This window comes from Streptomyces sp. NPDC051051 (genome assembly GCF_040682975.1).
GTDB lineage: Bacteria > Actinomycetota > Actinomycetes > Streptomycetales > Streptomycetaceae > Streptomyces.
On record NZ_JBFBCB010000021.1, the window covers coordinates 1 to 114,063 of the forward strand.

At 72.0% G+C, this 114,063-nt stretch carries 98 protein-coding genes, 1 tRNA gene and 5 pseudogenes (1 of these 104 only partly in view); 63 read left to right on the forward strand and 41 right to left on the reverse strand.

What is annotated here, in order from left to right:
• Positions 1-145 precede the first annotated feature (145 nt).
• The 9 genes and pseudogenes from AB0N31_RS17555 to AB0N31_RS17595 form a co-directional block, all read left to right on the forward strand.
• A pseudogene (locus AB0N31_RS17555) lies at positions 146-751 on the forward strand (haloalkane dehalogenase); the annotation flags it as partial.
• A gap of 185 nt (positions 752-936) precedes the next feature.
• Entirely contained in the window at positions 937-1,989 is a 1,053-nt protein-coding gene (locus tag AB0N31_RS17560; RefSeq protein ID WP_366059264.1) for a LacI family DNA-binding transcriptional regulator, read from the forward strand.
• Positions 1,986-3,527, forward strand: coding sequence for a sugar ABC transporter ATP-binding protein (locus AB0N31_RS17565; RefSeq protein WP_366059265.1), 1,542 nt, complete (start codon positions 1,986-1,988; stop codon positions 3,525-3,527). Before AB0N31_RS17560 ends, AB0N31_RS17565 begins: the two co-directional genes overlap by 4 nt.
• Positions 3,517-5,466 carry a substrate-binding domain-containing protein gene (locus AB0N31_RS17570; protein ID WP_366059266.1) on the forward strand — a complete coding sequence of 650 codons (1,950 nt, stop codon included), beginning with the start codon at positions 3,517-3,519 and terminating at the stop codon, positions 5,464-5,466. The genes AB0N31_RS17565 and AB0N31_RS17570 overlap by 11 nt, the downstream gene beginning before the upstream one ends.
• A gap of 93 nt (positions 5,467-5,559) precedes the next feature.
• Positions 5,560-6,477, forward strand: a complete 918-nt coding sequence (locus AB0N31_RS17575; protein ID WP_366059267.1) for a ribokinase — start codon at positions 5,560-5,562, stop codon at positions 6,475-6,477.
• A complete protein-coding gene (gene rbsD, locus AB0N31_RS17580; RefSeq protein WP_366059268.1) occupies positions 6,474-6,863 on the forward strand; it encodes a D-ribose pyranase in 390 nt (129 codons plus the stop codon). The genes AB0N31_RS17575 and rbsD overlap by 4 nt, the downstream gene beginning before the upstream one ends.
• 182 nt (positions 6,864-7,045) lie before the next feature.
• A complete protein-coding gene (locus tag AB0N31_RS17585) occupies positions 7,046-7,267 on the forward strand; it encodes a type II toxin-antitoxin system VapB family antitoxin (protein WP_366059269.1) in 222 nt (73 codons plus the stop codon).
• Positions 7,264-7,674: a PIN domain-containing protein gene (locus AB0N31_RS17590; protein ID WP_366059270.1), complete on the forward strand. Its 411-nt coding sequence runs from the start codon at positions 7,264-7,266 to the stop codon at positions 7,672-7,674. Before AB0N31_RS17585 ends, AB0N31_RS17590 begins: the two co-directional genes overlap by 4 nt.
• A 201-nt stretch (positions 7,675-7,875) precedes the next feature.
• The gene (locus tag AB0N31_RS17595) at positions 7,876-9,078 is read left to right on the forward strand and encodes a hypothetical protein (protein WP_366059271.1); all 1,203 of its coding nucleotides are present in this window, start codon (positions 7,876-7,878) and stop codon (positions 9,076-9,078) included.
• A gap of 67 nt (positions 9,079-9,145) precedes the next feature.
• On the opposite strand, the gene AB0N31_RS17600 is transcribed toward AB0N31_RS17595, so the two are convergent.
• Positions 9,146-9,394 carry a winged helix-turn-helix domain-containing protein gene (locus AB0N31_RS17600; RefSeq protein ID WP_366059272.1) on the reverse strand — a complete coding sequence of 83 codons (249 nt, stop codon included), beginning with the start codon at positions 9,392-9,394 and terminating at the stop codon, positions 9,146-9,148.
• Positions 9,395-9,783: 389 nt separating this feature from the next.
• Here AB0N31_RS17600 and AB0N31_RS17605 point away from each other — a divergent pair, with 389 nt between their 5' ends.
• A complete protein-coding gene (locus AB0N31_RS17605) occupies positions 9,784-10,044 on the forward strand; it encodes a hypothetical protein (protein WP_366059273.1) in 261 nt (86 codons plus the stop codon).
• Between the two features lie 69 nt (positions 10,045-10,113).
• On the opposite strand, the gene AB0N31_RS17610 is transcribed toward AB0N31_RS17605, so the two are convergent.
• Together AB0N31_RS17610 and AB0N31_RS17615 are read right to left on the reverse strand one after the other, a co-directional pair.
• Positions 10,114-10,473, reverse strand: coding sequence for a hypothetical protein (locus AB0N31_RS17610; RefSeq protein WP_366059274.1), 360 nt, complete (start codon positions 10,471-10,473; stop codon positions 10,114-10,116).
• Positions 10,470-10,949 carry a hypothetical protein gene (locus tag AB0N31_RS17615; protein WP_366059275.1) on the reverse strand — a complete coding sequence of 160 codons (480 nt, stop codon included), beginning with the start codon at positions 10,947-10,949 and terminating at the stop codon, positions 10,470-10,472. Before AB0N31_RS17615 ends, AB0N31_RS17610 begins: the two co-directional genes overlap by 4 nt.
• A 270-nt stretch (positions 10,950-11,219) precedes the next feature.
• Between AB0N31_RS17615 and AB0N31_RS17620 the strand changes: the two genes are divergently transcribed.
• The 10 genes from AB0N31_RS17620 to AB0N31_RS17665 all read left to right on the forward strand — a co-directional run bounded on the left by AB0N31_RS17620 (position 11,220) and on the right by AB0N31_RS17665 (position 24,395).
• Entirely contained in the window at positions 11,220-11,552 is a 333-nt protein-coding gene (locus AB0N31_RS17620; protein WP_363088394.1) for a hypothetical protein, read from the forward strand.
• 46 nt (positions 11,553-11,598) lie between these two features.
• Positions 11,599-11,910 carry a pore-forming ESAT-6 family protein gene (locus tag AB0N31_RS17625; RefSeq protein ID WP_366059276.1) on the forward strand — a complete coding sequence of 104 codons (312 nt, stop codon included), beginning with the start codon at positions 11,599-11,601 and terminating at the stop codon, positions 11,908-11,910.
• A 49-nt stretch (positions 11,911-11,959) separates the two neighbouring features.
• Positions 11,960-12,349, forward strand: coding sequence for a DUF6507 family protein (locus AB0N31_RS17630; RefSeq protein ID WP_366059277.1), 390 nt, complete (start codon positions 11,960-11,962; stop codon positions 12,347-12,349).
• A complete protein-coding gene (locus AB0N31_RS17635; RefSeq protein ID WP_366059278.1) occupies positions 12,346-14,904 on the forward strand; it encodes a hypothetical protein in 2,559 nt (852 codons plus the stop codon). The genes AB0N31_RS17630 and AB0N31_RS17635 overlap by 4 nt, the downstream gene beginning before the upstream one ends.
• A 12-nt stretch (positions 14,905-14,916) precedes the next feature.
• Positions 14,917-15,795 carry an immunity 49 family protein gene (locus AB0N31_RS17640; RefSeq protein WP_366059279.1) on the forward strand — a complete coding sequence of 293 codons (879 nt, stop codon included), beginning with the start codon at positions 14,917-14,919 and terminating at the stop codon, positions 15,793-15,795.
• Positions 15,796-15,819: 24 nt separating this feature from the next.
• Positions 15,820-16,083: a hypothetical protein gene (locus tag AB0N31_RS17645; RefSeq protein ID WP_366059280.1), complete on the forward strand. Its 264-nt coding sequence runs from the start codon at positions 15,820-15,822 to the stop codon at positions 16,081-16,083.
• 16 nt (positions 16,084-16,099) lie between these two features.
• Positions 16,100-17,485, forward strand: coding sequence for a type VII secretion integral membrane protein EccD (gene eccD, locus AB0N31_RS17650; RefSeq protein WP_366059281.1), 1,386 nt, complete (start codon positions 16,100-16,102; stop codon positions 17,483-17,485).
• A 13-nt stretch (positions 17,486-17,498) separates the two neighbouring features.
• Positions 17,499-18,872, forward strand: a complete 1,374-nt coding sequence (locus tag AB0N31_RS17655) for a hypothetical protein (RefSeq protein ID WP_366059282.1) — start codon at positions 17,499-17,501, stop codon at positions 18,870-18,872.
• A gap of 76 nt (positions 18,873-18,948) precedes the next feature.
• Positions 18,949-22,989: a type VII secretion protein EccCa gene (gene eccCa / locus AB0N31_RS17660; RefSeq protein ID WP_366059283.1), complete on the forward strand. Its 4,041-nt coding sequence runs from the start codon at positions 18,949-18,951 to the stop codon at positions 22,987-22,989.
• Positions 22,986-24,395, forward strand: a complete 1,410-nt coding sequence (locus AB0N31_RS17665; protein ID WP_366059284.1) for a DUF6177 family protein — start codon at positions 22,986-22,988, stop codon at positions 24,393-24,395. Before eccCa ends, AB0N31_RS17665 begins: the two co-directional genes overlap by 4 nt.
• Before the next feature lie 67 nt (positions 24,396-24,462).
• Here the strand turns inward: AB0N31_RS17665 and AB0N31_RS17670 are convergent, their stop codons facing one another.
• The 3 genes from AB0N31_RS17670 to AB0N31_RS17680 are packed head-to-tail and all read right to left on the reverse strand — an operon-like array spanning position 24,463 to position 27,592.
• Entirely contained in the window at positions 24,463-25,293 is an 831-nt protein-coding gene (locus tag AB0N31_RS17670) for a sugar phosphate isomerase/epimerase family protein (protein WP_366059285.1), read from the reverse strand.
• Positions 25,290-26,444: a dihydrodipicolinate synthase family protein gene (locus AB0N31_RS17675; RefSeq protein WP_366059286.1), complete on the reverse strand. Its 1,155-nt coding sequence runs from the start codon at positions 26,442-26,444 to the stop codon at positions 25,290-25,292. Before AB0N31_RS17675 ends, AB0N31_RS17670 begins: the two co-directional genes overlap by 4 nt.
• Positions 26,441-27,592, reverse strand: coding sequence for a Gfo/Idh/MocA family oxidoreductase (locus AB0N31_RS17680; RefSeq protein ID WP_366059287.1), 1,152 nt, complete (start codon positions 27,590-27,592; stop codon positions 26,441-26,443). Before AB0N31_RS17680 ends, AB0N31_RS17675 begins: the two co-directional genes overlap by 4 nt.
• 323 nt (positions 27,593-27,915) lie before the next feature.
• Here AB0N31_RS17680 and AB0N31_RS17685 point away from each other — a divergent pair, with 323 nt between their 5' ends.
• The 3 genes from AB0N31_RS17685 to AB0N31_RS17695 all read left to right on the forward strand — a co-directional run bounded on the left by AB0N31_RS17685 (position 27,916) and on the right by AB0N31_RS17695 (position 31,378).
• Entirely contained in the window at positions 27,916-28,962 is a 1,047-nt protein-coding gene (locus AB0N31_RS17685) for a LacI family DNA-binding transcriptional regulator (RefSeq protein ID WP_366059288.1), read from the forward strand.
• Between the two features lie 113 nt (positions 28,963-29,075).
• Positions 29,076-29,876, forward strand: coding sequence for a sugar phosphate isomerase/epimerase family protein (locus tag AB0N31_RS17690; protein WP_366059289.1), 801 nt, complete (start codon positions 29,076-29,078; stop codon positions 29,874-29,876).
• A 149-nt stretch (positions 29,877-30,025) separates the two neighbouring features.
• Positions 30,026-31,378: an MFS transporter gene (locus tag AB0N31_RS17695; RefSeq protein ID WP_366059290.1), complete on the forward strand. Its 1,353-nt coding sequence runs from the start codon at positions 30,026-30,028 to the stop codon at positions 31,376-31,378.
• Here AB0N31_RS17695 and AB0N31_RS17700 read toward each other — a convergent pair.
• From AB0N31_RS17700 to aroA, 3 genes are all read right to left on the reverse strand, one after another.
• Positions 31,350-31,964, reverse strand: a complete 615-nt coding sequence (locus AB0N31_RS17700) for an alpha/beta hydrolase (protein ID WP_366059291.1) — start codon at positions 31,962-31,964, stop codon at positions 31,350-31,352. The genes AB0N31_RS17695 and AB0N31_RS17700 overlap by 29 nt on opposite strands.
• 114 nt (positions 31,965-32,078) lie before the next feature.
• Positions 32,079-32,726, reverse strand: a complete 648-nt coding sequence (locus tag AB0N31_RS17705) for a GNAT family protein (RefSeq protein WP_366059292.1) — start codon at positions 32,724-32,726, stop codon at positions 32,079-32,081.
• On the reverse strand, positions 32,723-33,964 hold the full coding sequence (gene aroA / locus AB0N31_RS17710; RefSeq protein ID WP_366059293.1) for a 3-phosphoshikimate 1-carboxyvinyltransferase: 1,242 nt from the start codon (positions 33,962-33,964) through the stop codon (positions 32,723-32,725). The genes AB0N31_RS17705 and aroA overlap by 4 nt, the downstream gene beginning before the upstream one ends.
• A gap of 155 nt (positions 33,965-34,119) precedes the next feature.
• Here aroA and AB0N31_RS17715 point away from each other — a divergent pair, with 155 nt between their 5' ends.
• Entirely contained in the window at positions 34,120-35,040 is a 921-nt protein-coding gene (locus AB0N31_RS17715) for a LysR family transcriptional regulator (protein ID WP_366059294.1), read from the forward strand.
• A gap of 456 nt (positions 35,041-35,496) precedes the next feature.
• Positions 35,497-37,296 (forward strand): glycoside hydrolase family 3 protein, encoded by a 1,800-nt coding sequence (locus tag AB0N31_RS17720; RefSeq protein ID WP_366059295.1) that lies wholly within the window; start codon positions 35,497-35,499, stop codon positions 37,294-37,296.
• Between the two features lie 106 nt (positions 37,297-37,402).
• Here AB0N31_RS17720 and AB0N31_RS17725 read toward each other — a convergent pair whose 3' ends face one another.
• The 3 genes from AB0N31_RS17725 to AB0N31_RS17735 all read right to left on the reverse strand — a co-directional run bounded on the left by AB0N31_RS17725 (position 37,403) and on the right by AB0N31_RS17735 (position 43,154).
• Positions 37,403-38,824, reverse strand: coding sequence for a S28 family serine protease (locus tag AB0N31_RS17725; protein WP_366059296.1), 1,422 nt, complete (start codon positions 38,822-38,824; stop codon positions 37,403-37,405).
• Between the two features lie 138 nt (positions 38,825-38,962).
• Positions 38,963-39,352, reverse strand: a complete 390-nt coding sequence (locus AB0N31_RS17730) for a hypothetical protein (RefSeq protein WP_366059297.1) — start codon at positions 39,350-39,352, stop codon at positions 38,963-38,965.
• Positions 39,353-39,437: 85 nt separating this feature from the next.
• Positions 39,438-43,154, reverse strand: a complete 3,717-nt coding sequence (locus AB0N31_RS17735; protein ID WP_366059298.1) for an ABC transporter ATP-binding protein — start codon at positions 43,152-43,154, stop codon at positions 39,438-39,440.
• 255 nt (positions 43,155-43,409) lie between these two features.
• Here AB0N31_RS17735 and AB0N31_RS17740 point away from each other — a divergent pair, with 255 nt between their 5' ends.
• On the forward strand, positions 43,410-43,865 hold the full coding sequence (locus AB0N31_RS17740; protein ID WP_366059299.1) for a hypothetical protein: 456 nt from the start codon (positions 43,410-43,412) through the stop codon (positions 43,863-43,865).
• A 20-nt stretch (positions 43,866-43,885) separates the two neighbouring features.
• Positions 43,886-46,630 carry an AAA family ATPase gene (locus AB0N31_RS17745; protein ID WP_366059300.1) on the forward strand — a complete coding sequence of 915 codons (2,745 nt, stop codon included), beginning with the start codon at positions 43,886-43,888 and terminating at the stop codon, positions 46,628-46,630.
• Between the two features lie 147 nt (positions 46,631-46,777).
• Here the strand turns inward: AB0N31_RS17745 and AB0N31_RS17750 are convergent, their stop codons facing one another.
• Positions 46,778-47,794: an esterase-like activity of phytase family protein gene (locus AB0N31_RS17750; RefSeq protein ID WP_366059301.1), complete on the reverse strand. Its 1,017-nt coding sequence runs from the start codon at positions 47,792-47,794 to the stop codon at positions 46,778-46,780.
• 73 nt (positions 47,795-47,867) lie between these two features.
• Positions 47,868-48,746 carry a serine hydrolase gene (locus tag AB0N31_RS17755; RefSeq protein ID WP_366059302.1) on the reverse strand — a complete coding sequence of 293 codons (879 nt, stop codon included), beginning with the start codon at positions 48,744-48,746 and terminating at the stop codon, positions 47,868-47,870.
• 91 nt (positions 48,747-48,837) lie between these two features.
• Between AB0N31_RS17755 and AB0N31_RS17760 the strand changes: the two genes are divergently transcribed.
• From AB0N31_RS17760 to AB0N31_RS17770, 3 genes are all read left to right on the forward strand, one after another.
• Complete coding sequence (locus AB0N31_RS17760; protein ID WP_366059303.1) at positions 48,838-49,203, forward strand: hypothetical protein; 366 nt, start codon at positions 48,838-48,840, stop codon at positions 49,201-49,203.
• Between the two features lie 147 nt (positions 49,204-49,350).
• Positions 49,351-51,558 (forward strand): glycosyltransferase family 39 protein, encoded by a 2,208-nt coding sequence (locus tag AB0N31_RS17765; RefSeq protein ID WP_366059304.1) that lies wholly within the window; start codon positions 49,351-49,353, stop codon positions 51,556-51,558.
• Between the two features lie 215 nt (positions 51,559-51,773).
• The gene (locus AB0N31_RS17770; protein ID WP_366059305.1) at positions 51,774-52,577 is read left to right on the forward strand and encodes an endonuclease; all 804 of its coding nucleotides are present in this window, start codon (positions 51,774-51,776) and stop codon (positions 52,575-52,577) included.
• 113 nt (positions 52,578-52,690) lie between these two features.
• On the opposite strand, the pseudogene AB0N31_RS17775 reads toward AB0N31_RS17770, so the two are convergent.
• The 5 genes and pseudogenes from AB0N31_RS17775 to AB0N31_RS17795 all read right to left on the reverse strand — a co-directional run.
• A pseudogene (locus AB0N31_RS17775) lies at positions 52,691-53,008 on the reverse strand (hypothetical protein); the annotation flags it as partial.
• A gap of 53 nt (positions 53,009-53,061) precedes the next feature.
• The gene (locus AB0N31_RS17780) at positions 53,062-53,298 is read right to left on the reverse strand and encodes a hypothetical protein (RefSeq protein WP_366059306.1); all 237 of its coding nucleotides are present in this window, start codon (positions 53,296-53,298) and stop codon (positions 53,062-53,064) included.
• A gap of 274 nt (positions 53,299-53,572) precedes the next feature.
• Positions 53,573-54,556: pseudogene (locus AB0N31_RS17785) on the reverse strand (IS5 family transposase).
• A gap of 380 nt (positions 54,557-54,936) precedes the next feature.
• The gene (locus AB0N31_RS17790; RefSeq protein ID WP_366059307.1) at positions 54,937-55,692 is read right to left on the reverse strand and encodes an MBL fold metallo-hydrolase; all 756 of its coding nucleotides are present in this window, start codon (positions 55,690-55,692) and stop codon (positions 54,937-54,939) included.
• 42 nt (positions 55,693-55,734) lie between these two features.
• Positions 55,735-56,538, reverse strand: a complete 804-nt coding sequence (locus AB0N31_RS17795) for an alpha/beta hydrolase (RefSeq protein ID WP_366059308.1) — start codon at positions 56,536-56,538, stop codon at positions 55,735-55,737.
• Between the two features lie 96 nt (positions 56,539-56,634).
• On the opposite strand from AB0N31_RS17795, the gene AB0N31_RS17800 reads away from it, so the two are divergent.
• Both AB0N31_RS17800 and AB0N31_RS17805 read left to right on the forward strand, forming a co-directional pair.
• A complete protein-coding gene (locus tag AB0N31_RS17800) occupies positions 56,635-57,054 on the forward strand; it encodes a MarR family winged helix-turn-helix transcriptional regulator (RefSeq protein WP_366059309.1) in 420 nt (139 codons plus the stop codon).
• A 966-nt stretch (positions 57,055-58,020) separates the two neighbouring features.
• Positions 58,021-58,467, forward strand: a complete 447-nt coding sequence (locus AB0N31_RS17805; protein ID WP_366059310.1) for an Rrf2 family transcriptional regulator — start codon at positions 58,021-58,023, stop codon at positions 58,465-58,467.
• A 132-nt stretch (positions 58,468-58,599) separates the two neighbouring features.
• Here the strand turns inward: AB0N31_RS17805 and AB0N31_RS17810 are convergent, their stop codons facing one another.
• From AB0N31_RS17810 to AB0N31_RS17830, 5 genes and pseudogenes are all read right to left on the reverse strand, one after another.
• On the reverse strand, positions 58,600-59,322 hold the full coding sequence (locus AB0N31_RS17810; protein ID WP_366059311.1) for a type 1 glutamine amidotransferase domain-containing protein: 723 nt from the start codon (positions 59,320-59,322) through the stop codon (positions 58,600-58,602).
• A 133-nt stretch (positions 59,323-59,455) separates the two neighbouring features.
• Entirely contained in the window at positions 59,456-60,292 is an 837-nt protein-coding gene (locus AB0N31_RS17815) for an alpha/beta hydrolase (RefSeq protein WP_366059312.1), read from the reverse strand.
• Positions 60,293-60,447: 155 nt separating this feature from the next.
• Positions 60,448-61,308, reverse strand: a complete 861-nt coding sequence (locus tag AB0N31_RS17820; protein ID WP_366059313.1) for an alpha/beta hydrolase — start codon at positions 61,306-61,308, stop codon at positions 60,448-60,450.
• 433 nt (positions 61,309-61,741) lie between these two features.
• Positions 61,742-61,987: a helix-turn-helix domain-containing protein gene (locus AB0N31_RS17825; RefSeq protein ID WP_366059314.1), complete on the reverse strand. Its 246-nt coding sequence runs from the start codon at positions 61,985-61,987 to the stop codon at positions 61,742-61,744.
• 196 nt (positions 61,988-62,183) lie between these two features.
• Positions 62,184-63,116 (reverse strand): annotated as a pseudogene (locus AB0N31_RS17830) (IS5 family transposase).
• A 121-nt stretch (positions 63,117-63,237) separates the two neighbouring features.
• Here AB0N31_RS17830 and AB0N31_RS17835 point away from each other — a divergent pair.
• A pseudogene (locus AB0N31_RS17835) lies at positions 63,238-63,458 on the forward strand (DUF397 domain-containing protein).
• 17 nt (positions 63,459-63,475) lie between these two features.
• Here the strand turns inward: AB0N31_RS17835 and AB0N31_RS17840 are convergent.
• Genes AB0N31_RS17840 through speB form a run of 3 tightly spaced genes read right to left on the reverse strand, consistent with a single transcriptional unit; the run spans position 63,476 to position 66,331 of the window.
• Positions 63,476-63,637 (reverse strand): hypothetical protein, encoded by a 162-nt coding sequence (locus tag AB0N31_RS17840; protein WP_366059315.1) that lies wholly within the window; start codon positions 63,635-63,637, stop codon positions 63,476-63,478.
• Positions 63,638-63,674: 37 nt separating this feature from the next.
• Positions 63,675-65,366 (reverse strand): thiamine pyrophosphate-binding protein, encoded by a 1,692-nt coding sequence (locus tag AB0N31_RS17845; protein WP_366059316.1) that lies wholly within the window; start codon positions 65,364-65,366, stop codon positions 63,675-63,677.
• The gene (speB, locus tag AB0N31_RS17850) at positions 65,363-66,331 is read right to left on the reverse strand and encodes an agmatinase (RefSeq protein ID WP_366059317.1); all 969 of its coding nucleotides are present in this window, start codon (positions 66,329-66,331) and stop codon (positions 65,363-65,365) included. Before speB ends, AB0N31_RS17845 begins: the two co-directional genes overlap by 4 nt.
• A gap of 186 nt (positions 66,332-66,517) precedes the next feature.
• On the opposite strand from speB, the gene AB0N31_RS17855 reads away from it, so the two are divergent.
• On the forward strand, positions 66,518-68,062 hold the full coding sequence (locus AB0N31_RS17855; RefSeq protein ID WP_366059318.1) for a helix-turn-helix domain-containing protein: 1,545 nt from the start codon (positions 66,518-66,520) through the stop codon (positions 68,060-68,062).
• A gap of 102 nt (positions 68,063-68,164) precedes the next feature.
• Positions 68,165-68,953 (forward strand): phosphatase, encoded by a 789-nt coding sequence (locus AB0N31_RS17860; RefSeq protein ID WP_366059319.1) that lies wholly within the window; start codon positions 68,165-68,167, stop codon positions 68,951-68,953.
• Here AB0N31_RS17860 and AB0N31_RS17865 read toward each other — a convergent pair.
• Genes AB0N31_RS17865 through AB0N31_RS17875 form a run of 3 tightly spaced genes read right to left on the reverse strand, consistent with a single transcriptional unit; the run spans position 68,950 to position 71,983 of the window.
• The gene (locus AB0N31_RS17865; RefSeq protein ID WP_366059320.1) at positions 68,950-69,912 is read right to left on the reverse strand and encodes a cation diffusion facilitator family transporter; all 963 of its coding nucleotides are present in this window, start codon (positions 69,910-69,912) and stop codon (positions 68,950-68,952) included. The genes AB0N31_RS17860 and AB0N31_RS17865 overlap by 4 nt on opposite strands.
• A gap of 5 nt (positions 69,913-69,917) precedes the next feature.
• Positions 69,918-70,790 carry an acyl-CoA thioesterase II gene (locus tag AB0N31_RS17870; protein WP_366059321.1) on the reverse strand — a complete coding sequence of 291 codons (873 nt, stop codon included), beginning with the start codon at positions 70,788-70,790 and terminating at the stop codon, positions 69,918-69,920.
• Between the two features lie 35 nt (positions 70,791-70,825).
• Complete coding sequence (locus tag AB0N31_RS17875; RefSeq protein ID WP_366059322.1) at positions 70,826-71,983, reverse strand: acyl-CoA dehydrogenase family protein; 1,158 nt, start codon at positions 71,981-71,983, stop codon at positions 70,826-70,828.
• Between the two features lie 211 nt (positions 71,984-72,194).
• On the opposite strand from AB0N31_RS17875, the gene AB0N31_RS17880 reads away from it, so the two are divergent.
• Complete coding sequence (locus tag AB0N31_RS17880; RefSeq protein WP_366059323.1) at positions 72,195-72,833, forward strand: TetR/AcrR family transcriptional regulator; 639 nt, start codon at positions 72,195-72,197, stop codon at positions 72,831-72,833.
• 87 nt (positions 72,834-72,920) lie between these two features.
• Here the strand turns inward: AB0N31_RS17880 and AB0N31_RS17885 are convergent, their stop codons facing one another.
• On the reverse strand, positions 72,921-73,520 hold the full coding sequence (locus AB0N31_RS17885) for a TetR/AcrR family transcriptional regulator (protein ID WP_366059324.1): 600 nt from the start codon (positions 73,518-73,520) through the stop codon (positions 72,921-72,923).
• A gap of 97 nt (positions 73,521-73,617) precedes the next feature.
• Here AB0N31_RS17885 and AB0N31_RS17890 point away from each other — a divergent pair, with 97 nt between their 5' ends.
• From AB0N31_RS17890 to glmS, 13 genes are all read left to right on the forward strand, one after another.
• Positions 73,618-75,234: a carboxyl transferase domain-containing protein gene (locus AB0N31_RS17890; protein WP_366059325.1), complete on the forward strand. Its 1,617-nt coding sequence runs from the start codon at positions 73,618-73,620 to the stop codon at positions 75,232-75,234.
• A 14-nt stretch (positions 75,235-75,248) separates the two neighbouring features.
• Positions 75,249-77,192: a biotin carboxylase N-terminal domain-containing protein gene (locus AB0N31_RS17895; RefSeq protein WP_366059326.1), complete on the forward strand. Its 1,944-nt coding sequence runs from the start codon at positions 75,249-75,251 to the stop codon at positions 77,190-77,192.
• Complete coding sequence (locus AB0N31_RS17900) at positions 77,189-78,166, forward strand: hydroxymethylglutaryl-CoA lyase (RefSeq protein ID WP_366059327.1); 978 nt, start codon at positions 77,189-77,191, stop codon at positions 78,164-78,166. Before AB0N31_RS17895 ends, AB0N31_RS17900 begins: the two co-directional genes overlap by 4 nt.
• A gap of 5 nt (positions 78,167-78,171) precedes the next feature.
• Complete coding sequence (locus tag AB0N31_RS17905) at positions 78,172-79,332, forward strand: acyl-CoA dehydrogenase family protein (protein ID WP_366059328.1); 1,161 nt, start codon at positions 78,172-78,174, stop codon at positions 79,330-79,332.
• A 193-nt stretch (positions 79,333-79,525) separates the two neighbouring features.
• Complete coding sequence (locus AB0N31_RS17910; protein WP_366059329.1) at positions 79,526-80,575, forward strand: ABC transporter substrate-binding protein; 1,050 nt, start codon at positions 79,526-79,528, stop codon at positions 80,573-80,575.
• 101 nt (positions 80,576-80,676) lie between these two features.
• On the forward strand, positions 80,677-81,486 hold the full coding sequence (locus AB0N31_RS17915) for a siderophore-interacting protein (RefSeq protein WP_366059330.1): 810 nt from the start codon (positions 80,677-80,679) through the stop codon (positions 81,484-81,486).
• Positions 81,487-81,659: 173 nt separating this feature from the next.
• Positions 81,660-83,102, forward strand: coding sequence for a lysine decarboxylase DesA (gene desA, locus AB0N31_RS17920; RefSeq protein WP_366059331.1), 1,443 nt, complete (start codon positions 81,660-81,662; stop codon positions 83,100-83,102).
• Positions 83,086-84,378, forward strand: coding sequence for a lysine N(6)-hydroxylase/L-ornithine N(5)-oxygenase family protein (locus tag AB0N31_RS17925; RefSeq protein WP_366059332.1), 1,293 nt, complete (start codon positions 83,086-83,088; stop codon positions 84,376-84,378). Before desA ends, AB0N31_RS17925 begins: the two co-directional genes overlap by 17 nt.
• On the forward strand, positions 84,375-84,926 hold the full coding sequence (locus tag AB0N31_RS17930; RefSeq protein ID WP_366059333.1) for a GNAT family N-acetyltransferase: 552 nt from the start codon (positions 84,375-84,377) through the stop codon (positions 84,924-84,926). The genes AB0N31_RS17925 and AB0N31_RS17930 overlap by 4 nt, the downstream gene beginning before the upstream one ends.
• Positions 84,923-86,692 carry an IucA/IucC family siderophore biosynthesis protein gene (locus tag AB0N31_RS17935; RefSeq protein ID WP_366059334.1) on the forward strand — a complete coding sequence of 590 codons (1,770 nt, stop codon included), beginning with the start codon at positions 84,923-84,925 and terminating at the stop codon, positions 86,690-86,692. The genes AB0N31_RS17930 and AB0N31_RS17935 overlap by 4 nt, the downstream gene beginning before the upstream one ends.
• 127 nt (positions 86,693-86,819) lie before the next feature.
• Positions 86,820-87,689 carry a DUF4429 domain-containing protein gene (locus tag AB0N31_RS17940; protein ID WP_366059335.1) on the forward strand — a complete coding sequence of 290 codons (870 nt, stop codon included), beginning with the start codon at positions 86,820-86,822 and terminating at the stop codon, positions 87,687-87,689.
• Positions 87,690-87,820: 131 nt separating this feature from the next.
• Positions 87,821-88,078, forward strand: a complete 258-nt coding sequence (locus AB0N31_RS17945; RefSeq protein WP_363088612.1) for a hypothetical protein — start codon at positions 87,821-87,823, stop codon at positions 88,076-88,078.
• Between the two features lie 47 nt (positions 88,079-88,125).
• On the forward strand, positions 88,126-89,943 hold the full coding sequence (glmS, locus tag AB0N31_RS17950) for a glutamine--fructose-6-phosphate transaminase (isomerizing) (RefSeq protein ID WP_366059336.1): 1,818 nt from the start codon (positions 88,126-88,128) through the stop codon (positions 89,941-89,943).
• A gap of 368 nt (positions 89,944-90,311) precedes the next feature.
• Here glmS and AB0N31_RS17955 read toward each other — a convergent pair whose 3' ends face one another.
• Positions 90,312-90,839: a universal stress protein gene (locus tag AB0N31_RS17955; protein ID WP_366059337.1), complete on the reverse strand. Its 528-nt coding sequence runs from the start codon at positions 90,837-90,839 to the stop codon at positions 90,312-90,314.
• 304 nt (positions 90,840-91,143) lie between these two features.
• Between AB0N31_RS17955 and AB0N31_RS17960 the strand changes: the two genes are divergently transcribed.
• From AB0N31_RS17960 to AB0N31_RS17975, 4 genes are all read left to right on the forward strand, one after another.
• On the forward strand, positions 91,144-91,473 hold the full coding sequence (locus AB0N31_RS17960) for a hypothetical protein (protein ID WP_366059338.1): 330 nt from the start codon (positions 91,144-91,146) through the stop codon (positions 91,471-91,473).
• Between the two features lie 378 nt (positions 91,474-91,851).
• Complete coding sequence (locus AB0N31_RS17965) at positions 91,852-93,114, forward strand: helix-turn-helix domain-containing protein (protein WP_366059339.1); 1,263 nt, start codon at positions 91,852-91,854, stop codon at positions 93,112-93,114.
• Between the two features lie 135 nt (positions 93,115-93,249).
• Positions 93,250-93,852 (forward strand): oligoribonuclease, encoded by a 603-nt coding sequence (gene orn / locus AB0N31_RS17970; RefSeq protein ID WP_366059340.1) that lies wholly within the window; start codon positions 93,250-93,252, stop codon positions 93,850-93,852.
• 82 nt (positions 93,853-93,934) lie between these two features.
• Positions 93,935-94,007 (forward strand) — tRNA-His (locus tag AB0N31_RS17975).
• Between the two features lie 220 nt (positions 94,008-94,227).
• On the opposite strand, the gene AB0N31_RS17980 is transcribed toward AB0N31_RS17975, so the two are convergent.
• A complete protein-coding gene (locus AB0N31_RS17980) occupies positions 94,228-95,283 on the reverse strand; it encodes a LacI family DNA-binding transcriptional regulator (protein ID WP_366059341.1) in 1,056 nt (351 codons plus the stop codon).
• Between the two features lie 339 nt (positions 95,284-95,622).
• On the opposite strand from AB0N31_RS17980, the gene AB0N31_RS17985 reads away from it, so the two are divergent.
• The 4 genes from AB0N31_RS17985 (at position 95,623) to AB0N31_RS18000 (ending at position 101,025) form a co-directional block, all read left to right on the forward strand.
• A complete protein-coding gene (locus AB0N31_RS17985; RefSeq protein WP_366059342.1) occupies positions 95,623-96,951 on the forward strand; it encodes an extracellular solute-binding protein in 1,329 nt (442 codons plus the stop codon).
• 5 nt (positions 96,952-96,956) lie between these two features.
• Positions 96,957-97,964 (forward strand): sugar ABC transporter permease, encoded by a 1,008-nt coding sequence (locus AB0N31_RS17990; protein WP_366059367.1) that lies wholly within the window; start codon positions 96,957-96,959, stop codon positions 97,962-97,964.
• 58 nt (positions 97,965-98,022) lie between these two features.
• Positions 98,023-98,892, forward strand: coding sequence for a carbohydrate ABC transporter permease (locus AB0N31_RS17995; protein ID WP_366059368.1), 870 nt, complete (start codon positions 98,023-98,025; stop codon positions 98,890-98,892).
• A gap of 696 nt (positions 98,893-99,588) precedes the next feature.
• Positions 99,589-101,025, forward strand: coding sequence for a GH1 family beta-glucosidase (locus tag AB0N31_RS18000; RefSeq protein WP_366059343.1), 1,437 nt, complete (start codon positions 99,589-99,591; stop codon positions 101,023-101,025).
• Between the two features lie 138 nt (positions 101,026-101,163).
• On the opposite strand, the gene AB0N31_RS18005 is transcribed toward AB0N31_RS18000, so the two are convergent.
• The 5 genes from AB0N31_RS18005 to AB0N31_RS18025 all read right to left on the reverse strand — a co-directional run bounded on the left by AB0N31_RS18005 (position 101,164) and on the right by AB0N31_RS18025 (position 105,264).
• On the reverse strand, positions 101,164-101,322 hold the full coding sequence (locus AB0N31_RS18005; RefSeq protein ID WP_366059344.1) for a hypothetical protein: 159 nt from the start codon (positions 101,320-101,322) through the stop codon (positions 101,164-101,166).
• Complete coding sequence (locus AB0N31_RS18010) at positions 101,319-101,528, reverse strand: type II toxin-antitoxin system VapB family antitoxin (protein WP_366059345.1); 210 nt, start codon at positions 101,526-101,528, stop codon at positions 101,319-101,321. Before AB0N31_RS18010 ends, AB0N31_RS18005 begins: the two co-directional genes overlap by 4 nt.
• Before the next feature lie 70 nt (positions 101,529-101,598).
• Positions 101,599-103,044, reverse strand: a complete 1,446-nt coding sequence (locus tag AB0N31_RS18015; protein ID WP_366059346.1) for a cellulose binding domain-containing protein — start codon at positions 103,042-103,044, stop codon at positions 101,599-101,601.
• A gap of 109 nt (positions 103,045-103,153) precedes the next feature.
• Positions 103,154-104,554: a HAMP domain-containing sensor histidine kinase gene (locus AB0N31_RS18020; protein WP_366059347.1), complete on the reverse strand. Its 1,401-nt coding sequence runs from the start codon at positions 104,552-104,554 to the stop codon at positions 103,154-103,156.
• On the reverse strand, positions 104,551-105,264 hold the full coding sequence (locus AB0N31_RS18025) for a response regulator transcription factor (RefSeq protein ID WP_366059348.1): 714 nt from the start codon (positions 105,262-105,264) through the stop codon (positions 104,551-104,553). The genes AB0N31_RS18020 and AB0N31_RS18025 overlap by 4 nt, the downstream gene beginning before the upstream one ends.
• A 154-nt stretch (positions 105,265-105,418) precedes the next feature.
• Here AB0N31_RS18025 and AB0N31_RS18030 point away from each other — a divergent pair, with 154 nt between their 5' ends.
• Positions 105,419-105,949 carry a hypothetical protein gene (locus tag AB0N31_RS18030; RefSeq protein ID WP_366059349.1) on the forward strand — a complete coding sequence of 177 codons (531 nt, stop codon included), beginning with the start codon at positions 105,419-105,421 and terminating at the stop codon, positions 105,947-105,949.
• 13 nt (positions 105,950-105,962) lie between these two features.
• Here AB0N31_RS18030 and AB0N31_RS18035 read toward each other — a convergent pair whose 3' ends face one another.
• Together AB0N31_RS18035 and AB0N31_RS18040 are read right to left on the reverse strand one after the other, a co-directional pair.
• Positions 105,963-106,832 carry a fused MFS/spermidine synthase gene (locus AB0N31_RS18035; RefSeq protein WP_366059350.1) on the reverse strand — a complete coding sequence of 290 codons (870 nt, stop codon included), beginning with the start codon at positions 106,830-106,832 and terminating at the stop codon, positions 105,963-105,965.
• 102 nt (positions 106,833-106,934) lie between these two features.
• On the reverse strand, positions 106,935-107,285 hold the full coding sequence (locus AB0N31_RS18040; protein ID WP_366059351.1) for a hypothetical protein: 351 nt from the start codon (positions 107,283-107,285) through the stop codon (positions 106,935-106,937).
• 296 nt (positions 107,286-107,581) lie between these two features.
• Between AB0N31_RS18040 and AB0N31_RS18045 the strand changes: the two genes are divergently transcribed.
• Positions 107,582-108,997: a hypothetical protein gene (locus AB0N31_RS18045; RefSeq protein ID WP_366059352.1), complete on the forward strand. Its 1,416-nt coding sequence runs from the start codon at positions 107,582-107,584 to the stop codon at positions 108,995-108,997.
• 42 nt (positions 108,998-109,039) lie between these two features.
• On the opposite strand, the gene AB0N31_RS18050 is transcribed toward AB0N31_RS18045, so the two are convergent.
• Positions 109,040-109,636: a histidine phosphatase family protein gene (locus AB0N31_RS18050; protein WP_366059353.1), complete on the reverse strand. Its 597-nt coding sequence runs from the start codon at positions 109,634-109,636 to the stop codon at positions 109,040-109,042.
• A 188-nt stretch (positions 109,637-109,824) separates the two neighbouring features.
• Between AB0N31_RS18050 and AB0N31_RS18055 the strand changes: the two genes are divergently transcribed.
• The 4 genes in view from AB0N31_RS18055 to AB0N31_RS18070 are tightly spaced (each overlapping or abutting the next) and all read left to right on the forward strand, a layout consistent with a single transcriptional unit that may run on beyond the window.
• Positions 109,825-110,778, forward strand: coding sequence for a phosphatase PAP2 family protein (locus tag AB0N31_RS18055; protein WP_366059354.1), 954 nt, complete (start codon positions 109,825-109,827; stop codon positions 110,776-110,778).
• Entirely contained in the window at positions 110,729-111,850 is a 1,122-nt protein-coding gene (locus AB0N31_RS18060; RefSeq protein WP_366059355.1) for a hypothetical protein, read from the forward strand. The genes AB0N31_RS18055 and AB0N31_RS18060 overlap by 50 nt, the downstream gene beginning before the upstream one ends.
• Positions 111,841-113,466 (forward strand): hypothetical protein, encoded by a 1,626-nt coding sequence (locus tag AB0N31_RS18065; protein WP_366059356.1) that lies wholly within the window; start codon positions 111,841-111,843, stop codon positions 113,464-113,466. Before AB0N31_RS18060 ends, AB0N31_RS18065 begins: the two co-directional genes overlap by 10 nt.
• Positions 113,463-114,063, forward strand: partial view of an AAA domain-containing protein gene (locus tag AB0N31_RS18070; protein WP_366059357.1) — the 5' end (the start) only. It continues 740 nt past the right edge of the window; the window shows 601 of its 1,341 coding nt (coding positions 1-601); its start codon is at positions 113,463-113,465; its stop codon lies off the right edge, out of view. The genes AB0N31_RS18065 and AB0N31_RS18070 overlap by 4 nt, the downstream gene beginning before the upstream one ends.

The following is a 114,063-nucleotide window of genomic DNA, read 5'->3' on the forward strand; positions in this document are numbered from 1 at the left end:
AGGTCCGCGAAGAAGTCCTCCAGGTCGCCCTTCTGGGCGCCGCGAGCGGGCCCCGATACTGGTTGTATCGGGGCGACCCCGACAACGCGGCGAGCGTGCGTGCCAGGCGTCGCCGGGCAGACGGGACTTTCGAAACACGCCCTAGGCCGTCCTCGTCGGCCACGACTGGGGCGGAGCGCTCGCCTTCGGCCGGGCCGCCCGCCTTCCGGGCTCCGTCCGGGGCATCGCCTTCACCGAGACGATCGTCAAACCGCTGGTCGGCGACGAGTTCCCGGCGACCGGGCGGGAGTTGTTCACCCTGCTGCGCACCCCCGGGGCGGGCGAGAAGATGATCCTGGAGGAGTCGCTGTTCGTCGAAGGGCTCCCGGACACGCTCGCCACCCCGCTCGACCCGGCCGACCTCGACGTCTACCGCCGCCCCTTCCCGACCCCGGACAGCCGGCGCCCGATACTGGCGTGGACGCGCATGATGCCGCTGGACGGCGAGCCCGCCGACGTGGTGGCCCGCGTCGAACGCTACGACGCCTGGCTGGCCGCCAGTCCCGAAGTCCCCAAGCTGCTCGCCGCGTTCGAGCCGGGTCCGGGCGCGATGACCGACGAGAAGACCGTGGCCTGGTGCGAGGAGAACATCGCGGGCCTGGAGGTCTCCCGGCACGGCCCGGCCGGTCACCACTCGCCGGAGGACCGTCCCGGGGAACTGGCCGCGGCGATCGACGCCTGGGCCGACCGCCACGGGCTGGCCTCCCGGTAGCCCTCGACCCCTGAACGGCCCTTCGCCCCCTCGTGATCACGAGGGGACCGTCGCCGTGCATCGGCGCGGCCGGCTCCGGGTGTGACATCACGATCCGGTATCGGGGTCTTGCGCACCGCCCGTGTAATCGATTCCAATCCTCCGTGACGCACATGTAAACGATTCCACAAGGAGGTGGAGCGGCGATGGCGAGCATCAAGGACGTCGCGGCCGAGGCGGGCGTTTCCGTCGCCACGGTGTCGCGTGTCCTGAACGACCATCCGTCGGTCAGCGAAGACGCACGCACGCGCGTGCTGGCCGCCGTCGAGGCCCTGGGCTACCGCCCGAACGCCGTCGCCCGGTCGCTGCGCACCGACCAGACCCGCACCCTCGGCCTGGTCATCAGCGACGTGATGAACCCCTACTTCACCGAACTGGCCCGCTCCGTCGAGGAGGAGGCCCGCGCACTCGGCTACAGCGTCATCATCGGCAACGCCGACGAGCGGCCCGACCTCCAGGACCACCACGTACGGACCCTGCTGGACCGCCGGATCGACGGTCTGCTCGTCTCCCCCACCGACGGCGGCTCGCCGCTGATGCTGGAGGCCGCGCGCGCGGGGACCCCCATGGTGTTCGTCGACCGGTGGATACCGGGCGTGGACGTGCCGGTCGTCCGGGCCGACGGACGGGCCGCCGTACGGGACCTGGTGGCGCACCTGCACCGGCTGGGGCACCGCCGGCTCGCGATCATCGCGGGCCCGGCCGCCACCACCACCGGCAGCGAGCGCGTCGAGGCGTTCCGCGAGGCCCTGGGCGCCTGCGGCATCGACCTTCCGGACGCCTACATCGGGCAGGGCGACTTCCAGGCCGAGAGCGGCCGGCGGGTCACCGAGGGCTTCCTCGACCTGCCCGAGCCGCCCGAGGTCGTGTTCGCCGCCGACAACCTGATGGCACTGGGCGCGCTGGACGCCGTACGCGCGCGCGGGCTGCGGGTTCCCGACGACATCGCGCTCGCCGCGTTCGACGACATCCCGTGGTTCGTGCACACCGATCCCCCGATCACCGCCATCGCCCAGCCGACGGGCGAGCTGGGGCGCGCGGCCGTACGCGCGCTGGTCGACCGGATCGAGGGGCGGACCCCGCGGTCCGTCACCCTCCCCGCCCGTCTGGTCGTGCGCCGCTCGTGCGGCGAGACGGGCGACGGCGGCGACACCGGCGGCACCGGCGAGAACTCAGCAAAGGACAGGAGCCAGTCGTGAGCAACGCGGACGAGTTGCTGCGCATCGAAGGCATACGCAAGACCTTCCCCGGGGTGGTCGCGCTCGACAGCGTCGACTTCGACCTGCGGCGGGGCGAGGTGCATGTGCTGCTCGGTGAGAACGGCGCGGGCAAGAGCACCCTCATCAAGATGCTCTCCGGCGCCTACACGCCCGACGCCGGGCGGATCCTGGCCGGCGGCGAGGAGGTGCGCATCCACGGGGCGCAGGACTCCGAGCGCCTCGGGATCGCCACCATCTACCAGGAGTTCAACCTCGTCCCCGACCTGACGGTCGCCGAGAACATCTTCCTGGGGCGCCAGCCGCGCCGGTTCGGGATGATCGACCGCAAGCGGATGGAGGCCGACGCGGCCGTCCTGCTGGAGCGGGTCGGCGTCACCGTGTCGCCCCGCGCGCGAGTGCGCGAACTGGGCATCGCACGCCTGCAGATGGTCGAGATCGCCAAGGCGCTGAGCCTGGACGCGCGCGTGCTGATCATGGACGAGCCGACGGCCGTGCTCACCTCCGAGGAGGTCGAGAAGCTCTTCGCGATCGTGCGCAGGCTGCGCGAGGACGGCGTGGGCATCGTGTTCATCACCCACCACCTGGAGGAGATCGCGGCGCTGGGCGACCGGGTCACGGTCATCCGGGACGGCAGGAGCGTCGGGCAGGTCCCGGCGTCCACGCCCGAGGACGAGCTGGTACGGCTGATGGTGGGCCGTTCCATCGAGCAGCAGTACCCGCGGGAGCGCGCCGAGGCCGGCACCGCCCTGCTGTCCGTCGAGGGGCTGACGCGGGACGGTGTCTTCCACGACGTCAGCTTCGAGGTGCGGGCCGGCGAGGTCGTCGGTGTGGCGGGGCTGGTCGGCGCGGGCCGTACCGAGGTCGTACGGGCCGTCTTCGGGGCGGACCCCTACGACCACGGAACCGTGCGGGTGGCGGGCGCGCGGCTGCCCCGCCACGACGTGACCGCGGCCCTGGCCGCCGGGATCGGGCTGGTGCCGGAGGACCGCAAGGGGCAGGGGCTGGTGCTGGACGCCTCCGTCGAGGAGAACCTCGGCCTGGTCACCCTGCGTTCGGCCACCCGTGCCGGGCTCGTCGACCTCAAGGGGCAGCACGAGGCCGCGGGCCGCATCGCCGAACAGCTCGGCGTGCGCATGGCCGGGCTCGGCCAGCAGGTGCGCACGCTGTCCGGCGGCAACCAGCAGAAGGTCGTCATCGGCAAGTGGCTCCTGGCGGACACCAGGGTGCTGATCCTCGACGAGCCGACGCGCGGCATCGACGTCGGCGCCAAGGTGGAGATCTACCAGCTGATCAACGAGCTGACGGCCGCCGGGGCCGCCGTCCTGATGATCTCCAGTGATCTGCCCGAGGTGCTCGGCATGAGCGACCGGGTGCTGGTGATGGCCCAGGGCCGGATCGCCGGCGAACTCCCGGCGGGCGAGGCCACCCAGGACGCGGTGATGGCACTCGCCGTGAGCACCCCTACGACCCCTACCACCCCTACGACCACTGAAGTGGAGGCCGGCCGTGGCCGCTGACACGCTCAAGAGCACGACGGGCGCCGGTGGCGGCGCCGCGGCGGTGCGCCGCCTGCTGCTCGACAACGGGGCGCTCACCGCGCTCATCGTCCTCGTCATCGCCATGTCGGCGCTGTCGGGCGACTTCCTGACGACGGACAACCTGCTCAACGTGGGTGTCCAGGCGGCCGTGACCGCCATCCTCGCCTTCGGCGTGACCTTCGTGATCGTCTCGGCGGGCATCGACCTGTCGGTCGGCTCGGTGGCGGCGCTGTCGGCCACCGTCCTCGCCTGGAGCGCCACCTCGCACGGCGTGCCGGTCGTCCTCGCGGTCGTGCTGGCCGTCGCCACCGGCGTCGCGGCCGGTCTGGTGAACGGTTTCCTCATCGCCTACGGCAAGCTGCCGCCGTTCATCGCGACGCTCGCCATGCTGTCGGTGGCGCGCGGTCTGTCGCTGGTGATCTCCGAGGGCTCCCCGATCGCCTTCCCCGACTCCGTCTCGCACCTCGGGGACACGCTCGGCGGCTGGCTGCCGGTGCCCGTGCTGGTCATGGTCGTCATGGGCCTGATCGCCGCGTTCGTCCTGGGCCGCACCTACATCGGCCGCTCGATGTACGCCATCGGCGGCAACGAGGAGGCCGCGCGCCTGTCCGGGCTGCGGGTGAAGAAGCAGAAGCTCGCCATCTACGCGCTGTCCGGCGTGTTCGCCGCCGCGGCGGGCATCGTGCTCGCCTCCCGGCTGTCCTCCGCGCAGCCGCAGGCCGCCGACGGCTACGAGCTGGACGCGATCGCCGCGGTCGTCATCGGCGGCGCCTCCCTGGCGGGCGGCACGGGCAAGGCGTCCGGCACCCTGATCGGCGCGCTGATCCTGGCCGTGCTGCGCAACGGCCTCAACCTGCTGTCGGTGTCGGCGTTCTGGCAGCAGGTCGTCATCGGTGTCGTCATCGCGCTGGCCGTGCTGCTGGACACCGTGCGCCGCAAGGCCGGGGCGACCCCGGTGGCCGCCGGGACGGGCGGCGGCAAGGGCCGGCAGGCGGCGACGTACGGGCTCGCCGCGGTCGTCACCGTGGCGGTGGTCGGCGCGACCTCCTTCCTGCACAACGGATCCTCGTCGACGGCGAACCCGAAGGTCGGTCTCGCGCTCTCCACCCTCAACAACCCGTTCTTCGTGCAGATCCAGTCGGGCGCGAAGGCCGAGGCGAAGAAGCTGGGCGTCGACCTGACCGTCACCGACGCGCAGAACGACGCCTCGCAGCAGGCCAACCAGCTCCAGAACTTCACCAGTTCCGGCTACGACGCGATCGTCGTCAACCCGGTGGACTCCGACGCGGCCGGTCCGGCCGTGCGTGCCGCCGACAAGGCGGAGATCCCGGTCGTCGCGGTCGACCGCGGCGTCAACAAGGCGACCACGGACACCCTCGTGGCCTCCGACAACGTGGCCGGCGGTGAACTCGCCGCCAAGACCGTCGCCGAGAAGCTCGGCGGCACCGGCAAGATCGTGATCCTCCAGGGCCAGGCGGGCACCTCCGCGGCCCGCGAGCGCGCCGAGGGCTTCGCGAAGGGCCTGAAGGCCTACCCCGGCATCCGGGTGCTGGCCCAACAGCCGGCCGACTTCGACCGCACCAAGGGCCTCGACGTGATGTCGAACCTGCTCCAGGCCCACCCGGACGTCCAGGGCGTCATCGCCGCCAACGACGAAATGGCGCTCGGCGCGATCAAGGCGCTCGGCTCCAAGGCCGGCAAGTCCGTCCAGGTCGTCGGCTTCGACGGCACGCCTGACGGCCTGACCGCGGTCGGGAACGGCACGCTGTACGCGTCCGTGGCGCAGCAGCCCTCGGAGCTGGGCAGGATCGCCGTGGACAACGCGCTCAAGGCACTGCGGGGCAAGAAGGTCGCGGAGACGGTGAAGGTGCCGGTGAAGGTGGTCACGAAGGAGAACGTGGCCGGCTTCGGCGGCTGACATTCGGCAAGTGGGCGGGGCGGGCGGGCGGCCGGAGAACCGGGGTCCGTCCGCCCGCCCCACGTCGCGTACGACGTACGCAGGGGAGTTCTCATGTACGACTACGACCTTCTGGTCGTGGGGTCGGCCAACGCCGACCTGGTGATCGGCGTCGAACGGCGCCCGGCGGCGGGCGAGACGGTCCTCGGCTCGGACCTGGCCGTCCACCCGGGCGGCAAGGGCGCCAACCAGGCGGTTGCGGCCGCCCGTCTCGGCGCCCGCACGGCGCTGCTGGCCCGGATCGGCGACGACGCGTACGGCCGGCTGCTGCTCGACTCGCAGCGGGCGGCCGGGGTGGACACCGTGGGTGTGCTGGTGGGCGGGGCGCCGACCGGCGTCGCGCTGATCACGGTCGACCCGTCGGGCGACAACAGCATCGTGGTGTCCCCGGGCGCGAACGGGCGCCTGACACCGCAGGACGTGCGCGCCGCGGCCGGCCTGTTCCACGCCTCCCGCGTGGTGTCGGCGCAGCTGGAGATCCCGCTGGAGACGGTCGTGGAGGTCGTACGGAACCTGGCGCCGGACAACCGCTTCGTGCTGAACCCGTCGCCGCCGCGTCCGCTGCCCGCCGAGGTGCTGGCGGCCTGTGATCCGCTGATCGTCAACGAGCACGAGGCGAAGGTCATCCTCGGGGAGACGGGGACAGGGGACGCGGTGGCCGACGACCGGCCCGAGGAGTGGGCGCGGCTGCTGCTCGCGAAGGGGCCGAAGTCGGTGGTCGTGACGCTGGGTGCGGAGGGCGCGCTGGTGGCGTCGGCGGAGGGCGTGGAGCGGGTGGCGGCGGTGAAGGTCGACGCCGTGGACACGACCGGGGCGGGCGACTCCTTCACGGCGGCGCTGGCGTGGAAGCTGGGCGCGGGGGTCCCGCTCGCGGAGGCCGCGGCGTACGCGGCGCGGGTGGGGGCGGTGGCCGTGACGCGACGGGGCGCGCAGGAGTCGTTCCCCACGGCGGCGGAGGTCGGTGCGCTGTGAGGAAGGCAGGGATCCTCAACCGTCATCTCGCGGGCGCGCTGGCCGAGTTGGGGCACGGGCACGGGGTGCTGGTGTGCGACGCGGGCATGCCGATCCCGGAGGGCCCGCGCGTCGTGGACCTCGCCTTCCGGGCGGGGGTCCCCTCCTTCACGGAGGTGGTGGAGGGCCTGCTGGCCGAGCTGGTCGTGGAGGGCGCGACGGCAGCGGCCGAGGTACGGGAGGCGAACCCGGCGGCGGCCGGGCTGCTGGACGCCCACTTCCCCGACCTGACCCTGGTCCCGCACGAGGAGCTGAAGAGGCTGTCGTCGGGGGCCCGGCTGGTGGTGCGCACGGGCGAGGCCCGGCCGTACGCGAACGTGCTGCTGCGGTGTGGGGTGTTCTTCTGACCCGGTGAGGTGTGCGGAGGCTTCGAGGGGCCCGGCCGGTTGGCCGGGCCCTCGGCCTTCCCCCTGCGCCGCCGGAACCCCCGCCATCCTCCGGGGCCGGGAACCGGTTCCAGCGGTGGGTCCGTAAATGTTGGTGCCATACTCTTCTATGTACATAACCAACATCTCGTAGGAGGTGCGGTATGTCCGTGACCCAGATTGACATCGACGACGACGCCCTGGAACGCGCCATGGCTCTGTCCAAGGTCAGGACCAAGAAGGAAGCGGTCAACCTCGCTCTGCACTTCTACGCCGAACAGCAGGAGCGTGCGGCGCGCATCAGCCGTCACTTCGAGCGCGCGCGTGACTGGGGCGCCGTCGAGGACGCCGAGCGTCTGCACCGGGCGGAGAAGCACAGCCGGTGATCTACCTGCTCGACACGTCCGGCCTGGTTCGGTTGCTCCGTGACCCCGAACTGCAGTCGGCGTGGTACGACGCGATCGATGCCGGGAGCATCGGATCCTGCTACGTCCAGCGCGCCGAATTCCTCCACAGCGCCCGGAACGGACGCGAGTACGACGAGATCGCGGAGATGTTCACCGATCTCTACCCCGACGTGTCGGTGCCGAAGAACGCCGGACGTTGGGTCGGCGCGGTGCAGCACCGGATGGCCCAGGCCGGGGAGCACCGCAGCGCCTCCGCGGTGGACCTCGCCATCGCCGCCACCGCGGCCCACCACGGTCTCACCGTCCTGCACGACGACGCCGACTACCGCACTGTCGCCCGGCACGCATCCGACCTGACCGAGCACAACGTCCACGACATCGCCTGACGCGCGTCCGGCCTCGAGCGGAAGGTGCGGGCGTCTCGGGGCCCTCCGTCCGACCTGGCCTTCGGCACATGCCAAACGCATCAAACCTACGTGCCGAAGAGTCCACCTGTTGTGATGAAACCAGCAGTTCAGAGCAGCTTTCTGCACGATACGGCCCCATGATGGCGTGGTCTCCCCACCCTCCTCACGAGGAGTACGACCATGTCCGAAACGACCGAGCCCAACGTCGGTACGTTCACCCTCGCCGACCCGCTGACGACCGAGCCCCCCACCCCGGTCGAGGTACCGGAACACGGGGAATGGCAGCTGCCGAACGGCTTCGCCTGGGTCTTCCCCGGTGAGGGCAACAACGGTCTCGTCCGGCCCGTGATCATGGCCGACGGCTTCAACCTCGGTCGCAGCGAGCTGGACAAGCTCTACCAGGGGCTGGAGGGCGGCCACCCCTTCATCTCCGAGCTGCGCCGGCGTGGCAGGGACGTGATCCTCCTCGGCTTCGAGGAGCGCAGCGCGTCCATCCTGGACAACGCGCAGACGGCCCAGGCCGCCGTCATGCGGGCCGTCGCCGAGCAACAGGGTGACGCCCGCCTGGTCGTCGGCGGCTTCAGCATGGGCGGCATCGTCACCCGCTACGCGCTGGCCAAGATGGAGATGCAGCGGATGGACCACCGGACCGCGCTGTACTTCTCCTACGACAGCCCGCACCGCGGCGCCTCCATCCCCGTCGGGGTGCAGGCTTTCTCGTACTTCATCCCGTTCGCGAACGACTTCGCACGGCAGATGGACAGCCCGGCCGCGCGCCAGATGCTGTGGCGGCACTACGACAAGGACACCGGCAAGATCGGGGTCGCCCCGGAGCGCACGGAGTTCCTGGACGCCCTGAACCGGGTCGGCGGCTGGCCGCGGATCCCGAGGACGATCGCCGTCGCCAACGGCCGCGCCGACGGGGTCGGCCTGCCCGACGTGAAGCCCGGCGAGGTCGCGCTGCGGATCGACGGGATCTACCCCGGCACCACCTTCTACACCCAGGACCAGGGCGCCGACGTGACGGCCGCCTACCTGAACCGGCGGTTCCCCAAGGCCGAGAAGACCATCACCACCAGCGACTTCCCGGAGCTGGACGGCGCGCCGGGCGGCACGCTGCACACGTACAAGATCCTCGCCGAGGCGATGCGCAAGCTCGGCGGCACGGTCGACCTGCGGCACGAGGAGGTCTGCTTCGTCCCGTCGGTGAGCGCGGTGGCCGTCCGCGACATCGAGACGCAGAAGGACCTGTACACGAACATCGACGACCTCGCGCCGGAGGAGAGCGAGCTGGACGACTACCTCTGCTCGTCCACGACCACGGCGCACACGGCGATCACCGAGGAACTCTGCGCCTGGCTGCTGGCCCGACTGCCCGACTGACCCGACGCCTCGCGCCAGGCACCACCGGGGCCGCCCGTCCGCTCACATCCTGCGGAGGGCGGCCCCTTCACGCGGGTGGCAGGGGGTCGGAGACGAACGACCCTCGGGCGCGCACGGTCACCACGAGTCCCCTGTCCCGCAGGATGTCCAGAGCGCGGCGGACTGTGCCGGGACCGACTTTGTGCTCGTGCGTCATGCTCAGTTCGCCCGGCAGCCGCGTGCCCGGCGGGTACTCACCGGAACGGATCTTCCGCTCGATGATCGCGGCGAGCTGTTCATAGACGTACTGCGGTGAATCGGCGCTGATCTTGTCCACCCGTTGACCGTATGCCGCTACCTTCCACCGCGCATTACTTAGTACTACTACCAACTACTACCTACCACTACCATCCGCGCGGTACAGTCCGGGGAAACGAAGACGCCCCGGCGGGAAGATGACAGCTTCCGTGCCGGGGCTGAGCCGACGCTAGGAGTCGACCTGTGCGGCAGCCTACTGGCCGCGATCCTGAGCCTTTTCCTGCCGCCTCGCGGAACGCACCGCGCCCTCGATCCGTTCCCGTTCGCGGTCGTCTCCGCGCAGCGGCCCTCCCACACGCGTCGGACGCGGCCCTGCCCCACGGACGTGGTCCTCGTCGACGGTCTGCCCCTGGTGCGGCCGTACCTCGCCGCCCTGGGCCAGGACCACGTCCCGGCGGAGGCCGCCGCATGAGCGCGCGGCGCTTCCGCAGCCTCGGCGTCGACCCCACCACCGGCAGGGAGGCGTTCGTGGTCGCACGCCCCGGCGGCGTGCTGGAGGAACTGGCCGACACGCACGCCCTGAAGGCCGCCGCCGTGCTGGTGACGGTCGTCGGCGCCGTACTGGAGGGAGGCCGGTCGTCGGACACCGAACTCGCCGCCTTCGTACCGTCGCTGCACGCGGCACTGGAGGAGTGCGTGGGGATCATGGCGGCGGACAGGGGGCGGTGACGTGGACGAGTCGTCGGACATCACGTCGCCGTGATCTCGACGGCCCGCTTTTCACTCGGCTGTGCGGGATCAGCTTCGATCCGTGGCTCGCGGGTGCCCCGTGCCCGCGAAAGTGATCCAGCAGGTGTCACGGGTCGTGTCCAGGAGGTACCAGACACGGCCGCCGCCGGTCACCTCGATCTGCCACTGCTCGCAGGTCTGTCCTCGGTGTGTACCGTGCGCCAGACCGCCCTTGAGTCGGTGGTGCCGGGGTGTCTCGGTGGCCGGCCTGGGGGCGGTACGCATGGTGATCCAGGCTCGGCAGGTGTTCTCGCGGGCCTGTTGGGCGAGGTTCTCCCAGCCTTTGGCCGAGGCCGCGTCCGCGAAGCGGACCTCCCAGTGGCCTTCTGGCGCCGGTGGTGCGGCACGGTCGCCGCGACCCGCCGTCATACGACGTCCCGCGGGTCCGGCACCGGGCCGTAGTCCTCGCCGTGATCCCGGGTCAGCGCGGTCAGCAGCTCGGGGTCGGAGTAGACCTCGGCGGTGTGCTGCCAGGCGATGAGCAGCTGGGCGACGGACGCGCTGTTGCCGATCGAGTCGGCGGCGCGCATGGTGCCGACCAGTTCGACGGCGAAGGCGTGGAGGTCGGGCTCGGGCAGGAAACGGACCCACGGGAAGGCGTCCGGCAGTATGTCGAGGAGCAGTTCCATGCTGTCGGGCTCCCGGCGCGCCAACGCGGCCAGCATCCGGGTGGCCGCCGACACCACGGTCTGATCCTGCTCGGCCCGCGCCGCGGTGGTGAGGACCAGGTCCTCACCGTCTCTGCGGTGCAGGAGCAGTCTCGGTGATTTCTGGAGCCGGGCCAGCGTCTGCTTGTTCTTGTTCACCAGCTCGGAGAAGTTCACGGCCGCACTCTCGATACCCATGACTTTGAAAATACTTCGAAACTTCCCTTGGTGCCATCACCCGGAAGAGGGGTGAAGAGCAGCGGACCGCTCATGCGCGAGGGCACCGTCCTGGGCGCCTGCCTGCCGGGCAGCGGGCGATGACGGGTCGGGGCGAGATGGCGGGACCTTGTTCCGACCGTGTCCGGATCAGGTCACGGCACGATCAACCGCGTTGCGTCCGCAACGAATTGTGCGACAACATGCTCGAACAACTATGTGATGTGTACGTGATGCACGGGGGTGACACACGTGAAGTTCGACATGGGGTCCACGACCCTGTCTGATCTGGGCAAGAGCACGGTCGGTTCGAGCACCGACCTGGGCACCCTGATCCGCATGCTCATCCAGGCGGCCGAGCCGCTGGAGGGCAAGTTCAACGGCTCCGGAAAGGTCGCCTTCGACTCCTTCAAGACGCGTGCGGACGAGATCACCGCCGCGCTGAACGAGTCGCTCGGCGCGATCCTCGAAGGCCAGGGCGGCATGGACACCGCGTTCGCCACCGGTGACACCGAACAGCAGGACAACGCCAACAAGAACATGGGCGCCGCCAACTTCGACGCGGCCCGCTTCGGCGCGCGCTAGACCGCCGGCCAGGGCAGAAGCCGACAACCACAGGGGGTTTGTGACGATGGGCCAGAATCTGGACCGCCGCTCCTACGACACCGGCGCGTCGAGCGAGGTGCAGGGCGGACTGCAGGGAATCGTGGGGCAGTTGGAGCGCGTGCTGACCGACCGCGACAGCGCGGTGAAGGCCGCCATGGCCGACTTCCAGGCCGACGGGGTCTCCGAGGAGTACCACGGCAAGGAGCTGCGCTGGAACCGCGCGGCCAACGAGGTGCGCAGCATCATCCAACTGGTGCGCACGACCCTCGAGGACAACGACGGAACGGCCCAGTCGACGATGGCGAGGGCGCGGACGGCGGTCGACAACATCGGCTGACGCGGGCGCGTCGGCGAAACGACGGCACACGGAATCACGGGGAATCCACATGACGGGGTGGGACATCTCGCCGTCGGGCGTTCAGCACGTCCTCACGGAGACGGCGAAGGCGGCCGAGGGACTCTCGGACACCGGGAAGGCCCTGCAGGAGACCATGCCGAGCGCGGCGAAGTCCGCCGGCACCATCCAGCAGGGCGGCGTGGAGAAGAGCGGAGTCCAGGGGCCGGTCGCGGCGGCGTTGGGAGAGTTCTTCACGGCCTATCAGGAGAAGCTGATGTACGTCGCGGTGCGCACGTCGAACTCCCTCAACGGGGCGGCCACCGCGACCAACGCGTACGTCAAGGGTGATCTGGACATGGCCGCGCAGGCCCAGGCGAACGCGCTGAAGGAACCGAAGATCGACCTGCCCGGCGTGGACGGGCAGCAGGGGGGCCAGTGAGCGCGGACCTCATCGACCCGCAGAACATCCCGCAGTTCACCGGTGACCTGGAACAACTGGGCACGGATTCCATGCTGCTGACGGCGGAGGCGCTCGTCTTCCGCCAGTCGGGGTCGGACGTGCACACCCGCTTCCAGGGGCTGTCGGCGTGCTACACCGCCCCGGAGGCGGACCAGCTGTTCGCCACGACGGCGCCGGTGGCGGCCAAGGCCGACGAGTTCGCCGACGACCTGGAGAAGGTGGCGGCGGCCCTCAGCTCGTACGAGACGGAGATCCAGCCGCTCGTGGCCAAGCTGAAGAGCCTCAAGCAGCGTGCGGAGACCTTCCGGCACCAGATCGCGGGGGACGACGACTGGCGCGAGGACGACGACAACGTCCAGCTCAACAACGACCTGGTGCACGACGTCAACGCCACCACGGCCGCCTTCTGGCAGGCCGAGATCACCTGCCACAACAAGATCACCGCACTGGTGGGCGGCTCGACGCTGATCCTGGAGGACGGCGCCCAGAAACGGCTGGTCAAGCGCGGCACCACCACCTACGGCTTCACCGCCGACCTCCTGAACCAGTCCGAGGAACTGCCCTGGGGCAGGACCGTGGAGAAGGAGCGGCACGGGCTCGACTGGCTGGGCCACCAAGTGTGCGATTTCGGCAAGGGGTTCGTCGTCGACGGGGTGTGGGGCACGATCCGCGGCCTCGGCACCCTCGTCGGCGTGGACGGGTGGGACGCCGCGGGCGAGGCCTGGAAGGGGCTCGGCAAGCTCGCGACCGGCGTGCTCGTCACCGCGGTGCCCGTCGTCGGCGTCGCGTACTGGATGATGCCCGAGGACAAGTTGCCCTCCTATCTGCGCGACTCCCGCAACACGGTCAAGGAGGCGGGCAAGGCGCTGGTCGCCTGGGACGAGTGGGGCAAGAACCCGGCACGGGCGGGCGGCGCGGTCACCTTCAACGTCCTGACGACGGTTTTCACCGGAGGCGCCGGAGCTGCGGCCAAGGGTGGCTCCGTGGCCCGCACGATGGGTGTGCTCGGCAAGACGGCACGGCTGGTCGACCCCATGACGTACCTCGGCAAGGCCGCCAAGTTCGGCACGGTCAAGGTCACCGATCTGTTCGCCGGCCTGCGGGGCGTGCACGCGGGCGCCTACGACGACATCCTCTCCGGAGCGGGACGCGTCCAGCCGGACGGCAGCGTGGTCAGGGTCGCCGACGACATGCCGGTCATCCGCGACAACGTCGTGGAGTGGCCGGACGGAACCCGCCTGAACCTGGACGACGGCTCGGTCGTGCGCGCGGACGGGACGGCGGCGCCGGCGAAGGTGGAACTGTCGTCGGCAGATCGGGAGTTGTTGGAGCGGAGCCTGCCGCACGAGGAGGGTGCGCTCGTCGGGGCGGGTGATCGGGCAGGCGCACATGCCACCGGGGGCACGGCGGCCCACGTCGGCGGCGACGCGACGGGGCGGCCCGGCGGGAACACGGAGCCGACCGCTCACGTCGGCGAGCACGCCCGAGCGCGCGGCACGGACACGGTGCCCGCACGCGACGGTGACGGAAGGTCTCCGGCACCGCATGCCTCCACGCACTCAGGCGGCGGATCCGACAGAGCAACAGGCGATGCCGACAGGTCCGGTACCGGTCACGAGCCATCGAGGTCTTCCGCAAGGTCAAGTGGTTCTGATCACCATTCCGGAGGAGGAAATCCCCCCGGGGACCGGGAACTCACCGCAGCGGAACGAAAGCGCATCCAGGACGAGCATGTCTGGAAGGCCAACAACGACCCGGCTTGGCGCGATGAACACTATGACGCTCTCGACCGACGCAAGGATGCCTCCAGGATCGTTGACGGTGTCGAACTGCCCATCCTGGCAAGGGATGCGAACGGTAACCTGGTAGCCAAGCACGACCTGCCGAGCGGCCCGTCGGATGTCAAGTACGGCCGGACGCCGCTGGGGCCGGACTCGGCAGCCCCCGCGCATCGTCCTGAACTCGACAGGCTAGCGAAAGACCGCAAGGTTGCCGGGGATCTCACCGATGCAAAAAAGGCGTTCGAGGAATCCGCCACAGACCATGCACACGAGGCCCTCAAAAAGGCACAAGAGGCATATACCAAGCAACTCGGTGACGTGCCGAACAACAGCAAGATATCCGAGAAGCTGGGCGAGAAGGCCGCTGAACTGCATGTGGTTCCGCACGAGTTCTCAGGCGCCGAGTGGGTGCCACTTCCAAAGACACCCAACGGCGCCGACATGTTCGACCAGGTGTACAAGGTCGGCGATGACGGGAGCTATGTGATAGTCGAGGCGAAGGCACCCTCGGCGGACCTCGGTTGGCGCCGAGGAGCAGGCGCCTATGATGGCATGATGGTAAAACAGGGCACCAAGGAATACGTCTACACAATCCTTGAGAAGATGTGGTCACGAGGTGGGGCAGATGCCAAGATCGCCAATGCCCTCGAAGACGCTCTGGAAAGCGGAAAACTGCAGTACGTCCTGGTGAAGGCGCAGGAGAACACGGGATCCTACACTGGTGCCGTGATGGAATACTTCAAGATCGGTTAGAGGTGAGGTTCGGTGATCACGAGTGTTCCGCGCCATGACTTCCGAACGGACAACGCGGCCGAAGACATGGCGCCGCTCATTGATGGGACACGCCGGGTTCTCGACCGACTGGAAAGGTCGGAGATGTCCCGCCACCGGGCGCTGAGTAGCACCCTGACCATGGCGAAGTGGCGCTGCCTGACGGATCCCGAAGCAGCCAGACTTGAGACGTGGGAGGCGTGGGTCACCGCAATGCAGGTCGGCTGCGCCCTGTTTGACTCTGCCACAGCCACCGAGGGGCCCGTACCGTGCCGCATCGGAAGTGCGGGAGAGGTGACGAACCTGCCTGCGACGGGGCCGACGCCTTACACGCATGCGGGGGCGTGGCTCACATCGGTTTATTTGGCGACGATCTGCCGCGAGAACGCTCGTCTCGATCGGCTGATGCAGGTACCTGTTTCGTTTCTCCGTGCGTCCGTTCCCGAGGGTGCGGTTTTCGACGACTATGTCTACGACTGGGTGGAGGCTCTCCAAAGCTACTGGGCCGGTCGGGCAACGGATATGTGGGACAACCTGGTATCAGCGATCAAAGGTACCGACCCCGAGCGGGAGGGCGTCACCGACAAGGAAATGATGCTGAAGGTTCTTTATCCGCCGCTCGAACTCTTCCATCGCTTTCAACTGCGGGAGATTGAGCGGTTCAACAGTGTACTGGTTGACGCCGTCACTGGGCACAAGCAGTACTGGGCCGGCGACGCGGCACGCGCCCTGAGCGGTGACGGCCTGGTGGCCCTCGCTCCCCTCGCGTTGGCCTGCATGGCTTACGACAACGAATTCCCGGTCGAGGTCGAATCCGAGTACTTGCCCAAGCATCTGCTCAAGCGCAGCTGGCTGGGCGAGTTCCCCACGTGAGATACGCGAGACAGGTGACCGGACATGACCGCGCAGGACTACGACAGCCAGCTCCTCGAGTCCGTCTCCGTGCGGCGGCGGCGGTTGCGGGATGCGCTGTTGTTCGGGGCGCAGCGGCAACGGCGGGCCGTGGACGAGCGGGTGGGGAAGGTGTTCGCCGGGACGGTGGTCGCGGCCGTGTTGTGCGCGGGGTGCGTGGGGTGGTCGTTCGTGTCGCACCGGGTGATCGGGCAGAGCCCCTACTCCCCCGGCGTTTCCACGCCCTCCAGCGGTCCTACGAGCCGGTGATAGGTTCGCGAACGTGATGTCTACGGGGGCCTTGAGCAGGGAAACTGCCGGTGGAGCTGGGGTGTTGAGCCGGGTCACCCTCGTCGGTGAGCGGCGCCGCGTCGACCTGGTGCTTCCGGCGCGGGAGCCGGTCGGGCTGCTGTTGCCCGAGATCATGCGGGTGCTGGACGACCGGGTGGAGGGGCGGCCCGCCCCGCGTCATCTCGTCACCGTGGACGGATCCGCGCTCGATCACGACAGCACGCTGGAGACGGCGGGCGTCCGCGACGGCGCCGTCCTGCGTCTCGTCCGCGCGGAGGACGCCCCGCCCGCCCCCGTCGTGCACGACGTCACCGACGAGGTGGCGGAGGACCTCGGCCACCGGGCAGGGGTGTGGGGGCCGGCCGCGCGGCGGGTCACGGCAGGGGTCGCGAGCGTGGTCTGGGTGGTCGTCGCCGCCCTGTTCGCGCGTGCGCAGTACGACCGGTCGGTCGTCGCGGGTGCGCTGCTCGCCTCCGCCGGTGCGGCCGCCGTCGCGGGCTCGGTGCTGGGGCGGACGCGTCGGCACGGGCTGGCCGCGACCCTCCTGTGTGTTGGCGGCGCGCTCGGTGTGCCGGGCATGTGGAGCCTCGTCGACGTCGTCGGCGGGTCCTCGGCGGGCGCACTGCGGCTCGCCGGGGTGGCCGCCGTGGGCGTGCTGGTCCTCGTCCTGCTCGGGCTGTTCACGCCGCTGGGACGGGGCGGGGTCGTGGGGGCCGGGGCCCTGGCCCTGATCGCCGTCGGCTGGGAGGCCGTCGTCGCCGTGCAGTCGGGGGCCGGGACGGCGGAGCAGCAGGCCCGGGTCGGGGCCGTTCTCGGTGTCGTCTGCGTGGTGCTGCTCGGAGTGCTGCCGCGGCTCGCGCTGATGGCGTCCGGGCTCTCGGGGCTCGACGACCGGCGGGCCGGCGGTGTCTCCGTCAGCCGTCACCAGGTGTCCGTCGCCCTGGCCGCCGCCCACCGCGGGCTGGTGCTCGCCACGGTCACCCTGGCCGGGTCGGCCGCCGTGGCCGCCGTACTGGCGCTGCGGGCTCCCTCCGTGTGGACGGTGCCGCTCGTCGCGGTCGTCGCGGTGGTGCTGGCCCTGCGGGCCCGGGCGTTTCCGCTGGTCGCCGAAGTGGTCGTGCTGCTGGCCGCCGCGGCGTGCGTCACCGTACGGTTGCTGGCGGTGTGGGCGGAGCGGACCTCGGCCGCGGCACCGCTGGCCGTCCTCGTCGTGCTGGCGGTCCTGCCGCTCGTCGTGCTCGCCGTGCGGCCGGCCGAGCACATACGGGTCCGGCTGCGGCGGGTCGGTGACCTGTTCGAGTCGGTGGGGGTCATCGCGCTGCTTCCGCTGCTGGTCGGCGTGTTCGGTGTGTACGGGCGACTGCTCGACACCTTCGCTTAGGGGGCCCGACGGCATGACGCAGGGGGATCAGCGGCGGGAGCAGCCGTCGGCGTCCGGCGGTGGCGGCGACTGGCAGCGGGACGTGCTGCGGGAGCTGGGCGGCGCCGCGGGAAGCGGTGGTCCGGGTGCGGATGTCGGTACGGGCGGTGGCCGGGCAACAGCCTCGGACCGGTCCGGTGAGCCCGCGCTGCGGCTCGTGCACCCCGCACCCGCGCGGCCCTCAGCAGCAGAAGCGGGGGCGAATACAGGCGGTGACGCGTCCGGCCCGCACGTCCCCGGCCCGGTGACGCCGCCCACAACTGTCCCGCCGTCCGCGCCCGACGCTCCGGGCGGCCCCGCGTCCCCGGTCCTCATGTCCGGTGCCCGTCCCGCCGACGGGCCGAACCCGGAGCGGCCCGCGACGCCCACCGCCCCAGCACCGGCCCCCGCACCCACCTCGGCCCACGGCCCCCGCCTCCCGGCGTCCCCCGCCCCCGAGTCCTCCCCCACCCTCGACCCCCGTCTCCTCCTCGCTCTGGGACGCCCCCTGCACGGCGACTCCGTGACCCGGCGCACGGGGCGGGCCCTGCGCAAGCTCACCTCGTCCGTGGCGCAGGACGTCGCCGAACAGACCCGGATAGCAAGGGAGTTGCAGCAGCCCGTCACCACGGGCCGGGTGGTGGCCGTCACCTCCATCCGTGGCGGCGTCGGCAAGTCCACCGTCTCCGCGTTGCTCGGGCGCACCCTCAACCACTACCGGCACGACCCGGTGCTGACGCTGGAGGCGGACGCCGTGCTGGGCACCCTGCCGGTGCGCATGGGTGCGGAGGCTGTGCGCTGGACGTGCGCCGATCTCGCGTCGGTCCTCCATCCCTCCATGCGGCTGACGGACGTCACCGGGTACTTGGTGCCGGTGTCGGACGGCGGCTGGCTGCTGCCCGCGAGCCGGGGGCGGGTCGGCGCCCCGCTCGACATGACGTCGTACCGCAAGGTGACGCTGGCACTGCGCCGGTACTTCGCCGTCACCGTCGTCGACTGCGAGACGCTCCCCGGCGAGGTGGCCCGTACGGCGATGGACACCGCGCACGCCCGGGTGGTGGTCGCGCCCACCACCGCGGAGGGCGTCGGCGCGACCCGCCAGGTGCTGGACTGGCTGGCGCGGTTGCCGCACTCGGCCCTGGCCACGACGGTGGTGGCGCTGGTCGCCGGCACCCCCGACACCGTCCTCGACGAAAAGACGGCGGCCGGGCATCTCAGGGAGCCCGGCGTCACCGTCGTCACCGTGCCGTACGACCGTCATCTGGCCGGCGGTGGCCCCATCCGCACCGACCTCCTGGCGCACGCCACGCAGCGGGCCGTCCTGCGGCTGGCCGCCGAGGTGATGGGGCGCGCGGTGAGGGTGCGATGAGCACCCGGCCGGCTCGCCCTCCGCTGTGCCCGCCCCGCCCCTCCCCCGTCACGACCCGCTCCGGAGAAGTCCGCCCGTGACCCTGCAGATCGTCCACCGGCCCGCCCGCAGCACCCGCCCCCCGGAACCCGCCCGGCCCCGTACGGTCGAGGCACCGCCCAACCTTCCCGAGGGAAAGATCGGCAACGCGGCCACCGCGCTGCTGCCGATGGCCGGCGTCATGGGTTCCGTGATCATGATGACCGTGGTCCGCAACAGCCGGTTCGCCGTGCTGGGCGCGGTCGTGCTGGTCTTCGCGCTGCTCGGGGCGGTGGCGCTGTTCCTGTCGCAGCGCGGCAAGGCACAGCGCACCCGACGCACCCAGCGCGAGCGCTACCTGGAGTACCTGGAGGAGCTGCGGCAGGAACTGGGGGCCGCCGAGCGCCGGCTGCGGGAGGCGGAGCGGGAACTGAACCCGCCGCCGGAGGCGCTGTACGACCTGGTGCGCGATCCCGCCCGGTTGTGGGAGCGGCGCCGCCAGGACGCCGACTTCCTGCGGGTGCGCGTCGGTCTCGGTGACGTGCCGGCCCAGGAGCCGGTGATCCAGCAGAGCGGTGCCGGCGGGGTGCTGACGCCGCCGGATCCGTTCATGCTCAACGAGGCACGCGCCCTGCAACGCCGTTTCGCGACGGCCGCCGACGTGCCGTTGACGGTGCCGCTGGACCGGGCCGGGAACGTCAGCGTCGTCGGCGACCGGGAGAGCGTCCTGCGGGTCGCGCGGGCGCTGCTGGTGCAGACGGCCGTGACGCATGCCCCGGACGACGTGGCGATCGCCCTGGCCGTGCCCGGCGAGCGGCTTGCAGGGTGGGAGTGGGCGAAGTGGCTGCCCCACATGCTGGATCCGCAGGCGCACGACGGTCCGGTGGCCGCCCGCCGCATCGCGCCCGATGTGCGGCAGCTGGCCGAACGGCTCCGGCACGAACTGGGCCGGCGGTCCGCGTACGCGGCGGAGGTGCGGCGTGGTCTGGCCGACCGGAGTGCGCTGCGACTGGCGGGCCGGCTGTTGGTGGTCGTCGACGCCCACGGCGAGCCGGCCGTCGAACTCCCCCGCCCCGACTCGGCGGTGGGACTGTCGGACATGGGGATCACTGTGGTGCATCTCCTCCAGGAGCAGGTCCACGAGCCGGACGAGGTGAGCGTCCGCATCACCGTCCACGGCGAGCGGGTGGTCGTCGAGGACCTGCGCGGTTCCGCCGCCGAGAACACTTCCGTGCCGATCACGGCCGCCGGGGGCACCTCCGGCCCGGTCACGGCAGCCGAGGGCACCGTCGACCCGGTCACCGCGGCCGGGGCGGAGGGTGTCGCCCGGTTGCTGGCGCCGCTGCGGCTGTCCCCGGAGTCCGTCGCCGAGGGCAGCCCCGTCACCGGGCCGGTCGACTTCCCCGCGCTCCTCGGTGTCGCCGACCCCGCCGACCTCGATCTACCGACCCTGTGGAAGCCCCGCAGTGAGCGCGACTTCCTGCGCGTACCCATCGGCCTGACCGACCGTCACGAACCGGTTCTGTTGGACTTGAAGGAGTCCTCCCAGCTCGGCATGGGTCCGCACGGCCTGTGCGTGGGCGCGACCGGTTCGGGCAAGAGCGAGCTGTTGCGCACCCTCGTCCTCGCCCTGGCCGCCACCCACTCCCCCGAGGACCTGGCGTTCGTCCTCGTCGACTACAAGGGCGGCGCCACGTTCGCCCCCTTTGCCGAACTCCCGCACACCGCGGGGATGATCACCAACCTGGAGAACCAGGCCGGCCTCGTCGAACGCGTCCACACCAGCCTCGCCGGTGAGGTCAAGCGCCGCCAGCAGGTCCTGAAGGACGCCGGCAACGTCGCCGACATCGGTCATTACGCCGTGCTGCGTGCGACGGAGAGGCCGGACCTCGAACCGCTCCCGCACCTGTTCGTCGTCATCGACGAGTTCGGCGAACTCCTGACCGCGAAACCCGACTTCATCGACCTGTTCCTGTCCATCGGACGCATCGGCCGCTCCATCGGCGTCCACCTGCTGCTGTCCAGCCAGCGCATCGAGGGCGGCAGGCTCAAGGGCCTGGACACCTACCTGTCGTACCGACTGGGCCTGCGGACCTTCTCCGCCGACGAGTCCCGCACGGTCCTCGACACCACCGACGCCTTCCATCTGCCTCCCCTGCCCGGATTCGGCTACCTCAAGGTCGACACCTCCACCTACGAACGGTTCAAGGCCGGGTACGTCTCCGGCGTCCACCGCGGCCCGGCGGCGCGCGAGCAGCGGGACGAGGAGCCGCTCGTCCTGCCCTACCCGGCGTACAACACCGCGGGGCGGCCCGAGGCACCGGAGGAGGAACCCGCCGGCACCCGTCGGGAGACCGGCCCGACCGTCCTGTCCCTCATGGTCGGCCGGCTCGCCGGCGCCGCCCCCGCCGTCCGCCGCATCTGGCTGCCCCCGCTGCCGGACGCCGTCACCCTGGACGCGGCCGCCGGACCGGTCCGGGTCTCCGAGCGCGGGCTGCACCTGGCGCGCGCCGCAGGCGGGATGCGGGTGCCGCTCGGCGTGCTCGACGACCCGGCCCGGCAGTGGCAGGGCCAGTGGGTGCTGGACCTGACCACGGCCGGCGGTCACGTGGCCGTGATCGGCGGCCCCCAGTCCGGCAAGACCACGCTGCTGCGGACCCTCGTGCTGTCCCTGGCGACCACCCACACCCCTCAGGACGTCGCCGTGTACGGTCTGGACCTGGTCGGCGGCGGCCTGTCGGCGCTGGCCGCCCTGCCGCACGTCGGCGGGGTCGCCGGACGGGCCGACCGTGAGCGGGCGGCCCGTACGGTGGCCGAGGTGCGCGCCATGCTCGCCGAGCGCGAGACGGTCTTCCGCGAGCACGGCATCGACTCCGTCGACCAGCTCCGCCGGCTCCGCGCCCAGGGCCGGCTGCCGCAGCTCGGCTCCACCGACGTCGTCCTCGTGGTCGACGGTTTCGGCGCGCTGCGCGACGACTTCGCCGACCTCGACGAGCCGGTCGCCGACCTGCTGAAGCGGGGCGGCGGCTACGGCATCCACGTGGTGGCGGGCATGCTGCGCTGGAACGACGTCCGCATCGCCACCCAGTCGCTCTTCGGCACCCGTGTCGAGCTGCGCCTGAACGACCCCGCCGACTCCTCCGTCGACCGCAAGCTCTCCGAGACCCTCTCGCCGGACGTGCCCGGCCGGGTGCTCACCGACGGCAAGCTGTTCGCGCAGGCCGCACTGCCCCGCATCGACGGCTCTCCCACGACCGGTGACCTGGGCCCGGCCCTGGACGAGGCGGCCCGGACCGTCCGCGCCACCTGGCACGGCGAGCCCGCCGCCCCGGTGCGGGTGCTGCCGGCCCGGCTGCCGTCGACCCGGCTGCCCTCACCGGCCGCCGAACCGCGGCGGATACCGGTCGGCCTCGACCAGGACGCCCTCGCCCCCGTGCTGCTCGACCTCTTCGGCGGCGACCAGCACCTGCTGGTCCTCGGCGACAACGAGTGCGGCAAGACGAACCTGCTGAAGCTGATCGTCGCCGGGCTCGTCGAGCGGTACTCCGACGAGGAGCTGGTCTTCGGTGTCTTCGATCCACGCCGCGGCCTGCGCGGTGTCGTCCCGGAGCCGTACCGGGGCGGCTACGCCCACAACGCCACGCTCGCCACCGCCCTCGCCACGGGCATCGCCGCCGAACTGCAGAAGCGGCTGCCGGAGACGGCCGACCCGGACGCGCCCGAGACGGGCGAACCGGCCTTCCGGGGCCCGCGGATCGTCATCCTCGTCGACGACTACGACATCCTCACCACCGCCGGACAGCAGCCCCTCGCACCCTTCCTGCCGTATGTCTCCTCCGCGCAGGACATCGGCCTGCACTTCGTCCTGGCGCGCCGCACCGCGGGGGCCTCCCGCGCGCTGTACGAGCCGCTCCTGACCACCCTGCGCGAGACGGGCACCAGCGCCCTGGTGATGACCGGCGACCGCACCGAGGGGCAGCTCTTCCCCGGCCTGTACGCCTCCCAGCAGCCGCCCGGACGCGGCACCCTGGTCCGCCGCGGCCGGCGCCACCAGCTCGTCCAGACCGCGCTGACCGAAGCCGAAGAGGCAGAGTCGTGACCAAGGACGTCATCGCCCTCACCCCGAAGATGCCGGACACCTGGGCCCTCCTCGCGGGCCTGTACGCGGGAGGGCCCGAAGCAGGCGTGACCGCCGGGTCCGGAGGCGCCGTGCTGCGCCTGTGCGCCCCGGACGGCAGGCCCCTCGTGTCCGTGGAGGCCCCGCTGCTGGTCCAGGTTCCCGGCGAGGCCGAACGGCTGCTCGGGCGGAACGTGCCCGTGCCGTTCTGGTGGACCGAGGCCCGGGCCTCCGGGGCCGTGCCCGAGGCCGAGCGGCTGGCGGGGTCGGTGTGCGGACGGCTCGCCCTGCTGCTGGGCGGCACCACCTGGCCCGAGCCGGCGGCGGGCACCGAGGTCGTGGACGTGAGCGCCGCGGTCGCACCGGACGACGGGCAGCCGGTCGTGGACGTCCTCACCGGGAGCACGGCCGTCGTCCTGGCCGACCGGCCCGTCCTGGCCCTGACCACCTGGCTCTCCGAGGTGCTGCGAAGCACCGCGGAATCGGGCCGTGCCCTGCAGATCGTCACCCCGCCGCACGTCCGGCTCAGCGCCCCGGCCCGCGCCACGCTCCTCCAGGTGCCCAACCGCTGGGTCGTCCAGGACCCGGCACAGGGCTACTACGACGGGCTGTCCGGGGCGGTGCTGCGCTGGCGGGACGGGACGTTCGCGCCCGCGCTCGGGCCGGACGGCACGGCCTCGGTCGCCGAGGCGTTCGGCCGGACGTCGCCATCATGTGAGCGACAGCTCGTCGTGGCGTTCCGTACGACGCTTCCCGCGGACGAGGACGTCGTCCTGGGTGAGGGGCTCGAGACGGCCTGGCGTGCGCTCACCGGATCGGCACCGGCCGGCTGGGGCACCGCGGAACCCGTCAACCTGCCCTGGTCGCCGCGCCGGCTGACCGATCTGGCCCGTGACCGGGCCCCCGAGCCGACCCACCTGATCGTGGCAGGGCACCCCGACCGGCCCGCGCTGGCGTGGATCCGGGTCACGCGGACGACCGCCGGGATCGAGCAGGACGTGACACTCACCCTCGGGTACCGGGAGAGCGAGGCACCTCCTCTGGAGGCGATCGCGCCCCTCGCCGAGACCCTCGTCGTGGAGCACGGGCTGACGACGATGCTGACCTCGGTGCGGCGGGCCTCCCGCGACCTCGTCACCGCACCCGTGCTCCAGGCGCCGCCCGTCCCGGTCGCCTTCACCCTGGGTGCGCGGGACGTGCGGGGCATCGGGCTCACCCACGCCCGCCGCCCGCCCGTCGAGGTACGCCCCCTCGTCCTGGGGCCGGCCTCCGAACCTGCCCTGCACTACCCGCTGGGGGACGGGTCGGACGCCGGTGCCCTCGTCGAGCTGCAGCGCCTGGCGGCGCATCTGCGGGCCGGTGTGCCGGGTGCGGGGGTGGAGGTCTGACGGCCTCCACCCCCGTGCCCCCGGCACCGGGGCCCGGGCTCGGGTCCCGGGCCGTGGCCTTCGTGCGCTACACCGTGTGCTCGGCGAACCGCTGGGCCGTCTCCGCCAGTACCTCCCGTCCGTCCCGCGCCCACAGCGCGTCGTTGAACAGCTCCACCTCGATCGCGCCGGTGTAGCCGGCCGCCTCCACGTGGCCCTGCCACTCGCGCATGTCGATCGCGCCGTCGCCGATCTGGGCGCGGCCGTTCAGGACGCCCTCGGGCAACGGGGTGGTCCAGTCGGCCAGTTGGAAGGTGTGGATGCGGCCGGACGCACCGGCTCGGGCGATCTCGGCGGGGGCCCGGTCGTCCCACCAGATGTGGTACGTGTCGACCGTGACGCCCACCTGGTGGGCGGGGAAGCGTTCCGCGATGTCCAGGGCCTGGGTGAGCGTCGAGACGACGCAGCGGTCGGAGGCGTACATGGGGTGGAGGGGCTCGATGGCCAGTTTCACCCCGTGGTCCTCGGCGTAGGGGCCGAGTTCCGCCAGCGCGTCCGCGATGCGTTCCCGGGCGCCGTGCAGGTCCTTGGAGCCGGGCGGGAGACCGCCCGAGACCAGCACCAGCACCTCGGTGCCCAGGGTCGCCGCCTCGTCGATCGCCCGGCGGTTGTCGGCCAGGGCCGCCGCGCGCCCGTCCGGGTCGACGGCCGTGAAGAAGCCGCCGCGGCACAGCGTCGTCACCGTCAGCCCGGCGTCGCGGACCAGCTTGGCCGTCTCCTCCACGCCGTACGCCCGGACCGGTTCGCGCCACAGGCCGACGTTGCCGACGCCCAGGTCGGTGCAGGCCGCCACCAGTTCGGGCAGCGACAGCTGCTTCACGGTCATCTGGTTGATGCTGAAGCGCTCGAGACCGGTCACTGGGGCACTCCGTACAGGGCGAGCAGGTTCTTCATGCGCTCCTCGGCCAGCTTCGGGTCGGGGAACAGGCCCAGACCGTCGGCGAGTTCGTAGGCGCGGGCGAAGTGGGGCAGGGAGCGGGCGGACTGGAGGCCGCCGACCATCGCGAAGTGCGACTGGTGGCCGGCCAGCCAGGCCAGGAAGACCACGCCCGTCTTGTAGAAGCGGGTGGGGGCCTGGAAGAGGTGGCGGGAGAGGTCGACCGTGGGGTCCAGCAAGGAGCGGAAACCGGTCACGTCGCCGGTGTCCAGGACGCGGACCGCCTCCGCCGCCAGCGGGCCGAGCGGGTCGAAGATGCCGAGCAGGGCGTGGCTGAAGCCCTGTTCGTCGCCCGCGATCAGCTCGGGGTAGTTGAAGTCGTCGCCGGTGTAGCAGCGGACGCCGTCCGGCAGGCGGCGGCGCAGGTCGACCTCGCGCCGGGCGTCCAGCAGGGAGACCTTGATGCCGTCCACCTTGTCCGGGTGGGCGGCGATGACCTGGAGGAACACCTCCGTCGCCGCGTCCAGGTCCGGCGAGCCCCAGTAGCCCTCCAGCGCCGGGTCGAACATCGGGCCCAGCCAGTGCAGGATCACCGGCTCGGCGGACTGGCGCAGGAGGTGGCCGTAGACGTCGAGGTAGTCCTCGGGGCCGTCGGCGGCCGCGGCCAGGGCGCGGGACGCCATCAGAATGGCCTGGGCGCCGGAGGCCTCGACGAGGGCGAGCTGCTCCTCGTAGGCCGCGCGGACCTCGGCCAGGGACGCCGGGCCGGTGAGCTGGTCGGTGCCGACACCGCAGGCGATCAGGCCGCCGACCGCCTCGGCCTCGGCGGCGGAGCGGCGGATCAGTTCGGCCGCACCCGCCCAGTCCAGGCCCATGCCGCGCTGGGCGGTGTCCATCGCCTCGGCGACGCCGAGCCCGTGGGACCACAGGTGGCGGCGGAAGGCGAGGGTGGCGTCCCAGTCGACGGCGGCGGGGGAGTCGGGGGACACGTCGGCGTACGGGTCCGCGACGACGTGCGCCGCGGAGAAGACCGTACGGGAGGTGAAGGCGCTGCCGGTGGTGACGGCGAGGGGCTCCGTGCGGGGTTCGTAGGTCCGCAGGGTCCCCCGGGGGCCGGGGAGCTGGATGGTCACAGCGCGATCTCCGGGACGTCGAGGCGGCGGCCCTCCGCGGAGGACCTCAGGCCCAGCTCGGCGAGCTGGACGCCGCGGGCGCCGGCCAGGAGGTCCCAGTGGTAGGGGGCGTCGGCGTAGACGTGCTTGAGGAACAACTCCCACTGGGCCTTGAACCCGTTGTCGAAGTCGCCGTTGTCGGGGACCTCCTGCCACTGGTCGCGGAAGACCTCGGTGGCCGGGATGTCGGGGTTCCAGACCGGCTTGGGGGTGGCGGAGCGGTGCTGGACGCGGCAGTTGCGCAGGCCGGCGACGGCTGAGCCCTCGGTGCCGTCGACCTGGAACTCCACCAGTTCGTCGCGGTTGACGCGGACCGTCCAGGAGGAGTTGATCTGGGCGATGGCGCCGCCGTCGAGTTCGAAGATGCCGTAGGCGGCGTCGTCGGCCGTCGCGTCGTAGGGCTTGCCGTTCTCGTCCCAGCGCTGCGGGACGTGGGTGGTGGCGATGGCCTGGACGGACTTCACGCGGCCGAACAGCTCGTGCAGGACGTACTCCCAGTGCGGGAACATGTCGACGACGATGCCGCCGCCGTCCTCGGCGCGGTAGTTCCACGAGGGGCGCTGGGCGTCCTGCCAGTCGCCCTCGAAGACCCAGTAGCCGAACTCGCCGCGCACGGACAGGATCCGGCCGAAGAAGCCGCCGTCGATCAGGCGCTTCAGTTTCAGCAGGCCCGGCAGGAACAGCTTGTCCTGGACGACGCCGTGCTTGATGCCCGCGGCGCCGGCCAGCCGGGCGAGTTCGAGGGCGCCGTCGAGGCCGGTGGCGGTGGGCTTCTCGGTGTAGACGTGCTTGCCGGCCGCGATCGCCTTGCGGATCGCCTCCTCGCGGGCGGAGGTGACCTGGGCGTCGAAGTAGATGTCGACGGTCGGGTCGGCGAGGACCGCGTCGAGGTCCGTCGAGACGTGCTCCAGACCGTGCTTCTCGGCAAGCGCGTTCAGTACGTGTTCCCGGCGTCCGACCAGGATCGGCTCCGGCCACAGCACGGTGCCGTCGCCGAGGTCGAGGCCGCCCTGCTCGCGCAGGGCCAGGATGGAGCGGACCAGGTGCTGGCGGTAACCCATGCGCCCGGTCACGCCGTTCATGGCGATACGCACCGTCTTGCGTGTCACGTCGGTCCCTTCTTAGGCGTTGTACGCGGCGTCGTGCGCGGCGGTGCCCGCAGCGTCGCGCGCGTCTCGTACGCGGGTGTGCGCGCCGCGTACGCCTTGGCACTGATCAGCGTCACAGCAAGCGCTTTCTATACAGGAAGAAGCTAGCCTCTGACCGGTGGTCCGGACAAGACCGTGTCCGCTCCGAGTTGTTCGAGGGGGCGAACAACTCGGGCGCGGGGCCGTAAGGTCTGCTCGACACGCCCGGAACCAGGCACGCGAGTCCGCTGTCTACCAGGGCGAACGACGACGTACGACGAGATGCGTGACCGGAGGACGACGAGATGACGGTGACCCTGGCGGACGTGGCGGCCCGCGCGCAGGTCTCGCCCGCGACGGTGTCGCGCGTACTGAACGGGAACTACCCCGTGGCCGCGTCGACCCGGGAACGGGTCCTGCGGGCCGTGGACGAGCTGGACTACGTGCTCAACGGTCCCGCGAGCGCGCTCGCCGCGGCCACCTCCGACCTGGTGGGCATCCTGGTCAACGACATCGCCGACCCCTTCTTCGGCATCATGGCGAGCGCGATCCAGGGCGAGATCGGCGGGCCCGGCGGGCGCGCCGGCGGCGAACGGCTCGCGGTGGTCTGCAACACCGGGGGCACGCCCGAGCGCGAGCTGACCTACCTGACGCTGCTGCAGCGGCAGCGGGCCGCGGCCGTCGTGCTGACCGGCGGGGCCATGGAGGACGGGCCGCACGCCACCGCGGTGGCGGCGAAGCTGCGCAAGCTGACCGAGGCCGGCACCCGGGTCGTGCTGTGCGGGCGGCCGCCCGCGCCCGACACCGGGGCGATCGCGCTCACCTTCGACAACCGCGGCGGCGGCCGGGAACTCACCGAGCACCTCATCGGGCTCGGCCACCGGCGGCTCGGCTACATCGCGGGCCCGGAGGAGCGCACCACCACCCGGCACCGGCTGGAGGGCCACCGGGCGGCACTGGCCGCGGCCGGCATCGAGGAGGACCCCCGCTGGACGGTCCACGGCCGCTACGACCGGCGGGCGGGCTACGAGGCCACGCTGGAGCTGCTGCGGCGGGACCCGGCGCTGACCGCCGTGGTCGCGGCGAACGACTCCGTCGCGCTCGGCGCGTGCGCGGCCCTGCGGGAGTCCGGCCTGCGCATCCCGGAGGACGTGTCCGTGGCCGGCTTCGACGACCTGCCCTTCAGCATCGACGTGGTACCCGCGCTCACGACGGTACGGCTGCCGCTGGCCGAGGCGGGGGCGCGGGCGGGCCGGATCGCCATGGGGCGGGAGGAACCGCCGCCCGGGGGGATCGCCATGGTGCGGGGGGAGTTGATGGTGCGGGGGTCCTCGGGAGTACCGCGGAGCTGAGGAACGGGGGCGCGGGGGCTGGAGAGGACCGGGGAGGAGCAGGACGGCGGGGCCGCGGGGGTCCGGGGCGCAGCGGTCGTAGCCGGGGCCGTCCGCGAGTAGGGTCCGAGGGTATGAAGCTCGCCTTCTCCACCCTCGGAGTGCCCGGTCTTCCGATCCCCGACGTGCTGCGGCTCGCGACCACGCACGGATACCACGGTGTCGAGCTGCGCGCCCATCCCGAGGAACCCGTGCATCCGGGCCTCGGCCCGGCCGAACGGACCGAGGTGGCCGACGGGTTCAGGGCGGCCGGGGTCGAGGTGCTCGGGATCGCGGGGTACGCGCGCGTGGCCGCTCCGGGGGACGACGAACCGGTGCTCGACGAGATCCGCGCGCTCGTCGCACTCGCCCGCGACCTCGGCGCCCCCCACGTCCGAGTGTTCCCCGGCGGCGCCGACGGGCAGGACCCGGCCGAGGCGGACGCCGTCGCCGCCGGGCGGCTGGGCACCGCCGCCGAGTACGCCGCCGACCTGGGCGTACGCATCCTGCTGGAGACGCACGACTCGCACCGCACCGGCGCCGCCGCGACGCGCGTCCTCGGCCTGGTCGGACACCGGCAGGTGGGTGCGCTGTGGGACGTGATGCACACCTGGCTGGGCGGCGAGCAGCCGCAGGACACCTACGCCGCGCTCTCGCCGTATCTCGGATACGTGCAGGTCAAGGACATCGCCTCCGCCGAGGACACCACCCCGTTGGCGCTGGGCGCCGGCGTGCTGCCCCTCGCCGAGTGCGTGGAGGTCCTGTCCCGGCACGGGTGGGACGGCTGGCTGTGCTGGGAGTACGAGAAGCGGTGGTACGACGCCGCAGAGCCGCTGGCCGGGCTGCTGGACGCCGGACGGGAGCACCTGGCGAGGCTGCTCAACGAGTCGGCGTGAGGGACGCGGACAGACGGCGGGGGGGGAGCCTCCGCCCGGTCGACGGGCCGGTAAACGACTGGCGGGCCGGCACGGGCGCGGGTTAGCCTCCGCGCCGTGTATCGACCCGTAGTGCAGCCCGTGGTGCGGCCCGCCGCACCCCCGGCGTCATGAGTCTCGGCCGGACCTTCCTCGACGTTCGACCTCTCCGCACCTCCCCCGTCTTCCGGCGACTGCTGATCGGGCGCACCGTCTCCACGCTCGGTGGCTTCATGACCATGGTCACCGTCATGTACCAGGTGTGGGACATGACCCACAGCTCGGTGTGGAGCGGTGCGGTCGGGCTGGCGCAGGCACTGCCGATGGTCGGCGTGGGGCTGTTCGCGGGCGCCTGGGTCGACCGCGCCGACCGGCGCCGCGTCTATCTGATCGCCACCGTCGGCCAGGCGGTCTGCTCGCTGCTGCTCGCCGTGCAGGGCTTCACCGGGCACGTGCCCGTGGTGCCGGTCCTGGCGCTGGTCGCGGCACAGGCCTCGTTCGGAGCGGTCGGGGGTCCCGCGGCCGGCGTGTTCGTGCCGCGGCTGCTGCCCAGGGACCAGGTGGCCGCGGGGCTCGCGCTGAACCAGGCGACCGGGCAGTGCATGATGCTGCTCGGCCCGGCCGTCGCCGGTGTGGTGCTCGGCTGGTGGGGCATCGGCGTCTGCTACCTGCTGGACGCCCTCAGTTTCGGGCTGGCCTTCTACGGCGCGTTCGGCCTGCCCGCACTGCCGCCCGAGGGCGGGAAGTCCCGGCCCGGACTGCACGGCGTGCTGGACGGGCTGCGGTTCCTGACCGGCCACCGGGTGGTGCGCGGCGCCCTGCTGACGGACCTGGCCGCGACCGTGCTGGCGATGCCGGTCAGCCTCTTCCCGCTGGTCAACGCCGAACGCTTCGGCGGCGACCCGCGCACGCTGGGCCTGTTCCTGTCCGCGCTCGCCGTCGGCGGTGTCACCGCGACCGCCCTCTCCGGGCCGGTGACCCGGCTGGCGCGGCCGGGGCCGGTGATGCTGTGCTCCTCCGCCCTGTGGGGCGTGTCCCTCACCCTGTTCGGCCTGACGACCAGCGCCTGGGCGGGACTCGGGGTGCTGGTGGTGGCCGGCGCGGCGGACGCCGTGGCCGTCCTGTCCCGTACGACCATCGTCCAGACCCGTACGCCCGACGCGCTCCTGGGCCGGGTGACGGCGGCCGAGACGATCGTCGGACAGGCGGGCCCGCATCTGGGCAACCTGCGCGGTGGCCTCGCCGCCGGCTGGTCCTCGGGCGCCACCGCCCTGGTCACGGGCGGGCTGATGTGCCTCCTGGCGGTGACGGCGGTGGCCGCCGCGACGCCGGAACTGCGGGGCGGGGCGGGGGCGGGGGACCCGCAGGACACGGGAGCTCAGGACACGGCGGCGGAGCGCCCCGGGTCCGGGCACGGGGCCGCGCCGGCGGCCGGGACGACGGACGCCGACGGCTCTACGACGGCCGCCCCGGCCGGACCGTGAACCGCGCGTTGCCGTTCTCGCACCATTCCAGCACCGAGGGCCAGGAGCCGTAGCCCGCGTCCAGGTCCAGGTGGGCGGCGCCGGGCAGGACTTCGGCGGTCAGGCCGAGCGGGGTGCCGTAGGCGGACTGGACGCCCTCCGGGCAGTACGGGTCGTCGTCGCCCGCGACCAGGCGGGTCGGGCAGGGCAGGGTCAGGCCGTCGAGGGAGGCGAGGGCGAACTCCGCGACCTCGGGGTGGCCGGCGAGGACCGGGGCGGACGGGGGCGCCACCAGCAGGACCCGGTCGACGGCGTCGAGGCCGGGCAGGCCGCGGGCCACGGCCTGCAGCCACAGCACGACGGACAGGCTGTGCGCGACGACGACCCGCTCGCGCCCGGTGTCCAGACCGTCGAGCAGACGGGCCAGCTCCCCGAGCCAGACCTCCAGGACGGGGTCGTCGGGGTCGGGCAGCTGCGGGTAGGCGACGGCGTGGCCGCGCTCGGTCAGGCGGTCGGCCAGCCAGTGCTGCCAGTGGTCGGCGGGCCGGTGGTTCTGCCAGCCGTGCAGGACGAGGAAGGAGCGGCGGAGCCCGGTCGTCGTGGTCATGTTCCCGATCATTTCCGGGCGCGGGGCGGCGGGTCCAGCCCGTCTTGACCGGCGGACCGCCGGGCGCCGCCCTGCAGCCGGAGTCCGGGTCGCGCGGGGTCGGGCCGCGGTGGATCAGGCCGTAGTGAATCCGGCCGTGCGGGAGCGGAAGTCCGCGACCCGCTCCTTCAGCCGGGCCCGCCGTTCGGGCCATTCGTCGGCCGTGATCGAGAAGACCGCGGAGTCGCGGAGACGGTTCTCCTCGCCGGGGGCCCAGGAGCGGGACCAGTTGCGCAGGACCCCCTCCAGGCGGCCTCCGACGCTCTCGACGGCCGCGCGGGAGCGCCTGTTGCGGGCGTCGGTCTTCAGGTCCACGCGGGCCACGCCCCACACTTCGAAGGCGTGCCGGAAGAGGAGCAGCTTGGACTCGGCGTTGACGCCCGTGCCCTGCGCCGAGCGGGCCAGCCAGGTGAAGCCGACCTCGACGGCGTCGAGCCGGTCGTCGGACCGCCAGGAACGCGGCTCCCAGTAGGCGGTGGCGCCGATCGCGCGGCCGGTGGCCCGGGAGACCTGCGCGTAGGGGGCGAGCATGCCGCCGGCCTTGCGGGCGAGCTGGGCGTCGATGTAGTCGCCGACCTCGCCGGCCCGCGGCACCCACGTGTACGCGTACGTCCCCCGGTTCTCCTCCGCCGCCTCCGCCAGACCGGCGGCGTGCCGGTGTTCCAGCGGCTCCAGGCGTACCAGCGCGCCTTCGAGGACCGGTCCCTCCATCGTGAACGTCATCCGACGATGTCCTTCCTCAACCGCGCGAACGCCTCGTGGAAACCGGGGAAAGTCTTGCGGACGCACTCCGGGTCGTCGAACGATATTCCGGGCGTGCGCAGGCCGCTCACCGCGAAGGACATGACGATGCGGTGGTCTCCGTGGGAGGTGATCTCGGCGCCCCCGGGCGCGGCGCCCGGGCGGATCTCGATCCAGTCGGGGCCCGTCGCCACCTCCACGCCCAGCCGGCGGAGGTTCTGCGCGCACGCCTCCAGGCGGTCGCACTCCTTCACGCGCGTGTTGGCCACGTCCTCGATGCGGACCGGGCCGGAGGCGTAGGGGGCGATCGCGGCGAGGGTCGGCATGGTGTCGGAGACGTCCCGCATGTTCACGGTGAGGCCGCGGAGTTCGCCGGTGCCGCGCACGGTCGTCCGGTCCGCCTCGACCGTGACCCGCGCGCCCATCGCGCGCAGGACCTCCACGAAGCCCAGGTCGCCCTGGAGCGCGCCCGCGCCGAGACCCGGCACGGTCACCTCGGCGCCCGGCGTCACCGCGGCCGCCGCGAAGAAGTAGCTCGCCGTCGACGCGTCCGGCTCGATCGCGTACGTCGTCGCCCGGTAGCCGCCCGGCGGGACGACGTACGTGTCGCCCTCACGGACCACCTCCACGCCGAACGCCCGCATCATCGCGAGCGTGATCTCCACGTACGGCGCCGAGACCAGGTCGGTGACCGTGACGCGCAGGCCGGTGCGGGTGAGCGGGCCGAGCAGCAGCAGCGCGGTCAGGTACTGGGAGGACTGGCCGGCGTCCAGGACGACGTCCCCGCCCTCCACCCCCGCCGCGGCGACGGTCAGCGGGTGGTGGCCCTCCGCCTCCTCGTGCCGCAGGTCCACGCCCAGGTCGCGCAGGGCGCGGGTCAGCGGCAGCAGGGGCCTGCGGCGCATCTGGGGGGAGGCGTCGAAGCGGTAGGTGCCGTGGCCGGCGGCGGCCAGGGTGGGCAGAAAGCGGGCGGTGGTGGCGCCGTCCCGGCAGTACACGTCGGCTTCGCGGGCCGCGGGGCCCTGCGGGCGGCCGTCGACCTGCCAGGTGTCCGGGGTGCGGCCGACGCGGTAGCCGAGCCGTACGAGGCCCTCGGCGAATCCCTCGGTGTCGTCCGACCGCAGGGGCCGCCGGAGGGTGGTGACCCCGTCGGCGGCCGCGGCGAGGAACAGGGCGCGGGCGGTGATGGACTTGGAACCGGGAATGTCGACAAGGGCCATGCCCCGCATGATCCCGCCGGGGGTTGGCCGGGGGTGGGGGTGTCCAATTGGTGGACGGGGTGTCCACTCGGCGGGCGTACGCCCGGTGGGCAGGGCCCCTCGGCGGGCGGTCGCTGCACGGTGGGATGTAGCAGAACTGACGGAAGGCAGGACCGGTGCTCGATCTCCAACGGCTGCGCGCCCTGCACGCCGTGGCCGTCCACGGCACCGTCGGGGCCGCCGCCACCGCGCTCGGCTACACGCCCTCGGCCGTCTCCCAGCAGATCGCCAAGCTGGAACGGGAGACCAGGACGGTCCTCCTCGAACGCGAGGGCCGGGGTGTCCGCCTCACCGACGACGCCCACCAACTCGCACGCACCGCACGTGAGTTGCTGGCGATCGTGGAGCGGGCGGAGATCGAGCTGGAGGAACGCCGGGGGGTGCCGGCCGGCCGGCTGAGCGTGGCCGCCTTCGCGTCGGCGGCCCGTGGCCTGATGCCCCCGGTCCTCGCCGACCTCGCCCGTCGGCACCCGGCCCCGGACGCCCGTCTCACCGAGGTCGACCCGCACCTGTCGGTGGACCTCGTCGCCAAGGGCGCCGTCGACCTGGCCGTCGCGCACGACTGGGACATCGCCCCGCTGCCCGCTCCCGCGGGCGTCGAGCAGGCGGTGATCGGCGACGACCTGTGCGACCTGCTGGTCCCCGCGAGCCATCCCCTCGCGGGGCGGACGGGCGTACGGCGCGAGGAGCTGGGCGGCGAGCGGTGGATCTGCCAGCCGCCGGGCCGGGTCTGCCACGACTGGCTGGTCCGCACCCTGCGCGCGGCCGGGCACGAGCCGGACATCGTCCACCAGGCCGAGGAGAACCCGACTCCCGTCGCGCTGGTCGCCGCCGGGCTGGGCGTGGCCCTCATCCCCCGCCTCGGCCGCGGCACCCTGCCACCGGGCGTGGTGGAGGTCCCCCTGGAGCCGGTGCCGGTACGCCGCCTGTACGCCCTGTGGCGCACCGGCGCGGCCCGCCGCCCGGCGATCGTGGAGACGGTGCGGGCGCCGGGGGACCACTGGCCGAGGGTGGCGGCGGTCCACCGGGGGACCTGAACCCGAAACGCTCCGGGGGCGGGGAGCCGCGCGCACGGCCGCCGACGGCCCGCGCTCACCCCGCACACCCCGCCCGCCCCGCACACCCCGCCCGCCACCACTTCGGTCCACGGAACGGGCGAGGGGAACCCCCTCGCCCTCCGTTCGTCCAAGCTCCGGCTGCCGGACGAGTCACCCCGGTGCGGTGTCGGCCCTCGCCGCGGGCTGCGATCGCCGACCCACCCTTTCCGCCGCACCGGGGCCGGCGGCACGCCGCCATCGGCGCGCGCCCCTCCGTTGCGCCGATGGCGGCCCGTGTGCCGGCACCGTGCGCGTTCCCTTGACTGGCGGAAACTTCCCGGTTACTGCTGGCGCGACGGAAGTTTCCTTCAGCGGACCACCGGACCACCGGATCACAGGGCCGCTGGACCACAGGACCGCTGGATCATCCCCGGATCGCCTCCGGAAGGAGCGCACGTGCCCTCCAGACGTACCGTCCTGGCCGCCGGTGCCGGCCTCACCACCGCACTCGCCACCGCACTCCCCCTCGGCGGCACCGCGCACGCCGGCACCGACCGCCGCCTGCGCGCGCTGATCTCCCGCATGTCGCTGGAGGAGAAGGTCGGCCAGGTCTTCGTCACACGGGTGTACGGCCACTCGGCGACCGACCCCGACCCGGCCGACGCCGAGGCCAACCTCGCCGAGCTCGGCGTGCGCACCGCCGCCGAGCTGATCGCCCGCTACCGCGTGGGCGGCGTCATCTACTTCACGTGGGCGCACAACACCCGCGACCCGCTCCGGATCGCGGACCTGTCCAACGGCATCCAGCGGGCGTCCCTCGGCCTGCCGCGCGGGCTGCCGGTGCTGATCTCCACGGACCAGGAGCACGGCGTCGTCGCGCGCGTGGGCAGGCCGGCCACCCTGTTCCCGGGCGCGATGGCGATCGGCGCCGGCGGGTCGCGGTCCGACGCCCGCACCCTCGGCCGCGTCGCGGGCGCCGAACTGCGGGCGATGGGCGTCCGGCAGGACTACTCCCCCGTCGCCGACGTGAACGTCGACCCGGCCAACCCGGTCATCGGCGTCCGCTCGTTCGGCGCGGACCCGGAGGCGGTGGCGGAGCTGGCCGCGGCGGAGATCCGCGGCTACCGCGCGGCCGGGGTGGCGGCGACCGCCAAGCACTTCCCCGGGCACGGCGACACCGCCGTCGACAGCCACTACGGCTTCCCCGTCATCACGCACACGCGCGAGGTGTGGGAGGCGCTGGACGCGGTGCCGTTCCGGGCCGCGATCGCGGCCGGCGTCGACTCGATCATGACCGCCCACATCCTGGTCCCGGCCCTGGACGACTCGGGCGACCCCGCCACCCTCTCCCGGCCCGTCGTGACCGGCCTGCTGCGCGAACACCTGGGCTACGACGGGGTCGTGGTCACCGACGCGCTCGACATGGCGGGCGTACGGACGAAGTACGGGGACGACCGGGTGCCGGTGCTCGCGCTGAAGGCGGGCGTCGACCAGCTCCTCAACCCGCCGAAGCTGGACCTCGCCTGGAACGCCGTGCTGCGGGCCGTGCGGGACGGGGAGCTGACGGAGGCGCGGCTGGAGGAGTCGGTCCTGCGGATCCTGCGGCTGAAGGACCGCCTCGGCCTGCTCGCCGACCCGTACGTCAGCCGGGACCGGGTGGAGCGGACGGTGGGCACGAAGGCGCACCTCGCGACGGCCGACCGGATCGCCGGGCGGACGACGACCCTGCTGGTCAACGAGGGTCCCGTGCTGCCGCTGTCGCCGCGCACGCACCGGCGGCTGCTGGTCGTGGGCGCCGACCCGGCGTCCCCCTCGGGTACCACGGGTCCGCCCACCGGGGTCCTCGCCGCCGCCCTCACCGGACTGGGGTTCACGGCGACGGCGCTGTCCACGGGCACGGCCCCGTCCGCGGCGACGATCGCGCGTGCGGTGACGGCGGCGGGCGGCGCGGACGCGGTGGTGGTGACGACGTACAACGTCACCGCGACGAGCCCGCAGAGGACGCTCGTCGAGCAACTGTCTTCCACCGGGGTCCCGGTGGTCGCGGTGGCGGTCCGCAATCCGTACGACGTGTCCCATCTGCCGTCCGTGAAGGCGTACTTGGCGTCCTACTCGTGGACCGACGTCGAACTGCGGGCCGCCGCACGGGTGATCGCGGGAGCCCTGGAGCCGCGGGGCCGGCTGCCGGTGCCGGTGCAGCGCGCGGACGACCCGGCGCGCGTGCTGTACCCGATCGGACACGGCCTCTCCTACTGACCGGAGCCTGACCGGAGCCTGACCGGGGCCGCGGCGGGGCGACACGGCACGACGGCCGGCCGGCGGGTGAGCCGGCCGGCCGTCGCACGCGGGCCGGGCGGGAGGGTTACGGACGCAGCGCCGGCTCGCGCTCCACGTCCCGTACGTCCAGCTTCGCGTCGAACTTCGCCAGCGGCCTGGCCGCGGCGGCGTTCTCCCGGACGGCGGCCGGGGCGACGCCCGCCCAGTCCAGGATGCGGGCCGTGGCGAGGGCCTTCTCGTCGGCGACGAGACCGGCCACGTTCGCGCCGTGGTTCAGGCCGGGCGCGGTGAGGACGTAGGAGTCCTTCGCGCCCTTGCCGAGGCGGAACCGCTCGGCGCCCCACGGGTCGTTCTGGCCGTAGACGAACAGCATGTGGCGGGCGTTGTGCCGCACCCACGTGTCGACGTCACGCATCGCCGACGGCTGGAACCTCATGGAGATGTCCCGGGGGACGAAGTTGCGCGGGGGCTGGTAGCCGTAGCGGACGTACTTCTTCTCGATGTGCGGGAAGTGGATGGTGGGCGCGCCGAGTTGGGTGCCCGCCTGGTAGTAGTACGGGGTGTACGGGGACAGGCCCTGGTCGGTGTAGAAGGAGAACCCGGAGATCGTGTCGATCGAGGTCCAGATCTCGTCGTCGGTCGCGTTCTTCGCGTCGGCGGGGATCGCGTCGCAGTCGGACAGCAGGCTGTACTGCCAGAAGCCCCAGACGTAGTCGAGGACGACGGCCTCGTAGGCGCGGTCCAGGCCACCGATGGTGGTGAAGGTGTAGCCGTTCTCGGCGGCGTAGGCCTCGTACTTCTTCTCCAGCGCCTCGCGGCGCACCAGGGCCTCGCGCTGCACGGCGTTCAGGCGGTCGCGGCACTCCTTGGTGCCGACGGTCGCGAAGAAGCGGTCGTAGGCCGAGTCCTCGTCGTTCACCACGTCGTTGGGAGCGACGTACGCGACGACGCCGTCCATGTCACGCGGGTAGAAACGCTCGTAGTAGGTGGCCGTCATGCCGCCCTTGGAGCCACCCGTGGAGATCCAGTTCTCGGGATAGATCGCCTTCAGCGCCGTGAAGATGCGGTGCTGGTCGCTCGCGGCCTGCCAGATGTCCAGCTTGGACCAGTCGGCGGGGTCGGGGCGGGAGGGGGTGAAGAAGCGGTACTCCATGGAGACCTGGTTGCCGTCCACGATCTGGGTGGGCTCGCGGCGGCTGGGGGTGGTGGAGACGCTGTAGCCGCCGGTGTAGAAGACCGTCGGGCGGCTGACGTCCTTGTGCAGCACGGTGATCCGCTGCTGGAACGTGCCCTTGGAGGGGTGCCGGTGGTCCACCGGCTGGGTGTAGTTCAGGACGAAGTAGCGGTAGCCGGGGTACGGCTTCTCCTGGACCAGGCTCATGCCGGGTACGGAGAGGAGCCGGTCTTTGATGTCCGCTTCCGGCTCGGCAGCGGTAGCTGCCCCGGCCGTGGTCAGCGTGCCGATGAGCACGGTGAACGCCAGCAGCCATCTGAGCGCCTTGCGCATGCGCGTGCACCCTCCCTGTGAGACAGATGTGCGCCGGAAGCTATCGGAGCAACACCCGTCACACCAGAGGGGATTGGCAAGTGGTGCACATATCGGCCGGGATGTGAGGGCCGGAAGGCGCCGGTCGGCCGGCGCGGGTCAGCACAGGATCCAGCCGGAGGTGTACGTCCCGTTGCCCACCGAGCCCGACACCCGCACGCAGCGGTGTCCGGCGTAGACCTCCACCGGCGGTGAACTGCGGGCGTGCTTGCGCGACTTGCGCACGGTCACATGGCCGCGCGCCTGCACGCCGACCGACACCGCCCGCTTGGTGCCGGGGTGCTTCTGCACGGTCACGGCGCAGATCCGGCCGCCGTTCTTGTAGACGAAGACGGAACCGGTGGAGAACGGCAGCATCCGCACCTGGCGGCCCGCGCAGGCGGAGGACGCGGCCTGGGCGCTGCCCGGCGCCGCCACCGCGAACAGGAGGGACGCGGTCAGCACGGCCAGCCCCGCCCCCAGCCGTCGGCGTATCGCACCACTGTCCACGGTCGTCGACCCCTCCCCCGTCCGCCGTACGCACGGCCGTACAGGTGTACGGACGCAGGGCGCGTGCCGGATGGTTGCGCGACCGTCAGCGAGACGCGCCGACCGGCTCCTCCGGCTCGGCCGCCCCGACGAACGCCCGCCACAGCTCGGCGTACCGCCCGCCCCGCGCGAGCAGTTCCTCGTGCGTGCCGTCCTCGGCGACCCGGCCGTGGTCCATGACGACGACCCGGTCCGCACGGGCGGCCGTGGTCAGGCGGTGGGCCACCACCAGGGTCGTACGGCGGCCCGCGACGCGGTCGGTGGCCTGGTTGACCTGGGCCTCCGTGGCCAGGTCCAGGGCGGCCGTCGCCTCGTCGAGGAGCAGGACGTCCGGGTCGACCAGCTCGGCGCGGGCCAGCGCGATCAGCTGCCGCTGCCCGGCGGAGAGGTTGCGGCCGCGCTCGGCGACCTCGTGGAGGTAGCCGCCGTCCAGGGTGGCGATCATCTCGTGCGCGCCGACCGCCCGCGCCGCCGCCTCCACCTCGGCGTCGGTGGCGTCGGGGCGGCCGTAGGCGATGGCGTCGCGCACGGTGCCGGGGAAGAGGTACGCCTCCTGCGGGACGACGCCCAGGCGGTGGCGGTACGAGGTGAGGTCGAGGGTGCGCAGGTCCGTGCCGTCGACCAGCACCCGGCCGCTCGTCGGGTCGTAGAACCGGGCCACCAGCTTCACCAGGGTCGACTTGCCGGCGCCGGTCTCGCCGACGAAGGCGACGGTCTGGCCGGCGGGGACGTTCAACGCGATGCCGGTCAGGGCCTCCTCGTTCTCGCCGTAGGTGAAGTGCACGTCCTCGAAGGTGATCTCGCCGCGCAGCGAGTCGACGCCGAGGGGTTTCTCGGCGGTCTTCGTGGAGGTGGGCTCCTGGAGGAGTTCCTGGATGCGGCCCAGCGAGACCGTGGCCTGCTGGTAGCCGTCGAAGACCTGGGAGAGCTGCTGGACGGGTGCGAAGAACAGGTCGATGTAGAGCAGGTACGCCACCAGCGCGCCGGTCGTCAGCGTCGCCGCGTCCACCCGGTGCGCGCCCACGATCAGGACGGCCGCGGCGGCGACCGAGGACAGCAGCTGGACGAAGGGGAAGTAGATCGAGATCAGCCACTGGCCGCGGATGCGGGCCCGGCGGTAGCCGTCGCTGCGCTCCTCGAAGCGCGCCCCGCCGTCCCGCTCGCGCCGGAAGGCCTGCACGATCCGCAGTCCGGCGACCGACTCCTGGAGGTCGGCGTTGACCGCCGACACCCGCTCGCGGGCGAGTTCGTACGCCTTCACGCTGGCCCGGCGGAAGAAGAAGGTGGCGACGACCAGCGGCGGCAGGGTGGCGAAGACGACCAGGGCCAGCTGCACGTCGAGCACCAGCAGGGCCGCCATGATGCCGAAGAAGGTGACGACCGAGACGAACGCGGTGACCAGGCCGGTCTGCAGGAACGTCGACAGCGCGTCGACGTCCGTCGTCATCCTCGTCATGATCCGGCCGGTCAGCTCGCGCTCGTAGTAGTCGAGGCCGAGCCGCTGGAGCTGGGCGAAGATCTTCAGGCGCAGGGCGTACAGGACGCGTTCGCCGGTGCGGCCGGTCATCCGGACCTCGGCGGTCTGCGCGACCCACTGGGCGAGCACCGCGAGCAGCGCGAGCAGGGAGGCGGCCCAGACGGCGCCCACGGCCATCCGGGTGACACCGTCGTCGATGCCGTGCCGGATCATCACCGGCAGCAGCAGGCCCGTGCCGGCGTCCACGGCGACCAGGCCGAGGCTGATCAGCAGCGGCAGCCCGAAGCCCCGCAGCAGCCGGCGCAGGCCGTAGGAGTCCTCGGCGGCCACCGCGCGGGCTTCGTCGACGTCCGGGACGTCCGTCGCCGGGGGCAGTGCCTGCACCTGTGCGAGCAGCTCGGGCGTGGCGGGCGTACCGGCGAGCGCGGTGTCCTTGCGCTCGCGGTCGCCCGTCCACAGCCGTGGGGTGACCCCGCGCTCGGCGTCGAACTCGGCCTCCAGCTCCTCCCGCACCGAGGTGTCCTCGCCGGGCTCGGCCGGGCGGGCGTGGCCGGGCGAGACCCCGCCCAGCTCGTCCGGGTCCGTGAGCAGGCGGCGGTAGAGGGCCGAGCGCTCCTGGAGCTCCTCGTGGGTGCCTAGGTCGGCGAGCCGGCCGCCGTCGAGGACGGCGATGCGGTCGGCGAGGTTGAGGGTGGAGCGGCGGTGCGCGATGAGGAGGGTCGTACGGCCCCGCATGACCTGCTTCAGGGCCTCGTGGATCTCGTGCTCCACGCGCGCGTCCACCGCCGAGGTGGCGTCGTCGAGGACGAGCAGCCGCGGGTCGGTGAGGATCGCGCGGGCGAGCGCGACGCGCTGGCGCTGGCCGCCGGAGAGGGTGAGGCCGTGCTCGCCGACCTCGGTGGCGTAGCCCTCGGGCAGCTCGGCGATGAACCGGTCGGCCTGGGCGGCGCGGGCGGCGGCCTCGATCTCCTCGTCGGTGGCGTCGGGACGGCCGTACGCGATGTTGCTGCGGACCGTGTCGGAGAACAGGAAGGAGTCCTCCGGCACCAGGCCGATCGCGGCCCGCAGCGAGTCCTGGGTCAGCTCGCGCACGTCGTGGCCGCCGACGAGGACGGCGCCGCGGGTGACGTCGTAGAAGCGGGGCAGCAGCAGGGAGACCGTGGACTTCCCGGAGCCGGAGGAGCCGACGACGGCGAGGGTCTCGCCGGCGCGGATCTCGAAGCTGAGCCCGTCCAGCACCGGGCGGTCGCCGTATCCGAAGGACACGTCGTCGAACTCGACGGTCGCGGGCGCGTCGGCGGGCAGCACCTTGGTGCCGTCCTTCATCGACGGCTCGGTGTCGATCAGCTCCAGGACGCGTTCGGTGCCCGCGCGGGCCTGCTGGGCGACGGTGAGGACCACGGCGAGCATGCGGACCGGGCCGACGAGCTGCGCCAGGTAGGTGGAGAAGGCGACGAAGGTGCCGAGGGTGATGTGCCCGTGCACGGCGAGCCAGCCGCCCAGCGCGAGCATCGCGACCTGGCCGAGCGCGGGGACGGACTGCAGGGCCGGGGTGTACCGCGCGTTGAAGCGGATCGTGCGCAGCCGGCCGGCGTAGAGCCGTCGGCCGACCTCGCGCAGCTTGCCGGTCTCCTGGTCCTCCTGCCCGAAACCCTTCACCACCCGGACGCCGGTGACGGCGCCGTCGACCACGCCCGCGACGGCGGCGGCCTGCGCCTGCGCGTACCAGGTGGCCGGGTGCAGCCGGGTGCGGCTGCGTCTGGCGATCACCCACAGGGCGGGGGCCACGGCCAGCGCGACCAGGGTGAGCGGCGGCGACAGCCAGGCCATGATCCCCAGGGAGATCAGGAACAGCAGGATGTTCCCGATGGTCATCGGGAGCATGAAGAGCAGGCCCTGGATGAGCTGGAGGTCGCTGGTCGCCCGGCCGACGACCTGCCCGGTGGACAGCTCGTCCTGGCGGCGGCCGTCGAGCCGGGTGATCGTCCCGTACATCTCGGTCCGCAGGTCGTGCTGGACGTCGAGGGCGAGCCGGCCGCCGTAGTAGCGGCGGACGTAGGTGAGGACGTAGACGATCACGGCCGCGCCGATCAGGGCACCCGCCCAGGGCGCCATGTCACGGCTGTGGTCGCCGATCACGTCGTCGATGATCACCTTGGTGATGAGCGGGACCAGCGCCATGACGGCCATGCCGCCGAGGGAGGAGCCGAGGGCGAGGACCACGTCCGTCGGATGGCGCCACGCGTAGCTCGCCAGTCGCCGTGCCCATCCCCGTTGCGCAGCCACGCCGGTGCCTTCCGTCAGACCTGATCTTCCAGAAGGCACCAACGCGACGGGAAGCGGATTTCATCCCTCCGCAACAATCCGCTCCGCGGGTTCCGGGCGTTTTCGGGTTCGGCGCCGTCGGGGCCACACCGCGGAGCCGCACATCGGAACCGCATTCCGGCGGCCCTCGCCCCGCTCTCGTCTGCGGACCGGGCCGTCCCGCGGCGTCGCCGAATCGGTGTGGCGAAAAGGCGACCGGCGAGAACTCCACGGCTCATGGCCTTCGGTGAACTCTGCAAGGATGCGCACATGGTGCTTCAGGTGGGGGCCAAGGCGCTCAAGAAGAGACGAGATGAGCTGACGGTCTCGGCGGAGTCGGTGGAAGCGCACGGCAAGGGGGAGGACGCGGCCACCGTGGGTCTCCTGTTGTTCTACGCCGCCGAATGCGGTCTGAAGGAACGGCTCCTCTTCCGCAGAGGGCTTCGCGACACAGCGGCATTGGAACCTACTCACGACCTTCGCAAGCTGGCCAAGGAGCTGAGACTTCCCCGCGCCCTGGACGACTTGCTCAACCGGCTTCGAAGCTGTCGCCTGCACACGCCCGCGGGCGCGTCCGTCGCCCTGGCGGACCTGCACCAGGCGTGGCGCTATGGTGCAAAGCTTGACGGGACCGACGAGAAGGAAGCGAAGGAAGCCCTCCGGGCGTTGATCAAGTGGTGCGAGCGGGACTGAGGCTAGGAGAGTACGAGGCCGTGGCCGGATTGACCGACCTGGAAGGGCTGACGCCCCCGGAGCATCTGTTCACCTGGGTGGACGTGGACGATCATCTGACGGCTCTTGCCGCTGCCGATCGCTGGCCCGAGTGGCTCCGTGCGGCGGACGGCTGGTGGGACGGCCTGGAACTCGTCGTCTCCGACGGCACGGAAGCCGAGGCGGCGAAGCACTGGCTGGACGAGGCCTTCGGCACGGGATCGACGGAATGGCATGACGGCACCCTCATGCTCCGGCTCGACGACCCGCGGACGCCGGACTTCACCGGCATCCCCGTCATCCTCAGTCCCGAACCCGAGAGCTCGGATCAGCCGCGCCGCCTGCCGCTGCTGCGCGAGAAGCACATCACCCCGCAGTTGGCGCACGCGTTGGAACGCCCTTCGACCGAGCGATTCCCCGGTGACGTGCAGATCCTGGCCTTCCACTCCTTCAAAGGCGGAGTGGGACGCACGGTGCACGCGGTCGCCATGGCCGACACGATCGCGCGGAGAGGCGGCCGCGTCCTGCTGGTCGACTCGGACCTCGAGGCGCCCGGAATCACCTGGATGCACAAGGCCCAAGGCGGACAGCTCGACTTCTCCTACGAGGACCTGCTCGCCCTGCTGCAGGGGTCCGAGGACGGCGGCTGGTCCGCGGCCGTGGAGATCGCGGCCGCCTACCTGCCGAATCAGCAGGTCGGACGGTTCGCGAGTGGGGGGCGGGTGACCGTGGTCCCCACGAGCAGGAGGGAACACCTGGGCCCGCCGCGCATCGAGCCTGCGGACCTGCTGACGCCTGGGCGCTCTCCGTACTTTCTGACCGAGGCCCTCGCCGCACTCGCCGCACGCACCGGTGCGGACACCGTCGTCGTGGATCTGCGAGCCGGAGCCTCCGAGCTGTCCGCTCCCGTTCTCCTCGACCCGCGAGTGCAACGCGTCTTCGTCACCACGCTCAGCCACCAGTCCCTCGAGGGCACGAAGACCCTGCTGAAGCAACTGGGGCGCCGCGCGCCGGCTCTGCGGGGCACGGACCCGGCCAGTTCCGTGATCGTCACGCAGTACCGGCAGGACGTCCATGAGGCACAGGCAGAACAGGCACGAGCCGAGCTGAGCAGTGCGCTGCTCTCGTCGTTGAGGCCGCCGGACGGCAGCACGGAAACCGACCCGGATGACACAGGCGAAGTGGACGCCGACGTCTTGTCCCAGCCCTTGCTCAGCCCCTTCCGAGAGGAACTGCTGGCGCTTCCCTCTTCCTGGGACGCGGTGTTGCGAGTGCTGGAAAGCTGCAAAGTGTCCGAAGTCCTGGAATCGATCGTGCCGGCCCCTGCCTCCTCCCCGTTGCCGGACGCGGACGGAGACCAGGAACATGTCGACTACTCGACGCTCCGTAAGCGGCTCGCGGAGACCGCTCAACCGCTCATCTACGCCGAGCGCAAAGGCATGTCGTCGGCCAGCGGCTTTCTCGCGACCGACCCCTTGCGCAGACTGCTCGGGGACCACCGCACGGAACCTCCCCTGGCCCTCGTCGTCGGTGCCAAGGGTGCGGGCAAGACGTTCATGTACGCGAAGGCCTGTGCGGCAAGGACGTGGAACGCGTTCGCCGAACAGTCCGGTGTCAAGGACGTCCGACTGGCACTGCCCGTCGTCCCGGTGCTGGAGTCGGACAACCTCGAGAACGACGATCTGACGACTCAGGACCTCAGGGACGCGTTCGCCGCCACGCACAGTGCGCCGACAGGAGAAGCAGGGACTTCCCAGCAGATCAAGGACCGTTTGAGGAAGGGCCTTTCCACTCTTGACGCGGGAGACGACATCGGATGGCGGCAGTTGTGGCTGGAGTGCCTGGCCATCGCTGCGGGAGCGCCGCTGACGGGGGAACTGGACGCCGAATCCGCACTTACGGAACTCAGCAAGCGGTCACGAGCCGTGTTCGTCATGGACGGGCTCGAAGACTTGCTGCAGTCGCTGGACACGGAGGTCAAGCGCACTGCGCTGCGTGTACTTCTGATCGACGTCCTCGCCTGGCTGCGCTCCTTGCGCGGACGCCCGCTCGGACTTGTCGTCTTCGTGCGCCGAGATCTTGTGAAACGAGCGGTCCGCCAGAACAGCGAGCAACTGCTCGCACGCTACGAGCCCTATGCGCTGCGCTGGAACAAGGAGGAGGCGCTGCGGTTGGCACTCTGGGTCACCGCGCATGCCGACGCATTGCCCACGGCGATGGCCGAGTCCGACATCGCGGAGCTTTCCTACGATGCGCTGGTGAACGCCCTCATTCCCGTGTGGGGGTGGAAGATGGGAACGGAGAAGTCCAAAGAGGCGCGCTCCCACCTGTGGGTGCCCGCGGCCCTCGGAGACTTCAAGGACCAGGTGCAGGCGAGGGATGTCGTGGTGTTCCTGGCCGAAGCAGCACGTCAGTCGATTCCCCAGACCACTTGGGAAGACCGTGTGCTGGTGCCGAGTGCCATGCGCAAGGCCCTGCTCGAATGCAGCACGATCAAGATCAGTGCCATTCAGGACGAAAGCCAGGAGATCGGTGACCTGCTGAGCCGACTTCAGCAGGTACGCGAACCCGTGACCGTTCCTTTCTCGCTGGCAGAAGTGGGGCTGGAGGTGGCCGACGCCGACTTCCTCGTCGAGTCAGGAGTCTTCGCACGGGGTAACGACGGCCGCTACTGGGTGGCGGAGATCTACCGTCACGGCCTGGGATTCGGCAGCGAGCGGCGAGCGAAGGTCCTCTGGCGCAGGTGAGCCGGCCGCAAGGGTGCCTGACGTCGGCAGCCACGCAGTCGGCGTGCCCGCGCACGGCGTCCGCTCCGGCCCGGCCCTCCTCCTGTGGAGAGCCGGGCCGCGTTCGTCTCGGCCGTCAGGACCACGCCCCCGATACCGACAGGAACCTCAGACCCGCACCCGCAGGCGCAGGAAGCGGGTCGTCTGCACGGCGTTCTGGTTGTCGTCGCTGACCAGCGAAACCTTCAGCGCGCCCGCGCTCCGTCCCGTGATCACCATGCCCTCGATGTTGTCGAGGAGCGGGTTCGGCTGGGGCTGCTTCGCGGTCGCTCCCAGTGACGGGCAGGTCACGAGGTCGGCGAGGAGGGTCTTGGCGATCGGGCGTACGCCGTCCTGGCCGGTCAGGTGCTCGACGCCGCTGGTGTCCGTGGCGCGGCGGGGGTCGGCGAGGTAGAGGCGGACGGTGTTGCCGACGCCCGCGGTGAAGCCGCGCTCCAGGACCAGGAGGCGGCCGTCGGGGGTCGCCTGGACCTCGGGGACGCCGAGCCCGGTGTCGGCGCGGTAGGCGTACTGGGCGCCGAGCACGAAGTGGCCGCCGCGCCGCGTCCAGGTCTGGAAGCGGAGCGTGCCGGCCGCGTCGCCGGAGAGGGCGTACTCCATCGACGCGAGGAGGGTACGGCCGCCGGGCAGCAGGGTCAGGCCCTCGAAGGTGCCGTTGGGGGCGGCGCGGCCGGCCGGGGCGACCCGCAGCGGGTCCGGGACGGGGAGGCGGTCGAGAATCGCGCCGGACGGGCTGTGGCGGCGTACGGACGGCTCCGTCTCGGAGGTGACCAGGAAGGTGCCGTCCCGGTCGGCGACCAGGCCCTCGGAGTCCAGGGCGGCGCCGTTCTCGTCGGCGAGGGGGACGACCGCGGTCGGCCGCAGGGTCCTCGCGTCGAGGCGGAACAGGGCGGAGCGGTCGGACAGGGCCGTGAGGGCGCCGTCCCGGCGGCGGGCGAGCGCGGAGAGATTGCCGACGAAGGTGCCGTCGTACGTCGTCTTGTCGAGGGCGTCGGAGAAGCGGTCGAGGGAGACCGAGGCCGAACAGGCGTGGCTCTGACCGGCGTTCGCCGGTCCGGCGGCGACCGGGCAGGTGGCCGCCGCCAGGCCGGCGGTGAAGGTGGCGAGTACGGTTCGCAGGCGCATGGCGGTCACCGTAGGGCGTGCGGGTGACGGCCGGTGGAACATGCCGTCGACGATCTTCCGGGACCTCGGCCCTTCAGGAGGCGGCGAGGTCCCGGTGGATGACCTTGGCGACGCCCTGGATGGTGGTGATGCCGTAGCTCATCGTGCTGTTGCCGTGGGTGAGGACGGTGATGGTGTAGTCGTGGCCGCCGCCCTTGAAGGTGCCGACGCTGTGCACCCGCCAGCCGTTGGTGGCGCGCGACAGCCAGCCGTTCTTGACGTGCCAGCTGACCCCGGCGGGCCGTCCGTAGGGGGTGCCCCAGCGCTGCGACGAGACGACCTGCGCCATCAGCTTGTTGACGTAGGCGCGCGAGGTGTCGGTGAGGACGGTGTTCCGGGCCGTGAGGAGCTTGAGCAGCTTCTGTTCGTCGGTGACGGTGATCTGGGTCAGGCCCCAGTAGTTGTTGGCGCCCGGCTTGGTCTGCGTCATTTTGGCGGCCGTGAGGAAGGCCCTGATCTTCGTCAGGCCGAGCTGCTTCCACAGGGTGGAGGTGGAGGCGTTGTCCGACTTGGTGATCATCGCCGTGGCGAGGGTCTTCTCACGGGAGGTCAGCGCCCTGTTGTGCTTCTGCGCGTCCCACAGCAGTGCGGACAGGACGGTGACCTTGACGACGCTGGCCGAGTCGAAGGCGGTGGAGGCGCGCAGGGTGCAGGTGGTGTTGGTGCTGCGGTCGTAGAGGCCGACGGCGACCGTGCCCTTGCGGGTGGCGAGCGCCGCGGTGATGTCCTTCTTCAACTTGGCGGCGAGGCCGGTCCTGGCCGACGTGCAGCCGACCGTCGGGGTGGCGGCCGCGGCCGGGGTGGCGGCGGCCACGCCGGTGAGGAGGATGCCGGCGCCGAGGGCGGTGGCGACCAGCCCTCTGGTACGTCCGGTTCGTCCGGGTACGGCTCGTCTGGGTCTGCGGAGAGTCATGCCGAGGTGACTCGCACGCACGACCGATAGTTGTACGCACGTTCCAAAAACCGGATTCGTCGCGCGCCGGAGCAGTGGGTAGGCATGAGGCATGCCGACCGAGACACCGAACAGGCACTTCAGGGCAGGACAGTTGAGCGCCGCCCTGTGGGTGCTGCGCCGCCTCGCCACGCCCGGGACCAAGGCTCCCGAGGAGAGCGCGTTCCGCGGGAAGAAGGTCCCCGCCCACCTCCTGGCCGAAGACCTGAGGGCCGTGATGAAGAACCTCTCGTACGCGAGGCGCCACGGCGGAGACCGGTGGGCGGCGGCGGCCGAGGTGTTCCGCGACCTGCCGGACCTCCTTCCGTCGAACGTGCCCGGCAACACGATGGAGCCGGGCGAGGAGAACGCCTTCATCGCCGGACGTGAGAAGCAGATCGCCGTGTACGAGGAGAAGTTCGGGGCGCTTTTGGGGTGACGCGGCCGGGCGGCCGGCGCGTTCCGGCGGCACCCGGCCGGGTGCCGCCCGCCGGACCCGCTCCCCCGCCCGCCCCCTCCGCCGGCTCACAGGCTGCGACCAGGCTGGGCACAGCCCCCTCCCATCGGCGCTCTGCACGGTGGACCGGTGACCTCAGCCACCGATCTCCCCCACCCGACCGTGTCCACCGACCGGCCGCCGCCCGCGGCGGACCCGGCGTCGAACCCGGCGCCCCCGCCGGACGAGGCACCGCGCTGGTCGCTCCCCGCGCTGCTCGCGATCCTGGTGCTGGCGGCGGTGCTGTACTCCTGGAACCTCTCCGGCTCCGGGCTCAACAGCTTCTACAGCGCCGCCGTGCTGAGCGGCACCCAGAGCTGGAAGGCCTGGTTCTTCGGCTCGTTGGACGCGGGGAACTTCCTCACCGTCGACAAGCCGCCGTTCGCCCTGATGGTGATGGGCCTGTCCTGCCGCGTGTTCGGCTTCGGGACCTGGCAGATGATGCTGCCGATGATCCTGACCGCCCTCGGCACGATCTGGATCCTGCACGCGAGCGTGAAGCGGGTCTGGGGGCACGGTGCGGCGGCGGTCGCCGCGCTGGTCCTCGCGCTGACCCCGATCACCGTGGCCATCAACCGGGACAACAACCCCGACACCCTGCTGGTGTTCCTGATGGCGGGCGGCGCCGCGCTGGCCCTGCGGGCGGTGCACGACGGCAGGCTGCTGCCGCTGCTCGGCTCGGCCGCCTGCTTCGGCCTCGCCTTCAACACCAAGATGCTCCAGGGCTACATCGCCCTGCCCGCCGTCTTCGCGGTCTACCTGTACGCGGCGAAGCCGAAGCTGGTGAAGCGGCTCGTCAACCTGGCCGCCGCGGCCGTGGTCCTCGCCGTCTCCAGCTTCTGGTGGGCGGCGGCCGTCTCCCTCGTCCCGGCCGACGAGCGGCCCTACATCGGCGGTTCGACCGACGGCACCGCCTGGAACCTGATCATGGGCTACAACGGCCTCGGCCGGGTCTTCGGCGGCGAGGGCAACGGCGGGGGCGGCGGAGGCGGCGGAGGCGGCTTCTCCGGGACCGCCGGCATCGGACGGATGTTCAACGACGTCCTGGGCGGCCAGATCTCCTGGCTGATCCCGTTCGCGGCGATCGCCGCCGTCGGCGGCATCGTCCGGTGCGGGCGCGCCCCGCGCACCGACCTCACCCGTGCCGCGCTGGTGATGTGGGGCGGCTGGACCGCCCTGCACTACCTCACCTTCGCCCTGGCCGAGGGCACCATGCACCCCTACTACACGACCGCCCTCGCCCCGGGCATCGCGGCACTGTGCGGGGGCGGCGGCCTGATGCTGCTGCGGGCCTTCCGCGCCGAGAAGCGGTGGGTGTGGGTGCTGCCGCTCGCGCTCGGGATCACGGCGGTCTGGGCGATCGTGCTGCTGCGCCGGGCCTCCGGCTGGAACACGTGGCTGTGGCCCGTCATCGGGGTCGTGATGGCGCTGGCGGTCGTGGGGCTGTTCGTCTTCCGCTCGGGCCACCGTGCCCGCCTGCTGGCGGCCTCGGTGGCCGCGGCGGTCGTCGCGTCGGTGGCCGGTCCGGCGGCGTACGCCTGGTCGGTGCCGTCGGGTTCGGGCGGCGGGATGGGCGGTACGAATCCGACGGCCGGTCCCACGACCGGGAGCGGCGGCTTCGGCGGCGGAGGCCCCGGCGGCGGCCGGGGCGCCTTCCCGGGCGCCGGCGGCGAGCAGGCAGGCGGCCAGGCCGACGGGCCGACGGGCGGCGGGGCCGGTGGCTTCCCCGGGGGTGGCGAGCAGCCGGGCGGTACGCCTCCCGGCGGCACCACGGCCGGCGGCGGTACGGCACCGGGCGGCACCGCCCCGGAAGGCGGCACCGGTGCGGGCGACGGCCCCGGCGCTGGCGGCATGGGCGGCGGCGCGAGCACCGAACTGCTCTCCTACCTGAAGAAGCACCAGGACGGCGCGAAGTGGCTGCTGGCGGTGTCGAGTTCGCAGTCCGCCGCACAGCTCGTCCTCAGCAGCGGTGAGCCGGTGATCTCCATGTGGGGCTGGTCCGGCTCCGACAACGCGATGACGCTGGCGAGGCTGAAGGAGCTGGTGAAGAAGGGCGAGCTGCACTACATCCAGCTCGGCGGCGGCATGGGAGGCGGCGGTATGGGCGGCGGCTCCACGGCCGGCTCCGAGGTGACGGAGTGGGTACAGAAGAACGGGACGGCGGTGAAGGAGAGCGACTACAGCTCGACGGCCGCTTCCGGCTCCGGTACCTCCGGCACCTCCGACTCCGACACCTCGTCCTCGTCGCAGAGCGACCAGTCGACGGTCTACCGATTGGACCCGTCGGACGTGAACTGACCGCACGCCGACGGCACATCGGTCCGCCCACCGGCGCAAAACGACCCCTGACCCCCCGTCAGGGGCCGTTTTGCGCCATCAACTCGCGTAGACAACGGGTAATTTGCCGGTTCCCGTCATCTGATCGACATGTCAGATTCATTGCCTTGACCGCATGTGCATGTCACTCTCCCGATTGCCGCCTCCCATCAACACGCGTAGATCGGACTCCCCACATGCTGACGACACGCATACGCCGGTGGAAGTCGGTGGCCCTCGCCACCGCCGCCGTCCTGACCGGCCTCACCGCGCCCGCGCTCACCGCGACCCCCGCCGCGGCGACCACGACGGCGTACGACTCGACGTACTACAAGAACGCGGTCGGCAAGACGGGCGCGAGCCTGAAGTCCTCGCTGCACACGATCATCAGCAGCCAGACCAAGATCTCGTACTCCGCGGTCTGGGACGCGCTCAAGGTCACCGACCAGGACCCGAACAACAGCAACAACGTGATCCTGCTGTACAGCGGTGTCTCGCGCAGCAAGTCCCTCAACGGCGGCGACGTCGGCGACTGGAACCGCGAGCACACGTGGGCCAAGTCCCACGGCGACTTCGGCGAGGTGACCGGTCCCGGCACCGACCTGCACCACCTGCGCGCCTGCGACGTCCAGGTCAACAGCACGCGGGGCAACCTGGACTTCGACAACGGCGGCAGCGCCGTCACCAACGGCGGCGGCAGCACCGTCGACTCCGACTCCTTCGCACCGCGCGCCGCGGACCGGGGCGACGTGGCCCGCATGATCCTCTACATGGCCGTGCGCTACGAGGGCGACGACGGCTTCGCCGACCTGGAGCCCAACGAAAAGGTCGGCAACGGCTCCAACCCCTACATGGGCAAGCTCTCCGTCCTCAAGGCGTGGAACGAGGCGGACCCGCCGAGCGCCTTCGAGGAGAAGCGCAACCAGGCCATCTACGACACCTACCAGCACAACCGCAACCCGTTCATCGACCACCCGGAGTGGGTCGAGGCGATCTGGTAGGCACTTCTGCGGCTGAACTCCCTTTCGCACAGGGAGTTCAGCCCGGCCGCCGAGCGTGCGGACGTACCGGGCTTTGCGCCGGTACGTCCGCACGCTCGGCGGAGACGGGCGGGTCAGGTGCCGGGGTCCTCTTCAGGGGCGGCGCCGGGGGCCTCGTCGTCGTGGGGCACGGGGAGGCGGGCTCCCCTGTTCCGGGCGATGCGGTGCACGTCGTGGAGCGATTCGGCCAAGCGGGCCGCGAGAAAACGCAGTTGGGGTGCGGTGGCCTTGCCGTCGCCCAGGAGATCGACGGCGTGGCCGAGAAGGTCGTCGGCCATGCCGAGCCGGACGGCTTCGACGTCGTCGGCGAGGCGCGAGAGACAGCCGGTACCGGTGTCGTCGATGACGAGGTGGCAGGGGTTGCCGTCGAGGTTGGACCAGGGGAGGAGGCGGGGCCGGCCGACCGTGGGGGGCGACGGCGTGGCTCTCGTGGATCATGCGGCGATCACCTCGTCGTCCCGGATCCGGCGCGAGCCGACATCGACACCGTGGATGTGCCCTGCCCCCCGTCGACGCCGTGCACGGCGATCCAGAAGGTGCGACGGCGGGCGCGCTGCGGTGTGGCCTGCGCGCGTTGTTCGTGGGCGAGGAGATAGGGACGGACGAGCCGGGAGTCCTCGCCGTGGAGGAAGGCTTCGTGCGGGGAGGGGCGACGGACGGGGGCGGCGGGGGCTGCAGGCACGGGGGTGACCGGGGCCCCTCCCCCGGCGCGGTGCCGGCGCCGGTGCCGGCGCCGCCCGGAGGGGGCCACAGCAGACGCAGCAGCGGCTCGACGAGGCCGGCGATATGGTGCAACACGTCTTCAACTCCAGTGTGGTTGAGGGTCATGCCCCCGGGCCGTCGGTAGCGGTCGCGGGGGCCTTCTCTGCCCGAGGGCAGGCCGACACGCATGAACATCGCTGTGTAGCGATCCACTCACAGAGTGAGACCGGCCGGGCTAGGACTTGTCCGGCCGATCAAGTTCGCCGCCAGATGACGAGGGCCGCCACGGTGGCGGTACCGAGGAATACATAGCCGCGCTTGTCATACCGGGTGGCCACGGCTCGGGCTTGCTTGAGCTTGTTGATGGCCCGTTCGACGGTGTTCCGCTTCTTGTACCGCTCCTCGTCGAAGCCCGGTGGCCGTCCGCCGCGTGCGCCTTTGCGTAAGCGGGCGGCATGGCTGTCGGTCTCCTCAGGGATCGTGTGCCGGATGCCACGGCGCCGCAGATATTCGCGGCAGGGCCCGTTGCTGTAGGCCTTGTCCGCGGCCAGGCTGTCGGGCTTCTTGCGGGACCGGCCTAGCTGTGACCAGCACTTTCACAACAGGCCCTAGCCCGATGCGGGGGACGCGGATCTTCTCCAGCACGGGCTTGAACTGGGTGCAGTCTGCCCGCTGTCCCGGCGTGACGATCAAAGACAGAGGCCGACAGCGGCCGTCCGCGCCCAGGTGGAGCTTGGCGGTGAACCCGCCGCGCGAGCGGCCCAGGCCCTCACCTCCTGGACCACCTCCACCAGGCGGGCGAGCAGACTCTGCAACGGTGTCTCGCCCTGGTGTTCTGCCGGTGCGTCCCCCTTTGAGGCGGGAGCCGGTGGTGGATCGGTGCGGGCGCCGGCAGCATGCTGATGCGCCCGCACGATGGTGGAGTCGACCGAGACGTCCCAGTCGATCTCGCCCGCGGCGTCGGCCTCGGCCTGGACCCGCTGGAGCAGGCGCTCCCAGGTGCCGTCGGCCGACCACAATCGGTGCCGTTCGCAGACCGTCTTCCACGGGTCATAGACCGTCTTCCACGGGCCGAACCGTTCGGGCAGGTCGCGCCACTGAACACCGGTCCGCACCCGGTGCAGAATCCCGTCGATCGCCTGCCGGTGATCCCGCCACCGGCCGCAACGCCTGTTGCCGACAGGCAGGAACGGCCGCAGCCGTTCCCACTCGGCATCCGTCAGATCTCCCCGCCCCATGCCCACATCAACGACCAAAGCGGAGCAGTCACATGACCGGCCGGACAAGTCCTGGGCGTGATCGGCTACACCACTCGGCGGGACACGACCTTCTACAGCTCGATGAGCTGTATGAGGGCGTTGGCTCCGGCGCCGGCGTGGGTGGCCAGCCGGTCCCAGGAGGCGCGGACATGGCTGATGGTGGGTGGGGAAGGCGTCGGTGTCGGCGGCGCCGCGGAAGGAGCGGAAATCGCGGCAGCCGGACCGCGGTGGTGAGGGTGGCGATGGCGGCGGCGGCAAGCGGTTCCTCGTGTCCGGGCATCGCACGGACGCTCGCGATCATGGGTGCTCGCCGACCGGCAGGCCGGCCGGGAGCTGCGGCATGTACTGCTCGTCGGCGCTCACGGGACCTGCACGCGCTCGCCGGTGAGGACGATGCGGACCTCGATGTCGGGGGCGAGGCGGGCGACGGCGTCGGCGTAGTGGCGGGGGTCGGGGTCGGTCTTGGTCATCATCCGGTCGCCGAGGCGGCCGCTGTGGAAGGCGTAGTGGTGCGGGATCGCCAGGGTGGGGCGCAGCGCCGCGGTCAGGCCGGCGGCTTGTTCGGCGTCCATGACGAACTGCCGCATGCCGAGTGGGCGGACGCACAGGCCGTTGGTCGGCAGGATGGTGAGGTCGACGGGGCCGATCCGGTCAGGGATGGTGTCGAGTTCGGGGACGCGTAGCGAGTCGCCGCCGAAGAACACGGTGCGGCCTTCGGCCTGGAGGACGAAGGTCACCTCGTGGACGCCGTGCTCGCCGGGGGTCGCGGTCACCACCAGGGGGCCGACGGTCGTCGCCTCCCATGCCTCGATGGCGCGAACGTCACGGAAGCCCTTGCCGCGGGCGATGGTTGCGACGGTGCCGGGGCCGATCAGCGGGACGGAGAGGTCGAAGCCGCCGTCGAGCAGGGCATCGAGGTCGCAGTGGTCGTAGTGCTCGTGGCTGACGACGACTGCGTCGATCCGGCCGAGGCCGGCAACGGTCGTGGCGAGCTGTTCGCCCTGGTGGTAGGTGGCGGTCTCGGTGAACCAGGGGTCGGTGAGGATCCGGGTCTCGCCGATCTCGATCAGCTGGCAGGCGTGCCCGATCCGGGTCACGGCAAGGGGGGTGTTCATGGTTTCTCCTGCTCTTAGGGGGTGGCCGATTGTCCGGGTGGGTCAGGCGCCCAGGTCGAGGTCGAGGATGGCTCCGAGGAGTTCTTCGGGCGTCTCCAGCTGCGGGAGGTGGCCGGTGCGGGGCAGCAGGGTGAAGGCAGCGCCGGGGATGGCTGCGGCGTAGGCACGGCCGTAGTCGGGGGTGACGATGCCGTCGCTCTCACCCCAGATGACGTGGACGGGCAGGTGGAGGCCGGCCAGCCGGCCGGTAAGCGTCGGGTCGGACATCGTGGGGCCCGTGTAGCCGATCAGGGCCTGGAGGTCGGGGCCCGGCCCGGCCTGGCCGGCGGGCGGAACGGGTGCCTTGCGCGGGTCGTGGAAGGAGTAGGTGCTGATCTGCTGCGGTGTCATGCCGGCGAGGTTGGTCATGGGGTGGCCGTCCACCTCGATGCCGATGCCGTCGACGATGACGGCGCCGCTGACGCGCGGGCTTTCCTGCAGGGCGATCTCGGCGGCGAGCCAGCCGCCGAAGGAATTGCCGACGACGGTGACGTCGGTGAGGTCGAACTCCTCCAGCAGCGCGACGTATGCGCGGGCCAGCGCGGTGACGCCGGTGAGGCCGTCGGCCTTGGGGGTACCGCCGAACCCGGGGTGGGTCGGCAGCAGCACCCGGGCGTGGGCGCGCTCGGCGAGGAGGTCGGCGAAGCCGGCCATGGTGGGCATGCCGCCGCCTCCGTGCAGGAGCAGGAAGGGGCGGGTGCGGTCGCGGTCCTGGACAGTCATCTCGACCGGTCCGGCGGGGGACGCGACGGTGTAGCCGGAGGTGCGGGCGGGCCGGAGGGAACCGGCCAGAACGGGGGCGCTCATCGTCTTCCATCTCCTTGCAAGACAGCTTGCTTATATAAGGAACCTTAGATCAGGTCCCGTATCTAAACAACCTTGGATTGGAAGTAGACTTGGGCCATGCGCAAACCCTCCGATGTCGGCCTGGCCGTCAAGCGTCTCCAGCACCGGCACCAGCGCGCCGCCAGCCGGGCACTGGCGCCGCTCGGCCTGTCGCTGGTCCAGTGGGACACCCTGCGGCACCTGCACGCGAAGCCCGACGCCTCGCTGCACGACCTGGCCGTGCTGACCTTCCAGACCGACCAGTCCTTCGGATCGCTGGCCGCCCGCATGGCCGAGCGCGGCCTGATCGAGCGGGTACCGGGCCCCGGACGCGCCGTCCGCCACCGGCTCACCGAGGAAGGCACACGGCTGCTGGCCGAGGGCCAGACTGTGCTCGACGCCATCACCACGACCTCGTTCAGCGCCCTCACCCCCGACCAGCTCGACCAGCTCGGCACCCTCCTCGACATCGCCCTCGGCCCGAACCCCACCGCCTGACCCCCACCACCCGGTGTTCTGCCACCTGGTGACCGGGCCCCAACCCGCCGCCCGCCCACACGGCGAGGCGGGCACTGCGGACGTCGGCGGCGGCCAGGCCGGCCCACAGGGAAACGCGGCCGACTGCGGGGCCCCGGCCGCCCAGGACCGTAGGCGGTACGGCGGCCCCGGCGTGGACCTGGCCGAAAAGGTCGCGACGGCGGCAGAGGAAGGCCCGGCCGACACCCCCGCGCCTGGCGATGACCACGACCCTCACCGCCCCGGCCGTCCTTGGCGGCCTCCACAACAGCGCCCAGCACGCCCTGGCGGCGTCGGCCAGTGCCCGCTCCGCGGCCGCCCCACAAGGCCCGGACGTCGGGGGATGCGACGGTCGTACGGGACGCCCCGCTCGCAGGCCGGACGAGGACTGGCGGATACAGACACACCGAGAAAGCCTCGGCTCATCCCTGCCACCCTCGCCGCCGTCACTCTCGATGGGGACGTCGAGGAACACGGAGACCGCGTCCCTCACCTTCGCCGCCGCCTCCCGCAGGCGCGGCAGCCGGGCCTCCCTGCTTCCCGGCGCGCGCGTGGTCAAGGCATTCCATTCAACGCCCTCTTCGCGCAGTACGCCTCGCTGGAGGAAAGAGACACAGAGGCACCCCTCGACGGACGAAGGCCGCCGAGGGGACAGGCGAAGTAGCGCTCGGCGAGCACGGCTCCCGACACGCACCCGAGCCTGTGAAGCCGGCTTCGCGAACCGGCGTCGGCATGTCCTTCGGAGTGTAGAAGCTGATGAACGGCGTCCCCGATGCTCATGCGCCTTCCTCACTCGCACCGACACGGAACGACAGATGCGCATGGGCTCGACCGAGGGGGCGCACATCGTGTTCGCCCGTCCCCACGTCTGCGTAGCCCTTCTCGGGTTCCCGGGCAGGCGCCTGGCGCCTGTAGCCACGATGGTGACAAAAATGGCAAGATGGGGTAATGGCCCGCTCCACAAACACCCAGTTCGCCGTCGCCGTGCACGTACTGGTCATCCTGACACTCGCCGCTGATGGCCACGCCGTGAGTTCCGAGGAACTCTCCAAGAGTGCCAATGTCAACCCGGTCTATGTACGCCGCGTGCTCGGACCGATGCGGAACGCGGGGCTGGTCCGGTCCCGGTCCGGCGTGAACGGCGGCTGGGAACTGGCAGTCGAGCCTGCCCAGATCACGCTCGAACAGGTATGGCTGCTCCTTCAGGGCGACGAACCCGTGCTCGGACTGCACGGCCCCGATCCGTCATGCGTCACGGGCCGGTCCGTCCAGCAGTCCCTGGTGTCGATCGACCGTATGATCGCTCACGCTGTGGCGACGACCCTCGGGCACTTCACCGTGCAGGACATCTCGCAAGGTGTTCCGGAGGCGGCGCGGCTCCTGGAGAGCGCCTGACCGCGATCCTCCGCGCCGGCCGGGGAGGGCTGTGCCGTAAGGCGGAGAGAGAGTCGGCCATAGGCCGTTGCGCGAAACGCTTTCGGCCCGCCGGGCTGAAGCCTGGCGGGCCGGAGGCGCGAGAAAGATCTTTCACGCGGACGCGGACAGGCTCTCCTCGCTGACGGATCCGGCCCGAGCCGTGGTGAGTGCGATGAGGGTGTCGGCTGCGGGACCGGAGGATGCGGGGTTCTGGCCGGTGATGAGCAGGCCGTCCTGGACAACGTAGGGCTGCCAGTCGCCGATCTTGGAGTAGATGCCGCCGAGCTTGATGAGTTCGTCCTCGACGAGGAAGGGGACGACGTCGGTGAGCTGGACGCCTTCTTCCTCGGTGTTGGTGAAGCCGGTGACCTTCCGGCCCTGGACCAGGGGGGTGCCGTCTTCGTCACGGGTGTGGCGCAGGACGCCGGGGGCGTGGCAGACCAGGGCGAGGGGCTTGCCGGAGCGCAGGGTCGTCTCGATGAGGCGGGCGGAGTGGGTGTCCTCGGCCAGGTCCCACAGCGGGCCGTGGCCGCCGGGGTAGAAGACGGTGTCGTAGTCGTCGGCGTTGACGGAGTCCAGGCGTACGGTGTTCGCCAGCGCGGCGGTCGCTTCCGGGTCGGTTTCGAAGCGGCGGGTCTGGTCGGTCTGGTTGGCGATCTCGTTGCTCTTAGGGTCCAGCGGGGGACGGCCGCCCTTGGGGGAGGCGAGGGTGATGTCCCAGCCGGCTTCCTGGAACCGGTAGTACGGCGCGGCGAGCTCCTCCAGCCAGAACCCGGTCTTACGGCCGGTGTCGCCGAGCTTGTCGTGCGAGGTGAGGACGATCAGAACCTTCATGGTGACTTCCTGTGCATCAGTAGGACGATCACCCCTGGTGAGGTGAGTCGCGCAGGGGGGCGTGATGAGGCGGGATACGAGGATGCGGGCGCGGTCGGCCAGCCGGAGCCGGCCGACCAGGCAGAGGTGCGGCTTACTGAGCGAGGAAGTTCAGCAATACTTCGTTGACCTCGGCGGTGTGGGTGGTGAGCAGGCCGTGGGGGGCGCCGTCGATCTCGGTGTACTGGGCGGTGGGCAGGGCCTTGGCGAAGCGGCGGCCGGTGGCGTCGATGGGCAGGGTGCGGTCGGCGGTGCCGTGCACGATCAGGGCCGGGACGTCGATCCTGGGGATGTCGGCACGGAAGTCGGTGGGCCAGGAGAGAGGCGCGGCGGCCGAGGCGATCGCGCCCGACCCGGCGGCGATGTTCCAGGCGTTGCGAACCGCCTCTTCGCTGACGCGGGTGCCCAGGTTCTCGTCGAGGTTGAAGAAGTCGTTGTAGAAGTCGGTGAAGAACGCGTACCGGTCCTTCTTGACAGCCTCGGAGACACCCTGGAAGAACGAGGCGGGCGCGGCACCGTCGGGGTTGTCGTCGGTGATCTCAAGGAACGGCTCCAGCGAGGCCAGGAACACCGCCTTGGCGACACGCGCCGAACCGTAGACGGACAGGTAACGGGCCACCTCGCCGGTGCCCATCGAGAACCCGACCAGCACCGCCTCACGCAGATCCAGCGCCTCCAGCACCGCGTTCAGGTCAGCGGCGAAGGTGTCGTAGTCGTAACCCGCCGAAGGCTGACTCGACTTGCCGAAACCCCGCCGGTCATACGTGATCACCCGGTAGCCGGCCTCCAGCAGCGCCGACGTCTGCCCCTCCCACGAGTTCCCGTCCAGCGGGTAACCGTGGATCAGCACCACCGGCTGCCCCGCCCCCTTGTCCTCGTAGTGCACCTCGATGTCCGTGCTGTTCTCCGTGCCGACCTTGATACGCCCCATGACGCCCAACCTCCAAAGTGTGTTTTGTGCTCCGACATCCAGAACTGGACGACTGCTCCACTCACCCGTCAGACGTGCCCGCTCCGACGGACCCGCCGATCACCTCACCGACGGCCGGAGGCGGCGGGTCGTGATCGGCACGGATGTCCCAAGGGTTACTTGGAGGTGGCTCGGGCGGCCTGTTCGATGAGGCGGGTGACCGTGCCGGGGTGGGAGATGGCGACCGCGTGCGAGGAGTTGACCTCGATGGTGTGCGCGTGGGCGCGTTTGGCCATGAAGCGCTGCTCGGCCGGTGCGATCGCGTGGTCCTGGGTGGTGACCAGGTCCCAGGAGGGGATGGTCTTCCAGGCCGTTTCCGTGGTCTTCTCGTCGAAGACCGAGGCGGCCAGCGGACGCTGGGTGACGGCCATGAGGTCAGTGACCGGCCTGGGTACGTCCGCGGCGAAGGCGTCGTGGAACTTGTCCTTCTGGACGTAGAGGTCGGTGCCGGTGCCTCCGCCGGGCAGCGGATAGGGCACAGCGTCGAGGGCCGAGGGGAGGGTCGCCCCCGGGAACCTGTCGCCGAGTTCCGCGAGGGTCTCGTCCTTGTCGGGGACGAACGCGGCGATGTAGACGAGCGCCTTGACCTCCGGGTTGCCCGCGGCGGCGTCACTGATCACTGAACCGCCGTAGGAGTGGCCGACGAGGACGATCGGTCCCTTCACGGTCTTGAGGTAGCTCTCCAGGTAGTCCGAGTCGCCGGCCACTCCGCGCAGCGGGTTGGCCGGAGCGTCGACCGGATACCCCGCGTGCCGCAGGCGCGTGATCACGCTGTTCCAGCTGGAGGAGTCCGCGAAGGCCCCGTGCACCAGCACGACCGTGGGCTTCGCTGCCTGCGCGGCGGGCTCGGCGGCGGCCGCGGGGGCCGACGTCATGGACGCCAGGCTGAGGGCGGCCACGCCGGCTACGGCCGCGAGCGCGGAAACACGCCGACGGGAGGGGCGCAGCACACTCTTCATCTTCGCCTTCATATGCATCTGTATCTCCTTGGTGTCGTTCTTCGAGCGGCAGGTCCTGCTATCCCGCGGGCGCGGACCGGGGCAGTGCCTGGCACGTCGGCAAATGCAGTGCCGGGCACGATGTCGGACGCACCAGCAGGTTCGGACGGCTCCCCAAGTCGCCGCTCTCACCTGCGTAGATGCGAAGATCTCGCCTTTCTGTCACCGGCGCGGCTACAGTAACATAAATGTAGCCGAGATGATTACGGATAGGGATGGCATGAGGACGGTCGGCGTGTGGTGGTCGGCGCTGCCGCCCTTCGGGCCCGCATGCCGCCCGGCGAGCACACCGAGGCGAGGGATGTGGAGGTGGCGGCGCGGGTCGGTCTGCTCGGCCAGCCCGAGCGGCCGGTGGAGGGCTTCGTGCAGCGGGACGCCCCACTCGCGCATCAGCTCCCGGCGTGCGGCGTTCTCACGGGCCTTCCTGGCCGCGGCCCGGGCGTTGTGGCGTCCTTCGGCGTGGTCTCCAGCGTCTTGACGACCACTTCCTCGACCTGGTCGTCGGTGATCTTCCGCGGTCCACCGGACGCGGTTCGTCGGTCAGGCCCTCCAGCCGGTCCCGCACGAACCGGGCCCGCCACCGGCTCACCGCGTGCGCCTCGATGCCCAGCCGATCGGCAACGTCCTTGTTCGTGGCACCCGTTGCGCTTTCCAGCACGATCCGGCACCGCAGGGCCAGCGCCTGAGAGGATGCCCGGCGCCTGGCTCAGCGGGCCGATGTCTCACGCTCGTCGTCGGTCAGCACCGACTCGGCCTTCGGCCGTCCCGTCCTCGCCGTCCGGACATCAGGCCGAACCAGCACCGACTTTACGCAGCGAATTCCCGACTCAGGACACCAGGACTTGTCCGGCCGATCATGTTCGGAGCCAGATGACGAGGGCGGCCGCTGTCGCGGTGCCGAGGAAGACGTAGCCGCGCTTGTCGTAGCGAGTGGCGACCGCCCTGTGCTGCTTCAAGCGGTTGATCGCTCGTTCGACGGTGTTGCGCTTCTTGTACCGTTCTTCGTCGAAGCCCGGTGGCCGCCCGCCGCGTGAGCCTTTGCGCAGGCGGGCGGCCTGGCTGTCGGTCTTCTCCGGGATCGTGTGCCGGATGCCGCGTCGTCGCAGGCATTCCCGGCAGGGCCCGTTGCTGCAGGCCCTGGCCGCCGAGAGGCTGTCAGGGTTGGGGCGGGGCCGGCCCCGCCCCGGCCTTGGTACGCGGACCTTCCTCAGGACAGGTGGGAACTGGGTGCAGTCCGCCCGCTGACCTGGTGTGACGACCGGAGAGAGAGGGGCGGCAGCGGCCGTCGGCGCTCAGGTGGAGCTTGCTGGTGAACCCGCCCCGCGAGCGGCCCAGGCCCTCGCCTCCAGCACCACCTCCACCAGTCGGGCGTACAGGCTCTGCCACACGGTTTCGCCCTGGTGTTCTGGCACTTCGGCCCCTTTCGAAGGGGGCGCCGGAGGCGGGTCGGTGCGCGCGCCGGCCGCGTGCTGGTGAGCACGGACGATGGTGGAGTCGACCGAGATGTCCCAGTCGATCTCACCGGCCGCGTCGGCTGCGGCCTGGACCTGCTGGAGCAGGCGTTCCCACGTCCCGTCGGCCGACCAGAGCCGGTGACGTTCGTAGACGGTCTTCCATGGCCCGAACCGTTCGGGCAGGTCGCGCCACTGAACACCGGTCCGCACCCGGTGCAGAATCCCGTGGATCACCTGCCGGTGATCCCGCCACCGGCCGCAACGCCTGTTGCCGACAGGCAGGAACGGCCGCAGCCGTTCCCACTCGGCATCCGTCAGATCTCCCCGCCCCATGCCCACATCAACGACCAAAGCGGAGCAGTCACATGACCGGCCGGACAAGTCCTGGGCGACGCAATGCCGTTCAAGGGGTCATTGGCCCTGATGAGGGCGACAGCAAAGGACTACGAAACTCGTGAATGAACACACCGTCCCCGACGCCTCCTCCCCGCACGGCTGGCGCAAGTCGACGTACAGCGGCAACGAAGGCGGCAGCTGCATCGAGGTCCTGGACGGCTACCCGACCGGCGTCCCGGTCCGCGACTCCGAGGCCCCCGTGGACCCGCGCTGGTCTTCCCGCCGACCGGCTGGACGTCGTTCGTCACCGCAGTCAAGGACGGCCGCCTGTCCGCCTGACCTCTCACCACCACGATTCATCCGGCCCGCACCCAGGACAGCTCCTGCTCGTCCCGCAGGGACCGTACGTTCGCGACGCGGCATCTCAGCAGCACGCTGTCCTCCTCTCCGGGGTCGGTCAGGGTAATGGCCGCGTCCGACATCGGCCCGGCCGGGACGCCCGCGGCCCCACGGAACATGTTCCGTGGAGGTCACCGCGAACAGCCGGTCGGGGGATCAGCCCGAGCCCAGGTGGGTCGGCGCGAACATCCGCAGCCGCGCCGGCAGGACCACCACCGAGGGGCCGGGGGACGCCAGCGCCTTCGCCAGGTCGGCCGCCAGCGCCTCCGGGGACGTCCGCACGCCCGGGACGCCGAAGGACTCGGCGAGGGCGGCGTAGTCCGGGCCGGTCAGCTCCGTCGCCGTGGTCTCGCCGAAGGACTCGGTCATGTACTCGCGCAGGATGCCGTAGCCGCCGTCGTCGACGACGAGCCAGGTGACGTTCAGGTCGTACTGCTTCGCCGTGGCCAGTTCCGCGATCGAGTAGAGGGCGCCGCCGTCGCCGGACACGGCGAGGACCGGGCGGGTGGGGTCGGCGGCCGCCGCGCCGAGGGCCGCCGGGAAGGCGTAGCCGAGACCGCCCGCGCCCTGGGCGGAGTGCATGTGGTTGGAGCCCTTGGGGTCGAAGGCCGACCACGCCCAGTACGCCAGGATCGTCATGTCCCAGAAGGACGGGGAGTCGGCGGGGAGCGCCGTTCGGACGGACGCCAGCACCTGCTGCTCCAGGGCCAGTTCCTGCGCCGCGAGGCGTTGCGCCACGCGGGACAGGAGCGTGCGGACCCGCTCGGGCGCCGTCGGGTCGGTGCGTTCGGGGACGGTCTCCAGCAGGGCCTGGATCGCGAGGCGGGCGTCCGCGTGGATGCCGAGGGCCGGGTGGTTGGACTCCAGTTTGCCGAGGTCGGCCTCGATCTGGATCACGCGGCCGCGCGGTGTGAACGTGTGGTAGTTCGAGGAGAGTTCGCCGAGGCCCGAGCCGATCACCAGCAGGACGTCCGCGTCCTCCAGGAAGTCGGTGGTGTGGCGGTCCTCCAGCCAGGACTGGAGGGAGAGGGGGTGCGTCCAGGGGAAGGCGCCCTTGCCGCCGAAGGTGGTGACCACGGGGGCGTCGAGCCGCTCGGCGAGCTTGCGCAGCTTGCCCGAGGCGTCCGCGCGGACGACCCCGCCGCCCGCGACGATCACCGGGCGGGCGGCCTTCGCCAGCAGGTCGGCGGCGACCGCGGTCAGTTCGGGGCGCGGCGGCAGCTCCTCGGGGAAGGCGTCGCCTGCCGTGACCACGGGGAGGGCCGTCTCCGCCAGCAGCACGTCCTGCGGGATCTCCACCCAGACCGGTCCGTGCGGGGCGGTCAGCGCCGACTTCCAGGCCGCCTGCAGCGCGGAGGGGATCTGGGACTGGGCGCGGACCGTGTGGACCGACTTCACCACGCCCCGGAACGAGGCCGCCTGGTCGGGGAGTTCGTGCAGATAGCCGTGGCGGCCGCCGCCCAGGCCGGGCGTGGGGACCTGGCTGCTGATGGCCAGGACGGGGGCGGAGGCGGCGGCCGCCTCCTGGAGCGCGGCCAGCGAGGTCAGCGCGCCCGGCCCCGTGGACAGCAGCAGGGGCGCCGCCTCGCCGGTGACACGGCCGTACGCGTCCGCCGCGAAGCCCGCGTTGTTCTCCACCCGCAGGCCGATGTAGCGCAGGTCGGAGCGGCGCAGCGCGTCGAACACGCCGAGCGCGTGCTGGCCGGGCAGTCCGAAGACGGTGGTAGCGCCGAGCCCGGCCAGGGTCTCCACGACGAGGTCTCCGCCGGTGCGGCCGGGGGGCGGGTCGAGTGCCGCCTCCGTCTGTGCGGCGGTCGGGCGGAGCACCAGGTCGTGGTCGTGGGTCACTGCGCGCGGGCCTCCGCGATCTGGCGGGACATGATCGTGGTCAGTTCGTACGCCGTGTGGGACGCGGCCACCGACGTGATCTCCGCGTGATCGTACGCCGGCGCCACCTCGACGACGTCCGCCGAGACGAGGTGGCAGGAGGCCAGGCCGCGCAGGATCTCCAGGAGTTCGCGGGAGGTCATGCCGCCGGCCTCGGGGGTGCCGGTGCCGGGCGCGTGCGCCGGGTCGAGGCAGTCGATGTCGATGGAGATGTACAGCGGGCGGTCGCCGATGCGCTGCCGGAGCTGGTCGGCGACCTCGTCGGCGCCGCGCCGGTAGACGTCCGCCGAGGTGACGATGCCGAAGCCCATCTTCTCGTCGTCGGTGAGGTCCTGCTTGCCGTAGAGCGGGCCGCGGATGCCGACGTGGGAGAGCGCCTCGGTGTCGAGGATGCCCTCCTCGACGGCGCGGCGGAACGGGGTGCCGTGCGTGTACTCGGCGCCGAAGTAGGTGTCCCAGGTGTCGAGGTGGGCGTCGAAGTGGAGCAGGGCGACCGGGCCGTGCTTCTTCGCGACCGAGCGGAGCAGCGGCAGGGCGATGGTGTGGTCGCCGCCGAGGGTCATCAGGCGGGCGCCGGTGCCCAGCAGGTCGTCGGCGGCCGCCTCGATCGTCTCCACGGCCTCGTTGATGTTGAACGGGTTCACGGCGATGTCGCCGCCGTCGGCGACCTGCGCGAGGGCGAAGGGGGAGGCGTCCTGCGCCGGGTTGTACGGACGCAGCAGCCGGGACGCCTCGCGGATCGCGTTGCCGCCGAAGCGGGCGCCCGGCCGGTAGGAGACGCCGGAGTCGAACGGCACGCCGACCACGGCGACGTCGGCGCGGCCGACCTCGTCGAGGCGGGGCAGCCGGGCGAAGGTCGCGGGACCCGCGTACCGCGGCACCCGCGAGGAGTCGACCGGGCCGCGGAACGTCTCGCTGCTGCTCATCTACTGCCTTCTTTCCTACGCTCCGTCGCGTATGTACCGCTCTGTCCTGCTGCGTACGACTCTACCGGCGAGCCCGGACGCGTTCGGGCGCGAGTTCGGGGCCGGGCCGGCGAGCCGGTCGGGACGACCCTAGACGGCCGGAAGGCGCCGGCGAAGTGTACGTTTCCTCCATCGAAGCCGATCCTTATGGAGGAAACGCACACCGTGCCGGAGCCCGCGGCGGTACCCGTGCCGCCGACACCACCCGTGCCCCTCGCCGCCCTGCTGGCCCGCGAGGACCTCGCCCTGCGCCGGATCGCCGGGCCCCGCGAACCGGACCCGGCCGTCCACGGGGCGCACGCCTCGGAGATGGCCGACCCGTACCCGTACCTGCTGGGCGGCGAGCTGCTGCTGACGGCCGGGGTGCACATTCCCGGGGCGGCGGGGTCGGGCACCTACTTCGACGACTACGTCGCGCGGATCGTGGCCGCCGGTGGCGCGGCCCTCGGGTTCGGCCTGGCGCCGGTGCACGACACCGTGCCGCGCGCCCTGGTCGCCGCCTGCGAGGCCCGGGGACTGCCCCTGCTGGAGGTCCCGCCGCAGACCACCTTCTCCGGCGTGGCCCGCGCGGTCTGGCAGCTCATGGCGCAGGCCCGGCACGACGGGCTGCGCCGGGTCACCGAGGCCCAGCAGAGCCTCGCCGCCGCCGCGTCCCGGCCGGACCCGGTGCCGTCGGTGCTGCGGCAGCTGGCCCGGCGGGTGGGCGGCCGGGCGGTGCTGTACGGCCCGGAGGGCACGGAGGTCGCGGCGGCGGGACGGGAGCCGGGGAGCGGGGCGGGCCCGGCGCTGGCCCGGCTGGCACGGGTCGTCCGGCCGGCCGGACCGCCGCCGGACACGGCCGGCGCTCCGGCGGCCCCCGCGTCCCCCTCTCCTTCTCCTCCCTCCTCGGCCCCCGCTTCCGCCACCGACACCACCGGCGGCACTCGTCTCGCCGCCTACGCCCTCGGGTCCGGCCGGGGCTTCGTGCTCGGGATCGCCGCTCCGCGCCGGGAGGCCGGTGACCACACCATCGCCTCCGTCGCCGCCGTCCTGCTCTCGCTGCTCACCGGTGAACACCGGAGCGGCTCGGAAGCGGCCCGCTCCTCGGCCCTCGTACGGCTGCTGCTCGGAGCCGCGCCGGAGTCCGTGGCCCCGCTGCTCGGCGGAGAGCGGTGGCAGGTCGTGCACGGGCGGCCCGAGGGGCGGGCGCCGGACGCGGTGGCCGCCGCCGCGCTGGGCGCCGCGCTCGGGTCGCCGCTGGTCGACCTCGGGGAGGACGTCGTACGGGTGCTGGTGCCGGGCGAGCGGGAGCCGCTCGCGCAGCCGGGATGGACGCTGGGGGTCGGCGCCGCCGCGGCCCCCGCCGACTGGCCGGCCGCCGACGTCCGGGCGGCCCGTGCCCTGGCCCGCGCCCGCGCCATCCGCGCGCCCCTGGTCCGGCACGGCGCGCGCCCCGCGCTCGCCGACCTGGTGCCGCCCGACGAGGCCGAGGCGCACGCCCGCGCGCTGCTCGCCCCCCTAGACGAGACCCTCGCGGCCACCCTGCGCACCTGGCTGTCGCTGCACGGCGGCTGGGACCGTACGGCGGTGGCGCTGGGCGTGCACCGCAACACCGTGCGGCAGCGGATCGCGCGCTGCGCGGCCCTGCTGGGGACGGACCTGGACGACCCGGACGTACGGATGGAGCTGTGGTTCGCCCTGCGGGGGCGGTGAGTCCACCGGCGCGGGCCGGGCGGCGGACCGGGGTGAGTGACCCGCGTCCCAGCGTCCGGGAGACCACGGACTTCCACCGGCCGCTGCCCCACAATGGAGACCATGCCGATACCCGGGACACCCAGCCGCGCCGAGCTCGTCGAACACCTCGTGAGGACCCGTATCGCGGGTGACGTCGCCACCCCGCGCGAGAACAACCTCTCCCACTACCGCCAGTTGGCCAACGGCGTCCGCAACTTCTGGCTCGGCCTGGAGCTCGGCGACCGCTGGACCGACGAGCAGGACGTGCTCGCGGTGATGGCGGAGCGGGTCGGCGTCAACGACGACCCCGAGCACCGCTACGGCCAGGACACCATCGACCCCCAGCTCACCGTCGACGGCCTGGAGCGGCTCGCCGGGCGGCTGCGCAAGGCGGCCGAGGACCGGCAGCGGGTGCTGTTCGCCACCGGTCACCCCGGCGGGCTGCTGGACGTGCACCGGGCCACGGCGGACGCGCTGCGCCGGGCCGGCTGTGAGATCGTCGTCATCCCCGACGGGCTCCGGACGGACGAGGGGTACGTCATGCAGTTCGCCGACGTGGCGGTGCTGGAGCACGGCGCCACCCTGTGGCACACCCACTCGGGCGAACCGATGAAGGCGATCCTCACCGCCCTGGAGCGCGAGGGCCGCCCGCTGCCGGACCTGGTCGTCGCCGACCACGGCTGGGCGGGCTACGCCGGACAGCACGGCGTGGACTCCGTCGGGTACGCCGACTGCAACGACCCGGCGCTGTTCCTCGCCGAGGCCGAGGGCACCGTCCAGGTGACGGTCCCCCTCGACGACCACGTCCTGAGCCCCCGCCACTACGACCCGATGACGGCGTATCTGCTGGCGGAGGCGGGACTCGGCTAGGGGCTGAGGCCTTCCTCCCGGCGCTGCACGTATCCCGGCGTCGGGTCGAGGTACACGCGCGTGACCGCCGGGAAGACCTCCCGCAGCCGGGCCTCGGCCTGCTCGCAGGCCCACTCGATCTCGGCGGCGGTGGACACGTCCCGGAAGTCGACCTTGGCCGCGACCAGGGCCTCGCGCGGGCCCTGCACGAGGGTGGTCAGTTCGAGTACGGCCTCGACGTGCACGGACTCCAGCAGCTCGGCGCGGATGCGCTGCCGCATCGGCTTCGGCAGCGGGCGGCCGACGAGGAGTTCGACGTTGGAGCGGCCCAGCACCCAGGCCACGTACAGCAGCAGCGCGCCGATGCACAGGGAGGCGGCGCCGTCCCAGGCGCCGGAGCCGGTGAGCTGCCCGCCGAGCAGGCCGCCCGCGGCGAGGAGGAGGCCGGCGAGGGCGGCCGTGTCCTCCAGGACGACGGCCTTCACGGCGGTGTCGGGGGTGTACCGCAGGTAGCGCCGGACCGGCGCCCTGACGCGGGCCGCCTCGCCGCGGGCCTGCCGCAGTCCGGTCCGCAGCGAGTAGCCCTCCAGGAGGAACGCGACGGCCAGGACGACGTACGACACGAGCGGATCGCCGAGGTCCTCGCCCTCGACGAGGGTGTGGACGCCGTCGTAGAGGGAGAAGACCGCGCCGCCGACGAAGGTGGCGACGGCGGCGAGCAGCGCCCAGACGTAGCGCTCGGGGCCGTAGCCGAGGGGGTGGTCCTCGTCGGCGGGTTTCTCGCTGCGTTTGAGGGCGGTCAGCAGGAGCAGCTCGGTGACGGTGTCGGCGACCGAGTGGGCCGCCTCCGACAGCATCGCGCTGGACCCGCTGATCACACCGGCGACCGCCTTGGCGAGCGCGATCCCGAGATTGGCGGCGGCGGCGACGATCACCGTGAAGGTGCTCTCGCCGCCGCCCTGTTCCTCCGTGGTGGCCATGCCCCTCAGTCTTCCCGGGGGACGCGCACCACACCTTCCTGGATCACCGAGACGGCGAGCCGTCCGTCCTGCGTGTAGATGCGGGCCTGGCCCAGGCCCCGGCCGCCGTGCGCCGACGGCGACTCCTGGTCGTAGAGCAGCCACTCGTCGGCGCGGAACGGGCGGTGGAACCACATCGCGTGGTCCAGCGAGGCGCCGACCACGTCCCCGACGGCCCAGCCGCCGCGGCCGTGCGCGAGGAGGACCGAGTCCAGGAGGGTCATGTCGGAGACGTAGGTGGCGAGGACGACGTGCAGCAGCGGGTCGTCGGCGAGCTTGCCGTTGGTGCGGAACCAGACCTGGCTGTGCGGTTCCCGCGGCTCGCCGAACTTCCCGTACGGCGGCTCGTCGACGTACCGCAGGTCGATGGCCCGGCGCGCCTCCAGGAACCGCTCGACGACGTCCGGCGGGAGGTGGTCGTAGCCGCGCAGGCGTTCCTCGGAGGTCGGCAGGGTCGCCGGGTCCGGGGAGACGGGCATCGGGGTCTGGTGGTCGAGCCCTTCCTCGTACGTCTGGAAGGACGCCGACAGGGCGAAGATCGGCCGGCCGTGCTGGACGGCGACCGCGCGGCGGGTGGTGAAGGAGCGGCCGTCGCGGATGCGCTCGACGTTGTAGACGATGGGCGCGCCGGGGTCGCCCATCCGCAGGAAGTACGCGTGCAGGGAGTGGGCGTGCCGGTCGGCGGGGACCGTGCGCCCGGCGGCGACCAGCGCCTGGGCCGCGACCTGCCCGCCGAAGACGCGGGGGACGACGGCGGAGCGGGACCGGCCGCGGAAGATGTTCTCCTCGATCTGCTCGAGGTCGAGCAGATCGAGGAGATCCTGTAGTGCCTGGCTCATGAGGACCGTTGTACCGGGCGGTAATTGCGGCCGGCTTACAGACCCATGTCCTTGGCGATGATCGTCTTCATGATCTCGCTGGTGCCGCCGTAGATGCGGTTGACCCGGTTGTCCGCGTAGAGGCGGGCGATCGGGTACTCGTTCATGTAGCCGTAGCCGCCGTGCAGCTGGAGGCAGCGGTCGATGACGCGGTGCGCGACCTCGGTGCAGAACAGCTTGGCGCTGGCGGCCTCGGCGGGGGTCAGCTCACCGGCGTCCAGGGCCTCCGTGGCGCGGTCGGCGACGGCCTCGGCCGCGTCCACCTCGGCCTGGCAGGCGGCCAGCTCGAACTTGGTGTTCTGGAAGTGGGCGACCGGCTTGCCGAAGACGGTGCGCTCCTGCACGTACTGCTTGGCGAACCGGACGGCGGCCTTGGCCTGGGCGTAGGCGCCGAAGGCGATGCCCCAGCGCTCGGAGGCCAGGTTGTGGCCGAGGTAGGAGAAGCCCTTGTTCTCCTCGCCGAGGAGGTCCTCGACGGGCACCTTGACGTCGACGAAGGCCAGCTCGGCCGTGTCGGAGGTGCGCAGGCCCAGCTTGTCCAGCTTGCGGCCGATGGAGTAGCCCTCGGACTTGGTGTCGACGGCGAAGAGGGAGATGCCGAAGCGGCGGTCCTCGGCGGTGGGCGCGGAGGTCCGGGCGCAGACGATCACCTTGTCGGCGTGGACGCCGCCGGTGATGAAGGTCTTGGCGCCGTTGAGGACGTAGTGCGTGCCGTCCTCGCTCAGCTTGGCGGTGGTCTTCATGCCCGCGAGGTCGGAACCGGTGCCCGGCTCCGTCATCGCGATGGCCCACATCTCCTCGCCGCTGACGAACTTCGGCAGGTAGCGCTTCTTCTGCTCGTCGGTGGCGAGCATCTTGATGTACGGCAGGGCGAGCAGCACGTGCACGCCGGAACCGCCGAACTGCACGCCGGCGCGAGCGGTCTCCTCGTACAGGACGGCCTCGAACTTGTGGCTGTCCAGGCCCGCGCCGCCGAACTCCTCGGGGACGTTGATCCCGAAGATGCCCAGCTCACCGAGCTTGTAGTAGAACTCCCGCGGGGCCTGGCCGGCGGCGAACCACTCGTCGTAGACGGGTACGACCTCGGCCTCGATGAAGGCGCGAAGGGTCTCCCGGAACGCCTCGTGATCCTCGTTGAACACCGTACGGCGCACGCCGCCACCTCCACGTACCTCGGCCTGTCTAAGCGCTTGCTCATATCACCGTACCGGCGAGTACGAGGCGCGTCCAGGGTGGGTGCGGGGTAACGCTCGTCACGCCCCCCCTGACCCGCCCTGGCCCGGCCCGTCCGGCCTCCCCGACCCGCGTGATAGCCTCTAACGAACTCTTGCGGCTATAGCCGCCCGCCTGCGGAAGGGACACTCCATGGCCGGGACCGGTGGCGCCGAGACCCCCCGCGAGCGGTACCGCGCCCAGGTGCGGGCCGAGGTCAAGGAGCGGGCCCGGGAGCAGATCGCCTCCGCCGGGGCGTCCGCGCTGTCGCTCAACGCCATCGCCAAGCAGCTGGGGATGAGCGGGCCCGCGCTGTACCGCTACTTCGCCAGCCGGGACGAGTTGATCACCGAACTGATCAGGGACGCCTACCGCAGCCTCGCCGACGCCGTCCGGGCCGCCGACGGCGACGTCGCCTCGCTGGCGGGCGCCCTGCGCGCGTGGGCACTGGCCGATCCGCACCGGTACTTCCTCGTCTACGGCACGCCCGTGCCGGGCTATCACGCGCCCGACGACATCACCGCCATCGCGTCCGAGATCATGGCGCGCCTGCTCGACGCCTGCGCCGGGCTGCCCGCGGGCGGGACACGGACACCGCTGGACATCCACCTGGACGAGCACCGGCAGTGTGCGGACGGCCACCCCGCGCCCGCCCCGGCCCCGCGCCGGGCGCTGGCCTTCTGGACCCGGCTGCACGGCGTGCTGTCGCTGGAGCTGGCGGGTCACTTCACCGGAATGGGCTTCGATCCCGCCCTCCTCTACGCCGCCGAGCTGGACAGCCTGGACAACTGACCGCCCACGGCCTCGGCGACCGGCCCTCCTGCCCGCCTCCGCCGCCGCAGCGGACGGCCCGAGCAGCCGACCGCCCCCCAACTCCCCCTACTCCTCCTCCGCCGCCGAGCCGAAGGCGCCCCGGGCCATCCGGTGCAGCAGGTCCGCCGTGGCCCCCCGGCCGGGAAGCCCACCCGCCCTCCCCAGGTGCGGGGTGGAGTTGAGCAGTCCGAACACCGAGTGCACCGCGGACCGGGCCGCCGGCTCCGTCAGCGCCGGATAGACCTCGCGGACGACCTCCACCCACAGCTCGACGTACTGCCGCTGCAACTGCCGCACCAGATTGCGGTCGCTGTCGCGGAGGCGGTCCAGCTCCCGGTCGTGCAGGGTGATCAGGGGACGGTCGTCGAGCGCGAAGTCGATGTGCCCCTCGATGAGCGAGTCGAGGACCGTCCCGGCCGCGGCCCCGTCGGCCTCCTGCACCCGGCGCCGCGCACCGGTCAGCAGTCGGCCGCTGATCCCGACCAGCAGCTCGGCGAGCATCGCGTCCTTGCCGGGGAAGTGCCGGTAGAGGCCGGGGCCGCTGATGCCGACCGCGGCCCCTATCTCGTCCACACCGACGCCGTGGAACCCGCGTTCGGCGAACAGCCGCGCGGCTTCCTTGAGGATCTGCTCGCGGCGGGTGGGGGCGTCGGTTCTGGTGGCCATGAAAACAATTCTAGACAACCAGGTTAGCGCTCGTTAACCTGATGGAAATGGTTAACGCTCATTAACAGTCGACCACTGGGTGAGGGGACCGCAAGGTATGGAGCAGGCACCGGAGCTGACCAGCGCGGCAGATCCCGCGTCGGAGGCCTGGCGGGCCAACGAGAGGGCCCATCTCGCGCTCGCCGAGGAGTTGCGCGGCAAGCTCGCCGCGGCCCGGCTGGGCGGCGGGGAGAAGGCGCGGGCCCGGCACACCGCGCGCGGGAAGCTGCTGCCGAGGGACCGGGTGGACACCCTCCTCGACCCCGGCTCCCCGTTCCTGGAGCTGGCCCCCCTCGCCGCCGACGGGCTGTACGACGGGCAGGCCCCCGCGGCCGGTGTGATCGCCGGGATCGGCCGGGTCAGCGGCCGGGAGTGCGTGATCGTCGCCAACGACGCCACCGTCAAGGGCGGGACGTACTACCCGATGACGGTGAAGAAGCACCTGCGGGCCCAGGAGGTCGCCCTCGAGAACCGTCTGCCGTGCCTGTACCTGGTGGACTCCGGCGGCGCCTTCCTGCCCATGCAGGACGAGGTCTTCCCCGACCGCGAGCACTTCGGGCGGATCTTCTACAACCAGGCCCGCATGTCCGGGGCCGGCATCCCGCAGATCGCCGCCGTGCTCGGCTCGTGCACGGCCGGCGGGGCGTACGTCCCGGCGATGAGCGACGAGGCCGTCATCGTGCGCGGCCAGGGCACGATCTTCCTCGGCGGCCCGCCCCTGGTGAAGGCCGCCACCGGCGAGGTCGTCACCGCGGAGGAGCTGGGCGGCGGCGAGGTCCACGCGCGGGTGTCGGGCGTCACCGACCACCTCGCGGAGGACGACGCGCACGCCCTGCGCATCGTGCGGACCATCGTCTCCACCCTCCCGGCCCGCCGCCCGCTCCCCTGGGAGGTGCGGCCCACGGTCGAGCCCAAGGTCGACCCCTACGGGCTGTACGGCGCGGTGCCGGTCGACTCCCGTACCCCCTACGACGTACGGGAGATCATCGCCCGCATCACGGACGGCTCCCGTTTCGCCGAGTTCAAGTCCGAGTTCGGGCAGACCCTGATCACCGGCTTCGCCCGCATCCACGGGCACCCGGTCGGCATCGTCGCCAACAACGGCATCCTGTTCTCCGAGTCCGCCCAGAAGGGCGCCCACTTCATCGAGCTGTGCGACCAGCGCGGCATCCCCCTGCTGTTCCTCCAGAACATCTCCGGCTTCATGGTCGGCAAGGACTACGAGGCCGGCGGCATCGCCAAGCACGGCGCCAAGATGGTCACCGCCGTGGCCTGCACGCGCGTGCCCAAGCTGACGGTCGTGGTCGGCGGGTCGTACGGCGCGGGGAACTACTCGATGTGCGGCCGGGCCTACTCCCCCCGCTTCCTGTGGATGTGGCCGAACGCCAAGATCTCCGTGATGGGCGGCGAGCAGGCCGCCTCCGTCCTCGCCACCGTCAAGCGCGACCAGTTGGAGGCGCGCGGCCAGGACTGGCCCGCCCAGGAGGAAGAGGCCTTCAAGGACCCCATCCGGGAGCAGTACGAGCGTCAGGGCAACGCCTACTACGCGACCGCCCGGCTCTGGGACGACGGGGTCATCGACCCGCTGGAGACCCGCCAGGTGCTGGGTCTGGCCCTGACCGCCTGTGCCAACGCGCCGCTGGGCGACCCCCAGTTCGGCGTCTTCCGGATGTGAGGGGCTTCAAGACGATGTTCGACACAGTCCTCGTGGCCAACCGGGGCGAGATCGCCGTCCGGGTGATCCGCACCCTGCGTTCCCTGGGCGTGCGCTCGGTGGCCGTCTTCTCCGACGCCGACGCCGACGCGCGGCACGTCCGGGAGGCCGACACGGCCGTCCGGATCGGTCCGGCGCCGGCCGCCGAGAGCTATCTGTCGGTGGAGCGGCTGCTGGAGGCCGCCGCCCGCACCGGCGCCCAGGCCGTCCACCCCGGATACGGCTTCCTCGCGGAGAACGCCGGCTTCGCGCGCGCCTGCGCCGACGCCGGGCTCGTGTTCATCGGGCCGCCGGCCGAGGCGATCTCCCTCATGGGCGACAAGATCCGCGCCAAGGAGACCGTGCAGGCGGCGGGCGTCCCGGTGGTGCCCGGGTCGAGCGGCAGCGGGCTCGGCGACGCCGAACTGGCCGCCGCCGCGCTGGAGATCGGCATGCCCGTGCTGCTCAAGCCGTCGGCCGGCGGCGGCGGCAAGGGCATGCGGCTGGTGCGGGAGGAGGGCGGCCTCCTGGACGAGATCGCCGCCGCCCGCCGCGAGGCCCGCGCCTCCTTCGGGGACGACACGCTGCTCGTCGAGCGGTGGATCGACCGGCCCCGGCACATCGAGATCCAGGTCCTGGCGGACGGCCACGGCCGGGTGATCCACCTGGGCGAGCGCGAGTGCTCCCTCCAGCGCCGGCACCAGAAGCTGATCGAGGAGGCGCCCAGCGTGCTCCTCGACGAGACCACCCGCGCGGGGATGGGCGAGGCGGCGGTCCAGGCGGCCCTGTCCTGCGGCTACCGGGGCGCGGGCACGGTGGAGTTCATCGTCCCCGGCGGGGACCCGAAGGCGTACTACTTCATGGAGATGAACACCCGTCTCCAGGTGGAGCACCCCGTCACCGAACTGGTCACCGGGCTCGACCTGGTGGAGTGGCAGCTGCGGGTGGCGGCCGGGGAGCGGCTGCCGTACGCGCAGGACGACATCCGTCTCACGGGGCACGCCGTCGAGGCCCGCGTGTGCGCCGAGACGGTGTCCGTCCGCGAGGGCGCCCGCGGCTTCCTGCCGTCCGGCGGCACCGTCCTGCGGCTGCGCGAGCCGCAGGGCGAGGGGGTGCGCACCGACTCCGGACTGAGCGAGGGCACCGAGGTCGGCAGCCTGTACGACCCGATGCTCTCCAAGGTGATCGCGTACGGCCCCGACCGGGCCACGGCGCTGCGCAGGCTCCGGGCCGCCCTCGCGGGCACGGTCACGCTGGGCGTGCCGACGAACGCCGGGTTCCTGCGCCGGCTGCTCGCCCATCCGGCGGTCGTGGCGGGCGAGCTGGACACCGGCCTGGTCGAGCGGGTCATGGACGACCTGGTCCCCACCGAGGTGCCGGAGGAGGTCTACGAGGCCGCCGCGGCCGTACGGCTGGAGGCGCTGGAACCGTCCGGGGCGGGGTGGACGGACCCCTTCTCGGTGCCGAGCGGGTGGCGGCTGGGCGGGGAACACCGGCCGCCGGCGTTCCCGCTGCGGGTCACCGACCCCGTGGAGTACACCCCGCGCGGCACGCACTCCGTCACCGACGACGAGGTCGGCGTCACCCTCGACGGCGTCCGGCACACCTTCCACCGGGCCGGCGACTGGCTGGGCCGCGACGGCGACGCCTGGCAGGTGCGCGACCACGACCCGGTGGCCGCGTCCCTGACCGGGGCCGCGCACGCGGGCGCCGACTCGCTGACCGCGCCCATGCCGGGCACGGTGACGGTGGTGAAGGTCGCCGTCGGCGACGAGGTGACGGCCGGGCAGAGCCTGCTGGTGGTGGAGGCGATGAAGATGGAGCACGTCATCTCCGCCCCGCACGCCGGCACGGTCGCCGAACTCGACGTCACCGCGGGCACCGCCGTCGCCATGGACCAGGTGCTGGCCGTGATCGCGCCGCACGGGGAAGAGGGATGAGCGTGCGAGGACTTCCGATGACCGTGCCCGCGCCGGGCCTGCCCAAGCGGGTCAGGATCCACGAGGTCGGCGCCCGCGACGGCCTGCAGAACGAGAGGGCGACCGTGCCGACGGCCGTGAAGGCCGAGTTCGTGCACCGGCTCGCCGAGGCCGGGCTGACCACGATCGAGGCGACCAGCTTCGTCCACCCCAAGTGGGTGCCCCAGCTCGCCGACGCCGAGGAGCTGTTCCCGATGCTCGCCGGGCTGCCGGTGGAGCTGCCGGTGCTCGTGCCGAACGAACGCGGGCTGGACCGGGCGCTGGCACTCGGGGCGAGGCGGGTCGCGGTGTTCGCCAGCGCCACCGAGGCCTTCGCCAAGGCCAACCTCAACCGCACGGTGGACGAGGCGCTGGCCATGTTCCACCCGGTGGTGGAGCGGGCCAAGGCCGGCGGGGTGCACGTGCGCGGCTATCTCTCCATGTGCTTCGGCGACCCCTGGGAGGGCGCGGTCCCGGTCCCCCAGGTCGTCCGGGTGTGCCGGGCCCTGGTCGACATGGGATGCGACGAGCTGAGCCTCGGCGACACCATCGGGGTCGCCACCCCCGGTCACGTCGAGGAGCTGCTGACCGCGCTCGACGAGGAGGGCATCCCCGTCGGCGCGCTGGGCGTGCACTTCCACGACACCTACGGTCAGGCCCTCGCCAACACCCTCGCCGCGCTCCGGCACGGCGTCACCACCGTCGACGCCTCGGCGGGCGGACTGGGCGGCTGCCCGTTCGCGAAGTCCGCCACCGGCAATCTCGCCACCGAGGACCTCGTGTGGATGCTGACCGGTCTCGGCATCGACACCGGGGTCGACCTCGGCCGTCTCGTCGCCACCAGCGTCTGGATGGCCGGCCGGCTGGGCCGGCCCAGCCCGTCCCGCACCGTCCGCGCCCTGTCCCACGAGGACGCAGAGGGCCAAGAGGGCCGCAAGGCCCACAAGGAGCAGTGACCGCCATGGACCACCGACTCTCCCCCGAGCTGGAAGAACTGCGGCGCACCGTCGAGCAGTTCGCGCACGACGTCGTCGCGCCGAAGATCGGCGACTTCTACGAGCGGCACGAGTTCCCGTACGAGATCGTCCGTGAGATGGGCCGCATGGGTCTGTTCGGGCTGCCCTTCCCCGAGGAGTACGGCGGCATGGGCGGCGACTACCTGGCGCTGGGCATCGCGCTGGAGGAACTGGCCCGCGTCGACTCGTCGGTGGCGATCACCCTGGAGGCGGGCGTGTCGCTGGGCGCGATGCCGATCCACCTCTTCGGCACCGACGCGCAGAAGCGGGAGTGGCTGCCGCGGCTCTGCTCCGGCGAGATCCTGGGCGCGTTCGGCCTGACCGAGCCGGACGGCGGCAGCGACGCGGGCGCGACGCGTACGACGGCCCGGCTCGACCCGGACACCGACGAGTGGGTGATCAACGGCACGAAGTGCTTCATCACCAACTCGGGCACGGACATCACGGGCCTGGTCACGGTCACCGCGGTGACGGGCCGCAAGCCGGACGGCAGGCCGCTGATCTCCGCGATCGTCGTCCCGTCCGGCACCCCCGGTTTCACGGTCGCCGCGCCCTACTCCAAGGTCGGCTGGAACGCCTCGGACACCCGTGAGCTGTCCTTCACGGACGTCCGCGTCCCGGCGGCCAACCTGCTGGGCGAGGAGGGCCGCGGCTACGCCCAGTTCCTGCGGATCCTGGACGAGGGCCGCATCGCCATCGCGGCCCTGGCGACGGGCCTCGCCCAGGGCTGTGTCGACGAGTCGGTGAAGTACGCCAGGGAGCGCCGCGCCTTCGGCCGCCCGATCGGCGCCAACCAGGCGATCCAGTTCAAGATCGCCGACATGGAGATGAAGGCCCACACGGCCCGCCTCGCCTGGCGCGACGCGGCGTCGCGCCTGGTGTCCGGGGAACCCTTCAAGAAGGAGGCGGCCCTGGCGAAGCTGTACTCCTCGACGATCGCCGTCGACAACGCCCGCGACGCCACCCAGGTCCACGGCGGCTACGGCTTCATGAACGAGTACCCGGTCGCCCGCATGTGGCGCGACTCCAAGATCCTGGAGATCGGCGAGGGCACGAGCGAAGTGCAGCGGATGCTGATCGCCCGGGAGCTGGGTCTGGTGGGCTGAGGCTCACCCGGCCCCCTGACAACTCGTTTGCCCGGTAGGCGTTTTGGCCTGGGCCGACGGGTACGGATGCCTTCGCCGGGGCGGGGTCGGGCGGTTCCGGCCGGACCCGCCCCCTGGACAAGATCTGAGGTTAGGCTAACCTACCTTCGAATTGTCCGGCGGTGATCCGCCCCGTTCGAAAGCGGCCACATTCATGTCCAACGCCAGAGCCACTCACCTCACCCGTCGCGGCATCCTCGCCGCCGGTGGCGCCCTCGGTCTCGGTGCCGTGCTCGCAGCCTGCGGGGACGGCGACTCGGGGAGCGGTGACTCGAAGTCGACGGAGAGCGCCGCCGCCAAGTCCGGTCCCTGGACGTTCAAGGACGACCGCGGGACCACCGTGGAGCTGGACGGGATACCGGCGAACATCGTCGCGTTCACCGGCGTCGCGGCCGCCCTCCACGACTACGGCATCCAGGTCAAGGGCGTCTTCGGTCCGACGAAGACCACCGACGGCAAGGCGGACGTCCAGGCCGGCGACATGGACATCAGCAAGGTCGAGATCCTCGGCAACGTCTGGGACGAGTTCAACGTCGAGAAGTACGCGGCCCTCGCGCCCGACGTGCTCATCTCCACGATGTTCGACAACGCCGGCACCCTCTGGTACGTCCCCGAGGCCTCCAAGGACAAGATCGCCAAGCTGGCCCCGAGCGTCGCCGTCTCCGTCTACGACCGGCAGCTCACCGCTCCCCTGGAGCGCATGTGGGAACTGGCCGAGTCCCTCGGCGCGGACATGACCGCGGCCGAGGTCACCGACGCCAAGAAGCGCTTCGAGACCGCCGCGACCCGGCTGCGCGCCGCCGCCAAGGCCAAGCCCGACATCAAGGTCATGGCCGGTTCCGCGAGCGACCAGTTGTTCTACGTCTCCGGCACGAACCTCTCCATCGACCTGGAGTACTTCAAGGCCCTCGGCGTGAACTTCATCGAGCCGCCGGAGAGCGCCAAGGCCGTGGGCGGCGGCTGGTACGAGTCGCTGAGCTGGGAGAACGTCGACAAGTACCAGGCCGACATCATCATGATGGACGACCGCTCCTCGACGATCCAGCCGGCCGACATCACCAAGCCGACGTGGAAGCAGCTCCCCGCGGTGAAGGCCGGGCAGGTCATCGCCCGCTCGCCCGAGCCGATCCTGTCGTACGACAAGTGCGTGCCGCTGCTGGAGACCCTCGCCGAGGCGCTCGAGAAGGCGAAGAAGGTCGCCTGACGAGGCCGGCCCGGGGCCCGCGCCCACGCGGTCGAACCGCTCGGGCACGGGCCCGCTCCCGAAGGAAGGTCAGCCGCCCCTCCCCCGCCCCAGGAGCCCGCATGACCACGGCCGTCGCCGCCCCGTTCCGTTTCTTCGCGCTGCACGTCGTACGGACGAGGCGGCTCGGTCCGTCCCTGGTCCGGGTGAGTTTCGCCGGGGAGGACCTGCGGCACTTCTTCTCCGACGGCTGGGACCAGTCCCTGTCGCTGTTCCTGCCGCATCCGGGACAGGACGCGCCGGCCGTGCCCGTCGAGCTGGGGGACGGATGGTGGCAGGGCTGGCGGGAACTGCCGGACGACGTACGGGCCGTGATGCGTTCGTACACGCTGCGGGAGCTGCGCCGGGACCCCGACGAGATCGACGTCGACTTCGTGCTGCACACCCCGGCCGGGCCCGCCTCCGCGTGGGCCGGCCGGGCGCGCGCCGGTGACCGGGTGCTGCTGCTCGGCCCCGCCGTCGCCGACAACCGGGCGATCCGGTTCCGGCCGCCGGACGACACCGACCTGGTGCTGCTGTGGGGCGACGAGACGGCCCTGCCGGCGATCGCGTCCATTCTCGCGTCGCTGCCCGCCGGACAGCGCGTCCGGGCGTGGCTGGAGGTGCGCGACGCCCGGACCGCGCGGCACCTGGCGACCGCGGCGGACGCCGAGATCTCCTGGCTGACCGCCGGGACCTGTCTCGACGCCCTGCGCGCGGCGCCGCTCCCGTCCGCCGGGCGGCCGTACGCCTGGATCGCGGGCGAGTCGGGCTCGGTGAAGGCGCTGCGCCGGCACTTCGTGCGGGAGCGCGGCATCGACAGGCGCCGGGTCACCTTCGTCGGGTACTGGCGTCAGGGCATGACGGAGGAACAGCTGCGCGCGGCCGGGTGACCAACCACCCTGCTGGGCAAGGAAGTTGACCGGCAAAGCAAACGTGATGACCGTCACCGCGGGATGGCGTTTCGTTCACATTACTTAGGTTAGGCTAACCTAAGTAAAATCGAGGCTCCGCTCCCGCGTCCGCCCCGCGGCGGACCCGTCCCCATCCCCGGAGGACCCCCACGATGCGCTCGCACCTGCTCAATGACACGAACGCGGAGCGGTACCGCCGCTCCGTGACCGAAGGAGTCGAGCGGGTGGCCGCCAAACTCGCCGCCACCGACCGTCCGTTCACCGGCGTCACGGCCGACGCCCTCGCCCCCCGCATCGAGGACATCGACCTCGACCGGCCGCTGGGCGACACCACGGCGGTGCTGGACGAGCTGGAGGAGGTCTACCTCCGCGACGCGGTCTACTTCCACCACCCCCGCTACCTCGCCCACCTCAACTGCCCGGTCGTCATCCCGGCCGTGCTCGGCGAGGCAGTCCTGTCCGCCGTCAACTCCTCCCTGGACACCTGGGACCAGTCGGCGGGCGGCACCCTCATCGAGCGGAAACTGGTCGACTGGACGGCCGCCCGCATCGGCCTCGGCCCCGCCGCCGACGGAGTGTTCACCTCCGGCGGCAGCCAGTCCAACCTCCAGGCGCTGCTCCTCGCCCGCGAGGAGGCCAAGACCGGCTCCCTGGAGAAACTGCGCATCTTCGCCTCCGACGTCAGCCACTTCAGCGTGAAGAAGTCGGCGAAGCTGCTGGGCCTGGGCCAGGACGCGGTGGTCTCCGTCCCCGTCGACCACGACAAGCGCATGCAGACCGTCGCCCTCGCCCGGGAACTGGAGCGCTGCGAGGAGGCCGGCCTCGTCCCCATGGCCGTCGTCGCCACCGCCGGCACCACCGACTTCGGCTCCATCGACCCGCTGCCCGAGATCGCCGAACTGTGCGAGCGGTACGGCGCCTGGATGCACGTCGACGCCGCCTACGGCTGCGGACTGCTCGCCTCGACGAAGTACCGCGGCCGCATCGACGGTATCGAACGCGCCGACTCCGTCACCGTGGACTACCACAAGTCCTTCTTCCAGCCGGTGAGTTCCTCGGCCGTCCTGGTCCGGGACGCGGCCACGCTGCGCCACGCCACCTACCACGCCGAGTACCTGAACCCCCGCCGCATGGTGCAGGAACGCATCCCCAACCAGGTCGACAAGTCCCTCCAGACCACCCGCCGCTTCGACGCGCTGAAACTGTGGATGACGCTGCGCACGATGGGCGCCGACGGCATCGGCCAGCTGTTCGACGAGGTCTGCGACCTCGCGGCCCGGGGCTGGGAACTGCTCGCCGCCGACCCGCGCTTCGACGTCGTCGTCGAGCCGTCGCTGTCCACCCTGGTCTTCCGCTACGTCCCGCGGTCCGTCACCGACCCGGCCGAGATCGACCGCGCCAACCTCTACGCCCGCAAGGCCCTGTTCGCCTCCGGCGACGCGGTGGTGGCGGGCACCAAGGTGAGCGGCCGCCACTACCTGAAGTTCACCCTGCTGAATCCCGAGACGACGGTCGACGACATGGCCGCCGTCCTCGAACTGATCGCCGGCCACGCCGAGCAGTACCTGGGAGAGTCCCTTGACCGCGCGTCCTGAAAACCCCGCCGCCACCCACGACTTCGTCGGGATCGGGCTCGGCCCCTTCAATCTCGGCCTCGCCTGCCTGACCGAGCCCATCGACGCGCTGAACGGCGTCTTCCTGGAGTCCAAGCCCGACTTCGAGTGGCACGCGGGCATGTTCCTCGACGGCGCTCACCTGCAGACGCCGTTCATGTCGGACCTGGTCACCCTCGCCGACCCGACCTCGCCGTACTCCTTCCTCAACTACCTGAAGGAGAAGGGCCGGCTGTACTCGTTCTACATCCGCGAGAACTTCTACCCGCTGCGCGTGGAGTACGACGACTACTGCCGCTGGGCCGCCGGCAAGCTGAGCAGCGTGTGCTTCTCGACGACGGTCGCCGAGGTGACGTACGACGAGGGCACCGAGCTGTACGCCGTGCGGACCACGGACGGCGAGGAGTACCGCGCCCCCCACCTGGTCCTGGGCACCGGCACCGTGCCGTTCGTCCCCGAGCCGTGCCGCGGCCTGGAGGACGGCGTCCTGCACACCTCTCAGTACATGCACCGCAAGGCGGAGCTGCGGGAGAAGAAGTCGATCACCGTGGTCGGCAGCGGGCAGAGCGCCGCCGAGATCTACCACGAGCTGCTCTCCGAGATCGACGTCCACGGCTACCAGCTCAACTGGGTCACCCGCTCCCCGCGGTTCTTCCCGCTGGAGTACACCAAGCTGACCCTGGAGATGACCTCCCCGGACTACATCGACTACTTCCGCGCCCTGCCCGAGGAGACCCGCTACCGGCTGGAGAAGCAGCAGAAGGGCCTGTTCAAGGGCATCAACTCGGAGCTGATCGACGCGATCTTCGACCTGCTGTACCAGAAGAACGTCGAGAGCGGCGGCCGCGGCGTTCCCACCCGGCTGCTCACCAACTCCTCGCTCACCTCCGCGCGGTACGAGGACGGCGGCCACACGCTCGGCTTCCACCAGGACGAGCAGGACAAGGACTTCGAGATCCGCACCGAGGGCCTGGTGCTGGCCACCGGCTACCACTACGAGCCGCCGGCCTTCCTCGACCCGATCCGCGACCGGCTCCGCTTCGACGCGCACGGCCGTTTCGACGTGACCCGCGACTACGCGATCGACGTCACCGGCCGGGGCGTCTTCCTGCAGAACGCCGGCGTCCACACCCACAGCGTCACCAGCCCCGACCTGGGCATGGGCCCCTACCGCAACAGCCACATCATCCGCGAGCTGCTCGGCAGCGAGTACTACCCGGTCGAGAAGACGATCGCGTTCCAGGAGTTCGGAGCATGAACACGACCCCGGCCGTCGGCCGTCTCACCTTCCGCCCGCTCGACCCCCCGAGGGACGCCGAGCTGCTGCACTCCTGGGTGACTCACCCCAAAGCGGCCTTCTGGATGATGCAGGACGCCTCGCCGGCCGACGTCGAGCGCGCCTACACGGAGACAGCCGCCGACGAGCACCACCACGCCCTGCTCGGGCTGCACGACGGCACACCGGCCTTCCTGATGGAGTACTACGACCCCCGCCACCGCGAGTTGGTCGGCCTGTACGAGCCGCGGCCCGGCGACGTCGGCATGCACTTCCTGGTCGCCCCCACCGACCGGCCCGTGCACGGCTTCACCCGCGCGGTCATCACCGCCGTCATGGCCCGCCTCTTCCAGGACCCGGCCACCGAACGGGTGGTGGTCGAGCCGGACGTCTCCAACAAGGCCGTGCACGCGCTGAACGAGGCCGTCGGCTTCGTCCCCGAGCGCGAGATCGACAAGCCGGAGAAGAAGGCGCTGCTCAGCTTCTGCACGCGGGAGCGGTTCGCCGCCGCCACGGGGGTGGACGCATGAGCCTCGCCGACGCCGTGGCCCACCTCTCCCCCGAACGCTGGGAGAAGGCCAACCGCCTGCTGGTCCGCAAGGCCATCGCGGAGTTCGCCCACGAGCGGCTGATCACACCCGAGGCCACGGACGAGCAGTACGTCGTCCGCAGCGACGACGGCCTGACGTCCTACCGGTTCACCGCCGTGCGCCGCGCCCTGGACCACTGGCAGGTCGACGCCGACTCGATCACCCGCACCCGGGACGGCGCCGCACTCCCCCTCGCCGCACTGGACTTCTTCATCGAGTTGCGGCGCACGCTCGGACTGGGCGACGAGATCCTGCCGGTCTACCTGGAGGAGATCTCCTCCACCCTCTCCAGCACCTGCTACAAACTCACCAAGCCGCAGCTCACGGCCGCCGAGCTGCTGGAGGGCGGCTTCCAGGCCATCGAGAGCGGCATGACCGAGGGCCACCCCTGCTTCGTCGCCAACAACGGGCGGCTCGGCTTCGGCGTCCACGAGTACCTGGCGTACGCGCCGGAGACCGCGCATGCGGTCCGCCTGGTGTGGCTGGCGGCGCACCGGTCGCGGGCGGCGTTCACGGCGGGCGTCGGCATCGACTACGAGTCGTTCGTCCGGCAGGAGCTGGGCGAGGAGACCGTCGAGCGCTTCGACGGCGTCCTGCGCGGACGGGGCCTCGACCCGGCCGACTACCTCCTGATCCCCGTCCACCCCTGGCAGTGGTGGAACAAGCTCAGCGTCACCTTCGCCGCCGAGGTCGCCCGCCAGAACCTGGTGTGCCTCGGCGAGGGCGACGACGAGTACCTGGCCCAGCAGTCCATCCGGACGTTCTTCAACGCGACCCACCCCGAGAAGCACTACGTGAAGACGGCCCTGTCCGTCCTCAACATGGGCTTCATGCGTGGCCTGTCGGCGGCGTACATGGAGGCGACCCCGGCGATCAACGACTGGCTGGACCGGCTGATCGACAGCGACCCGGTGCTGAAGTCGACGGGCCTGTCGATCATCCGGGAGCGGGCGGCCGTCGGCTACCGGCACCTGGAGTACGAGGCGGCCACCGACCGCTACTCGCCGTACCGCAAGATGCTGGCCGCGCTGTGGCGGGAGAGCCCCGTCCCCTCCCTCCGCGACGGCGAGTCCCTCACCACGATGGCCGCCCTGGTCCACGTGGACCACGAGGGCAGGTCGGTGGCCGGCGCGCTGATCGAGCGGTCGGGCCTGGACCCCGCCGAGTGGCTGCGGCACTACCTGCGGGCGTACTACACGCCCCTCCTGCACTCCTTCTACGCCTACGACCTGGCCTTCATGCCGCACGGCGAGAACACCATCCTGGTCCTGAAGGACGGTGTCGTGCAGCGGGCGGTCTACAAGGACATCGCCGAGGAGATCGTCGTCATGGACCCGGACGCGGTGCTGCCGCCCGAGGTGCGGCGCGTCCGGGCCGAGGTCCCCGAGGACATGAAGCTCCTGTCGATCTTCACGGACGTCTTCGACTGCTTCTTCCGCTTCCTCGCCGCCGACCTGGCCGCCGAGGGGATCCTGGCGGAGGACGACTTCTGGCGCACGGTCGCCGAGGTCACCCGCGAGTACCAGGAGGCGCACCCCGAACTCGACGACCGGTTCCGGCAGTACGACCTGTTCGCCCCCGAGTTCGCGCTGTCCTGCCTCAACCGGCTCCAGCTGCGGAACAACCGGCAGATGGTGGACCTGGCGGACCCGTCGGGCGCCCTCCAGCTGGTCGGCACCCTGGAGAACCCCCTCGCCGGTCTCTGACCCGCCGACGGGCGCACGCCCCCGAGTACGGTCCTCGGGGGCGTGCGTCGTCGTGCCGTCACGTCCCCGCTCACCCTGTCCCGGCTCGTCCCGGTCCGGGGCGGACACCTGATGGAACAATCGCCCCATGGCGGAAATCATCCAGAAGGACGGCACCTGGGTCTTCGACGGGGATGCCCTGCGGCTGACGCCGGGCCGGGACAGGAACGTCAGTCCGCTCCGCAGCGCCCTGGGTGAACTCGTCGTGCCCCTGGGCGCGTTGGCGGGCGTCTCGTTCGAGCAGGGCAAGAGGTCGGGGCGGCTCAGGCTGCGGCTGCGCGACGGCGCCTGTCCGCTGCTGCAGGCGACCGGCGGCCGGCTCGCCGAACCCCACGACCCCTACCGGCTGGTGGTGGAGCCCGACCGCCACGGGGTCGCCGAGTACCTCGTCGACGAGGTGCGCGACGCGCTGCTGCTCGACCAGGTCCCCACCGGTCCGGTCGACGCCCGTCTGCTGCCCGGCCCGTCCGTGCCCCTGTCGGTGTCCGCCGGGGACGGCACCGCGAGCTTCGACGGCGAGCGGGTGCGCCTGGAGTGGAACTGGAAGACGGAGGAGGCCAAGGCCGCCGCCGGCCCCCGCACCCTGCCCGTCGGCGAGATCACGGCCGTGGAGTGGTGTCCGGCGGCCGGACTGGACAACGGCCACCTGCGGTTCACCGTCCGGGGCGCGCCGGCGAGGACCCCGGCGAAGTACGACCCGAACGCCGTGGAGCTGTGGGGCTTCAAGAAGGACCCGCTGATGGCGCTGGTCGCGGCCGCCGTGCAGGCCAGGCTGCCGCACCCGGCCGCGGGCCCCGGGCACGTCGTGCCCCCGGCGCCGGCGCCGCCGCCGGCCGTGGGGGACGACCACGACACGCTGCTGCGCCGCCTGCGCGAGCTGGGCGAGCTGCACCGGGACGGCGTCCTGACGGACGAGGAGTTCACCCGGGCCAAACAGGCGGTCCTCCATCGCATGTGAGGACGGGCGGCGCACGTGAGGGCGGGCGCCCCTGGCACACGCACAGGTCACCCACGGCTCCCCGCCAGGGGTCTGCCCGGAATCGGGCAGGAATCTTGCGAAACTCTCGCCGGTACCCCAGGATCTACCAGGTGCACGACGAACTCGTTGATCATCTGACGCGCTCCACCCCCCTGAACCGGGGTGAGGCCCTGCGGGTGATCCAGGACGTTCTCGCCTACTTCGACGAGACGACCGAGGAGTTCGTCCGTCGCCGCCACCGCGAGCTCCAGGCCCAGGGCCTGGTCAACGCGGAGATCTTCGAACGGATCGCGGCGGACCTGAAATACCGGGCGGTGGCACCGCCGGAGCCGACGCTCCGCCAGCTGCGCCGCATGGTCTACGGCTGAGCGACCGGCCCCGGACCAGCCGAGAACTACAGAGGGATTGCCTACACATGTGCGGAATCGTCGGATACATCGGGAAGCGTGACGTCGCGCCCCTGCTCCTGGAGGGCCTGCAGCGCCTGGAGTACCGCGGCTACGACTCGGCGGGCATCGTCGTGACCTCCCCGAAGACGGCCGGCCTGAAGATGGTCAAGGCCAAGGGGCGCGTCCGCGACCTGGAGGCCAAGGTCCCGGCCCGCTTCAAGGGCACCACCGGCATCGCCCACACCCGCTGGGCCACCCACGGCGCCCCCTCCGACGTGAACGCCCACCCGCACATGTCGGCCGACCTCAAGGTCGCCGTCGTCCACAACGGCATCGTCGACAACGCCTCCGACCTGCGCCGCAAGCTGGAGGCGGACGGCGTCGAGTTCCTCTCCGAGACCGACACCGAGGTCCTCGTCCACCTCATCGCCCGCTCCCAGGCCGAGAAGCTCGAGGACAAGGTCCGCGAGGCGCTGCGCGTGGTCGAGGGCACCTACGGCATCGCCGTCATGCACGCCGACTTCAACGACCGCATCGTCGTCGCCCGCAACGGCTCCCCGGTCGTCCTCGGCATCGGCGAGAAGGAGATGTTCGTCGCCTCGGACATCGCCGCCCTGGTCGCCCACACCCGCCAGATCGTCACCCTCGACGACGGCGAGATGGCCACCCTCAAGGCCGACGACTTCCGCACCTACACCACGGAGGGCACCCGCACCACGGCCGAGCCCACCACCGTGGAGTGGGAGGCCGCCTCCTACGACATGGGCGGCCACGACACCTACATGCACAAGGAGATCCACGAGCAGGCCGACGCCGTGGACCGCGTGCTGCGCGGCCGCATCGACGACCGCTTCTCCACCGTGCACCTGGGCGGCCTCAACCTGGACGCCCGCGAGGCGCGCCAGATCCGCCGGGTGAAGATCCTCGGCTGCGGCACCTCGTACCACGCGGGCATGATCGGCGCCCAGATGATCGAGGAGCTGGCCCGCATCCCCGCGGACGCCGAGCCCGCCTCCGAGTTCCGCTACCGCAACGCGGTCGTCGACCCCGACACCCTGTACATCGCCGTCTCCCAGTCCGGTGAGACCTACGACGTGCTGGCCGCCGTCCAGGAGCTGAAGCGCAAGGGCGCGCGGGTGCTCGGCGTGGTGAACGTCGTCGGCTCCGCCATCGCCCGCGAGGCCGACGGCGGCGTCTACGTGCACGCCGGGCCGGAGGTCTGCGTCGTCTCCACCAAGTGCTTCACCAACACCACCGTCGCCTTCGCGCTGCTCGCGCTGCACCTCGGCCGCACCCGTGACCTGTCGGTGCGCGACGGCAAGCGGATCATCGAGGGCCTGCGCCGGCTGCCCGCCCAGATCGCCGAGATCCTCAAGGGCGAGGAGGAGATCAAGAAGCTGGCGGAGGAGTTCGCCGAGGCCCGCTCGATGCTCTTCATCGGCCGCGTCCGGGGCTACCCGGTGGCCCGTGAGGCCTCCCTGAAGCTCAAGGAGGTCTCCTACATCCACGCCGAGGCCTACCCGGCCTCCGAGCTGAAGCACGGCCCGCTCGCCCTGATCGAGCCCGCCCTGCCGACGGTCGCGATCGTCCCCGACGACGACCTGCTGGAGAAGAACCGCGCCGCCCTGGAGGAGATCAAGGCCCGCAGCGGCCGGATCCTCGCGGTGGCCCACCAGGAGCAGGAGAAGGCCGACCAGACGATCATCGTCCCCAAGAACGAGGACGAGCTCGACCCCATCCTCATGGGCATCCCCCTCCAGCTCCTCGCCTACTACACGGCCAAGGCCCTCGGCCGTGACATCGACAAGCCGAGGAACCTGGCGAAGTCGGTGACGGTCGAGTAGGGGGACCAGGAGGGCGGACCCCCCGTGCCGCCACCGCGCACGGGGGGTCCGCCCGTCCGCCGGGGCTCAACTCCCCGGCACGGGCTGCCGTTCGGCCCGTGGCCGTCACTCCGGGGCCGGCAGCCCGTCGCGAGACCGCCGTGGGCCGGCACGTGTCCGCGGTCGCGCGGTGCCCGGTACATGCCCTTCACCAGGGCGTGAACCACCTCTACGCGCGAGTAGTCTCCTTTTGCACCAAGGGAGTTGGGGAAACCCGCGACCCATCGCGCCCGGAGCGGGGGCGAGTCGGCGGGAGCGTGGGGGAGTTCAGGGACCCCGGGGGACTCGGAGGACACAGGGGACCCGGGACCTCGGGAGCCTCGGGGGCCTCAGGGAATGACGACGACGGGCCGCTTCGCCCGCTTGGCGAGGCGCCCCGCGACCGACCCGAAGATCCGTCCGACGAGGCCGTGCGTGGAGCCGACGACGATCGCGTCCGCCGCGTACTCCCGCCCCACCTCCTCGAGTTCGTGGCAGATGTCGCCGCCGCGCTCGACCAGGATCCAGGGCACCTCGGACAGGTACTCGGCGCAGGCCAGTTCCAGGCCGAGCACCTCGGTGCGGTGGTCCGGCACGTCCACGAAGACCGGCGGCTCGCAGCCCGCCCACACCGTGGTGGGCAGCCGGTTGGCCACATGGACGATGATCAGGCCCGCACGGGAGCGATGAGCCATGCCGACGGCGTACGCCAGGGCCCGCTCGCTGGACGTCGATCCGTCGAAGCCGACGACGACACCGTGCTGGAAAGCGGGATCACAGGAGGGGCGTGCCTCCTCCGCCGCCAGGTGCTCGGCCGCCGTGTGATCGGCGACCGGCCGCTTGCGGTCCGCTGGTTCGAAGAATTCGTGACCGGCCATGGCTGTCTCGGCGTATCGATCCTTTTACGGGTGGGACGAACGTGAGCGGCGGAGCGTGTCCGGGAATCATCTTCCCCACCCCATACCCCCAAGGGTACGGCGCCACGCCTCCACGGCCCAGTCCCGCCCACGGTCCGCGGGGGTTCCAGGGAGCATGCACGAGGGGCCGCCCGTAACGCAATGGTTGCTGCCCCGTACAGGCGGTTCGCACAGGGTTCACCTGCCCGCCGGCCGTCCGATGAGTGACCGACCGGTCGAACGGGCGTTGAACCACCTGAACCGCCCCCAGGGAGGAGTCCGCCCCATGCCCTCATCCCGCCCGACCACCGAGGCCCGCGCCGGCGACGGCAGGACGACGGAGCTGATCCGCTGGGCGGCCTTCAGCTGCGTCCTCGTCCCGGTGGTTCTCCTGTGGTACGGCACCTCCCTGGCCGGAACCGCGGGCACCGCCGTCGGCCTGGCCGCCGTCACGGCCGCCTGCCGGCTGCTGCTGCGCCGCTCCGAGCAGTGCGCGGCCCGGCTCCCCGACGGGGCACACCCGCCGCGCGCGCCGCACCGGGGTGGCCGTCGGCGCACCGGAACCGGGTCTCGCCGTGGCGGTCGTCACAGCGGTGGAAGCACACCGGTCGGCTGACCGGTTTTCACGCACGCGCCCGTATCTTTTCAGCCAACTTCCGGATACCGCGCATGCCGCCCCCAGACCACCCTCCTCACCCCGTCCGACCTGCGCGAAAGGGCGCTCGAGGGGCCCTGGCACCCTACGTGGATTGGCCACGGCCACGAGGCGCACTTCCCTGCACGCCCCACGAGTGCAACGCTTCGTGATCGAATGCTTCACGCCAAGTTGCCATGTCGACAATGTGCCGGGTGACGAACTGGCCACTCCGGCACCACGCGACACAGTAGATTCGATCTTGACTGTCTACGGCGGGGGACTCGTGCAGGACCGAGGGGAAACGTGCAGGAGCGACACAACCGAGGAGCCGCGACCACCGAGGGGGGCTTAGCAGGGATGAGCCACGACTCCACTGCCGCGCCGGAAGCCGCGGCCCGGAAACTGTCCGGGCGACGCCGCAAGGAGATCGTCGCGGTGCTGCTGTTCAGCGGCGGCCCCATCTTCGAGAGTTCCATTCCGCTGTCGGTGTTCGGGATTGACCGCCAGGACGCCGGCGTACCTCGCTACCGCCTCCTGGTGTGCGCGGGCGAGGACGGCCCGCTGCGGACCACAGGGGGCCTGGAACTCACCGCGCCACACGGCCTGGAGGCGATATCGAGGGCGGGCACGGTCGTCGTACCGGCCTGGCGCTCGATCACCTCGCCGCCACCGGCCGACGCGCTCGACGCACTGCGCCGGGCGCACGAGGAGGGCGCCCGCATCGTGGGCCTGTGCACCGGCGCGTTCGTGCTGGCGGCGGCAGGCCTGCTGGACGGCCGGCCGGCCACGACCCACTGGATGTACGCACCGACGCTGGCCAAGCGCTATCCGTCGGTGCACGTCGATCCGCGTGAGCTGTTCGTCGACGACGGCGACGTGCTGACGTCGGCGGGGACGGCGGCCGGAATCGACCTCTGTCTCCACATCGTGCGGACGGACCACGGCAACGAGGCGGCCGGTGCGCTGGCCCGCCGGCTCGTGGTCCCGCCGCGCCGGACGGGCGGTCAGGAGCGCTACCTCGACCGGTCTTTACCGGAGGAGATCGGCGCCGACCCGCTCGCCGAGGTCGTCGCCTGGGCGCTGGAACACCTCCACGAACAGTTCGACGTGGAGACGCTGGCCGCGCGCGCCTACATGAGCCGGCGGACGTTCGACCGTCGCTTCCGGTCGCTGACCGGCAGCGCGCCGCTGCAATGGCTGATCACCCAGCGGGTGCTCCAGGCGCAGCGACTGCTGGAGACGTCGGACTACTCCGTCGACGAGGTCGCCGGACGGTGCGGTTTCCGCTCGCCGGTCGCCCTGCGCGGACACTTCCGGCGGCAGCTCGGCTCCTCGCCGGCGGCCTACCGGGCGGCGTACCGGGCGCGGCGGCCGCAGAGCGAGCGGGTGCCCGCGGCGGAGAGCGATGCGGCGTCCGCCGTCGCGGCGGGCGGTGGAGGCGGTCCCGCCGCTCCGCACCCCGAGACCGCGGGGGTGCCGCCGCAGGTACGGCGGACCGCGGGGGCGGGGGCGCTGGGCGCGGCCTCGGCTTCGGCGAGCGCCCTGGCGGCGGAGCAGCACCCGCGGGACGCGTACGCGGGGTCCCGGGGCGGGTTGCCGGGACAGCGCAGCGGGATGTGAGCGACGGGCGGTGGTGGGCGGGTCTCCCCGCCCACCACCGCCCTTCCCGTTGCCGCCTCCGGGGGCCGCGCCCCCGGGGACGTCCACCGTGACGCGGGGCATCGGATCGGGGGACGTCACCCTTAGGGTGGACGCATGAACGATCGCATGGTGTGGATCGACTGCGAGATGACCGGCCTCTCGCTGTCGGACGACGCGCTCATCGAGGTTGCCGCCCTCGTCACCGACTCCGAGCTGAACATCCTCGGCGACGGCGTGGACATCGTCGTACGGCCGCCGGACGCGGCCCTGGAGACGATGCCGGAGGTGGTGCGTCAGATGCACACCTCGTCCGGGCTGCTCGACGAGCTGGCGGGCGGCACCACCCTGGCCGACGCCGAGGAGCGGGTCCTCGCCTACATCCGCGAGCACGTGAAGGAGCCCGGCAAGGCCCCGCTGTGCGGGAACTCCGTCGGCACCGACCGCGGCTTCCTGGTGCGGGACATGCCGACGCTGGAGAGCTACCTCCACTACCGGATCGTCGACGTGTCCTCCGTCAAGGAACTGGCCCGGCGCTGGTACCCGCGGGCGTACTTCAACAGCCCGGAGAAGAACGGCAACCACCGCGCCCTCGCCGACATCCGCGAGTCCATCGCGGAACTGCGCTACTACCGCGAGGCCGTGTTCGTGCCGCAGCCCGGACCGGACTCCGACACCGCGAAGGCGATCGCCGCGAAGCACGTCCTGCCCGCCGGATGAAAGCCGTGCGCGAGCACCCCTTCGGACCCTGTACACTTTTTCTCGGCCGGTAGGGAGACCACAAAGTCAACTGCCGGGCGTGGTGGGTGTAGCTCAGCTGGTAGAGCACCTGGTTGTGGTCCAGGATGCCGCGGGTTCGAGTCCCGTCACTCACCCTGAATGATCAAGGGCTGACCTGGTAAAACAGGTCAGCCCTTCGTCATGTCCGGACCCTTCGGGGACGGACGGGACCACGCCCCCTCCCTCTCTCCCGCACCCCCTCCCCCGCGCCCGTCACGAGCGGCTCGTCGCGGAGACCGCCCGGGGACGGGGACGGCGGGGGGACGGGAAGGGCGGGTACGGGCCGGCCGGGCGCGGTGGCGGCGACGGTGACCCTTACGCCGACGCGCGCACCATCAGTTCCGCGGCCAGGACCACCTGGCGCCGCTCCAGGCCCCGCGACACCGCCGGGCGGTCGTCCGCGATCTCCGTGAGCAGCAGGTCGAGCATGCGGCGCCCCATCTCCTCGATGGGCTGGCGCACGCTGGTCAGCGGCGGGTCCATGTGGCGGGCGATCGCCGAGTCGTCATAGCCGACCAGGGCCACGTCGTCCGGGATGCGGCGGCCCGCCTCGCGCAGGGCCTGGCGGGCGCCGGCCGCCATCACGTCGGAGCCGGCGAACACCGCGTCGAGGGCGGGGTCGCGGGCCAGCAGCTCACGCATCGCCCGCTGGCCGCCCTCCTCGGTGAAGTCGCCCTGCACGACGAGGAGCTCGTCCACCTCGTGCCCCGCGTCGAGCAGGGCGTCGCGGTAGCCGTCGACGCGCCGCTGGGCGCCGTACACGTCGAGGCGGCCGGTGATGTGGCCGATGCGCCGGCAGCCGCGGGCCAGCAGGTGCTCGACGGCCGAACGGGCGCCGCCGTAGTTGTCGGAGTCCACGGACGGCAGCGTCTCGGCGGCGGAGCGGGGGCCGCTGATCACGGCCGGGATCTCCAGCTGGGAGATGAGGTCGGGCAGCGGGTCGTCGGCGTGCACGGAGACGAGGAGGACGCCGTCCACGCGGTGGGCGGCCAGGTACTGGGCCAGGCGCTGCCGTTCCCGGTCGCTGCCCGCGAAGATCAGCAGCAGCTGCATCTCCGTGTCGGCGAGTTCCGCGCCCACTCCGCGCAGGATGTCGGAGAAGTACGGTTCGGCGAAGAACCGGGTCTCCGGCTCGGGCACCACGAGGGCGATCGCGTTCGTGCGGTTGGCGGCGAGGGCGCGGGCCGCGGTGTTGGGGACATAGCCCAGCTCGGCGACCGCGGCCTCGACGGCGGCACGGGTGGCGTCGCTGACCCGGGGCGAGCCGTTGATCACGCGGGAGACCGTGCCGCGGCCCACACCGGCGCGCGCCGCCACCTCTTCGAGGGTCGGCCGGCCACCGCTCCGTCCCCGCGTACCGTGGCTTGCCATGGGCTCCGCCTTCCCGCTGTCATCATCCCACCGGCCTGGAATCTAACAGTCCCGGCCGTCCGCCCCACCGCCCCCCGGGGGCAGCGACTCCCGGCCGAAAAGCATCGCCCCGGCGAGTTAGCTAACAGCCGGATAACTGAACACGTCTCTCCACGTCCCCGCCCTTGACACCCTCGCCCGGACCGACGACTCTTCAACACATCACCTGTGGGAGCGCTCCCACGGTACCTGACACATACACAACCCGCACGTTCCCCGCCCGAGCCGCAGCGAGAAACTAACGGGCCCAACAATGCAGTTGGCCGGGGGGTCGGCACGTCAGGGCAACAGGAGGACGTAATGCGAGCACGTACCCGAAGCTCCCGTCGGGTGGTAGTCCTGGCGACCGTCGCCACCATGGGCGCCGGGCTGCTGGCCGGCTGTGCCGACGACGGCGGCGACAAGGCCTCCGACGACTCGTCGTCGGGCGGTGGCAAGGGCAAGACCACGATCACCCTGGGACTCTTCGGCACGATGGGCTTCAAGGAAGCCGGTCTCTACGCCGAGTACGAGAAGCTCAACCCGAACATCAAGATCGCCGAGAACGTGATCGAGCGCAACGAGAACTACTACCCCGCGCTCGTCAACCACCTCACCACCAACAGCGGTCTCCAGGACGTCCAGGCGGTCGAGGTCGCCAACATCGCCGAGGTCGTCGGCACCCAGAGCGCGAAGCTCCAGGACCTGTCCAAGGTTTCGGGCGTGGACAAGAGCAAGTGGCTGGACTGGAAGTGGTCGCAGGCCACCACCAAGGACGGCAAGACCGTCGGTCTCGGCACGGACGTCGGCCCGATGGCCCTGTGCTACCGCACGGACCTCTTCAAGCAGGCCGGTCTGCCGACCGACCCGGCGGAGGTCGGCAAGCTGTGGGCGGGCGACTGGAACAAGTTCGTCTCCGTCGGCGAGCAGTACAAGAAGAAGGCACCCGCGGGCACCTTCTTCATGGACTCCCCCGGCGGCCTGCTCAACGCCGTCCTCAGCAGCGAGAAGGAGAAGTTCTACGACTCCTCCGGCGAGGTCATCTACAAGTCGAACCCGGCCGTCAAGGCTGCCTTCAACCTGACCGCGAAGGCCGCCGAGCAGGGCCTGGTGCAGGCGCAGACGCAGTTCCAGCCCGCCTGGGACACCACGATCTCGAACAGCAAGTTCGCGACGATCGCCTGCCCGCCGTGGATGCTCGGCACCCTCAAGGGCAAGTCGAAGCCGGAGTCCCTCGGCAAGTGGGCCGTCGCGGTCGCTCCGAAGTCCGGCAACTGGGGCGGCTCCTTCCTCTCCGTGCCCTCCAACGGCAAGAACGTGAAGGAGGCCGAGAAGCTGGTCGCCTGGCTGACCGCGCCCGAGCAGCAGGCGAAGCTGTTCAAGGTGCAGGGCTCCTTCCCCAGCACGCCGAGCGCGTACACCATGCCCGAAGTGACCGGCGCCAAGAACGAGATGACCGGTGACCTCAACATCGGCACCATCTTCGCCGAGGCCGCGAAGGCCGCCCCGGTCCAGGTGATCGGCCCGAAGGACCAGATCATCCAGCAGGGTCTGACCGACAACGGCGTCATCCTCGTGACGAAGGGCAAGTCGCCGGAGGAGGCCTGGGAGACGGCGACGAAGACCATCGACAACAACCTGGACAAGTGACCCGTATGGCCACCCACGACACCGCCGCGCCCCCCGCCAAGGAGGGGGGCGCGGCCCCGGGCCGACCGCCCGCCGGCCCCACCGGCGCGGAGCAGCGGCACCGGGCCCGGCTCTCCCGCCGCTGGCAGCGGGACATGCGCTGGAGCCCGTACGCCTTCGTCTCGCCGTTCTTCCTGCTGTTCCTGGCGTTCGGCCTGTTCCCGCTGGTCTACACCGGCTGGGCCTCGCTGCACCAGGTGGAGATGACGGCACCCACCGACATGGAATGGGTGGGACTGCGCAACTACACGCGCATCTTCGACGACGACTTCTTCTGGAACGCGGCGAAGAACACGCTCACCATCGGCGTCATCTCGACGGTGCCGCAGCTGCTGATGGCGATGGGGCTCGCCCACATCCTCAACTACAAGCTGCGCGGCTCGACGTTCTTCCGGGTCACGATGCTCGCCCCGTACGCGACGTCCATCGCGGCCGCCTCGCTGGTCTTCGTCCTGCTGTTCGGGCGCGACTACGGCATGATCAACTGGGTGCTGGACATGGTCGGGGTCGGCCCGATCGACTGGCAGAGCGACAAGTGGCCCTCGCAGTTCGCGGTGTCCACGATCGTCATCTGGCGCTGGACCGGCTACAACGCGCTGATCTACCTGGCGGCGATGCAGGCGATCCCGCAGGACCTGTACGAGTCGGCGGCGCTGGACGGCGCGAGCCGCTGGAAGCAGTTCATCCACGTGACCCTGCCGTCGCTGCGTCCGACGATCCTGTTCACGGTCGTCGTCTCGACGATCGGCGCCACCCAGGTGTTCGGCGAGCCGCTGCTGTTCGACGCCAACAAGGGGGCGTCGGGCGGTTCCGAGCACCAGTTCCAGACCCTGGGCCTGTACCTGTACGAGCAGGGCTGGGTCAACCAGCACCTGGGCCGTGCCTCCGCGATCGCCTGGACCATGTTCCTGATCCTGATCGTGGTCGGCATCGTCAACTACGTCATCTCGCGCCGGCTGCGCGCCAGTAGTTAGGAGTACGGCCGTGACGACGACTTCCACGACACCGCCCCCCTCTCCGCCGGACACGGCCGTGAAGAAGCCCGGCCTCGTGCGGCGGCCCAAGTCGGCGCGGGCCGGCGGGCAGATGCACGCGGGGCCGATCGCGTACGTGATCCTGGCCCTGTTCACCGTCGGCTCACTGTTCCCGCTGGTGTGGACGGCGATCGCCGCCTCCCGCGACAACAACCGGCTGGCGCAGACGCCGCCGCCGTTCTGGTTCGGGTCGAACCTCTTCGACAACCTGGACATCGCCTGGAACGACGCCAACCTCGGCAAGGCGTTCGTCAACACGACGATCGTGGCGGGGACCTCGGCCGTGACGATCGTGTTCCTGTCCACGATCGCCGGGTTCGCCTTCGCCAAGCTGAAGTTCAAGGGCCGCGGCGCGATGATGCTGATCGTGGTCGGCACGATGATGGTGCCGCCGCAGCTCAGCGTGATCCCGCTGTACATGATGGTCGCCAAGCTGGAGTGGACCGACCAGCTCCAGGCGGTGATCCTGCCGTCGCTGGTCAGCGCGTTCGGTGTGTTCTTCATGCGGCAGTACCTGCTCCAGGCGCTGCCCGACGAGATCATCGAGGCGGCCCGGGTGGACGGCGCGAGCAGCTGGCGCGTGGTGTGGCACGTGGTGTTCCCCGCGGCGCGCCCCGCGATGGCGGTGCTCGGCATGCTGATGTTCGTCCAGACCTGGAACGACTTCCTGTGGCCGTTCCTGGTGCTGAGCCAGACCGGCAACCCGACCGTGCAGGTCGCGGTCGCGGGCCTCGGCCGCGGTTACACGCCCGACCAGTCCCTGATCATGGCGGGCGCGCTGCTGGGCACGCTGCCGCTGCTGCTGGTCTTCGCGATCTTCGGCAAGCAGATCGTGGGCGGCATCATGCAGGGCGCGGTGAAGGGCTGATGCGGGGGCGCTCCGCGGCGCGGCCGGGAACCTTACCGGTCCGGCAGCCGCGCGGGACCGACAGCGCCGTCGGTCGCCGCGACCGCGCAGGGCTGACCACCGTGCCGGCCCGGCGTCCACGCGGGGCCGGGACCGCCGCGGATCCGGCTCGCGCGCGGGTCCGGCACCGCCGCGGGACCACCGCCCTCGCCGGCCGGACGCCCGCGCCGGCCCGGCATCGTGCCGGAGCGGCGTCCGCACGGCACCGGCACCCCGCCGGTCCGGCGTCCGCACGGGCCTGACACCCTGGCGATCACGACGTCCGCAAGGGCCGGGACCTGCCGCGGTCCCGCGTCCGCACGGCGCCGGCACCCTCGCGGTTCCGGAATCCGCACGGGACCGACACCGCCGGTCCGGCGCTCGCGCAGGACCGGTACCCCCCGCGGTCCGGTGCCGGCGCGGGACGGACACCCCGCCGACCCGGCATCCGTGCAGGGCCGGCACCCCGTCGGCAGGCGTCCGCGCAGGGCCGACATCCCGCAGGGCGACGACCGTGCGGGCCGACACCCAGCCGGTCCGACGTCCGTGCGGGGCCGACGGCCCCGCCGGTGCCGCGTCCGACGGAGCCGGGTCACCGCCGCCCCGGCCCTCCGCACCTCTTCCCCCCATCCTTCGTCGGTCTCGACGACCTCGACGACCACTCATGGGAGCGCTTCCATGCCTGAGTCCGCACAGTCGGCCAACCCGGTGACCTTTCCTCCGGCCTTCCTCTGGGGCGCCGCGACGTCCGCCTACCAGATCGAGGGGGCGGTGCGGGAGGACGGCCGCACGCCCTCCATCTGGGACACCTTCAGCCATACGCCCGGCAAGACCGCCGGCGGCGACACCGGTGACATCGCTGTCGACCACTACCACCGCTACCGCGACGACGTCGCGCTGATGGCCGAGCTGGGCCTGACCTCGTACCGCTTCTCCATCTCGTGGTCGCGGGTCCAGCCGACCGGCCGCGGCCCGGCGGTCCAGGTGGGCCTGGACTTCTACCGCCGGCTGGTGGACGAGCTGCTGGCGAAGGGCATCAAGCCGGCCGTCACGCTCTACCACTGGGACCTCCCGCAGGAGCTGGAGGACGCGGGCGGCTGGCCGGAGCGGGACACCGCGTACCGGTTCGCCGAGTACGCCCAGATCGTCGGGGAGGCGCTCGGTGACCGGGTGGAGCAGTGGATCACGCTCAACGAGCCGTGGTGCAGCGCCTTCCTCGGGTACGCCGCCGGAGTGCACGCCCCCGGCCGCACCGACCCGGCGGCCTCGCTGAAGGCCGCGCACCACCTCAACCTGGCGCACGGCCTGGGCACCAAGGCCCTGCGGTCGGTGATGCCGACCCGCAACTCGGTGGCGATCAGCCTCAACTCCTCGGTCGTCAGGCCGCTCTCGCAGACCCCCGACGACCTGGCCGCGGTCCGCCGGATCGACGACCTGGCCAACGGCGTCTTCCACGGCCCGATCCTGCGCGGCGCGTACCCCGAGACGCTCCTGGCCGCGACCTCGTCGCTCACCGACTGGTCGTACGTCCTCGACGGCGATCTGCGCACCATCAACCAGCCGCTGGACGCGCTGGGCCTGAACTACTACACGCCCACCCTGGTCTCCGCGGCGGACGCCGACCCGAAGGCACCGCGGGCGGACGGCCACGGCGCCGGCGAGCACTCCCCCTGGCCGGCCGCGGACGACGTCGCCTTCCACCAGACGCCGGGCGAGCGCACCGAGATGGGCTGGACGATCGACCCGACGGGTCTGCACGACCTGATCATGCGGTACACGAAGGAGGCCCCGGGCCTGCCGCTGTACATCACGGAGAACGGCGCGGCCTACGACGACAAGCCCGACTCCGACGGCCGCGTCCACGACCCGGAGCGGATCGCCTACCTGCACGGCCACCTGCGGGCCGTGCGCCGCGCCATCGCCGAGGGCGCAGACGTGCGCGGCTACTACCTGTGGTCGCTGATGGACAACTTCGAGTGGGCGTACGGCTACGAGAAGCGGTTCGGCGCGGTGTACGTGGACTACGCGACCCTCGCCCGGACCCCGAAGTCGAGCGCCCTCTGGTACGGCCAGGCGGCCCGCACGGGAACCCTGCCGGCGCTCGAGACGGCCTGACCGAAGACCCCCGGGGTGGGGATCCCGGGAGAACGGGGGAACGGGGGAACGGGGAAACAGGGGAAGGGGCGCGGCACGCCGTGGGGGCGTGCCGCGCCCCGCTGCCCTTCCGGGCGGGGTGACCGGCGGTGGCCCCGGTCAGAGGCTGCCGGGTGCCGCGAGCCACTGGGTCGACCGGCCCGTGACCGAGGCGATCGTCTCGAAATCGTTCGGAGGCTTCTCCCAGAGGGCGCGAGCAGGCTGCTTCAGGACGCGGACCAGCGCGCTGGTGTCGATGAGGTAGGCGGCCGCGCTCATCGACGGTAGTTCTCCTTGTCCGACAGCATGTCGAAGTCACCCGCGTCCGCCCGCGCCGCGAGCCGGGCCAGGGCGAGCGCACGCTTCTTGCGTTCGGCCCCTTCCCCGAGTGCGGCGTCGACCGTGTCCTTCTTGGTCCTCGTGCCGAACGCCATGGCTGCCGCGGCCAGCAGGTCCTCGTCGACGTCGATCAGCGTCTTGGGCATGGACGACCTCCTGGACATCCAAGCCTTCGCTCAGTATGTCCACCCTGGCGGGGAAGCGCCCGATTCCTGCTCAGCGGCCGGCGGCGAACGCCTTCGTGAAGGCGTTCGGGGTCTGGGTGATCGAGCTGCACGTCGCGTCCGCGGTGTTCTTCGGGGACGGGCACTGCCGGTCGCGGGTCGCGGACCACATGGAGAGCCAGCCCAGGCCCCTGGTCTTGGCGAAGGCGGCGAGCCGGGTGGCGTCCTCGACGGTGAAGACCTCGGAGGCGACGTCGTTCACGCCGATCATCGGGGTGACGGCGACCGTCTTCCAGGCAGCGGTGTCGGTCAGGCCCAGCACGCTCTTGACCTGGGCCTGGGTGGCGGTGGCCGCCTGCTCGGCGTAGGTGCCCATGTCGCCGCTGTACGCGGGTCCGTAGTCCATCGCCATGATGTTGACGGTGGTGATCTCCACGCCGTTGGCCTTGGCGTCGGCCAGCAGGTTCACGCCGTCCTGGGTGAGGCCCTCGGGCATGACGGGGAGGGTGAAGGAGACGTCCAGGCCGGGGTGCTGCCGCTGGAGCGTGGCGACGGCCCGGGCGCGGCGGGTGTTGGCGGCCGTGTTCGGCAGCGCGCCGCCCTCGACGTCGAAGTCGACCTTGGTGAGCCGGTAGGCGTCCACGACCTTGCCGTAGGCGGCGGCCAGCGCGTCCGCCGAGGCGCAGGTGGTGCCGAGTTCGGTGCCGGACGCGCCGCCGAAGGAGACCCGGACGTCGCCGCCCCCGGCGCGCAGGGCGCCGATCCGGGAGGCCACGCCGTCGCTCGCCAGGTCGGTGACGCCGCCCCACTTGGGCGTGCAGCCGCCGCCGTCGGTGACGAAGGCGAGGTTGTAGTCCTTGACGCCGGTGGCCTCGGCGGCGGCGAGGAGATCGAAGGCGGGGTAGAGGGAGGTGTCGACGTAGGGGGCGAAGGCGGCGGAGCCGGCGGTCCCGGAGCCGGAGGTCCCGGACGGGGAGGGGGAGGCGGTGGCCGTCACGGTCGGGGAGGCGGTGGGGGTCGGGGAGGCCGTCGGGGTCCCGGTCGGGCGGCCGCTCGGCTCGGGGGTCGCGCCGCCGTCCGCCGAGCAGGTGGCCCCGTCGATGAGACAACCGGCGGGGTCGGCGGTGCCGTTGACGACGAAGCCGACGGTGACGGACTCGCCGGCGGCCAGGCCGTCCTTGTCCCACGCGGCCGGCTTCACCGTGACGTGCCGTCCGGTCACGCTCGACTCGGCGTTCCACAGCGAGCCGATCCGCGACCCGGCCGGCAGGTCGAACTCCAGCGTCCAGTCGGTCTTCGCGCCGCCGCTGTTGTTGGTGACGACGTACTGCCCGGTGTACCCCGTCGACCAGTCGCTGGTCCTCGTGTACGCGGCTCCGATCCCGGCCGCCTGGGCGGTGCCGGTGAGGAACACGGCGCCACCGCCCACGGCGGCCGCGGCGACCACGCCCCCGATCAGCTTGTTCCTGGTTCTGACGGTGCGCCGGTGCGTGCTCATCGCGTGCCTGCCTTCACTGCTCACGGGGGTGGGGTGCGGCAGCACGCTAGCGGCCCCGAATCGGGCAAAAAGCCTGATCGGGGCAGGGTCCGGGGATCTTAGGGCGCGCTTAAGGAAGGGATCGGGAGCGGTTAAAGGTGACGGCCCGTCCGCCCTGCCGGCGCCGTCGCACCGTGCCCCGGTGCCCCCTGCGCTCCGGCTCCCGCCCGTCGAGCTGGATCCAGATCCGCACCTCGGTGCCGCCCAGCACGGACGAGCCGATGCGCACGTCCCCGCCGGTCGACTCCGCGAGCCGGCGCACGATGTCCAGCCCGAGCCCGGTCGACCCGGCGTTGCCGGAACCCCGGCCGCGGGCCATCGCCGCCTCGGGATCGGGTATGCCGGGGCCCGCGTCCGAGACGAGGACGATCACCGCGTCCTCGCCGTTGTGCAGGTCGACCGCGAAGGCCGTGCCCTCGGGGGTGTGCCGGAAGACGTTGCCGAGCAGGGCGTCGAGGGCGGCGACGAGGTCGGCACGGGCCACCGGTGCGCGCACCGGCCGGTCGGCGCCGGCCACCCGCACCTTGCGGCCCTCGTCCTCCGCGAGCGCCGACCAGAACGCCATCCGCTCCCGGACGACCTCGGCGGCGTCGCATCCTGCGCCCGGTCCGGCGGCCGCGGTCTGCGGCTTGGCCTCGCGGGCGGTACGGATGATGGTGTCGACCTCCCGCTCCAGCTGGGCGACCGCGGCGCGGGTCTGCTCGGCGGCCGGGGAGTCGCCGAGGGAGGCCGCGTTGAGCCGCAGCACGGTCAGCGGGGTGCGCAACCGGTGGGAGAGGTCGGCGGCCAGCTCCCGCTCGTTGGCCAGGAGTTGGACGACCTGGTCGGCCATGGAGTTGAACGCGACCGCAGCGAGCCGCAGTTCGTTCGGCCCCTCCTCCGGCACGCGTGCGCCCAGTCTGCCCTCCCCCAGTTCGTGCGCGCCCTCGACCAGCCGCCGGGCGGGCCGCACCATGCGCACGCCCAGCCGGTCGGCGACGGCCACCGAGCCGACGACCAGTGCGGCGCCGACCGCGGCCAGCACCGCCCAGGCGGTGGCGACCCCGTTGCTGACCTCGGACTCGGGGACGTAGACCTCGACGACGACCGTGCCGAAGCTCAGCGCGACGGGCTGGAGGAGCGCGGAGCCACCGGGCACCTCGGCGGTGGAGGTGCGGCCCAGCTCGCGGACGGCCGCGATGTCGGCGGCGGTGGCGCGCCGCCGGCCGAGGTCGAGGGCCTGCCGGCCGTCACCGGCGGGGATGTGCACGGCCATGCCGTCGTCGGAGCCCGCGGCGGCGACGACCCGCTCCAACTGGTCGCGGTCGGTGGTGATGGACAGCGCGGGGACCACGACGGCGGCCTCCCGCTCGGCGTTGGAGAAGGCGCGGTCGCGGGCCATCTCCTTGACGACCAGACCGAGCGGCACGGCGAAGGCGACCACGACCATCGTGGTGACCGCCAGGCAGACCTTGACGAGGGCCCACCTCACCGCGACTCCCCGGCGGTCGGCACGGCGGGCGGCTCCAGCTTCACGCCGACGCCCCGCAGGGTGTGCAGATAGCGCGGGCGGGCCGCCGTCTCGCCCAGCTTGCGGCGCAGCCAGGACAGATGGACGTCGATGGTCTGGTCGTCGCCGTAGGACTGCTGCCAGACCTCGGCGAGCAGTTCGCGGCGCGGGACGACGACGCCGGGGCGGCCGGCGAGGAAGGCGAGCAGGTCGAACTCGCGGCGGGTCAGGTCGAGTCGGACGCCGTCCAGTTCGGCCTGGCGGCGCAGCGGGTCGACGGTCAGTCCGCCGACGCGCAGCACGCTGGACGGCGGTGCCTCACCCGCGCCGGAGCGGGAGCGGCGCAGGACGGCCGCCATGCGCGCGGAGAGGTGCTCCACCGAGAACGGCTTCGTCAGGTAGTCGTCCGCGCCCGCGTTGAGCAGCCGGACGATCTCCGTCTCGTCGTCGCGGGCGGTGGCGATGATGACGGGTACGTCCGTGATGCCGCGCAGCATCTTCAGGGCCTCGGAGCCGTCCAGGTCCGGCAGTCCGAGGTCCAGCACGACCACGTCGAAGCGGAAATGGGCGACCTCGCGCAGCGCCTCCAGCGCCGTGCCGACACTGCGCACGGTGTGTGCGGCGTCGGTGAGGTGCCGGATGAGCGCCGAGCGGACGAACTGGTCGTCCTCGACCACGAGCACACTTGCCATGCGCCGCAACCTACGCCATGCGGCCGGGGTCCCTTCGGGCCTGTGCACAACTCCGCGCCTGTGGACAACCGGTGGGGACGCGGGACCTGCCGGGGGGCGTGCGGGGGGGCGTCCGTGCGACACGGCTGCGGCGGGTGAGGCAGGATGGCCCGCGATGCGCAGAGGACTCGTACACGTACTGGCCTGGACGCTCGCCACGGGCGCGGCGGTCACGCTGTCGTGGTGGGGTGTCCACACGGTCCTGGCGGGCACGGCGTACGACCCGCCGCGCGCCCTGCCGCTGACAGCCGGCGACGTGCCCACCGGGGCTCCGAAGCCGCCGACGGCCTCGGCCACCGACCGCCCCGCGCCGACGCCGTCCCCTGCGTCCACGGAGCCGACCGCCACGCCGCCCCCGTCTCGGACCCCCGGGAGTCCGGCGGCCCCGTCCCGCTCCCGGCCGGCGGCCTCGCCCAGCCCGTCCGGCCAGGTCAAGAGCTACGACACCGACGGCGGGCTGGTCGTCTTCGACCTGGGGAGGACCTCGGCCTCGCTCGTCTCGGCCACGCCGGGCGCGGGCTGGTCGATGCAGGTGTGGAAGACGGAGTCCTGGATCCGGGTGGAGTTCGCCTCGGGCGCGGACCGCGTGTCGGTCTTCTGCACCTGGCACGACGGACCGCCGCGCGTGGAGATCGGCACCTACTGAGCGGGCGAGGGGTTCAGCGGAAGACGGACGGCGGCGGGGCCGGTGACGCCACCGCCGAGGCGTCGACGACCGGTACGGCCCCGCCGGTGAAGTCGGTGAGGTCCCTGCCGTGCTCGACGCGGCCGGGGTGCGGGTCGGAGGCGGCCCTGCGGGTCAGTTCGGCGGTCGGCAGCGGCAGGTCGGACGCGACGAGGACGGCGTTGCCGAACCGCTTGCCGCGCAGCACGGTGGGGTCGGCGACCAGGGCGAGTTCCGGGAAGCGGGCGGCGGCGGTGGCGATCTGGGCGCGCAGGTGCGCGAGCGGCGGACCGTCGGCCAGGTTGGCGGCGTAGAGACCACCGGGCTTCAGGGCCCTGCGGACCTCGTCGAGGAACTCGGTCGAGGTCAGGTGCGCGGGGGTGCGGGCGCCGCTGAACACATCGGCGATGACGAGGTCGGCCCATCCGTCCGGCACCTTGCCGAGCCCGTCACGCGCGTCGGCGGACCGCACCCGGATCCGGGCGCCGGGGTCCAGGGGCAGCTCCCGGCGGACCAGTCGGACGAGGGCCGCGTCCCGTTCGACGACCTGCTGGGTGGAGCGGGGCCGGGTGGCGGCGACGTACCGGGCGAGGGTGAAGGCACCGCCGCCGAGGTGGAGGACGTGCAGCGGTCTGCCGGGCGGGGCGGCGAGGTCGATGACGTGGCCGAGCCGCCGCTGGTACTCGAAGGAGAGGTACCCGGGGTCGTCGAGGTCCACGTGCGACTGGGGCGCCCCGTCGATGAGCAGCGTCCAGGCCCGCGCCCGGTCGCGGTCCGGGCGGAGCTGGGCGAGCCCGCCGTCGACGGTCTCGCTGACGGTCGCGTCGCTGCCGCGTTCGCGCCGGGAGTTCCTGGACCTTGCCATGCGGGCATTTTCGCAGGGGCCGGGCGTGCCGTGCTCCCCCGGTCGTCCACCGCCGGGCGGGACGCGCCGCTCGCCGGCGTCCGCCCCGGGGAGCCGGACCGGCTACCGGCAGCTGTCCGCCGCCTCGATGAGCCGCGCCGCTTCCCCCAACGCCCTCTGGAGCACGGCCGGGTCGGTCGCGAGGTCGGCCTCGCCGGGCGGGAGCAGCCAGTCCGAGCCCTCGACGGGGGGCTCGAGGGCGAGTCCCCGTCCGTCGGTCTCCGTACAGGTGCTGCCCGGGACGTCCCAGGCGGCGGCGGTGCCCGGCGGCACCAGGAAGGCGAGGGTGCCGTGTCCGTCGTAGTGGAGCACCGGCCCCATCGCGTCGCAGGCTCCCCGGCGCAGGATGTCGGCCGCCTCCAGCCCCTGCCGGGTCGGCACCGTCACGAGATCGCATGCCGTCCCCGACGACACGAGAGGATCGTCCCTTCGACTGGTCCCCACTCCCGGCCTCCCTCAGCGGTCACTGTGCGCGTCCACCGGGTCCAACGCGGCGGACCGTCAACGGCTACGCGGAAATGCGCCGCAAAGGATGGCAGTTCATGGCGGATCGCGGATGAGATATCCGGTTTTGTGGCCAAACACTGTGTGGCGGACCGATCACAGAAGGTACGTTCATGCCCGCCGGAAACAGGGTGATCACGCCGACGGATCGGTCGACCCGCCCTGCCTCCGGCATGGTTCGACGGTTCGCACGAGAGGACCCGGCCATGGCGTCGTCACCGGTGACCCCACCTCGGCCCGACCGGCCGGCACGGCCCAATCCCACCTTCCGGCGGCTACGCGGACAGCGCTCGCCGGCCGAGTTCGCCGCGTTGGTGCGGCGGGCCGCGCGCGAGATCGGGGAGCGGGTGAGCTGCGACGCGCGCTATGTCGGCCGCGTCGAGGCGGGCGAGATCCGCTGCCCCAACTACGCGTACGAGCGGGTGTTCCTGCACATGTTTCCCGGCCGCACGCTCACCGATCTGGGGTTCGCGCCCCGTTCGTCCGTCCGCGGGCGGGGGGCGCACCTCCTCGAGGACGCGCCGGGCACCGGTGAGACGTGCGGGACGCACGAGCCGTATGACACGCAGGACCCGTACGACACGCACCACAACGACGAGGAGAGCGACGTGCTGCGTCGCGCATTCATGACCGGCGGGGGCGCCACGGTGGCCGCCGTCTCGATGGGCCCTCTGGGACTCCCCCTGGACGCGTCGGCGGCCGAACGCCCCGCGCGGCGTCCCGGGACGAGCGAGGCGACCGCCCTGGAAGAAGCGGTGCGCAGGATCCGGCTGCTGGACGACCGGCACGGCGCCGACGGGCTCTACCGGCGCGCGGCGGCGCCGCTGCGCACCGCCTACGCCCTGCTGGACGCCGGAGCGGTACGGCAGGCGACCGCCGACCGGCTCCACTCGGGCGCGGGCGAACTGGCCATCTCCGTGGGCTGGCTGGCACACGACTCGGGCCGGTTCGACGACGCCCGCTCGCACTACGCGGAGGCCCTCGCGACCGCCCGGATGACCGGCGACGAGGCCCTGGAGGCGCACGCCTTCTGCAACACGGCGTTCCTCGCGCGCGACGCGGGCCGCCCGCGCGAGGCGCTCCGGGCGGCGCAGGCCGCACAGCGCGTCGCCCGCCCGCTGGGCTCCGCCCGGCTGATGTCTCTGCTCGCGCTGCGCGAGGCGGGGGGCTGGGCCGGACTCGCCGACCGCGCCGGCTGCGAGCAGGCACTCGCGCGTGCCCACGCCCTGTACGCGCGCGGCCTCTCGGACGCCGACCCCGAGTGGATGAGCTTCTACGGCGAGGCCGAACTGGAGGGTCTGGAGGCGCAGTGCTGGTCGACGCTCGGGGCGTGGCCGCGGGCGGCCCGGCACGCGCGACGGGCGGCACAGCTCCAGGACCCCCACTTCACGCGGAACATCGCGCTGTACACCGCCGAGCTGGCGGACGACCTCGCGCGCGGGGGACGGCCCGACGAGGCGGCCACGGCCGGGATGCGGGTGCTGGACCTGCTGGACGAGGTGCAGTCGTCGCGGATCCGGACGATGCTCGCGGGGACGGCGCGGGTGCTGCTGCCCCACCGGCGGGTCCCGGACGTGTCGGAGTTCCTGGAGCGGCACGCCACGGCCCCGCGCAAGGCGTGACCGCCACGGGCGCCCGTGCCGCCGACGTCCCGGGGCCGCGCCCTAGCCGGCCAGGTGCCCCAGGTCGTTCCAGCTCTCGATCGCCGGTTCGCCGTAGGCCCAGCCGAGTATGGACAGCGACGTCGGGTTGAGGCGTATGCGGGCCGCGAAGTCCAGCGGGAGGCCCAGCCACCGGGCGCCGATCGAACGCAGGATGTGCCCGTGGGCGAAGACCAGCACGTCCCGGTCGGCGGACCGTGCCCACGCGACGACCTCGTCCGCGCGCGCGGTGACCTCCGCCAGGGTCTCGCCCTCCGGCACGCCGTCGCGCCAGATGAGCCAGCCCGGCCGGACCGCCTGGATCTCGGCGGGGGTCATCCCCTCGTAGGCGCCGTAGTGGAACTCCATGAGCGTGTCCCACTCCGTGGCCCGCTCGCCGAAGCCGGCGAGTTCGCACGTCTCTCGCGCGCGCATCAGCGGGCTGGTGCGGACCTCGGCGTCGACGAGACCGTCGAACGGCGCCCGGTGCAGCCGCTCGCCGAGCAGCTTGGCGCCGCGCCGGCCCTCCTCCAGCAGGGGCACGTCGGTCCTGCCGGTGTGCTTGCCGGACAGCGACCACTCGGTCTGTCCGTGCCGGGCCAGCAGGATGCGCGGTGCCATGGGAACCCTTCCGGGGAAATCAGGGGCGGGACCCTTCCATCATCGCGCACCCCGAACAGGGGCAACCCCGTGGGCGATCCCAGCGTCTTTGAGTGCCGGGGGCGTCCCTACGGGGGCGCCTTCCCAGGCCGTAAAGTGGCACCTCCGTGCCCTGGGCACCGCAGCGATACGAAGGGGGAGGCGATCGGATGCCGCAGACCGAGACACCAGGCACCGAGGCGGCCTCGCCGACCAGGTTGCGGTGGTGGACGGAACTGCCCCTGCTGGTGCTGGTGTACGCCTGCTACTCCGCGGGCCGGCTGCTCGCGCGGGGCGACGTCGACAGTGCCGTCGACCACGGCCTGGCGATCCTGCGGATCGAGAAGGTCCTGCACCTCAACGCCGAGCACCCGCTGAACCGGCTGTTCCGGACCGAGGCGTGGATCGGGGTGCCGGCCGACTTCTGGTACGCGTCGCTGCACTACCTGGTCACCCCGGTGGTCCTGGTGTGGCTGTTCCGGTCCCGCACGGTGCACTACCGGGCGGCCCGCACCTGGCTGATGACGTCGACCTTCATCGGTCTGATCGGCTTCACCCTGCTGCCCACCTGCCCGCCGCGCCTGCTCTCCGCGGACCACGGCTTCGTGGACACGATGGCCCAGTACAGCTCGTACGGCTGGTGGGGCGGCGAGGCGAGCGCCCCCCGCGGCCTGGGGGGCATGACCAACCAGTACGCGGCCATGCCGAGCCTGCACGTCGGCTGGGCGCTGTGGTGCGGGGTGATGCTGTGGCGGCACGGCGGCACCCGCGCGGCGAAGACCGCGGGCGTGGTCTATCCGCTGGTGACGACGATCGTGGTCATGGGCACCGCCAACCACTACTTCCTCGACGCGGCCGCGGGCGCGGCCGTGATGGGCGCGGGACTGCTGCTGGCGCCGCTGGTGATGCGCCGGGCGGACCGGGTCGGGGGCTGGGCGGCGGGACGGTTCCCGTTCGTCCCGGTGGCAACTCGGGGCACCGGGGCCCCGATTGTCAGTGGCGGATGCCAGACTTCCCCGGGTGAGCGAATTCCACGGCAGCGCGAGTCACGGTTCGGGCCCGGAGCCGAGCCGGGTGCCACCCCCTCGGACGCGGGGGACGGCGCTCCGGCAGCGGCTCGCTGACCTGCGCGGACCCGACGTACCCGCCAAGGCGCTGGACGCCCGCGCCCTGGCGGCGCTCGCCGCCAACCCGGGATGCAGCCGGCGCGCGATCCTCGACGGCGCCGGGGTGAACAAGGCGGCGCTGGCCGACGCGCTCGGCTCTCCCTCGGCGTTCGGCCAGTCCCAGTTCGCCCTCACCCGCGGCAACGCCTTCGAGGCGAAGGTGAAGGCCGACGGCGGCGCCGACCTGCTGCGCCTGGTGCACGAGAAGCTGGATCCGCGCGCGGAGCCGCCCACCGGGGCGAGCGTCCCCGACCTGTCGGCGATCGGCCCCGAGGGCCGTACGGCGCGGACGGCGCTGGCGCTGCGCGAGGCCGGCCCGGCGTCCGGCACCTGGACCCTCCTCGACCACCCGATGCTCGCGCTCGACGTCGCGGGCTCCCCGGCGTTCCTGGAGCCGGACGCGGTCGTGGTGCACCCCGACGGCAGCTGGACGGTCGTGGAGATCAAGTCGTTCCCCCTGCTGGACGGTTCCGCGGACCCCGCGAAGGTCGGCGCGGCCGCCCGGCAGGCCGCGGTGTACGTGCTGGCGCTGGAGGCGGTCGCCGCCCGCCTCGACCCCGCGCCGCGGGTGCGCCACCGCGTCCTGCTGGTGTGCCCCAAGGACTTCTCCAACCTGCCCGCCGCGTCCGCCGTGGACATCCGCAAGCAGCGCGCGGTCACCCGCCGCCAGCTGGCCCGGCTGACCCGTATCGAGGAGATCGCCGACGCGCTTCCCGAGGGCACCTGCTTCTCGCCGGAGCTGCCGCCCGATCAGCTCACGGCGGCCGTCGAGTCCGTCCCGGCCGCGTACGCGCCCGAGTGCCTGGCCGCCTGCGAGCTGGCGTTCCACTGCCGGAACCGCTCCCGCGCGGTCGGCGCGGTCACCGCCCTCGGCCGCCCCGTCCGCGCCGAACTGGGCGGCCTGACGACGGTCGAGGACGTGCTGGCCGCCGCGCGCGGGGAGGCCGGCGATCCGGACGACCCGACCGTGGCGGCCCTGCGGCGCGCCGTCCTGCTGCGCGACGAGGCCCTGGGGGCGAGGTGTCGCTGATCGCCACCCTGGCCCGTCTGGAGGCCGTCGCCACCGGCCGCGCCCGGCCCGCCGCCACCGTCCGCCACCGGCACCTGTCCGAGCGGCCGCTGGTGTTCGTGCCGCTGACCACCGCCGGTGAGGCGGGCGCCCCGCTCGGCGCCCTCGTCGGCACCGACCGGGACGCGCCCCGGCTGCTGGTCGTACCGCAGCCGCGCGACCGTGACCTGCGGTTCGCGTTCCTCGCCGAGCTGGCCGACATCGTCCTGCCGTACATCGACTCCCACGCCGACGCCGTCGAGGCCGCCGAGCGCAGCGAGACCGATCCCGAGACCGGAAAACGCGTCAAGGTCGAGGTCGAGCTGTGCTCCGACGCGCCCCAGCTGATCGTCCCGAGCCGCGCGGGCGTCGAGTACGTCCGTCTCCTGGGCCGTTCCACGCGCTTCCGGCGTACGGCGGAGCAGGACCCGGAGACGCCGTATCCCGCGCCGCCGCGCGTGCCGCTGCTCGGGCGGTGGCTGACGCACTTCGGGGAGCGGTCCCGGGTGCCCGGCTCCTCGCTGCTGCTGGCGCTCACGGAGGTGCTGGGGCGGCACTGGGCGACCGGGCAGTCCAGCCTGGAGGACCAGCATCTGGGGGCCCTGCTCGGCTGGATCGCCCCTCCCGGGGGTGAGACCGGCGCCGAGGCCGCGCTGCGGGCCGAGCTGGCCCGTGACGCCGAGGGCCAGCTGCTGTGTCCGCCGGCCGGTCCGGCGACCGACCCGGCGTTCGACAACAAGCTGCTCGCCCCCGCCATCGAGCGCTACGACCGTGCGCGGACCGCCCTCGCCGCCGCCGAGGACGGCCTCCAGGCCGACGACCGGCTGGGCGAGCTGACCGCCGCCGAGCGGGCGGTCCGGGACCTCGTGCTGAGCCGGACCCTGCCCACCTGGGAGAGGGTGTGGCAGGGCATCGACCTGCTGCGGGAGCTGCCCGAGGGGGCGCACGTCGAGGAGCGGTGGACCCGCGACCGCTGGTCGTTCACCGGCCACCGCGACCGGGTGCTGGCGGGCGAGCCGCCGCAGCCGCGCCGCGACGACGCGGTCACCGCCGCCAACAAGCTGGCCACGCGCGAGCGGGAACAGGCCCGGCTGGAAGCGCAGGAGGCCCTCGACGACCCGCTGGTGATGGCGGGGCGGCGGCTGGCCGGGGAGGCGTTCGCGGGCGAGGTCGTCGACGTGGTGATGGCGTACGGCGAGGGCAGGCGGCCGAGCCCGCGCCCGCTGGTCACCGTCCGCACGGACGACCGGCCGCATCTCGGGGAGCGGGTCAAGGTGTACCGGTCGCTGGGCGGGAAGCCGCAGGCGGCGGAGTTCGTGCGGCGGGCCGGTGCGGACGGCCCGGACGGCCTCGACGGCCCGGAGGACGAGGGTCTGCTGGTGCTGCGGATCGTCGACAAGATGGGCCGCGGCAAGGAGCCGGAGGAAGGGTCCGTGCCCGAGAAGGGCGACCGGGTGTGCTTCACCCTGTTCGAGCACGAGCAGCGCGGCGGCGCCAAGCTGCCCGACCCGGAGGACACGCCGTGGACGCACGGCGGCCCGCCCGGGGAGCCGGTGCCCGAAGCCGCCGACTCCGTCACCGAGGAGGACGTCCTGTGACCACCGAGGCCGTCCACGACCCCGGTACCGCCGCCACCCGCGCCACCGACGCGATCCTCCGCGACACGCTGCACGGCACCGCGCGCGGGGTCGTCGTGGACTCCCCGCCCGGTGCCGGCAAGTCGACGCTCGTCGTCCGAGCGGCGCTGGAACTGGCGGACGCGGGGCGGCCGCTGATGGTCGTCGCGCAGACCAACGCGCAGGTCGACGACCTGGTGCTGCGGCTCGCCGAGAAGAACCCCGCACTGCCGGTGGGCCGCCTGCACAGCAGCGACGCCGACGCCTACGACAAAGCGCTGGACGACTTGCCGAACGTACGGAAGTCGGCGAAGGCCGGTGACCTGACGGGGCTGCCGGTCGTCATCTCCACGGCCGCCAAGTGGGCGCACGTGAAGACCGACGAGCCGTGGCCGCACGCGATCGTGGACGAGGCCTACCAGATGCGCTCGGACGGGCTGCTGGCCGTGGCCGGACTGTTCGAGCGGGCGCTGTTCGTGGGCGACCCGGGGCAACTGGACCCGTTCGCGATCGTGGGCAGCGAACAGTGGGCCGGCCTGTCGTACGACCCGTCGGCCTCGGCGGTGTCGACGCTGCTGG

What these genes read in the sequence shown, in the direction of transcription:
- AB0N31_RS17865 (WP_366059320.1), bottom strand. Translation starts at nt 69,912, where the DNA reads ATGGCCACCACGGAGGAACAGGGCGGCGGCGAGAGCACCTTCACGGTG.
- AB0N31_RS17930 (WP_366059333.1), top strand. Translation starts at nt 84,375, where the DNA reads ATGAACACGACCCCGGCCGTCGGCCGTCTCACCTTCCGCCCGCTCGAC.
- AB0N31_RS18045 (WP_366059352.1), top strand. Translation starts at nt 107,582, where the DNA reads ATGGCGTCGTCACCGGTGACCCCACCTCGGCCCGACCGGCCGGCACGG.
- AB0N31_RS17980 (WP_366059341.1), bottom strand. Translation starts at nt 95,283, where the DNA reads ATGGCAAGCCACGGTACGCGGGGACGGAGCGGTGGCCGGCCGACCCTC.
- AB0N31_RS18035 (WP_366059350.1), bottom strand. Translation starts at nt 106,832, where the DNA reads ATGGCAAGGTCCAGGAACTCCCGGCGCGAACGCGGCAGCGACGCGACC.
- AB0N31_RS18025 (WP_366059348.1), bottom strand. Translation starts at nt 105,264, where the DNA reads ATGGCAAGTGTGCTCGTGGTCGAGGACGACCAGTTCGTCCGCTCGGCG.
- AB0N31_RS17895 (WP_366059326.1), top strand. Translation starts at nt 75,249, where the DNA reads ATGTTCGACACAGTCCTCGTGGCCAACCGGGGCGAGATCGCCGTCCGG.
- AB0N31_RS17725 (WP_366059296.1), bottom strand. Translation starts at nt 38,824, where the DNA reads ATGCGCAAGGCGCTCAGATGGCTGCTGGCGTTCACCGTGCTCATCGGC.
- AB0N31_RS18015 (WP_366059346.1), bottom strand. Translation starts at nt 103,044, where the DNA reads ATGAGCACGCACCGGCGCACCGTCAGAACCAGGAACAAGCTGATCGGG.
- speB (WP_366059317.1), bottom strand. Translation starts at nt 66,331, where the DNA reads ATGAGCAGCAGCGAGACGTTCCGCGGCCCGGTCGACTCCTCGCGGGTG.
- AB0N31_RS17880 (WP_366059323.1), top strand. Translation starts at nt 72,195, where the DNA reads ATGGCCGGGACCGGTGGCGCCGAGACCCCCCGCGAGCGGTACCGCGCC.
- AB0N31_RS17910 (WP_366059329.1), top strand. Translation starts at nt 79,526, where the DNA reads ATGTCCAACGCCAGAGCCACTCACCTCACCCGTCGCGGCATCCTCGCC.
- AB0N31_RS17595 (WP_366059271.1), top strand. Translation starts at nt 7,876, where the DNA reads ATGTCCGAAACGACCGAGCCCAACGTCGGTACGTTCACCCTCGCCGAC.
- desA (WP_366059331.1), top strand. Translation starts at nt 81,660, where the DNA reads ATGCGCTCGCACCTGCTCAATGACACGAACGCGGAGCGGTACCGCCGC.
- AB0N31_RS17965 (WP_366059339.1), top strand. Translation starts at nt 91,852, where the DNA reads ATGAGCCACGACTCCACTGCCGCGCCGGAAGCCGCGGCCCGGAAACTG.
- AB0N31_RS18050 (WP_366059353.1), bottom strand. Translation starts at nt 109,636, where the DNA reads ATGGCACCGCGCATCCTGCTGGCCCGGCACGGACAGACCGAGTGGTCG.
- AB0N31_RS17760 (WP_366059303.1), top strand. Translation starts at nt 48,838, where the DNA reads ATGCCGACCGAGACACCGAACAGGCACTTCAGGGCAGGACAGTTGAGC.
- AB0N31_RS17860 (WP_366059319.1), top strand. Translation starts at nt 68,165, where the DNA reads ATGCCGATACCCGGGACACCCAGCCGCGCCGAGCTCGTCGAACACCTC.
- eccD (WP_366059281.1), top strand. Translation starts at nt 16,100, where the DNA reads ATGTCTACGGGGGCCTTGAGCAGGGAAACTGCCGGTGGAGCTGGGGTG.
- AB0N31_RS17815 (WP_366059312.1), bottom strand. Translation starts at nt 60,292, where the DNA reads ATGGGGCGTATCAAGGTCGGCACGGAGAACAGCACGGACATCGAGGTG.
- AB0N31_RS17800 (WP_366059309.1), top strand. Translation starts at nt 56,635, where the DNA reads ATGCGCAAACCCTCCGATGTCGGCCTGGCCGTCAAGCGTCTCCAGCAC.
- AB0N31_RS17645 (WP_366059280.1), top strand. Translation starts at nt 15,820, where the DNA reads ATGACCGCGCAGGACTACGACAGCCAGCTCCTCGAGTCCGTCTCCGTG.
- AB0N31_RS18030 (WP_366059349.1), top strand. Translation starts at nt 105,419, where the DNA reads ATGCGCAGAGGACTCGTACACGTACTGGCCTGGACGCTCGCCACGGGC.
- AB0N31_RS17840 (WP_366059315.1), bottom strand. Translation starts at nt 63,637, where the DNA reads ATGTTCCGTGGGGCCGCGGGCGTCCCGGCCGGGCCGATGTCGGACGCG.
- AB0N31_RS17740 (WP_366059299.1), top strand. Translation starts at nt 43,410, where the DNA reads ATGGCCTTCGGTGAACTCTGCAAGGATGCGCACATGGTGCTTCAGGTG.
- AB0N31_RS17585 (WP_366059269.1), top strand. Translation starts at nt 7,046, where the DNA reads ATGTCCGTGACCCAGATTGACATCGACGACGACGCCCTGGAACGCGCC.
- AB0N31_RS17705 (WP_366059292.1), bottom strand. Translation starts at nt 32,726, where the DNA reads ATGACGTTCACGATGGAGGGACCGGTCCTCGAAGGCGCGCTGGTACGC.
- orn (WP_366059340.1), top strand. Translation starts at nt 93,250, where the DNA reads ATGAACGATCGCATGGTGTGGATCGACTGCGAGATGACCGGCCTCTCG.
- AB0N31_RS17575 (WP_366059267.1), top strand. Translation starts at nt 5,560, where the DNA reads ATGTACGACTACGACCTTCTGGTCGTGGGGTCGGCCAACGCCGACCTG.
- AB0N31_RS17940 (WP_366059335.1), top strand. Translation starts at nt 86,820, where the DNA reads ATGGCGGAAATCATCCAGAAGGACGGCACCTGGGTCTTCGACGGGGAT.
- AB0N31_RS17770 (WP_366059305.1), top strand. Translation starts at nt 51,774, where the DNA reads ATGCTGACGACACGCATACGCCGGTGGAAGTCGGTGGCCCTCGCCACC.
- AB0N31_RS18055 (WP_366059354.1), top strand. Translation starts at nt 109,825, where the DNA reads ATGCCGCAGACCGAGACACCAGGCACCGAGGCGGCCTCGCCGACCAGG.
- AB0N31_RS18010 (WP_366059345.1), bottom strand. Translation starts at nt 101,528, where the DNA reads ATGCCCAAGACGCTGATCGACGTCGACGAGGACCTGCTGGCCGCGGCA.
- AB0N31_RS17560 (WP_366059264.1), top strand. Translation starts at nt 937, where the DNA reads ATGGCGAGCATCAAGGACGTCGCGGCCGAGGCGGGCGTTTCCGTCGCC.
- AB0N31_RS17615 (WP_366059275.1), bottom strand. Translation starts at nt 10,949, where the DNA reads ATGGGTATCGAGAGTGCGGCCGTGAACTTCTCCGAGCTGGTGAACAAG.
- AB0N31_RS17605 (WP_366059273.1), top strand. Translation starts at nt 9,784, where the DNA reads ATGAGCGCGCGGCGCTTCCGCAGCCTCGGCGTCGACCCCACCACCGGC.
- AB0N31_RS17915 (WP_366059330.1), top strand. Translation starts at nt 80,677, where the DNA reads ATGACCACGGCCGTCGCCGCCCCGTTCCGTTTCTTCGCGCTGCACGTC.
- AB0N31_RS17700 (WP_366059291.1), bottom strand. Translation starts at nt 31,964, where the DNA reads ATGACCACGACGACCGGGCTCCGCCGCTCCTTCCTCGTCCTGCACGGC.
- AB0N31_RS17870 (WP_366059321.1), bottom strand. Translation starts at nt 70,790, where the DNA reads ATGAGCCAGGCACTACAGGATCTCCTCGATCTGCTCGACCTCGAGCAG.
- AB0N31_RS17795 (WP_366059308.1), bottom strand. Translation starts at nt 56,538, where the DNA reads ATGAGCGCCCCCGTTCTGGCCGGTTCCCTCCGGCCCGCCCGCACCTCC.
- aroA (WP_366059293.1), bottom strand. Translation starts at nt 33,964, where the DNA reads ATGGCCCTTGTCGACATTCCCGGTTCCAAGTCCATCACCGCCCGCGCC.
- AB0N31_RS18000 (WP_366059343.1), top strand. Translation starts at nt 99,589, where the DNA reads ATGCCTGAGTCCGCACAGTCGGCCAACCCGGTGACCTTTCCTCCGGCC.
- AB0N31_RS17790 (WP_366059307.1), bottom strand. Translation starts at nt 55,692, where the DNA reads ATGAACACCCCCCTTGCCGTGACCCGGATCGGGCACGCCTGCCAGCTG.
- AB0N31_RS17655 (WP_366059282.1), top strand. Translation starts at nt 17,499, where the DNA reads ATGACGCAGGGGGATCAGCGGCGGGAGCAGCCGTCGGCGTCCGGCGGT.
- AB0N31_RS17905 (WP_366059328.1), top strand. Translation starts at nt 78,172, where the DNA reads ATGGACCACCGACTCTCCCCCGAGCTGGAAGAACTGCGGCGCACCGTC.
- AB0N31_RS17750 (WP_366059301.1), bottom strand. Translation starts at nt 47,794, where the DNA reads ATGCGCCTGCGAACCGTACTCGCCACCTTCACCGCCGGCCTGGCGGCG.
- AB0N31_RS17810 (WP_366059311.1), bottom strand. Translation starts at nt 59,322, where the DNA reads ATGAAGGTTCTGATCGTCCTCACCTCGCACGACAAGCTCGGCGACACC.
- AB0N31_RS18005 (WP_366059344.1), bottom strand. Translation starts at nt 101,322, where the DNA reads ATGAGCGCGGCCGCCTACCTCATCGACACCAGCGCGCTGGTCCGCGTC.
- AB0N31_RS17685 (WP_366059288.1), top strand. Translation starts at nt 27,916, where the DNA reads ATGACGGTGACCCTGGCGGACGTGGCGGCCCGCGCGCAGGTCTCGCCC.
- AB0N31_RS17935 (WP_366059334.1), top strand. Translation starts at nt 84,923, where the DNA reads ATGAGCCTCGCCGACGCCGTGGCCCACCTCTCCCCCGAACGCTGGGAG.
- AB0N31_RS17630 (WP_366059277.1), top strand. Translation starts at nt 11,960, where the DNA reads ATGACGGGGTGGGACATCTCGCCGTCGGGCGTTCAGCACGTCCTCACG.
- AB0N31_RS17885 (WP_366059324.1), bottom strand. Translation starts at nt 73,520, where the DNA reads ATGGCCACCAGAACCGACGCCCCCACCCGCCGCGAGCAGATCCTCAAG.
- AB0N31_RS17985 (WP_366059342.1), top strand. Translation starts at nt 95,623, where the DNA reads ATGCGAGCACGTACCCGAAGCTCCCGTCGGGTGGTAGTCCTGGCGACC.
- AB0N31_RS17610 (WP_366059274.1), bottom strand. Translation starts at nt 10,473, where the DNA reads ATGACGGCGGGTCGCGGCGACCGTGCCGCACCACCGGCGCCAGAAGGC.
- AB0N31_RS17690 (WP_366059289.1), top strand. Translation starts at nt 29,076, where the DNA reads ATGAAGCTCGCCTTCTCCACCCTCGGAGTGCCCGGTCTTCCGATCCCC.
- AB0N31_RS17955 (WP_366059337.1), bottom strand. Translation starts at nt 90,839, where the DNA reads ATGGCCGGTCACGAATTCTTCGAACCAGCGGACCGCAAGCGGCCGGTC.
- AB0N31_RS17900 (WP_366059327.1), top strand. Translation starts at nt 77,189, where the DNA reads ATGAGCGTGCGAGGACTTCCGATGACCGTGCCCGCGCCGGGCCTGCCC.
- AB0N31_RS17695 (WP_366059290.1), top strand. Translation starts at nt 30,026, where the DNA reads ATGAGTCTCGGCCGGACCTTCCTCGACGTTCGACCTCTCCGCACCTCC.
- AB0N31_RS17990 (WP_366059367.1), top strand. Translation starts at nt 96,957, where the DNA reads ATGGCCACCCACGACACCGCCGCGCCCCCCGCCAAGGAGGGGGGCGCG.
- AB0N31_RS17625 (WP_366059276.1), top strand. Translation starts at nt 11,599, where the DNA reads ATGGGCCAGAATCTGGACCGCCGCTCCTACGACACCGGCGCGTCGAGC.
- AB0N31_RS17855 (WP_366059318.1), top strand. Translation starts at nt 66,518, where the DNA reads ATGGAGGAAACGCACACCGTGCCGGAGCCCGCGGCGGTACCCGTGCCG.
- AB0N31_RS17960 (WP_366059338.1), top strand. Translation starts at nt 91,144, where the DNA reads ATGCCCTCATCCCGCCCGACCACCGAGGCCCGCGCCGGCGACGGCAGG.
- AB0N31_RS17755 (WP_366059302.1), bottom strand. Translation starts at nt 48,746, where the DNA reads ATGACTCTCCGCAGACCCAGACGAGCCGTACCCGGACGAACCGGACGT.
- AB0N31_RS17805 (WP_366059310.1), top strand. Translation starts at nt 58,021, where the DNA reads ATGGCCCGCTCCACAAACACCCAGTTCGCCGTCGCCGTGCACGTACTG.
- AB0N31_RS17890 (WP_366059325.1), top strand. Translation starts at nt 73,618, where the DNA reads ATGGAGCAGGCACCGGAGCTGACCAGCGCGGCAGATCCCGCGTCGGAG.
- glmS (WP_366059336.1), top strand. Translation starts at nt 88,126, where the DNA reads ATGTGCGGAATCGTCGGATACATCGGGAAGCGTGACGTCGCGCCCCTG.
- AB0N31_RS17820 (WP_366059313.1), bottom strand. Translation starts at nt 61,308, where the DNA reads ATGCATATGAAGGCGAAGATGAAGAGTGTGCTGCGCCCCTCCCGTCGG.